The 92419-nt window shown below is 37.8% G+C and carries 91 protein-coding genes, 1 tRNA gene and 1 pseudogene (1 of these 93 running past the window's edge); 64 read left to right on the forward strand and 29 right to left on the reverse strand.

Translation table 11 applies throughout. The features are described 5' to 3' along the window. The 3 genes in view from BM084_RS03845 to bglX are tightly spaced (at most 37 nt apart) and all read left to right on the forward strand, a layout consistent with a single transcriptional unit that may run on beyond the window. Positions 1 to 742: the 3' portion of a carboxylesterase family protein gene (locus BM084_RS03845; RefSeq protein WP_075324771.1), read on the forward strand. Its footprint begins 68 nt before the window's first position; the window shows 742 of its 810 coding nt (coding positions 69-810); its start codon lies off the left edge, out of view; it ends in the stop codon at positions 740 to 742. Between the two features lie 7 nt (positions 743 to 749). Continuing rightward, positions 750 to 2555, forward strand: coding sequence for a family 43 glycosylhydrolase (locus BM084_RS03850; protein WP_075324770.1), 1806 nt, complete (start codon positions 750 to 752; stop codon positions 2553 to 2555). 37 nt (positions 2556 to 2592) lie between these two features. After that, a complete protein-coding gene (gene bglX, locus BM084_RS03855; protein WP_093302858.1) occupies positions 2593 to 4866 on the forward strand; it encodes a beta-glucosidase BglX in 2274 nt (757 codons plus the stop codon). A gap of 128 nt (positions 4867 to 4994) precedes the next feature. Here bglX and BM084_RS03860 read toward each other — a convergent pair whose 3' ends face one another. Then, positions 4995 to 5894 carry an alpha/beta hydrolase gene (locus BM084_RS03860; RefSeq protein WP_075324768.1) on the reverse strand — a complete coding sequence of 300 codons (900 nt, stop codon included), beginning with the start codon at positions 5892 to 5894 and terminating at the stop codon, positions 4995 to 4997. A gap of 129 nt (positions 5895 to 6023) precedes the next feature. On the opposite strand from BM084_RS03860, the gene BM084_RS03865 reads away from it, so the two are divergent. The 13 genes from BM084_RS03865 (at position 6024) to BM084_RS03925 (ending at position 21801) form a co-directional block, all read left to right on the forward strand. After that, positions 6024 to 6455, forward strand: coding sequence for a GatB/YqeY domain-containing protein (locus tag BM084_RS03865; protein ID WP_394333635.1), 432 nt, complete (start codon positions 6024 to 6026; stop codon positions 6453 to 6455). 45 nt (positions 6456 to 6500) lie between these two features. Next, positions 6501 to 6574: transfer RNA gene (locus BM084_RS03870), tRNA-Arg, on the forward strand. A gap of 226 nt (positions 6575 to 6800) precedes the next feature. Then, complete coding sequence (locus BM084_RS03875) at positions 6801 to 8075, forward strand: site-specific integrase (RefSeq protein WP_093302860.1); 1275 nt, start codon at positions 6801 to 6803, stop codon at positions 8073 to 8075. Positions 8076 to 8391: 316 nt separating this feature from the next. Beyond that, entirely contained in the window at positions 8392 to 10578 is a 2187-nt protein-coding gene (locus tag BM084_RS03880; protein ID WP_093302861.1) for a peptidase domain-containing ABC transporter, read from the forward strand. A 4-nt stretch (positions 10579 to 10582) separates the two neighbouring features. Then, positions 10583 to 11869 carry a putative HlyD family type I secretion protein gene (locus tag BM084_RS03885; RefSeq protein WP_093302864.1) on the forward strand — a complete coding sequence of 429 codons (1287 nt, stop codon included), beginning with the start codon at positions 10583 to 10585 and terminating at the stop codon, positions 11867 to 11869. A gap of 12 nt (positions 11870 to 11881) precedes the next feature. Further along, positions 11882 to 13603, forward strand: coding sequence for a helix-turn-helix domain-containing protein (locus BM084_RS03890; protein WP_093302866.1), 1722 nt, complete (start codon positions 11882 to 11884; stop codon positions 13601 to 13603). A gap of 269 nt (positions 13604 to 13872) precedes the next feature. Continuing rightward, positions 13873 to 16032, forward strand: a complete 2160-nt coding sequence (locus BM084_RS03895) for a prolyl oligopeptidase family serine peptidase (RefSeq protein ID WP_093302869.1) — start codon at positions 13873 to 13875, stop codon at positions 16030 to 16032. A 269-nt stretch (positions 16033 to 16301) separates the two neighbouring features. Next, positions 16302 to 17123: an RteC domain-containing protein gene (locus tag BM084_RS03900; protein WP_093302872.1), complete on the forward strand. Its 822-nt coding sequence runs from the start codon at positions 16302 to 16304 to the stop codon at positions 17121 to 17123. 263 nt (positions 17124 to 17386) lie between these two features. Further along, positions 17387 to 17665 carry a MerR family transcriptional regulator gene (locus BM084_RS03905; protein WP_075327802.1) on the forward strand — a complete coding sequence of 93 codons (279 nt, stop codon included), beginning with the start codon at positions 17387 to 17389 and terminating at the stop codon, positions 17663 to 17665. A 2-nt stretch (positions 17666 to 17667) separates the two neighbouring features. Further along, entirely contained in the window at positions 17668 to 18375 is a 708-nt protein-coding gene (locus BM084_RS03910; protein ID WP_075327801.1) for a hypothetical protein, read from the forward strand. Continuing rightward, a complete protein-coding gene (locus BM084_RS03915; RefSeq protein ID WP_093302874.1) occupies positions 18359 to 19015 on the forward strand; it encodes an ATPase in 657 nt (218 codons plus the stop codon). Before BM084_RS03910 ends, BM084_RS03915 begins: the two co-directional genes overlap by 17 nt. 267 nt (positions 19016 to 19282) lie before the next feature. Then, positions 19283 to 20410, forward strand: a complete 1128-nt coding sequence (locus tag BM084_RS03920) for an exonuclease/endonuclease/phosphatase family protein (protein WP_093302877.1) — start codon at positions 19283 to 19285, stop codon at positions 20408 to 20410. Between the two features lie 194 nt (positions 20411 to 20604). Further along, positions 20605 to 21801, forward strand: a complete 1197-nt coding sequence (locus BM084_RS03925) for an IS256 family transposase (protein ID WP_093302880.1) — start codon at positions 20605 to 20607, stop codon at positions 21799 to 21801. A gap of 68 nt (positions 21802 to 21869) precedes the next feature. Here BM084_RS03925 and BM084_RS03930 read toward each other — a convergent pair whose 3' ends face one another. The 4 genes from BM084_RS03930 to BM084_RS03945 form a co-directional block, all read right to left on the reverse strand. After that, positions 21870 to 22394 (reverse strand): GNAT family N-acetyltransferase, encoded by a 525-nt coding sequence (locus BM084_RS03930; RefSeq protein ID WP_093302883.1) that lies wholly within the window; start codon positions 22392 to 22394, stop codon positions 21870 to 21872. A gap of 187 nt (positions 22395 to 22581) precedes the next feature. Beyond that, positions 22582 to 23049 (reverse strand): DUF1905 domain-containing protein, encoded by a 468-nt coding sequence (locus tag BM084_RS03935; RefSeq protein ID WP_075327793.1) that lies wholly within the window; start codon positions 23047 to 23049, stop codon positions 22582 to 22584. A gap of 208 nt (positions 23050 to 23257) precedes the next feature. Next, positions 23258 to 23734, reverse strand: a complete 477-nt coding sequence (locus BM084_RS03940; RefSeq protein WP_093302886.1) for a cupin domain-containing protein — start codon at positions 23732 to 23734, stop codon at positions 23258 to 23260. Positions 23735 to 23931: 197 nt separating this feature from the next. Then, complete coding sequence (locus BM084_RS03945) at positions 23932 to 24726, reverse strand: cation efflux transmembrane domain-containing protein (protein ID WP_093302889.1); 795 nt, start codon at positions 24724 to 24726, stop codon at positions 23932 to 23934. A 449-nt stretch (positions 24727 to 25175) separates the two neighbouring features. On the opposite strand from BM084_RS03945, the gene BM084_RS03950 reads away from it, so the two are divergent. From BM084_RS03950 to BM084_RS03990, 8 genes are all read left to right on the forward strand, one after another. Continuing rightward, a complete protein-coding gene (locus tag BM084_RS03950) occupies positions 25176 to 25463 on the forward strand; it encodes a hypothetical protein (RefSeq protein ID WP_093302891.1) in 288 nt (95 codons plus the stop codon). Between the two features lie 270 nt (positions 25464 to 25733). Then, positions 25734 to 28136, forward strand: coding sequence for a TraG family conjugative transposon ATPase (locus BM084_RS03960; RefSeq protein ID WP_093302896.1), 2403 nt, complete (start codon positions 25734 to 25736; stop codon positions 28134 to 28136). Positions 28137 to 28164: 28 nt separating this feature from the next. Further along, the gene (locus BM084_RS03965) at positions 28165 to 28722 is read left to right on the forward strand and encodes a conjugal transfer protein (RefSeq protein WP_449415953.1); all 558 of its coding nucleotides are present in this window, start codon (positions 28165 to 28167) and stop codon (positions 28720 to 28722) included. Between the two features lie 2 nt (positions 28723 to 28724). Then, a complete protein-coding gene (locus tag BM084_RS03970; protein WP_093302899.1) occupies positions 28725 to 29567 on the forward strand; it encodes a hypothetical protein in 843 nt (280 codons plus the stop codon). A gap of 69 nt (positions 29568 to 29636) precedes the next feature. Continuing rightward, a complete protein-coding gene (locus BM084_RS03975) occupies positions 29637 to 30251 on the forward strand; it encodes a conjugal transfer protein TraK (RefSeq protein WP_093302901.1) in 615 nt (204 codons plus the stop codon). Next, a complete protein-coding gene (gene traM / locus BM084_RS03980) occupies positions 30241 to 31188 on the forward strand; it encodes a conjugative transposon protein TraM (protein ID WP_093302904.1) in 948 nt (315 codons plus the stop codon). The genes BM084_RS03975 and traM overlap by 11 nt, the downstream gene beginning before the upstream one ends. A gap of 5 nt (positions 31189 to 31193) precedes the next feature. Beyond that, the gene (locus BM084_RS03985; protein ID WP_093302906.1) at positions 31194 to 32054 is read left to right on the forward strand and encodes a DUF4138 domain-containing protein; all 861 of its coding nucleotides are present in this window, start codon (positions 31194 to 31196) and stop codon (positions 32052 to 32054) included. A 7-nt stretch (positions 32055 to 32061) separates the two neighbouring features. Further along, positions 32062 to 32424 (forward strand): nuclear transport factor 2 family protein, encoded by a 363-nt coding sequence (locus tag BM084_RS03990; RefSeq protein ID WP_093302908.1) that lies wholly within the window; start codon positions 32062 to 32064, stop codon positions 32422 to 32424. A gap of 49 nt (positions 32425 to 32473) precedes the next feature. Here the strand turns inward: BM084_RS03990 and BM084_RS19090 are convergent, their stop codons facing one another. The 23 genes from BM084_RS19090 to BM084_RS19095 all read right to left on the reverse strand — a co-directional run bounded on the left by BM084_RS19090 (position 32474) and on the right by BM084_RS19095 (position 51656). Further along, positions 32474 to 32641 (reverse strand): hypothetical protein, encoded by a 168-nt coding sequence (locus tag BM084_RS19090; protein ID WP_177195651.1) that lies wholly within the window; start codon positions 32639 to 32641, stop codon positions 32474 to 32476. Positions 32642 to 32847: 206 nt separating this feature from the next. Then, on the reverse strand, positions 32848 to 34101 hold the full coding sequence (locus tag BM084_RS03995) for an MFS transporter (protein WP_093302910.1): 1254 nt from the start codon (positions 34099 to 34101) through the stop codon (positions 32848 to 32850). Continuing rightward, positions 34102 to 36204, reverse strand: a complete 2103-nt coding sequence (locus BM084_RS04000) for a copper-translocating P-type ATPase (protein ID WP_093302913.1) — start codon at positions 36202 to 36204, stop codon at positions 34102 to 34104. It abuts the gene before it with no gap. A gap of 18 nt (positions 36205 to 36222) precedes the next feature. Further along, entirely contained in the window at positions 36223 to 36516 is a 294-nt protein-coding gene (locus BM084_RS04005) for a hypothetical protein (protein ID WP_008616393.1), read from the reverse strand. Positions 36517 to 36522: 6 nt separating this feature from the next. After that, on the reverse strand, positions 36523 to 37167 hold the full coding sequence (locus tag BM084_RS04010) for a hypothetical protein (protein ID WP_093302916.1): 645 nt from the start codon (positions 37165 to 37167) through the stop codon (positions 36523 to 36525). Then, the gene (locus BM084_RS04015) at positions 37164 to 38057 is read right to left on the reverse strand and encodes a ribose-phosphate pyrophosphokinase (protein ID WP_093302918.1); all 894 of its coding nucleotides are present in this window, start codon (positions 38055 to 38057) and stop codon (positions 37164 to 37166) included. The genes BM084_RS04010 and BM084_RS04015 overlap by 4 nt, the downstream gene beginning before the upstream one ends. 10 nt (positions 38058 to 38067) lie before the next feature. Next, positions 38068 to 39570, reverse strand: coding sequence for a thymidine phosphorylase family protein (locus BM084_RS04020; protein WP_008616398.1), 1503 nt, complete (start codon positions 39568 to 39570; stop codon positions 38068 to 38070). Between the two features lie 28 nt (positions 39571 to 39598). Next, positions 39599 to 40975, reverse strand: coding sequence for an MBL fold metallo-hydrolase RNA specificity domain-containing protein (locus BM084_RS04025; RefSeq protein ID WP_093302921.1), 1377 nt, complete (start codon positions 40973 to 40975; stop codon positions 39599 to 39601). Positions 40976 to 40990: 15 nt separating this feature from the next. Next, the gene (locus BM084_RS04030; protein ID WP_013072813.1) at positions 40991 to 41245 is read right to left on the reverse strand and encodes a hypothetical protein; all 255 of its coding nucleotides are present in this window, start codon (positions 41243 to 41245) and stop codon (positions 40991 to 40993) included. Positions 41246 to 41286: 41 nt separating this feature from the next. Continuing rightward, complete coding sequence (locus BM084_RS04035) at positions 41287 to 42129, reverse strand: ATP cone domain-containing protein (protein WP_075327069.1); 843 nt, start codon at positions 42127 to 42129, stop codon at positions 41287 to 41289. A gap of 2 nt (positions 42130 to 42131) precedes the next feature. After that, positions 42132 to 42962 (reverse strand): universal stress protein, encoded by an 831-nt coding sequence (locus BM084_RS04040; protein ID WP_075327068.1) that lies wholly within the window; start codon positions 42960 to 42962, stop codon positions 42132 to 42134. A 32-nt stretch (positions 42963 to 42994) separates the two neighbouring features. Next, positions 42995 to 44056 (reverse strand): class I fructose-bisphosphate aldolase, encoded by a 1062-nt coding sequence (locus BM084_RS04045; RefSeq protein WP_093302924.1) that lies wholly within the window; start codon positions 44054 to 44056, stop codon positions 42995 to 42997. An 11-nt stretch (positions 44057 to 44067) separates the two neighbouring features. Beyond that, the gene (locus BM084_RS04050; RefSeq protein WP_093302926.1) at positions 44068 to 45081 is read right to left on the reverse strand and encodes a type II glyceraldehyde-3-phosphate dehydrogenase; all 1014 of its coding nucleotides are present in this window, start codon (positions 45079 to 45081) and stop codon (positions 44068 to 44070) included. 19 nt (positions 45082 to 45100) lie between these two features. Further along, on the reverse strand, positions 45101 to 46447 hold the full coding sequence (locus BM084_RS04055; RefSeq protein WP_008616415.1) for an APC family permease: 1347 nt from the start codon (positions 46445 to 46447) through the stop codon (positions 45101 to 45103). A gap of 7 nt (positions 46448 to 46454) precedes the next feature. Then, complete coding sequence (locus BM084_RS04060) at positions 46455 to 47810, reverse strand: NAD(P)/FAD-dependent oxidoreductase (RefSeq protein WP_093302929.1); 1356 nt, start codon at positions 47808 to 47810, stop codon at positions 46455 to 46457. Then, positions 47807 to 48268, reverse strand: a complete 462-nt coding sequence (locus BM084_RS04065) for a universal stress protein (protein ID WP_075327984.1) — start codon at positions 48266 to 48268, stop codon at positions 47807 to 47809. The genes BM084_RS04060 and BM084_RS04065 overlap by 4 nt, the downstream gene beginning before the upstream one ends. Positions 48269 to 48400: 132 nt before the next feature. Next, a complete protein-coding gene (locus tag BM084_RS04070) occupies positions 48401 to 49219 on the reverse strand; it encodes an AlbA family DNA-binding domain-containing protein (RefSeq protein ID WP_037314446.1) in 819 nt (272 codons plus the stop codon). Positions 49220 to 49313: 94 nt separating this feature from the next. After that, the gene (locus tag BM084_RS04075; protein WP_027884440.1) at positions 49314 to 49589 is read right to left on the reverse strand and encodes a DUF5676 family membrane protein; all 276 of its coding nucleotides are present in this window, start codon (positions 49587 to 49589) and stop codon (positions 49314 to 49316) included. A gap of 12 nt (positions 49590 to 49601) precedes the next feature. Continuing rightward, a complete protein-coding gene (locus BM084_RS04080; RefSeq protein ID WP_027884439.1) occupies positions 49602 to 49826 on the reverse strand; it encodes an SHOCT domain-containing protein in 225 nt (74 codons plus the stop codon). A gap of 22 nt (positions 49827 to 49848) precedes the next feature. Next, a complete protein-coding gene (locus BM084_RS04085) occupies positions 49849 to 50061 on the reverse strand; it encodes a heavy-metal-associated domain-containing protein (RefSeq protein ID WP_027884438.1) in 213 nt (70 codons plus the stop codon). 10 nt (positions 50062 to 50071) lie between these two features. Further along, the gene (locus tag BM084_RS04090) at positions 50072 to 50299 is read right to left on the reverse strand and encodes a hypothetical protein (RefSeq protein WP_034892122.1); all 228 of its coding nucleotides are present in this window, start codon (positions 50297 to 50299) and stop codon (positions 50072 to 50074) included. A 182-nt stretch (positions 50300 to 50481) separates the two neighbouring features. Then, positions 50482 to 51063, reverse strand: a complete 582-nt coding sequence (locus BM084_RS04095; RefSeq protein WP_093302931.1) for a helix-turn-helix domain-containing protein — start codon at positions 51061 to 51063, stop codon at positions 50482 to 50484. Between the two features lie 176 nt (positions 51064 to 51239). Next, positions 51240 to 51656 (reverse strand): HYC_CC_PP family protein, encoded by a 417-nt coding sequence (locus BM084_RS19095; RefSeq protein WP_027884435.1) that lies wholly within the window; start codon positions 51654 to 51656, stop codon positions 51240 to 51242. Positions 51657 to 51893: 237 nt separating this feature from the next. Between BM084_RS19095 and BM084_RS04105 the strand changes: the two genes are divergently transcribed. From BM084_RS04105 to BM084_RS19495, 40 genes and pseudogenes are all read left to right on the forward strand, one after another. Beyond that, positions 51894 to 52310 (forward strand): HYC_CC_PP family protein, encoded by a 417-nt coding sequence (locus tag BM084_RS04105; RefSeq protein WP_057481156.1) that lies wholly within the window; start codon positions 51894 to 51896, stop codon positions 52308 to 52310. Positions 52311 to 52445: 135 nt separating this feature from the next. Then, positions 52446 to 56228, forward strand: a complete 3783-nt coding sequence (locus BM084_RS04110) for an efflux RND transporter permease subunit (protein ID WP_093302934.1) — start codon at positions 52446 to 52448, stop codon at positions 56226 to 56228. A gap of 16 nt (positions 56229 to 56244) precedes the next feature. After that, positions 56245 to 57501 carry a TolC family protein gene (locus BM084_RS04115; protein ID WP_093302969.1) on the forward strand — a complete coding sequence of 419 codons (1257 nt, stop codon included), beginning with the start codon at positions 56245 to 56247 and terminating at the stop codon, positions 57499 to 57501. Positions 57502 to 57526: 25 nt separating this feature from the next. After that, positions 57527 to 59356, forward strand: coding sequence for an efflux RND transporter periplasmic adaptor subunit (locus tag BM084_RS04120; protein ID WP_037314438.1), 1830 nt, complete (start codon positions 57527 to 57529; stop codon positions 59354 to 59356). A 43-nt stretch (positions 59357 to 59399) separates the two neighbouring features. After that, on the forward strand, positions 59400 to 59912 hold the full coding sequence (locus BM084_RS04125; RefSeq protein ID WP_034892138.1) for a DUF3347 domain-containing protein: 513 nt from the start codon (positions 59400 to 59402) through the stop codon (positions 59910 to 59912). Positions 59913 to 59985: 73 nt separating this feature from the next. Further along, entirely contained in the window at positions 59986 to 60432 is a 447-nt protein-coding gene (locus BM084_RS19260; protein WP_037314436.1) for a hypothetical protein, read from the forward strand. Between the two features lie 196 nt (positions 60433 to 60628). Beyond that, positions 60629 to 60802 carry a P-II family nitrogen regulator gene (locus BM084_RS19265; protein WP_218152226.1) on the forward strand — a complete coding sequence of 58 codons (174 nt, stop codon included), beginning with the start codon at positions 60629 to 60631 and terminating at the stop codon, positions 60800 to 60802. Between the two features lie 124 nt (positions 60803 to 60926). Next, positions 60927 to 61514: a DUF3347 domain-containing protein gene (locus BM084_RS04140; RefSeq protein WP_034894378.1), complete on the forward strand. Its 588-nt coding sequence runs from the start codon at positions 60927 to 60929 to the stop codon at positions 61512 to 61514. Then, positions 61515 to 61967: a heme-binding domain-containing protein gene (locus tag BM084_RS04145; RefSeq protein WP_034892144.1), complete on the forward strand. Its 453-nt coding sequence runs from the start codon at positions 61515 to 61517 to the stop codon at positions 61965 to 61967. It abuts the gene before it with no gap. Between the two features lie 280 nt (positions 61968 to 62247). After that, on the forward strand, positions 62248 to 62817 hold the full coding sequence (locus BM084_RS04150) for a helix-turn-helix domain-containing protein (RefSeq protein ID WP_093302936.1): 570 nt from the start codon (positions 62248 to 62250) through the stop codon (positions 62815 to 62817). Between the two features lie 76 nt (positions 62818 to 62893). After that, positions 62894 to 63442 (forward strand): DUF3347 domain-containing protein, encoded by a 549-nt coding sequence (locus tag BM084_RS04155; protein WP_093302939.1) that lies wholly within the window; start codon positions 62894 to 62896, stop codon positions 63440 to 63442. A gap of 28 nt (positions 63443 to 63470) precedes the next feature. Then, positions 63471 to 63962, forward strand: a complete 492-nt coding sequence (locus BM084_RS04160; protein WP_075327061.1) for a DUF305 domain-containing protein — start codon at positions 63471 to 63473, stop codon at positions 63960 to 63962. Positions 63963 to 64109: 147 nt separating this feature from the next. After that, positions 64110 to 66524, forward strand: coding sequence for a multicopper oxidase domain-containing protein (locus BM084_RS04165; RefSeq protein ID WP_075327060.1), 2415 nt, complete (start codon positions 64110 to 64112; stop codon positions 66522 to 66524). A 5-nt stretch (positions 66525 to 66529) separates the two neighbouring features. Then, the gene (locus tag BM084_RS04170; RefSeq protein ID WP_093302942.1) at positions 66530 to 67846 is read left to right on the forward strand and encodes an APC family permease; all 1317 of its coding nucleotides are present in this window, start codon (positions 66530 to 66532) and stop codon (positions 67844 to 67846) included. Positions 67847 to 67952: 106 nt separating this feature from the next. Further along, entirely contained in the window at positions 67953 to 69635 is a 1683-nt protein-coding gene (locus BM084_RS04175; protein WP_093302944.1) for a multicopper oxidase family protein, read from the forward strand. A gap of 69 nt (positions 69636 to 69704) precedes the next feature. Then, complete coding sequence (locus tag BM084_RS04180; protein ID WP_075327058.1) at positions 69705 to 70277, forward strand: serine acetyltransferase domain-containing protein; 573 nt, start codon at positions 69705 to 69707, stop codon at positions 70275 to 70277. Positions 70278 to 70325: 48 nt separating this feature from the next. Further along, entirely contained in the window at positions 70326 to 70712 is a 387-nt protein-coding gene (locus BM084_RS04185) for a DUF302 domain-containing protein (RefSeq protein WP_037314420.1), read from the forward strand. Between the two features lie 15 nt (positions 70713 to 70727). Continuing rightward, positions 70728 to 70901, forward strand: a complete 174-nt coding sequence (locus tag BM084_RS19100; protein WP_156101175.1) for a hypothetical protein — start codon at positions 70728 to 70730, stop codon at positions 70899 to 70901. A 401-nt stretch (positions 70902 to 71302) separates the two neighbouring features. Next, a complete protein-coding gene (locus tag BM084_RS04190) occupies positions 71303 to 71989 on the forward strand; it encodes a DUF2231 domain-containing protein (RefSeq protein ID WP_075327981.1) in 687 nt (228 codons plus the stop codon). Positions 71990 to 71998: 9 nt separating this feature from the next. Then, positions 71999 to 73495, forward strand: coding sequence for an FMN-binding glutamate synthase family protein (locus tag BM084_RS04195; RefSeq protein WP_037314417.1), 1497 nt, complete (start codon positions 71999 to 72001; stop codon positions 73493 to 73495). Between the two features lie 102 nt (positions 73496 to 73597). Further along, positions 73598 to 74305 carry a PepSY domain-containing protein gene (locus BM084_RS04200; RefSeq protein ID WP_057481174.1) on the forward strand — a complete coding sequence of 236 codons (708 nt, stop codon included), beginning with the start codon at positions 73598 to 73600 and terminating at the stop codon, positions 74303 to 74305. Positions 74306 to 74342: 37 nt separating this feature from the next. Next, complete coding sequence (locus BM084_RS04205) at positions 74343 to 74915, forward strand: DUF3347 domain-containing protein (RefSeq protein ID WP_051931246.1); 573 nt, start codon at positions 74343 to 74345, stop codon at positions 74913 to 74915. A 340-nt stretch (positions 74916 to 75255) separates the two neighbouring features. Beyond that, positions 75256 to 75534: a helix-turn-helix domain-containing protein gene (locus tag BM084_RS04215; RefSeq protein ID WP_051931248.1), complete on the forward strand. Its 279-nt coding sequence runs from the start codon at positions 75256 to 75258 to the stop codon at positions 75532 to 75534. A gap of 78 nt (positions 75535 to 75612) precedes the next feature. Continuing rightward, the gene (locus BM084_RS04220; protein WP_051931249.1) at positions 75613 to 76620 is read left to right on the forward strand and encodes a potassium channel family protein; all 1008 of its coding nucleotides are present in this window, start codon (positions 75613 to 75615) and stop codon (positions 76618 to 76620) included. Positions 76621 to 76733: 113 nt separating this feature from the next. Further along, positions 76734 to 77054 (forward strand): four-helix bundle copper-binding protein, encoded by a 321-nt coding sequence (locus BM084_RS04225; RefSeq protein WP_034892172.1) that lies wholly within the window; start codon positions 76734 to 76736, stop codon positions 77052 to 77054. Positions 77055 to 77389: 335 nt separating this feature from the next. After that, complete coding sequence (locus BM084_RS19105; RefSeq protein WP_166636578.1) at positions 77390 to 77554, forward strand: hypothetical protein; 165 nt, start codon at positions 77390 to 77392, stop codon at positions 77552 to 77554. Between the two features lie 647 nt (positions 77555 to 78201). Beyond that, positions 78202 to 78381, forward strand: a complete 180-nt coding sequence (locus BM084_RS19660; protein ID WP_339654132.1) for a helix-turn-helix domain-containing protein — start codon at positions 78202 to 78204, stop codon at positions 78379 to 78381. Positions 78382 to 78500: 119 nt separating this feature from the next. Next, positions 78501 to 78735: pseudogene (locus tag BM084_RS04235) on the forward strand (ArsR family transcriptional regulator); the annotation flags it as partial. A 93-nt stretch (positions 78736 to 78828) separates the two neighbouring features. Then, positions 78829 to 79014, forward strand: a complete 186-nt coding sequence (locus BM084_RS19380; RefSeq protein WP_093302947.1) for a GDCCVxC domain-containing (seleno)protein — start codon at positions 78829 to 78831, stop codon at positions 79012 to 79014. A gap of 76 nt (positions 79015 to 79090) precedes the next feature. Beyond that, entirely contained in the window at positions 79091 to 79408 is a 318-nt protein-coding gene (locus BM084_RS04245) for a DUF6660 family protein (protein ID WP_243729645.1), read from the forward strand. 114 nt (positions 79409 to 79522) lie between these two features. Continuing rightward, positions 79523 to 83956 carry a CusA/CzcA family heavy metal efflux RND transporter gene (locus BM084_RS04250; protein WP_093302950.1) on the forward strand — a complete coding sequence of 1478 codons (4434 nt, stop codon included), beginning with the start codon at positions 79523 to 79525 and terminating at the stop codon, positions 83954 to 83956. 19 nt (positions 83957 to 83975) lie between these two features. Next, positions 83976 to 85199 (forward strand): efflux RND transporter periplasmic adaptor subunit, encoded by a 1224-nt coding sequence (locus tag BM084_RS04255; RefSeq protein WP_177195652.1) that lies wholly within the window; start codon positions 83976 to 83978, stop codon positions 85197 to 85199. A gap of 101 nt (positions 85200 to 85300) precedes the next feature. Continuing rightward, positions 85301 to 85657, forward strand: coding sequence for a P-II family nitrogen regulator (locus tag BM084_RS04260; protein WP_093302952.1), 357 nt, complete (start codon positions 85301 to 85303; stop codon positions 85655 to 85657). Then, positions 85650 to 86066 (forward strand): Fur family transcriptional regulator, encoded by a 417-nt coding sequence (locus BM084_RS04265; RefSeq protein ID WP_093302977.1) that lies wholly within the window; start codon positions 85650 to 85652, stop codon positions 86064 to 86066. Before BM084_RS04260 ends, BM084_RS04265 begins: the two co-directional genes overlap by 8 nt. A 161-nt stretch (positions 86067 to 86227) precedes the next feature. Further along, positions 86228 to 86587 carry a SpoIIAA family protein gene (locus BM084_RS04270; protein WP_093302954.1) on the forward strand — a complete coding sequence of 120 codons (360 nt, stop codon included), beginning with the start codon at positions 86228 to 86230 and terminating at the stop codon, positions 86585 to 86587. 4 nt (positions 86588 to 86591) lie between these two features. Further along, complete coding sequence (locus BM084_RS04275; RefSeq protein ID WP_093302957.1) at positions 86592 to 89138, forward strand: heavy metal translocating P-type ATPase; 2547 nt, start codon at positions 86592 to 86594, stop codon at positions 89136 to 89138. Then, entirely contained in the window at positions 89135 to 89926 is a 792-nt protein-coding gene (locus BM084_RS04280; protein ID WP_177195653.1) for a cation efflux transmembrane domain-containing protein, read from the forward strand. Before BM084_RS04275 ends, BM084_RS04280 begins: the two co-directional genes overlap by 4 nt. Before the next feature lie 27 nt (positions 89927 to 89953). Continuing rightward, positions 89954 to 90952 carry a sodium:calcium antiporter gene (locus BM084_RS04285; protein WP_093302959.1) on the forward strand — a complete coding sequence of 333 codons (999 nt, stop codon included), beginning with the start codon at positions 89954 to 89956 and terminating at the stop codon, positions 90950 to 90952. Positions 90953 to 90955: 3 nt separating this feature from the next. Then, positions 90956 to 91129 (forward strand): hypothetical protein, encoded by a 174-nt coding sequence (locus BM084_RS19110; protein ID WP_177195654.1) that lies wholly within the window; start codon positions 90956 to 90958, stop codon positions 91127 to 91129. Between the two features lie 55 nt (positions 91130 to 91184). After that, positions 91185 to 91319 (forward strand): hypothetical protein, encoded by a 135-nt coding sequence (locus BM084_RS19495; protein WP_262506665.1) that lies wholly within the window; start codon positions 91185 to 91187, stop codon positions 91317 to 91319. 14 nt (positions 91320 to 91333) lie between these two features. Here the strand turns inward: BM084_RS19495 and BM084_RS04290 are convergent. Continuing rightward, positions 91334 to 92419: type IV secretory system conjugative DNA transfer family protein (locus BM084_RS04290; RefSeq protein ID WP_093302983.1), on the reverse strand; the 1086-nt coding region annotated here is incomplete at its 5' end.

A 92419-nucleotide genomic window follows, 5' to 3' on the forward strand; every position in this document is an offset into this window, starting at 1 on the left:
AGAAGCACAGGAAAATGAAGCTTTTATAAAAGAACACTTTATTAAAGATTCTGATACTCTGAATTACCGTATTCTTTTTCCGAAGGATTTTTCAGAAGAAAAGAAATACCCTGTGGTTTTGTTTCTGCACGGGGCGGGAGAAAGAGGTAAGGATAACCAGTCACAATTAACCCACGGCAGTGATTTATTTTTAAAACATCAGGAAGAATTTCCCGCAATAGTTATTTTTCCGCAGGCACCAAAAGAAGACTATTGGGCAAGAGTGGATGTGAATCGCGATACGGTTCCTCTTCAATTCGAATTTATGAATGAGAAGTCAGCTACTAACTCTTTAGAATTAGTCATGGAACTTATGGATAAAATGGCTTCAGAGAGCTACGTCAATAAAGATCGAATTTATGTTGGCGGACTTTCCATGGGAGGAATGGGAACCTTTGAGATTGTCTATAAAAAACCTAAAATGTTTGCAGCAGCCTTCGCTATTTGCGGTGGTGCTAATCCGGAAATAGCGAAAGAATATCCGGAAGGGTTCAATATTTGGCTTTTCCACGGAAAAAAAGATGATGTTGTACTTCCAAAATATTCTGAAGCAATGGCCCGGTCTATTAATCACTACGGTGGCAATGCCAAGCTTTCTTTATATCCCGACGATAATCATAACAGCTGGGATTCAGCATTTTCAGAACCTAATTTATTACCCTGGTTATTTTCGCATAGTCTGGAAAATGAAAATGGAAAATAATTAGTAGATGAAAACTTTCAAAAACATACTTACAGGCACGGCCTTGCTTATTAGTTCTTTTATAAGTGCACAAGAAGTAGTCCCGGAAACCTATATCAATCCCCTGGATATTGATTACACCTATATGGTTTATAATTCCAGTAAGAATATTTCCTATCGTTCGGGTGCTGATCCCGCGGTAATTGAATTTCAGGGCGAATATTATATGTTTGTTACCCGTTCTTTTGGATACTGGCATTCCAAAGATCTGATAAACTGGGAATTTATTAAACCAGAACAATGGTATTTTGAAGGTTCCAATGCGCCAACCGCTTTTAATTATAATGACTCCTTAGTTTATTTTGCAGGTGATCCCGCAGGTTACGGCAGTATTCTTTATACCGATGATCCTAAAAGTGGTAAATGGACTCCCACGGCTTCAATTTCTAATAATATCCAGGATTCAGAATTATTTATTGATGATGACGGGAAAACCTATTTGTATTGGGGTTCATCCAATGTACATCCACTTAAGGTTAAAATGCTGGACAAAGACGATCGTTTTCTTGAAACCGGGGTAGAAAAGGAACTTATTAACCTGGTAGAAGAAGAACACGGCTGGGAACGCTTTGGCGAAAATAATTACCATCCAACCTTAAAAGAAGGATATATGGAAGGTGCTTCCATGACCAAGCACGACGGGAAATACTATTTGCAGTATGCAGCTCCGGGGACCCAGTTTAATGTTTATGCCGATGCCGCTTATGTAGGCGAAACGCCACTTGGCCCGTTTAAATACATGAAAAACAATCCTATGAGTTTAAAGCCGGGCGGATTTACCAATGGTGCCGGCCACGGGATTACCATGCAACAAACCAACGGACAATACTGGCATTTTGCAACCATGGCCCTGGCTTCTAATTCTCATTGGGAACGCAGGCTGGCTATGTTTCCAACCTATTTTGATGACGAAGGTTTAATGTACACCATTACCAGCTATGGCGATTATCCTTTGTACGGTCCAGATCATCCTACAAAAGCAGGACTGCACAATGGCTGGATGTTGCTTTCCTATAAAGGAAAAACAACCGTCTCCTCTTCACAAATGCAGGTTAGAAAAAGCACTGCCACAGATGGTGATTTTGATATAACCGAAATGCCACTGGAAAAGAATAATGAAGGTGAAATTATTTCGAAATTATTAACCGATGAAAGTCCGAAATCTTTTTGGGTTGCGGAAGCTAATGAGGATAATCAATGGGTGGAGATAGAAATGCTGGCGCCCGGAAATATCTATGCGTTTCAACTGAATTTTCACGACCAGGAATCTGGTATTTATACCCGTACCCAAGGTTTACGACACCGGTATACCTTAGAGGTTTCAGAAGATGGTAATAACTGGAAAACTGTTGTAGACAGAAGTAAAAGTTTTGAAGATACACCGAATGCCTACATTCCGCTTAATCAGCCAGTAAGGGCTAAATACGTGCGCTATAATAATATTGAAGTTCCGGGGAATAACTTGGCTTTATCTGAAATTAGGGTTTTTGGTAAAGGTTTAGGTCAAAAGCCTGCGAAGGTTAAGGGATTCGAAATTTCTCGAGAGGAAGACAGGAGAGATATTTCCCTGGAATGGCAGCCGGTAAAAGGTGCCCAGGGTTATAACATTCGCTGGGGAATCGCTCCAGATAAATTATACCATTCCTGGTTAATTTATGATGAAAATGAACATTTTATGCGCAGCCTGGACCGTGATACAGAGTATTATTTCAGTATTGAAGCATTCAATGAAAATGGCATATCTGAAAGATCTGAAATATTACAAGCAAAATAACCGAAAAACCAAATTATAAAATTTAAAGAATAGGAAAATGAGAAGAATTTATCTATCAATGAGCCTCATAATTTTTATGGGAATATCATTTCTTAATGCCCAGGAAAAAGTTCCGGAGGTTGAGGAATTACTAAAGAAGATGACGCTGGAAGAAAAAATTGGCCAGCTTAACCTGCTTACTCCCGGTGGCGGCGTTGCTACAGGATCTGTAGTGAGTGAAGGCGTAGAAAACAAAATAAAAGAAGGAAATGTTGGTGGCGTTTTTGGTGTTTCCAGCCCCGAAAAAGTTAGGCAGGCACAAAAGCTTGCGGTTGAAAATTCCCGTCTTGGAATTCCGTTATTAATCGGGTCTGATGTTATTCACGGTTATAAAACCACATTCCCGATTCCTCTTGGACTTTCTTCCAGTTGGGATATGGATTTGATAAAAGAAACCGCTCAAATTGCGGCTAAAGAAGCTACGGCCGATGGGATTAACTGGAATTTCTCGCCAATGGTAGATATAGCTCGAGATCCGCGTTGGGGGCGAATTGCTGAAGGTGCCGGGGAAGATCCTTATTTGGGTTCCCAGGTTGCAAAAGCAATGGTTGAGGGTTATCAGGGAAATGATTTTACAGCGCCTAATACAATGATCGCTACCGTAAAGCATTTAGCGCTTTATGGAGCTTCTGAGGCCGGCCGGGATTACAATTCGGTAGATATGAGTAAGATAAAAATGTTCAATGAATATTTGCCACCTTATAAAGCAGCAGTAGACGCAGGTGTTGCCAGCGCAATGACTTCTTTTAACGATATTCACGGGGTTCCTGCTTCAGGGAATAAATGGTTAATTACCGATTTGCTTCGTGAGCGTTGGGGGTTTGAAGGATTTGTAGTTTCTGATTATACTTCGGTAAACGAAATGATTGCCCACGGAATGGGAGACCTGCAGGATGTTTCTGCTTTGGCCATAAACGCCGGACTGGATATGGATATGGTTGGAGAAGGATTTTTAACGACTCTGAAGAAATCTGTGGAAGAAGGCAAAGTTTCCGAAGAACAGATCACCAAAGCGGCTCGCCGAATTCTGGAAGCAAAACATAAATTGGGTCTTTTAGATGATCCGTATTTATATTCAGATGAAAGCAGGCCAGAAAAAGATATTCTTTCCGAAGAAAATAGGTCGGTAGCCAGGAAAGCAGCAAAACGTTCTTTTGTGCTTTTAAAGAAGCATGAAAACACACTTCCATTGGCCAAAAATGCAAAAATTGCATTGGTTGGGCCGCTGGCAAATAATAAAAATAATATGCTTGGAACCTGGGCACCAACCGGAGATCCACAGCTTTCGATTCCTGTTTTGGAAGGTATTAAAAATGTAGCTCCAGAGGCTGAAATTTCTTATGCAAAGGGCGCAAACATAAGTAACGATACCACTTATGCTAAGAACGTAAATGTTTTTGGACCGCGTATCGAGATTTCTGAGGAATCTCCTGAAACAATGATACAAGAAGCCTTAGAGGTTTCTCAAAATGCCGATGTAATTGTTGCCGTAGTTGGAGAAGCTACCGAAATGAGCGGGGAAGCTGCCAGCCGTACCAATTTAAATATTCCTGATAGTCAGAAGAAATTGATTAGAGAACTAGTGAGAACCGGGAAGCCTGTAGTTTTAGTATTAATGAGTGGTCGCCCTTTGGTGATTTCCGAAGAAATGGAAATGCCATTGAGTATCTTACAGGTTTGGCATCCAGGTGTTGAAGCAGGAAATGCCATAGCCGATGTGCTTTTTGGAGATTATAATCCTTCAGGAAAGTTAACGGCTACCTGGCCCAGAAATGTTGGCCAGATCCCGATTTATTATAGGATGAAAACCACGGGAAGACCGGCCGCATCACCATCGCAGTTCGAGAAGTTTAAATCAAATTATTTAGATGTTGAAAACACTCCGCAATTGCCTTTTGGTTACGGACTTTCTTATACTGATTTTGAATATGGTGAAACTACTGCAAGTACCGATAAATTAAATAAAGACGGAAGCATCACCATTGCTACTACAGTAACCAATACAGGTGATTATGAAGGAGAGGAAGTGGTGCAGTTGTATATTCACGATAAAGTGAGAAGTATCACACCGCCAATGAAAGAATTAAAAGCCTTTAAAAAGATAAGTTTAAAGAAAGGAGAATCTAAAGAGGTGAGGTTTGAAATCACTGTAGAAGATTTGAAATTCTATAATGCAGATTTGGAATTTGTAGCTGAACCTGGCGAATTCGAGTTTTTTGTTGCCGGAAGTTCAGACCACGAATTTCAGGGAACTTTTATTGTAGTGGAGTAGATTTTTTATTAATGCAAAACCCTGAGATACCCTACTGTCTTGGGGCTTACTAATCCTGCTTCGGCGGGATTTTTGTATATAAGCCTTAATTGAACTCTTTGATCATTCTTTACTAAAGCGGTGTGCTCTTATTTCCATACTTCAATCTGCTTACTTTCTCCATTCAAAAATACCGAATTGAAAAACTGGAAAACTTTGGGAAGATGTTCGAATGGCATTCCGGAGTGTTCGTGTTTTCCACCTTCGAAACTGTAAAGTAGGTATGAGGTATTTAGTTTTTTAAGTTTTTCAGTAATTGTCTTGGAGCCGTCCAACATGATATATCCTGGTTGGTCCCGATCACACCAGTGATGAGGTGCGCTTGCATAAGGCACAAGATTATCTTCAGTACCGTGGAAAAATACCCCGGGAATAGCGTTTTCTTCAGTAATATATCGCGCATCTACAATAGCACCGGCAAGAGAGAAAACCCCGGCAAAATCAAAGTTTTGGTATTTAGAAAAATCCTCGAGCATAAGTTTTTCGTTGTATACCGCGTTTAAAACTGCTTCTGCGCCAGCACTACTTCCGCCCACAATTATCTTTGCTGGATTTATATTAAATTCTTCTTTATTTTTAACCATAAAATTCACGGCATCCATAAAATCTTCAGCAGCCATTTTAAAGGTTTCCATTTTTCCGGAAGCTTCGTAATCACAACCAAAAGATTGTCCTTTTCGGGTTAACCGGTAAGAAATCTGTACGGCTACATAGCCTTTTTTAGCCGCGCTTTCTGCAAAATTTATTTCACCAGGGTTAGTTCGGGTTCCGCCTGCAAATCCGCCCCCGTGCATAAAAACAATTAGCGGTCTTTGCTGCATCGTATCATTTTCAGGCTGATAAATGTCCAGCTTTAAAGCTTCCCCATTTTTGGTTGCGTAGGTTTTAGTTTCAGTTTCTTTTAACTGAAAAGATTCGTCTATAAATCTTTGCTGGGCTGAAATTGAAAAACTTAGCAAGAACAGGAGGATGAAAATCGGGTTTTTCATAAATGAATTATAATTTAGCGTCTCAAGATACTTAATTTTGCAGGGAGAATAAGTGGGGATTTTAATTTTAATATTTTATCTTCGCTGCGGAAATGACACTTATAAGTTATGAGTTTACAGGATAAAGTAATGGCAGAGATGAAAGCTGCTATGAAAGCTAAAGACAGCGAAAAGCTTGAAGCTTTACGATCGGTTAAAAGTGCTATTTTATTAGCCAATACTGAAAGCGCTGCAAAGGAGGGTTTGACTGAGGATGAAGAACTTAAAATTTTGCAGAAGCTTGTAAAGCAACGCAAGGAAAGCGCTGCGATATACCGGGAGCAAAACAGGGCAGATTTGGCCGAACCGGAAGAAAAACAGGCTGCCGTGATCGAATCTTTTTTACCTGAGCAGTTAAGTGAAGCTGAAATTGAATCCAAAGTAGATGAAATTATCGCGAAAACCGGAGCCAGCGGAATGCAGGATATGGGAAAGGTGATGGGAATGGCCAGCAACGAATTAGCCGGCAAAGCTGACGGAAAAACGATTTCTACAATTGTAAAAAGTAAATTGAGTAAATAAATATTGAGACCTCCAAGGTTTCCAAAACCTGGGAGGTCTTGAAAAGGCCCCGTGGCGCAACTGAATAGCGCATCAGATTTCGGCTCTGAGGGTTGCAGGTTTGAATCCTGCCGGGGTCACTCTTAAGATTACCAAATCTTATCAAAACCGCGCAAATCTTATGATTAGCGCGGTTTTTTAGGTTTTGGGTTTTCATTTTATTTCATATTATTTAAATTGAAATGAGAACTAAAAGGTTACCTTAATTTTTAAATGTAACCTAAGGTTACATTTAAGGTTAAAGCTTATATTTGAACTTGTATTGTTGATTTGACTTCATCTGAATATTAAATGTTTAATTTAAAGATGACAGCAATGCGAACTAAAAACACATTTTCAGTACATTTTTGGGTGAAACCCACAAATGAAAAGGTCAACCAGGGAATTATCTATGCCAGGATAACTGTGAACCAAAGAAGGGTTCTTGTCAGTTTAAAGCGTAAAATTTCATTTGATTTATGGGATTCTTCGAAAAAGAAGGTAAAAGGAACTTCTTCAGAGGCAAAACAAATAAATCATTATTTGGATTCTGCAAAATCCCAAATTTTCCAATGTTATCAGGAATTGAATTTGAAGGGTAAGAAAATTAGTGCTCAGCTAATTAAAGCTACTTACCTAGGAGAGGATGAGAACTCTAAATCACTTCAGGATCTTATAGATTATCATTCCAGAAAAATCAATAATACGCATGCTGAAGGGTCAATTCGAAATTATCGGGTATCTGAGAAGTATTTTTTTAAATTTTTAAAAAGAGAACGTAAAACCTCTGATATTTATTTAAGAGAGTTGAATTACCAATTTCTTTGTGATTTCCAGGATTTTCTTGGCTCATACTATCCAAAAGGACATCCAAAAGCTATGGGACATAATACTATTATGAAGCATATTCAGCGCTTACGAAAAATGGTTACACTAGCTTATAATATGGAATGGATAAATAAAGATCCCTTTAGCCGTTGGAAAAATACTTTTGAGAAAAAAGAACGGGAATTTTTATCAGTTGGTGAGTTGTCCAATTTAGAAACTTATGAGTTCCCAGTAGAAAGGATTGACCGTGTTCGCGATCTATTTGTCTTCAGTTGTTATACAGGTATCAGTTACACTGATATAATGAAGCTTACTAAAGATAATATTACCATTGGTTTAGATAGAAATAAATGGATTATTTCAAAAAGGCAAAAAACCAATACACCAATTAAGGTACCTTTATTAGATCCTGTTTTAGAATTGATAAAGAAATACGAAGATCATCCTATGACCTTAATCTCAGGAACCTTATTACCTAAAATCACTAATGAGAAATTAAACGTTTACTTAAAAGAAGTAGCTATTCTATGCGGAATAAAGAAGAATTTGACCTTTCATATGGCTAGACATACCTTTGCAACTACGGTTACTTTAAGTAATGGTGTACCAATAGAGACAGTTTCTAAACTCTTAGGACATACTAAAATTTCTACAACTCAAATTTATGCCAGAGTTTTAGAAAACAAGATTAGTCAGGACATGAATGTTCTACGTGGAATTCTGAAACAGAGAAAAGATGACGATTCCGCTCAAAATCCAAACGTTGCATCTTGAAAAGCAAATAATGTTAGAAAAACCATCAATGGTTCTTCTTCCACTATTAATTATTTGGCGATTTTTTTAAAATTTTTATTTAAGTATAAAAATATATCTCAAACATATTATTTTATTTCTTAATTTTCTGATGCCCAAACGATTGGAAGGCAAAAGTGAATTTTCTCATTAGTATCTTAGCTACAACTCGTAAGTGTTAAGGATAGATGTTCCCTAAATTCTATTCAAAATGCACGTGATTTATAAATCAACGAGTGTATGAGAAGAAACCTATTCAATTCCAAATTAAATTTAATTCAATTTAGTTTCATTTGTTATGTTTAGGACTGCCGATTTTCCTGTATATCGCCAATTGGATCAAATGGATTGTGGGCCATCTTGTTTAAAGATGCTCACAGAATTCTTCGGAAAAAAATATGATCTGCAATATTTAAGACAAATCTCTTTTTTGCAAAAGGATGGAGCGTCTTTGGGAGGACTTTCCGAGGCATTAAGCAAATTGGGAATAGAATCAGTCGGAATCAAAGTAAATTTTCAGGAATTAATTTCAGAAGTACCTCTTCCCGCTATTGCACATTGGGAAGGGAATCATTTTATAATTATTTATAAGGCTAACCACAAGTTCATTTATGTATCAGACCCGGCCTACGGCAAGTTGAAATACCGCCACAGTGAATTCATCAGTAAATGGGCAGAAGCAGAGAAAGAACAGGGTGTTCTTCTTCTTGTAGAACCCACTGATCACTTCCTGGACGAAGAACCTCCAGAAATGGATAAGAAAAGTAGTCTGGGATTCCTGCTTGATTACCTTAAACCTTACAAAAGATATATAAACCAGTTATTCCTGGGTTTAATAATTGCTGCCACTATTCAGTTAATGCTTCCTTTCCTTACGCAAAGCCTGGTGGACTATGGAATTAATTATGAAGACTTTGGTTTTATCAACCTTATATTATTAGCGCAGTTCTTTTTGTTTCTTACGCGTTCTGCATCAGAAGTGATTAGAGACTGGATTTTATTGTATATAAGTACACGTATAAATATTCAAATGCTTTCAGATTTTTTGGGGAAACTACTAAGCCTTCCTTTAGCATATTTTGAATCAAAAGACACCGGTGATTTTATGCAAAGAATCTATGATCATCAAAGGATAGATGAGTTTCTAACGGGCCGTGGTTTAAATATTCCTTTTGATATCTTTTCTATTTTAGTATTCGGAATAGTGCTGTTCTACTTTCATCCACATATTGCACTTATCTTTTTTACAGGAACTTGTTTATTTTTCGGTTGGTCACTATTATTTATGAAAAGGAAGGAACTTTTGGATAACCAGCTTTTCGACCTTAACAGAAAAGACCAATCCCTATTTCTGCAGATCATTCTGGCAGTTTCAGAAATTAAATTAAACAATTCAGAAAACAGGAGAAAAGGGGAGTGGGAAGTTAATCAAAATGGTCTTTTCAGGATAAAGTCAAAGATTTTAAGCGTAGGACAGGCTCAAATTAAAGGAGGTTTATTCCTTAATGAATTAACCAATATTTTAATAATCTTCTGGTCTGCAAAGGCTGTAATCACAGGGCAAATTACATTGGGGGCTATGCTGGCTATCCAATTTATTATCGGCTCATTATCCTTACCTATTTCAAATATCATCAATTTTCTTACAGATTATCAGAGCGCCAGACTCTCTTTTGACAGGTTGTCTGAAGTCCATAATCAAAAACCTGAAGATAACAGAAGGGGCTATGAGAATAACCTACCCACTGGAGATCTTAACATAAGGAATCTAAGTTTCGGATATGGAAACCCTTCCTTACCTCCATTGCTAAATGAACTGAATATTACTATCCCTAAGGGGAAGATTACTGCAATTGTTGGTTCAAGCGGTTCAGGAAAGACAACTTTGTTAAAACTGCTTCTGAAATTTTATATACCCTGGAAGGGTAATTTAAAAGTTGGGGATGATGATCTTAGAGATATTAATACATCCCTTTGGAGAAGTAGATGTGGAGTTGTAATGCAGGACGGCTGTCTTTTTAACGATACTATTGAGAGGAATATCACAGAATCACAACCGGATATTCCTGTGGATCGAAGCTCGTTACGAAAAGCTGTGGAAATGGTTAATCTAAATGAATTCATTGAGAAGCTTCCCCTTGGGGATCAAACTAAGATTGGGGAAAATGGACAGCTCCTTAGTGGTGGAGAGAGACAAAGAATTTTACTTGCGAGGGCAATCTATAAAGATCCAGATTATTTATTTCTTGACGAGGCTACCAGCTCTTTAGATTCAGAAAACGAAAAATTCATTACTGACAATTTAATTTCCTTCTATAAAAATAGAACTGTGGTGATTATTGCCCATAGGCTATCTACAGTCTTGACTGCTGATCAAATACTGGTTATGAACAAGGGTGAGATTGTAGAACGGGGGAATCACCAGGATTTAATTCAAAATAAAGGTGTTTACCATAACCTGATTAAATATCAACTAAAGATTTGAGAAGGTGGAAAATAGGAAATATAATAGCAGCGGGAGTAACCCATTGAATATTGAACCCGGTTATTTACTACGCCGAGGTACGGCCTATATGTTTGGATTCTTCTTTCTAGTGTTAATTCTGGCCGGCATTATTTCTTTTAATCAGGTTGTAAAAGGATCTGTAACTCTTACTTCAAAGAACCCTCCAGTTGAAATTAAAGTGAAAAGAGACGGAAAGCTTTCTGCTATTTTTTATAAACCCGGAGACTCAATAGTAGCAGGAGATATTGTTGCAGTACTTGATAATCCTGCAAGCCAAAAAGATATAACTTTCCTAAAAGAAAGATTAGGGAAGGATTTTCTAAAGGTATTATCACTGGAAGCATTATTAACCGAATTTCCGGTAAACTTAAGTCTGGGAACTTCCTTACAGGCAGCATACAATAGGTTTTTAGAAGAATATCACAACCTTATTTTAGAAAATACACTTGGCCATAACCAAATAATGGAGCAAGGCTTACTCCAAAATATTAATAACCAGAGATCAATTTTAAATTCTAAAGAGGAGGAGTTTCAATTGATGGAAAACAGTCTTTCTATTTCAACTGAAAATATAAATCGACATCGACAATTATTTGAAAAAGGAGTGATCTCAAAATTTGATTTGGAAAAGGTTGAGTTGGAATTTACCGAGAAGAATCGACAATACTCTTTACTGAAACAGCAGATGATTCAGTTACAGGCCGACAAGAGCAGGGCGAAAAGCGATCTTGAAATATTAAGATCTTCTGAAGAAAGAAAATTAAGCCTTCAGGAGGCGGAATTGGTTTTTGCAAAGCAAAATCTTCTTAATGAGATTTCAGAGTGGGAGGATATAAATATTATAAAAAGTCCCGTTGCAGGTAGGCTTTCTTATAATCAGGTTTGGGGAGTACATCAGAATGTTGAAGAAGGCGATGTAGTGTTTACCATTGTTCCTTTTATGAGAAAAGATCTGCTAGGTAAATGTATCGTTCCTGTCCAAAATTCAGGTCAGATAAATAAGGGTCAGAAGGTTTATTTAAAGCTTGACAATTATCCATACAGGGAATGGGGAATGATAAAAGCTAGCGTTAAGTCGATCTCAGAGGTTCCCAGCAGAGCGGAAGTGCCAGCATATATTGTTTATTTAGATGTAGATAGTTTAGTGACTTCCTATGGAAAGGAGCTAATTCTCCATCAAGAATTAATAGGAACCGCAGAAATAGTGCTTGAAGAAGTCACTTTACTTAAGCGCATTTTTTACCAGTTTCGTCAGCTTTGGACAACCTAATTCTATTTAAGTATGGCACAAATCCCGACAACATATAAATCAATCTTCTTCTATTTAATGTTTGTGTTAAGTGGTACTATATCATTTATTGGTTATTCTCAGGATATCCCTTCAAAGAGACTTGAAAACGTGACAACCAAATTATCCTATGAAGAAATTCAAGATCTGGAATATGAGGCATTGATAGATAAAGACACTGCTGCTCTGGGATTATTGATCAAGATTCACTTGCGAAAAGCTTCATTAGAGAAGAATAATATTGAAAAAGCCAGAGCTTATTATTATAAAACAACTTTAGAAAAAACTAGTCCTGCATTGGTATATGCAGATTCTATAATTAAGATTACTAAAGAGAGTACTCATCCCAATTATCCTGCGATTGGGTATGCTATTAAAGGACATCTCCATTACGAATCGGGAAATTTTCAGGTTGCACTTACCAATTACCTAAAGGCATATAATCTCGCTTTAACGAAAGATAATGTTGATCAGCAAAGGGAATTTGCTCTTGCAATAGCCGCAATTAGAAATCTTTATGGACAGCATTACGCCGCGGTAGAACTTTACAATAAATATTTAAAATTATTGAAAAACGAAGATAATTTTGAGACGCAACATTACGATGATTACACATTATTGATATTTAATCTCTCTTTAACGCATCTTCGATTACAGTCAATAGATTCAGCTAGGTTCTATGCTAATCAGGGTATTAAATTAACCTCAAAATTAAGGGACGATTCTAATTTTCAGGATTTCATTCTTTTAGATGCACAAATTAATTATTATGATAGTGCTTATGATGAAGCAAGGGATACCCTCCTTAAATATAATGGCTCTCTGGATGGAACCAGCAAAGCCATTAAACTATATTATCTAGGTAAAATTGAGGATAGACTGAATAATAAAAATCTTTCTATCAAATATTTTAAAGAAATTGATTCGATAGTTACCGCAACGGGAGATCCTTTTCCCGAGGTTAAAGACGTTTATCATGAACTAATTCTAAATTCCATAGACCAAGATGATAAACTTGGGCAGATAGAATATATCGGGAAATTAATTACCTATGATAGTTTACACTCGACAAAGCAGGAAAATGTTATAAATGCAGCTATGACTTCTTATGATATACCTTACTTAAAACATCAAAAACGAGAGGCAGAAGCACAGCTTGAAAATAAAAGAACAATTATAACCGGAGTTGGATTATTGGCCGGTTTAGGAAGCTTTACTGGAATATTCTTCTTCGTGAGATCAATCCGTATACAAAGAAAGTTGAAAGTTTTACTCGAAGAAGGGATAGTAAGAAAAAAAATAATAAGTGATCAACCAGTTGGTAACCATCCAAGTTCTGTACCTGAAGATATTAAAAAAGATATTTTAAATAAACTGGAAAAATTCGAAAACTCGGAAAGGTTTTTAGATAAGGAATTAGATATGTCTAAGTTAGCGCAGGAACTGGAAACAAATACTTCTTACCTTTCTGTTATTATCAATTCATATAAAGGCAAAACATTTCCTAATTATCTTAAAGATCTTCGGATAGCAAAAGCCGTCCGGATGTTAAATAATGATCATAGCCTTTTGAGATTCAGTAATCAGGGATTAGCTGAAGTGTTTGGATTTAAAACAAGTGAATCTTTTTCTAAAGCTTTTTACAAGAACACCGGTATATACCCTTCAAAATTCATAAAGGAGTTGAACTTACGAAAAGTGGACGGTCATTCATAAATGGAAGGTATTTCTATGTTGCTAATTGTTGTCTGATATAGTTATTTAGTAGCAAACAAATATTTATTAACCTTTAAAATTTTTAATCATGAAAAAAACATTAAAAGATTACCAGGGAAGAGCTTTAAAGAATTTAGAAAAAATTAAAGGAGGGGGAAACCCTGTAATTGATCGCGACAAGGTGAGACGGCCTAAGCCGGGGAAGTAGAAACTATCTGTTTTAATTAAAATGAGCCCGGACTGTTCCGGGCTTTTCAAAATTTAGAGTAATGAAAAAAGATCACCTCCTAATCCTATGTTTGAGCTTATTATCATTAACCATTTCTTTTGGTCAACAGAACTTTACTCATTCTTATTACCCATCTCTTTCTAAGCAAGTGAGGATCATAAATGAATTTGGTTTTTCACTTTCAGATGACTATTCCAACTTGAATAATCTCGAAGACCCAAAAATAGACCAATGGTTAAAAGCCCAGGACTCTTTAGCGGAAGAGTATTTTTCTAAAAATGATCTTTTGCAAGATTATCAGGAAAAATTTGAAGAATATCAGAATCGTGAGAACGGAACAATCAGTATGATTAAAGTGAATGAAGAAGGAAACTATTTTTACATAAAATATGATCATATATCTGGTACACATAAATTATATTTTAGAAAAAATCTCTCAGCAGATGACGTAGAACTTTTTGATCCTGGAAATTATGATGATATAACAGAGGTGACCTATCTAGAACCCTCATTCGATGGAGATAAAATTGCCATTGGATATCCATCCGATGAAAATTTTTCATCTCGAGTTAGAATATTTGATGTAAAAAACAAGAAGTTTTATAGTGAAGTGATCACCAATATTAATCCATCGTTTGGGGGAATTGAATGGTTACCTGATAGCTCGGGTTTTATTTATCTCTATTTTCCAGTAGTAGATCAAAATAAACCGGACTACAAAAAGAATTCTTATTCTGTTCTTCATAAATTAGGGAATATACATGCAAAAAAGATGAAAGTTTTTGGGAATAGTAACACAGTTAATATCCCTGCAGATTTTTATCCAAAAGTAAAAATTGGTTCCAGTCAGGATAAATATATTATTGGATATTCTGCTAATTCCAGTGATTACTATGACGCATATATTGCTAAAGTTTCAGATATAGTATCAGGAAATGCAAATTGGACTCCTTTGTTTAAGATAGAGCAGAAAGTGTATACCACTGAGGGAGAAGTTAGGGGTGAGGAATTTATTTTCAGGCAGGGAAATACCACCGGAAATCAAATAAGCCGTATTCAATTCCATTCCCCCAATTTTAAAAATCCAGAGGTACTTGCAGAAGGAACTAAAGAAAATCCAATCATCCAATTTGATGTTACTAAGGATCATATATATTATTCAAAATCTAAGTTAGGTGTTGAAGTTAGTCTCTGGAAAATTGATAAGAAAAAGAATATAATCAAATTAAAAACACCTTTTGTACCGGGGTATGTCACATTTTTTGGGGGATCAGTAAAAACTAATTTTATTGGAATAGAATTAGATGGATGGATATCAAACTATACCAGGTTCATTATTGCAGATGATAAAAATTTACAGAAAGAAGGATTGAAAACAGAAACCTTCTATCCTGAATTTGAAAATCTTATTGTAGAGCAAATTATGATTAAAGGTCATGATGGGGTAGAGGTGCCATTATCTTTAATTTATGACCCCAATTTGCTAAATTTGGAGAATGAGGTATTTATTTATGTATATGGTGCATATGGAGAAAGCTTGAGTCCCTTTTTCTATCCTATTTTTTTGGACTGGGCAACCCAGGGAGGTATTCTTGCCTTTCCTCATGTAAGAGGAGGTGGAGAAAAGGGAAAAGAATGGCATATTCAGGGACAAAAGGCGCTAAAATATAATTCCTGGAGAGATCTTATTTCTTGTACTGAAGCACTAATCGATAAAGGTTTTACCAAAAGAGGATTAATTTCTCTATATACATACAGTGCAGGTGGAATTACTGCAGGTATGGCCGTAAATGAACGGCCAGATCTTTTTTCTTCATACATAGCTGAAGTGCCTAGATTAAATCCTTTAGGTCTGGAATCATCTGCTACGGCCAGTAGTACAAGTTATTTGGAATATGGAACTGTAAAGGACAGCCTGGAGTTTGCAGGCCTGGTTAAAATGGATCCCTACTTCAATCTGAATTCGGAGAATAAATATCCACCGACTTTAATACTGCCAGCATCTCAAGATGACCGAATTCCTTTGTGGGATAGCGGTAAGTATATAGCTAAATTACAAAGCATTTCAGGGGAAGAAACACCCATTTTAATGGATATTGATTACCGCTATGGTCACGAAGGCCAGGGTAACGATGAGACCGTGATGCTTTATAGTAAAATTTTTAGTTTTGCCAGGAGTAACATGAGACAGTATCACTAAGCAACTCCCCAATCCTTTTAATAGCCATGATCAATCTGGCTTCACACTTTCCCATCTTCCAAATATTTTCGTTCGCTATGTTCGATAGCTTAAAAATTTATATTCATTTATAAATGAACTTATTTATTAATAAAAGGAATAATTCAGCAAGCACTTCTTAATAATATTGGTTTATAAATGTAGTATTTTGATTTATAAACCGAAATCCTTCCAATTTTTATCCTAACCTCTTTTGCCTGAAATTTAATGAATGGTTTATAACATAAGAGGTGAATTTTCTAATAACATCGGAAGAACTTTTGAAAGAAATTTCAAAAATAGAGGAATCTTCACCCTCTAGACTAAATGCATTCAATAGGGTTATAAAATACTGCCGAGAAGTTCTTGAAAACTACCGAAAGAATATTAGAAACTTCAAATTTAATTCATCTTCTGATGAAATTAAGTTTTTTAAGGAGGAAAAGCAAATTCCTCTTAGTCAGCTTATTTACTATACAAGCCTTCGAACGATTGAACTTGAATCAACTTCATCGGTTAAATACAAAAGGAAATATTTATCCAGGAAGATTAAAAAGATTAATAAGTTTTTTCAACGTAACAGGAAATTTCAGCTATATATTGATCTGGAACAAACCAGTATGGATAAATTTTATTTTACCCGGAAATTTCAAAATGAAGTGGCACACTATGATACTTCGCTATATTGGGATCCTGAATTCAATACTTCTCACGATATTCTTTTAGCTTATTTAAGAGCCTACAAAAGACTGCTTCCGTTTCTACAGAGACAAATGGAATTATTAGATCACCCACAAATTGAATATATCAATAAACACGATCTACATTGGACGGCCTCCAAAGTGGACCTTATCGAGCTCATTTATGCATTACATTTCTCAGGAGCTATTAATAATGGTTCTGCAAATATTATTGATATCGTTTCCCTTTTTGAAGTGATTTTTAAACAAAAGTTAGGCAATTGCTATAAGAAGCTTTCTGAAATTAAGGGTAGGAAAGGTAGAATCACCAAATTTTTGGACGAAATCACCTGGAATTTTGAACAAAAAATGAACCATGAAAATGAGCTATAATTTTCGGTAGGTGAACGTAACTCCGAAAACTATTTTTCTGTCAATATTTAGTTACTTTTTTAATTTATTGCCATTTATTTTCCGCGGTAAAGCTCCCAAATATTACTATTTACAGGAAGTGTTAAATTATCTCGTAGTCCGGTAGACATAGTGAAATTAATTTCCTAAAGCTACTCAAATTTGCCTAGAAGTCAAATCAACAAAATCCCGCCGTGTAAAAAAGTATAACCATCGGTGGGATTTTAAACTAAAACTTTTTAAAAATGGCAAAAGAAATAATTACTACTGATGATCTAATGATTTTTAAGCTGGAGTTATTCGATGAGCTTAAAAGACTTTTTAATGAGCAGTCTAAAGGAAAACATAAAAGGTACGTGAAATCAGGAGAAGTGAGAAAACTACTTAATATTAGTTGGGGAACTTTACAGAATATACGAATTAACGGGAATCTGCCTTACACAAAAATAGGAGGTACGATTTTCTATGAATGGGAAGATATACAACGAGTTATGGATGAATTTAGGGTAGATAATAGTGATTAATTATGAATTACATAAAACACCTTACCGCGATTTTTTATCGCTTCAATGAGGATAGCCGGCTCAATCCTTCACACGTGAGTATTTATTATGCTTTATTCCATTATTGGAACGTATTTAGGTTCTGTAAGCAATTCTATATACAAAGGCAGGAAATTATGGAAGCTTCAAAGGTTGGTTCACTTTCAACCTACCATAAATGCATTAGAGAACTAAGTGATTGGAATTACATTTTGTATATGCCTTCTAAAAACCCCTTAAAAGGTAGCCAGGTTAAGATATCCATTTTTTGGACTAGTGATGAACAAGCAGAATATGAGCATTCAATTTGTAGTGTAAATGACCTGGATAAGTTTGAGACTTTTTTAGAACAGGTTGCAGAAGAGTCCGGAAAGAGTAGCGAAATAGCTCCGGTATATGAAATAAACAATATTAAACATATTAAACAGAATAAAACTTATTGGCCAAAAAGTGAATTAGAAGTTTTGAATTTTTTTAAAAAGAATGGTTGGCCAGATAATGAAGCTTCTAAGTTCTATCTCCACTATGAGGCTGTTGGTTGGAAAATTAATAGAAATACTCAGGTTGTAAACTGGCAGGCTTTAGCTAAGCGTTGGATCAAAAAAGCCGAGGAGATCCAGCAGAATATAAAATCAAAAAATCCAGATCATTTAAAAATAAAAAAAAATAAAAACTATGGAGAACCCTTGTGAAATAATTGAAGGCGGCGTGGTGTACAAGATCGGGAGATTTAAGGGAAAAGAAGTTTTGTATGATTTTCCTCTTATGCTCGAATACCTGCAAATAAAAGGAAAAATCCTTTTTGGTAAAGATTTTCACCTGTATAAAAAAGATGAAAAATTACTTTTCAAGCTTTGCAATTACATCATCGCAGATAAGGAAAAATGTCAAAAATTTGAACTCGATCCTGCCAAAGGAATTTTATTAACAGGTCCGGTAGGTTGTGGAAAAACAAGTTTTCTAAAATTATTACGCTACCTGGTACCGCACCAAAAAGAATATCAGGTAATTCCCTGCAGAAATATCGCTTTTGCCTTTCATCATCTTGGCTATAAAACAATTGAGGATTATGGGAACAGCAGCTATCTATGTTTTGATGATCTAGGGGTTGAGCCAGAAGGCAGGTTTTACGGAAAAGATTGCAATGTTATGGGCGAAATTCTCCTTTCCCGTTATGAATTGTTTTTGAATCATAAAGTTAGAACCCACGCTACAACAAATTTAAATGCCGGTGAACTTGAAGAACGCTATGGCTCGAGGGTTAGGAGTAGAATGCGCGAACTTTTTAACCTGATCTCATTTGATGAAAAAACTATTGATAAGAGGAAATAGAAAAAATCTTAATTTTACTTTTGCCTAAGTATTCAAATACTCAATTTTACAACTTCAAAATCACAAATCTGACGTTTTTAACCTTCAACTTTCCATCTGCCCTAAAACTTATAAACAACGCAATTCGAGAATTTCATAAAATTTTATCTCATTTGAGATCAAAATAGCTCAAATAAGTACAAATTTAATTTTATTCACAAAATGATGTAACCTGGTGGAATTCAAGTGATTTAATTATATTTTTCTAAATAACAAAGTATTTGGAAAATGAAGATAGCCACATTTAATATTCAGAATTTATTCCATCGGGACAGAAGTTTTTTGGAAAAGCCATTCAATAAAAACAAAAAGGAATGGGAAATGGAGGTAGATCAACTATTGGAAAAGCCTTTTAAGTCAATTCAAGATAATGATCGGATAAGGGAATTAGCTTGTTTAGTCGGTATTGATAAATGTAATCAACTACCATATGCTGTTTTAAGGCGGAAAGCCAGCTTTCTTTTTTTAAAGGGAAAGAATTACTCAAAGGAATTAAAAGCTTCTGAATTGACAAATTGGAACGGCTGGATAGCACTTCAGAATTTTCCAATTGATCCTAAGGCAGTAGAAAATAAAGCTAGGGTAATCGCAGATGTGAATCCTGATATTTTGGTTCTCCAGGAGATTGAAGACCGTGCCTCACTTGATGAATTTAATAATGAGTTTCTACCCCGGTTTGGTTGCAACCCGTTTGAACAAAGTTTTGTAGTGCAGGGAAATGATATGCGAGGCCAGGAAATTGGCATTCTTTCCCGAAATGGTTTTAAAATTGAATCGGTGAGAAACCATATTTATGATTTAAATATCAATAAAAATACTCTTTTTTGTAAAGATCTTGTGGAATATAAAATACTTACCGCAAATGGAAATACAATTTGGATCCTAGCTACCCATTTACAAGAGCAAACAATATATAAAGAACATTCAGATACTATAAGAAAAGTACAGACCGAAAAAATTGCTGAAGTATATCATAAATTATATGCAGAGGATAAAAAGCATATTGCAGTAATGGGTACGCTCAATACCGTTTCATATTGTAATTCCCTTGCTCCCTTACTGCAAAGAGCCAATTTAAAGGAAGTCACCAAACATCCATCCTTTAATGTGGATTACGACAAAGGAAAAGATGCTGGCTATTACAGTCTTGGAGCTTACCGGTTGGGAGTTAATATTAAGCAAAAAGATTACCTACTTTTATCCCCCGAACTTTTTGATAAAGTTAAAAATAGCGGACTAAACCGAAAAGGCATCTGGCCTGATAAACGGCCTATGTGGACGGTATATCCAGGTATAAATTGTAAAGCTCACTCGGCCAGTGAGCATCCTGCAATTTGGGTGGATTTGAGTTGGTAGGGATTGTTTTCGAACCGCCATTTACAAGATCAGTACGTATGGTGGTTTGAGAGCTGTACTCCGAATTAGCTAATGGTGGAGTGGCCTAGTCGATTAGCTGCTTCCAAGGACTATCTCATAAACTGTGTAAATAGAAAAATAACAGGGGTCACGACCCCTGTTATTTTTTTGTCTAATTTTAAATTTTACACAGTATGAAAAAAGAGGATTTATTTAACGATGAATTTTTAAAGCAGTTCAAAAGTGGAGATGAGCTCAATGGCTTTTTAAAACAACTGCAGAAACGTGGCATTGAAAAAATGCTGGAAGGCGAATTGGATGGTCATTTAGGGTATGACAAGAGCCAAAAGTCCGATAATCCCAATACCCGCAATGGTTTTGGTCAAAAAAAGGTTCGTACCTCTTTCGGGGAATCCCAGATCCAGGTCCCCCGAGACCGAAATGCTTCCTTTAATCCGATGATTGTCCCCAAACGGGGCAATATGGTTGATGGTATTGAAAATGTCATCGTATCGCTCTATGCCAAAGGAATGAGTAATAGCGATATCGAAGAACAGATCAGGGAAGTTTATAATTTTGAAGTTTCCACTTCTACCATCTCCAGGATTACCGAGAAGGTCACCGAGGATATCGTGGCCTGGCAGAACCGACCACTCGAACCCGTATATCTTATTGTTTGGATGGATGGGATCGTATTCAAGGTACGGGAGAACTCCAAGGTGATCAACAAGACAATATACATAGCAGTTGGGCTTCGCAGAGATGGAAAGAAAGAAGTATTGGGACTTTGGTTGGGTAAAAATGAATCTGCAGCTTTTTGGATGAGTGTCCTTACCGATATAAAATCCAGGGGAACCGAAGATATCCTCATCACGGCTACTGATAACCTAAACGGGTTTACCGATACCATCAGGAACGTATTCCCTGAGTCCAAAACCCAAATCTGCGTAGTGCATCAAATACGCAACGCCTGCAGGTATGTGGTATGGAAGGATAAAAAAGCCTTTACAGCAGATATGAAGCATATCTACAATGCACCTAACCAGCAAGCTGCCAAAGCTGCCCTGGATGATTTTGCAGGGCTATGGGAAAGTAAATATTCTTATGCCATTAAGAGCTGGAGGGACAACTGGGAAGACCTTACCGTATTCTTTGAGTTTCCCCTGGAAATAAGAAAGATCATTTATACCACCAACCTTATCGAGAACCTCAATGGTAAAATCAGGAAGTACACTAAAAATAAATTGTCTTTCCCTACCGATGAGGCAGTGATGAAATCGGTATATTTGGCTACAAGGGAAGCCACTAAAAAGTGGTCAATGCCCATTAGGAACTGGGGCATTATCTTAAATCAGTTCCTTACGATCTATAAAAAAAGGGTCAGACTTTAAAAAGTCCAACCCCTGTTATTTTAACTTTACACACTTTGCGGGATAGTGTCTGCTTCCATAATCAAAAATTACTTAATTAAGTCTTTTTTCATAAGAATATCAGTTTGTTTGTCTCCACCTAAATTAAAAATATGTTCATCGAATTTTAGAAATCCGTTTTTTTCATAAAATCGAATTGCTCTTTGATTTTCTTCCCAAACCCCTAACCAAACATAATGAAGGTTTTTCTGATTAGCGATATCAATTGCTTTTTTATAAAGTGCTTGACCAATCTTTTTACCTAAAAATTCTTTTAATACGTAGATGCGTTCAATTTCTAAAGCATTCCGATCTTTTAATTCTGTTTGTGATTGATCAAAATTTACTTTAAGATATCCAACAATTTTTTTATTAATTTTAGCAAAATAAATTTCTGAATTTTTATCAGATATTTCACCACTTACTTTTTCTTTGGAGAAACTTTTTTTTAAATATTCTGCCATAAAAGCTGAAGAGTTTTGAGTACCAAATGTATCTTCAAATGTTTTTATTCCTATAGCCCGCAGTTGATCTGTATTTTTAAGAGTAACCTTGTCAATTTCAATATTTTTCATTTTTCTTCTTACTATAAATTTTCTCAAAAATACTTGTTTTATAACACAGGACCCATCACCATGTGGTAGAGTTGTTACTCCGGCGTTGTAGGCTTACACCCAAATTTTTCGTGAGTTTAATTAAATTTTAAAAACACTCTTGTAAATTTGTGATGAATTTTGTTGGCAGCAGTATTTATTCCACGGCCTAGTTATTCTTATTAAGTAAAATGTTGATATAGTGGTTTATTTGCTCAATTTGTTTGGCTTCTGTAGTTTTCGAAATGATATCATCCATAATTTCTTTTTGTTCATCTTTATTTAATGATTTGAACGAATCCTTTACACTTGCATCTTCAAAACATTTGAAAATTTCAGATTTTTTATTAATTCTATCATGTGTATGAAGATACAGGGTAACGGTAACTGTGTCTCCACCAGATTTGCCTATTGCTTTTCTTATTTCTTCGTTTATTGAAATCATTTTATCTTCTTCTTTCCGTGGTGCCAAATTCATTTCTTTCAACTCGTAATCATCAAGTAAACCAGAAACTTTTAGCGAACCCCAAGTTCCATCTATATCGGCTGTATTTGGTATGACAATATGGTATGTCCAAGCTCCGTTTCCGCTTTTATAGATCAATTCAAGCTTTTGTTTATCGACAATTTTTTTCATTCTGTAATTTATATTTTTTCTGAAATTGAAGGTAACGGTTGGGTTATCATAATTTGCGGAAGTATGGACACGGACTTGTCGGATTAGTTTTTTTCTTTCCTGGTTCCTAAAATTAAGCTTTTCCTACAATGTCCGTAACTTGAGATGAACGCTGTTTTATGCTGGCATTATCTATGCCTTCTGTACTTATAATATTTGTTGGGGATAATCAGTTCTTATTTAGCAATTCAAAAACCTTGTCATAATATTCTTGGGTCAAGACTTCTGTCCATTCTGTTGGTTTTTCTCCACTATAGAATGCTAAATATGTAACATCACTATCTTTTGTAGATGAGTGCCAATGTTCTGTATTTTTCTCGCACCTAATTACATCACCTTCTTTTAAAATTATAGGTTTTTTTCCTCTTTCTTGATAATATGCATCGCCATCTACAATAACTAAAACTTGCACTGAACTATGCTTATGCCAATCTAATGTTGAGTTAGCTTTAAAAGTTGCTTTTGTTATGTTATAACCTAATTCAGAGTCGTCGTGAATTATTGGATTTAACCAAGCTTCTCCAATGTAATGAGTATTTCGTGCTTTTGTACCCTCGGTTTGATATGAAGAAACATTATAATCAGAACTTTGTGAAAATAGAAATAAGGGGGCTAAAAATATCAGTGTGAAAATTGAATTTTTCATAATTTACTTTTAAAATTTTATTCTTCTTATTGTTCTTACATGCCTGAATGCATTCGTACAACGGTTACAATTTTGGACAAGTAACGGGAGTAGGGACGCGGACTGGTCGGCTTAGACCTAGTTTGTGGGTCAAGATACTTATTTTCTTTCTAACGCTGCCGCTTATTGGCGATTAACCGATGTTGTTGCCAGTGCGGCTACCTACCAATTTTTAAAATTCTTATAGCACCTTGAATTACGAGAATGAATACGATTGTTCCAATAATTAAATCTGGTTTACTTGAATTTAACCAATTGACTAGTAAAGCAGCAATTATAACACCTACATTTATTATTATATCATTTGAGGTGAAAATCATACTCGCTTTCATATGAGCTTCCTTTTTACTTTTAGATTTTTGAAGCAGGTATAAACAAATTCCATTTGCAATTGATGCTAAAATTGAAACAATTATCATTGTTGAAAAATCAGGAAGTTTTTCATTTCCAAAAAACCTTCTTAGAACTTCTGCAAATCCAATTAGCGCTAATAAAATTTGGAAATAACCAGCTAAATTGGCAATTTTTTTCTTTTTTACGATTGAACCTCCTACAGCAAAAAGACTAATTCCATAAACAAAAGAATCTGCTAGCATATCTAAACTATCTGCAACTAACCCCATAGATTTTGAGATTAAGCCAGTTGTCATTTCTATTATAAAAAATGCAAAATTTATTACTAGTACAGACCAAAGTAATTTCTTTTGTTGAGAATTTTCTTTGAATTCAGTTTGGTCGGTTTGTTCCGTCTTAATTTTTTTAGTTCCTAATTTTAGTCCGTTTAATGATTCTTCTATAGATTGAATTTCACCTTCGTGAAATACTGTTAATTTTCTATTCGGAATATCGAAATCAAGATTTTTAATACTAGAGATTTCATCTAATTTCATCCTTATCAGATTTTCTTCTGAAGGACAATCAATTTTTGAAATTTCGAAAATTGACTTATTCATTGAGGTTTAAATTTATCTAGCTTTTGCAAGATAAATTATGAATTTATACTTGAGAACTTTCTTGTTTAGAAATTTGATTTTTAACCTGAATGCTCAATGTCCGCATTGGCTACAACTTGTTATATCACGCACAATATACCTATTTATCACAAATCTTTCCCGGATAAAAATAGGTTTCAAATCATCTGGAAGAAACTTCAATTAATTTTAAGAGACCTAATTTGGTCTCTTGGTGGTCTTTTATGAGCTTACCAGATCATCCTTCCCATTAAACAAAATTCAAAGAATCCCTCTATTTTCTAAGAATCTTATCGCATTATCCGTCAACTCGCGTTAAAGTTTAGGCAGTTTGTTCCAGGCTTTCCCTTTCATAATAAATTTCTCAAAAATTAAACATCAAGTGGTCATCATCAATCAATTCTGCATTGGCAGATCAAAAAACGAACATTATGAAAAAAACAATTTACTCATCAGTCCTTTTGACACTGTTTTCTTATCCGCTCTTTGCACAAATTGGCGGCATTGAAAATTCAGTTGCAGACATAGCCGATACTATTCGAGCTATTTTCCCCATCATTCTCGGTGTTATTTTTCTCGTGGGGTTCCTCTTTAATGCGGGTCACTTCTTTGGTGAGAATGCAGATCTTAAAAAAGGAATTACCCGGGTGCTTGTCTTTACGCTTATTGCAGGAGCGGTTGTAGGAATATTTACCTACCTCATTGGAATAGTAGTGTAATGAAAAGTTTCGAAGTATACCGAAACATTAGGAAAAGAGCGATGATCTGGGGATTGCCGGTTTCGCTCTTTGCCCTTATGATGACAGCCGTGGTAGGATCACTGCTGGTAATCATATTTTCTTTCAGTCTCGGAGCGGTAATTAGCGTGTTTATTTTCAATTGTACGCTGTATATCGGCTTGACAAGGCTAACCAGTAATCCGCAGGTCTTCCAGTTTTCAAGAGTCTTTCCAGAAACTATTTCTTCTAAACGATTAAGCAACTTTCATTATGAGCAAGATTAATCTTTCATCACCACCACCCATTGCCGATATACGTGGAAATATGGTTTTTGCTGCCAATGGAAATGTAATATTGGCCTTTGAAGTGCTACTTCCAGAGATCTATAGTTTATCTGAAAATGATTTTGAAGAATTTCATAGTGCCTGGTTTCAATCACTAAAATCGCTACCCACGGGAACAGTAGTTCATAAACAGGATGTTTATTTAAAAAGAATCTATTCGGCAGAGAAATTACCAACCCATACATTTTTGGAAAAAGCTACCCATTATTATTTCAAAGGCAGGGAACATTTAGAACATCGTAGTTATCTCTTCTTTATTCATACAAAGAACAAATCTTTCAATCATCCAAAATATGTAAATCCCTTTAAAAAGGTTAGCAGGAATGTTCCTGGAGACCTGGATGATAACTTAAAGAGATTTCAGAATTCGGTAAATGATGCGGTTTCTTTCTTAAACAATAGCCGAAAGCTGGAGCTTATTCCTCTTACTGAGAACGAAATTAATAGACTCTCCACTAAATATTTTAATGGTTTGCAGGAAGGATTTGATACCAATATTTTACTGGATAAAAATAACATCAGTATTGGTGACAATCATTTTGACGTGCTGGCGGTAAACAGTGAATTGTGCTTTGGTGAAAGTATTCAGAGTAGTAAAACCAACGATAAGTTTACTTCAGATGATTTCGTATTCCATCAGGGTTTTATAGATGGACTCGGACTTAACTTAAAAGAAAACCATATTGTAAACCAGGTCATATATCTGGATGATCGCCAAAAATGGAGAAAACTACTGGATGCGAAAGTAGAAGAACTAAATAAGAGCTCAAATTTTGGTTCACAGAATAAAGTGGTCCTTAAGAAAATCCAGCATATTCTGGACCAAATAAATAATGATGATACCTCCAGAATTATCCGTGGGCATTTAAATGTGATTTATTGGGATAAAGACCGAACTAATCTTTCTTCGATTAATGCCAGGATAAAAACTGAATTTAAACTCCTGGACATTGTTCCTTATTATCCAAAAGGGGAGGAGCGCAAGAATTATTTTCTGAATAGCTACTTCTGCTTTTCTTCAAATTTCTCTAATGAGGATCTTTATGTAACCGATCTAAAACACGCGCTGTGCCTGTTTATTAATAACAGTAATTATAAATCAGATGCTAAAGGAATAATTTTTAATGACAGGGAATATAATATCCCAGTTTTAAAAGATGTTTGGGATGAAAGCAAGAAAAGAATAAAGGCCAGGAATTTTGCCATCTTCGCCCCTACAGGAGAAGGTAAATCTTTTCTGGCCAACAATATACTTCGTCAATACTATGAAAGTGGAGTTCGCCTAGTGATCATTGATCTTGGGGGATCTTATACCAAGTTCGCAAAGCTTTATCCTAATGATTACACCATCCTGAGATATGAGAACGGAAAGAGCCTCGGAATTAATCCTTTCTACATAAGCAGCCCTGATGACCTAACGGCCGATCGCCTTGAGGACCTGTCTGAGTTTCTTTTTGAATTATTTGCTTCAGATATGAAGGTTACCAAAGCCCAGTCTGTTTCCATTAAAAAGATCCTGCTTGATTATTATATACATTATAATGGCAAATATTCGTTGCAAAGCTTCTATCAATATATCGAGCGGCATAGGATTGATCTCCTGGATGACCTAAAGATTCACCCGGATTACTTCAACATTAATAATTTCCTTCACATAATGTCTGAATATGTGGAAGATGGAATCTACAGTTTTCTATTTGAAGTTGGAGAAGACCAAACCTATAAGATTGAAGATAAGCGCTTAATAGTATTTGAATTGGATGAAGTGAAGGATAATAAAGAGATCCTTTCGGTAATGCTTAAGCTTATCAAATCTGCCATCCAAAGAACCATCTGGAAGAACCGGGCAGAGAAGGGGATTATTTTATTTGATGAGTTTGCCAAGCAACTAAAATTTGAAAATGTACTGGAGAGTGTGGAGTTTTATTACCAGGCCATAAGAAAACAGAATGGTGCTATTGGAATAGTTCTTCAGTCCATTAATCAGCTCCCCAATAACTCGACTTCTGCAAGCATTCTGGAGAACACACAGGTGATCTACAGCCTTCGCAATGAAAAAGGATACGAGGAGCTTCAAAAGAGATTAAACCTCTCCAGTCACGATTTAAATCAGCTAAAATCAATTAAAAACAACTTTATAGGGGAAAGAAAGTACACCGAGATTTTTATCAAGATCGGTAAAGAGAGCAATGTCTTTCGGCTGGAAGTCCCCAAAGAAGTTTACGCGGCATATCTCACTGACGGTGCAGAGAACGATCTCATTATGCAGCTCTATGAAAAGCATGGAAATATGGAAAAAGCAATTCAGGAATTCACCTCTAAAATATAAAATCATGAAAAAGCAGATTACAACACTAATGCTGATGGGCTTTTTAGTTTTAACTGTGCACACTCCAGCTATGAGCCAGGGGATGCCGGTGTATGACAACACTAATTTTATCAGCCTCGCCAAATCCTTAATTGAATCGGCAAAGCAGACAACGCAGCTACTGAAAACAGTAGAATTTCTCAAAACACAAAAAGAGAATATCGAAAAGGTAAATAATGTGGTAAGGCAGCTGAAGGCGGTAAGGGAACTGACTCGGAATAATCAGATCCTTTTTGAAACGGTGCGTGATGACCTTCGAAACATTCTGAACTCACCCTATATAAAGCCTGAGGAAATCGCTCGAATCTCTGATTCTTTTAATACCATTATGGAAAACTCCCTGGAAGATCTTGACTTTATAGATAAGATCCTTACCAGTGACTATTTTAAAATGAGTGATGCAGAGAGGGCGCAAGTACTAAGGGAAAGAGAACTACAATCTAAAGAAATGGTTGCAGAGATCACGCTAAAAACCAAACGCTATAACGACATCATTTCCTTCCGGGAGATGCAGGATAAGATCAATAACAGGACTATAAATTACTAAAGATGACAGGGGGCATATTTTTAGGAATAGGTTTGGAGTATGTAGATGCGGTTTTCCAAACAATTAAAAGCAGTGACTTTTCCCAATATACAATTGCAGGAATGAAGTCACTAGCAGTGATGTTTTTCCTGGTAAACATTCTGAAGAAATACAATGAAGGGATTGCGGATAATGATGGATATACCTGGGGCTTGAGCCCCGGAGAGCTGGCAAAGAATTTTGCTATAGTACTTCTCGTTATTTTCTCCACACAAATCTTAAGTGTTTTCGATGGAATCCTGGTAAGTATTGAAACTGAGTATGCAGATACCGCCCCAGCGCTAATTCCACTTCAATTACAAGACATAGATATTGAACAGGAAGTTGGTGCGCTTGAAGTAGCTAAAAAAGCAATGGCTTTGCTTTATGAAGCTTTGGTGACACCACTTTACCCGGTAAAAGTGATTTCCTTTGTGGTAGGCCTGTTTTTATGGGTGATAGATTTATTTATCTACCCACTATTCCTGGCAGAACGCTTTTTCCTCTTAGGAATTATGCAGGCTTTCTTTCCCCTGGTGATTAGCCTTGCAGTATTTGAAAAGTTCAGGGGGATGGCTTATAATTTCTTTAGGTTGTATGCCGCAATTTATATGCTGGTGCCGGCTTTTTTTCTGGTGAATGTTTTCGTTAACAATTTATACGCAGAGATCAATACCAACTTCTGGTCTAATCTTCTTGGTACATCTACTGACAATAATATTATTCGGATTATAGTTGAGGCAGGATCTATCGCATTTATTGTATTTCTGAAGTTTAAACTCTACACCCGCGCCACTTCCTTCACAATAAGACTTTTTACAGGATAGGAGAAAAATTAATCATCGGCTACCATCATAATTAATTTTGAATTAGTATCACACCAAAAATTAAAAAAAATGAAAACACCATATAGAAGTATTTATTCGGTTTTAAAAATAAACCGATTTATAGTCCTCACTGCCGTATGTGGGGCAGTAATTTCCAGCCTATATTTTGGATGGATGGTTTTTGATATTCATCGTTCTGCTTTGAATAATGCTTTTGCAATAAATACAGACGGGAGTGTAATACCGCTAAAGTGGGTGACACAAAAAGAAAACCTAGAGGTAGAAGCTCTTTCCCATTTGGATCTCTTTCATACCTATTTCTACAATATCGATGCTACTAACTATGAACGTAACCTTGAAAAAGCCCTTTGGCTTGGTAACAGTTCTGTAGACAATGTTTACCGGCAAAAGAAGGCTGATGGAGTTTATAACAGGCTGTTACAGTACTCATTGGTGCAGAAAGTAATAAGCATAGAATCGGAAGTAAATATTGAAATGGAGCCATACACTTTTAAGACCAGGACGGTCTTTGAAATTAACCGTGGAAAAATAGTGGACCGGTATGAACTCATTTCATCGGGAAACTTAATAAACGTAGACCGGAACTTTCCTAACAATACCCACGGGTTATTGATCACCAATTATTTTGAAAACACCTTAAAAAAACTAAACGATGAAAATTGATAAGAAAAAAATTGTTTTTGGCGCTGTACTAGCCACCATTGTAATATTTATAGTGGCCTATAGTGTATTGGTTTTTGGCGGAGATAGTGAAGAACCATCTGAACTAAAAAACACCCTTGTGCCCGAACTCCAGCAGGAGCAGGAAGATTTTAAATCTAAGCTGGATGCGGTAAATGCTTTAAAGGAAGTAAGGGAAACTACAACCCCAAGCATTTATGATGAAAAATACCTGGATTCTATGGGGTATTATGATCCTGATTTTCCGCAACGGGAAAAGGGAAGAATCTTAGATAGCATTTATGAACACAACCCTATTAACTATGAAGATTATGGCTTTGAAAATGAATTTAATGAAGAAGAATGGGAACCACAATTTGAAGCGGATATTCAGGAGGTTCCAGATGCGTCGCAAGCTTCTCCAAAACCACAGGAAATGGGGCTAGCGCATCAATTGTTTTATGCCACTGCTCCTGAAGTAGAAATTGAAATTAAGAAACCAATTGCTAATAATTCCGCTACTGATATTTTGGTAGAAGTAGATGGAGACCAGGTTGTTCAGGCCGGTTACCGGTTAAAGATGAGATTGAAAGATAGTGCTATGATCAATAATATCCAGTTTCCAGCAAACACCCCTGTTTATGGATTCATCAGTTTTCAACCGAACAGGGCTTTGATAGAAATTGAAAACATAGCGCATTATCCCGTAAAGTTAAAAGCTTATGATCTTCAGGATGGTAGTGAAGGGATTTATGTTGAAAATAATATTCGTGCCGATGCCAGTAAGGAAGTGATAGGTGATATTATCCAGGATATAAATGTTGCAGGGGTGCCAGAGGTAGGAGGGCTAAAGCAATTATTTCAGCGAAACAACAGGAATATTAAGGTGCAGGTCACCAATAATTACAAACTCATTTTAAAAAGAAACTCAAATCAATAGAAATTATGAAAAAGCAGATCTTGATTCTCGTATTCGTAATGGCCGCTTTCGTAAAGGGAATGGCCCAGGAAAACACCATAGATTTAGATACCATCTATGCCAACGATAGAATGAATGTTGCCCTGATTTTCCCGGAACCAATTCGGCAGGGGATAACAGGTTCAGAGGACTTTGTTTTCACCTATAACAGGGAAAAAGAACAATACCTGGGATTGCTGCAGGCTATTCCGGGAGAGGTGAGTAATTTGCTGGTTATCAGTACAACCGGTTCAATTTTTTCGTATATTGTGAAGTACTCCGAAGAGCTGGAAAAGCTAAATTATTTTATAGCAGAAACCGGTAAAATCGGGAATGAGATTCCAGAGCTTTCTGAAAAACTCATAGAAGACCAGGCATTGTTTTCAGACGCTAAAGCTGAAAAAGAATTAGCAGATAAAGAAACCTATTACCAGGATTTTAGTTCACATTTATTAAGAAGTAAACAAACAATTGGCAAGCTTAGAAAGCGGAAAGATGGAGTGGAGTTAAAAGTTCAAAATATAGTGTACCATAATTCGGAATTGTATTTTGTGCTGGAAATTAATAATAATTCTCCCATAGATTATGAACCTGCTTTTTTGAATGTTTCTGTGGAAACAAGGAAACAGGGAAGGAAGAAGTCAATCCAGAAATTGCCTGTTTCTCCAGTATATAAACATCTGGTACCGGAGATAATTCCTCAGAAAAAGACCAATCGATTTGTATACGTTCTACCCAAATTCTCCATTGCTGAAGATAAAATTGTAGTAATTGACCTAAAAGAGCAACAAGGCGAAAGAGATATAAAACTTAAAATAAAAAAGCGATTTGTTAATAATCCTAATTAAGAATACGATGAAAAAAATATTATCCCTTGCAGTTTTTGTCATTTTTATGGCTTGTGCCGAAGCAGAAAAATCTCACACCGAAACCGCTCAAATAGTGGTGGAAAGTTTTTATGAAAAGAATCTTCCAACCTTGAAAGAATATACCACAAAAGAAAGCTTTCAGGCCTTTATGAATATCCAGGATATGTTCACAGCTTCAAAAACTGAAAATTCTAATTTTAAAATCGTGCAAGAATTAGAAGATGGAGATATTGCCTGGGTAAAATTTACCACAGCCTACGAAGAACAGCCCGAAACCTTTAAGCTAGTAAAGGAAAATGGGCAATGGAAAGTTACGGAAAGGGGATTGAGAGAGAAGGGGCCATTTTGAGATTTTACTTATAATATCTCAGAGATTCACTTAAGCATAATTCTTTTTTCTATAATTCGAATCCTGACTCCTGCATTTTTTTTAAATGTCTCTTCAAATTATTCTCGTGAAATTCATTAATCTTTTTTAAACCATAGGCGAAATTTACCAAATACTCCTGTTCTTTATCTGAAAGAATCTTTGCCTTTGTATTCCACTCAACCATCTTTCTCATCATAATTTCATCTATCGGAGCATCCTCAGATAATTGAGTTCTTTCATTTCTTTTTAAATCATTTTGGCTGTACGAACAAGAAGCGTAATAGATTTGCTTTATAGTCGGAGGTGTTCCTTTTTCTAATTGTTTTCCTATTTCAGTAAATACAGAGCTATAGATAATAAAAATTTAAATATTATTTTTCAGAAACAAGATTATTGCTTTTCTTAGGATACTTTGTTGTCTTGTCCTATTTTAGTTGTTTTACTATTAAAGCTTTTATAAAAATAAAGTAATCCAATGGCGGTCAATATAATGATGCCGGCAATAATAAAGGGAAAATAAAACCCACCTGTAATAAGCCAAGTCCCTATAACCGGACCTAAAATTTGTCCCACACTATTTGCCGATGTTTGGATAGAAATATTGCTGCCCGCATTTTCTTTTGAAAGTTGGGAAACAGCTGAAAGTAGGTTTGGGGTCACCATAGCACCTCCTGCGGCGAATATGATGATTAATAAATAGACGGCAAATTCATTATTAAAAAATGGGAATGCAATCATTGAAATTCCTGAAATAAACAACCCGGCTGCAATTTGCTGCTTTGCCGTTAATAGTTTTTCCCCATAGGTTGCAAATACTGGCTGTAATACGGCCATTACCACTCCACAAAGCATAAAGCCAATGCCTATTTGATTACTAGAAAATAACAACTCATTTTTTCCGTAAATTGAAAAAACCGTTTCGAAGAGGGTAATTACGAATTGCATTACAAAAGAAAGCAGTAATAGGACAGTAAAGAACCTACTAAAGCTAAAGCTCAATTTTTGTGCTTCTGAAACAAACCGACTTATAGGTGTTGTGTTCCCAAGCCATTTTATGAGTATGCTCAATATAACAAAACCCAAAAGAGCAACCAGGAGAAAGGGGATTGAAAAGCGATCCAAATGTAATATTCCCAAGGAATACTTGAAATGTAGATTGGTTTGGGATAGAAGGCTACCTAAAACAGGGCCAAAAATAACCCCTGAACTTATCGCTACCCCAGACCAGGCCATAACCTTGGTCCTGTGCTTTATAGAAGTGATATCACTAAGATATGCATTACTAACGGGAATTACAGCTGATGTAAAAATACCTCCGAAGATTCTAGCTATATAGAGCATCGTCAATGATGTAGCAAGACCGGTAAGTAATTGCATAATTACAAAGCCGATTAGCCCAACAATGATAATGGGCTTACGCCCGTATTTATCGGATAACCTCCCCCAAAGTATAACGAAAAGAAGCTGAAAGAAGGGGTAGATACTCGTTAATAAACCAATATGAAAGTTAATCGAATCAGTATCTAGGTTATCTCCTAAAGCTAATCTTTCGGTATAGTAAGGAAGGGTTGGCAATAAAATACCATAGCCCAACATCACTACAAATAAACTCAACAGGATTAAAGATATCCTGTTGAGTTTTTCTTTTTGGTTCATTTATTTTTTACCGATTTTTCGCTTCAGTAATTGCGCATTAATAGCCACTATAATCGTACTTAAACTCATAAATACCGCTCCTACAGCTGGTCCTAAAACAAAGCCTGAAGAATATAATACACCGGCTGCTAAAGGAATAGCCACTACATTATATCCTGTAGCCCAAATCAAATTCTGAATCATTTTATTGTAGGTGGCTTTTCCAAAGAGAATTAAGTTGGCAATATCCTGTGGGTTACTGTTGACCAGAATGATATCTGCTGTTTCGGCGGCAACGTCAGTACCTGAACCAACTGCAATTCCCACATCAGCTTTGGCAAGTGCGGGCGCATCATTTACACCATCACCCGTCATCGCTACAAAATCGCCTTTGTTCTGTAAATCTTCTACAATTTCAACTTTTTGATGTGGCAAAACTTCGGCGTAGTATCCATCCAAGCCGAGTTTATCGCTAACAGCTTTGGCAGTTCTTTCATTATCACCGGTAGCCATTAAAACTTTTATATTATTCTTTTTGAAAATTTTGATGGCATCGGCAGATTCAGGTCTTATTTCATCAGCAAGAGCAATGTATCCTGCTAGCTGGCCATCTATTAATACAAATACAACAGTTTCAGCAGCGTCACTATAAGCATCTTCAGGAATAGTGATTTTTTCATCCCTTAAATAACCAGGGCTGACCACCTTCACTTGTTTACCATCTACATTTGCCTCTACACCTTTTCCTGTAATTGCATTAAAGTTTTCAGGTTTTGGAATAGTAATGTTATCTTCTTTAACTCTTTTAATAATACCAACTGCAATGGGGTGTTCTGAGCTTTGTTCCAATGCACTTGAAAGTCTTAAAATTTCCTCTGTTGAATAAGCTTCTTTAACAGATTCGATTCGAGTGACACCAAAATCACCTTTGGTTAGTGTTCCTGTTTTATCAAAAAGCAAAGCTGAAATTTTTCTTGACTCTTCAAAAGCAGTTCTATTTCGGATAAGCAATCCATTTTGAGCAGATACTGCCGTAGAAATCGCAACCACAAGGGGAATGGCAAGACCCAATGCGTGTGGACAAGCAATGACCATAACGGTAACCATTCTTTCTAAAGCATAGACAAATGGAAAGCCTAAAATCAGCCATACCGCCAATGTTCCAAAACCAATAGCCAAAGCGATATAGGTTAACCATTTTGCAGCCCTGTCTGAAAGATTTTGCATCTTGGATTTGGTTTTTTGCGCTTCTTCGACCATTTTGATGACCTTGTTGAGATAGCTATCTTTTCCAGTATGCTCAACCTTTACTTTTAAGGTACTGTTACCATTTACCGAACCACCAATAACCTTATCGTTTTCATCTTTTTTTACAGGTTTGGATTCGCCTGTAAGCATAGATTCGTTCAGGTAACTTGAACCGTCTACTATAATCCCATCAGCAGGAACTTTTTCACCTGGTTTAACCAAAATCACATCATCCTTTAGTAAATCTTCAAGAGGGATGTCTTCTATGATGTCGCCTTTTACCCTGTGCGCTTCCGCAGGCATCATACTTACCAGTAACTGTAAAGCTTTTGACGCACCTAACACACTTTTCATTTCTATCCAATGACCAAGCAACATTATGGCTATAAGTGTTGATAGCTCCCAGAAAAAGTCTTCGCCTCTTAAGCCAAATACGGTCGCGGTGCTATAAAAATAAGCTACAGAAATTGCCATAGAAATCAAGGTCATCATTCCTGGCGCACCTTTTTTGATTTCAGACCAGAATCCTTTTAAAAATGGCCAACCACCATAGAAATATACGATTGTGGAAAGTGCAAAAAGGATATATGGATTTCCGGGAAGCAAAAACTCATATCCAAAAAAGTCCTGAATCATCGGCGAGAAGAACAGTATGGGAATAGTAAGTACAAGGGTTACCCAAAACCGTTTTCTAAAATCGGCAATCATCATTTTATGATGGTCGTGGCCCATCTCGCCGTGACCGGGATTGTGACCCGAATGGTCCCCACCTTTGTGGTTCATTTTAGAATGGTCTTCTTTTTTGTGTTTCATCTTCGAATGGTCCATTTTAGAATGGTCCATTTCTTCGTGATTGTGGTGTTCGTGATTTTCCATTATTGTCTTGTTTAAGTGTTATCGTAATTTTTTTCTCATAGCTTCCGAAATGTTTTCGGCATAGACGCCATAGGCATCTACCAAAAGTCCTTTAATCCCATTTTTTGATGAAATAGCATAAAGCACACTATTATCGTCGGTACTGCTCATACCCTCAAAACGATGCATCTCGTCAACATTAAAATCTTCTGGGTGTATTTCAATTTTTAGTGAGGCACACTCCAAACATTCTGGTTTTAGGTTAAAATCATATGTATAGCCATTTCCCTGTAAATCGTTTATGGCTTCAGAAAGTGTATCGTAATTTTTCATCTGTCTTTATTTATAGTTTATTGTAAAATAGCTGTTATCTGCTTCTGAAAATTTCTGAAAAGTCAATAATCCTTTTTCATTTAATTTTTCAATAACAGTATAATTGAATTGCTTGATGCGAATACCCCAGGCATAGGCCTTAATATTTATTTTTGATTTAATAGTGTTTTTGCCAGCTTCTAATTTTCGATCGTAAATTTTTATGATGCTTTTTGAACCGAAAAAATTCAACAAGCCCGAGTCAAAACTCATTTCCAATTCAATATTTTTCAGATTATCCAAATTGTATAGTTCTTTAAATTTCTTTGAAGTGGTGTTGATTTCTGTTTTCTTTGATTTTGGATTGGAAAACGGGAAAGCCATTACCACTACACTTGCTTCATCAGGCTTGCAACGATAGGTTGTGGTGTATTTATCGGTCAATTTTTTGTCTTTATCAAACAATTCCGTAACTACCTCAATTTCATAGAATCCATTTTTCTTTATTGTTTCACTGGCTTTGAAAGTTTGTTTATTTAAAAAAGAACCATTTTCATCAAAGTTTTCCCGAATAACAACTCTGCCTGAAATCTGCCCAATGAGCATTTCAGTTTGTCCAGTCATTGTGATGCTGAATAAAGTGATTAGTACTATAAAGCCTTGTTTTCTCATATATGGTGCATTAATTTTTTTACCTCTTTTGCCATAATATCACTTAAATCTATTCCATTTGAAGAGTGTGGGATGGTATTACAAGTCACTATTTTTTCTACTCCGGAATCCAATAAATCTTGATAGGCGTTTCCTGAAAAAACGGCGTGAATGCCTACACAAATAGGTGGTTTCATTCCTGCTTTTTTAAGATGTTGTACGGTTTCAATCATTGTTCGGGCTGTGGAAATAATATCATCTACCAAAATGGGTGTAGCATCTTTATATATATCCACATCGGGAACAGAGACTTCTACATCACGGTCACCGTGACGCACCTTTTGTAATACCGTAAATGGTGCTCCTGCATTTTTGGCGACTTCTGATACCCATTGTTCACTTTCAGAATCAGGTCCGATAAGTACCGGGTTTTCGATATTTTCTTTAATCCATTCTGAAATTGCGTCGGCAGCTTGAATCACTTTATTTGGAATTTGATACACTTCTCCCAACGAACTAATTCTGTGCAAGTGAGGGTCAACTGTGGTAATGCTATCGGCGAAACCAGAAATCAATTTTCCGAAGAAACCGGAAGTCACTCCTTCTCCTTCATTAAATACTTTGTCCTGCCGCATATACGCCAAATAGGGTGCTACCAAACAGGTACACATAGCTCCTAATGATTTGGCTGTGTGGCTTAAAAAATATAGTGACAACAGTTTTTCGTCCGGTTCGTGCAAGGTGCATACCAGTACCACACATTTATCTTTAACATCAGACAATATGCGCGTGTATGATTCCCCGTCAGGGAATTTCCTTAATGTGGCTTGACCCACTTCAGCATCCATTTTTGTAGCCATTAGTTCTGTGAGTTCTTCATTTCCGGGAAGACTGAATAATATTGTTTTCATAGTATGTTCTTTAATTTATAGTTATGATGTCGTTATGGTTGTTTTCATATTCCAAGGCATAATTAAGTTCACCTTTGGATTCAGCATATATGGTATAAAGCAGTTGGTTCTCTTCGATTTGTTCTCCCAAATGCACATTTAGAAGAATCCCTGCCGATTTAGATTGTGGTGCTCCAGAAAGCTTGGCCAGTTTTGCAATTTTACGGTTATCAATTCGTTGCAAAACGCCTGACTTTTCAGCTTTAATTTCAATTTTATAAGGTGCTAAAACTGGTTTTGAAAATTGACCTTGCGCCTTACAAATGGCTACGAATTTTTCATATGCTTTTCCAGATTTGAGAATTTTATGTGCGGTTTCCTGTCCCTTTCCTTTTTCTACTTTTCCAGAAAGTTCTAATAGTTCAGTAGCTAAAAGCAATGCTCTTTCTGTTAAGTCTTTAGGTGCATCTTCCTCATTTTTCAAAACTTTTAATATATCTATGGCTTCTAAAGTTGGACCGATACCCCTTCCAACAGGCTGCGTGCCATCCGTAACTACAACTTTTACATTCAACCCAACAGCAGTTCCAACGGTTTCCATATGATTTTTTAGTTTTTCTGCCATTTCGGTACTGCGAACCTTGGCGGTTTCTCCCACGGGAATATCAATGACCACGTGAGTAGAACCAGCTGCTGCCTTTTTAGAGAGTACTGAAGCGATGAGCTGACCTTCGCTATCAATATCCAAGGCTTTTTCAATTTTAATGAGCACATCATCGGCAGGACTTAACTGCGCTGTACCGCCCCAAACAAAACATCCGCCTTCTTTTTCTACTACGGTCTTTATTTCCTCGGAAGAGAGCGTAACATTGGTCAGTACTTCCATTGTATCTGCTGTGCCTGCTGGCGAAGTGATTGCCCGTGAGGATGTTTTTGGCATAGTAAGCCCATACGCGGCAACAATGGCAACTACCAATGGTGTTGTCCTATTGCCAGGCAATCCGCCAATACAATGTTTGTCGACCACGATATCCTTGTTCCAGTTCAGTTGCTTTCCGGAAGCAATCATTGCTTTCGTTAGGTCGGATATTTCATCAATATCCATTCGGTCGCCAGCACAGGCAGTAATAAATGCCGAAAGGTGGATGTTGGAATAATCGCCTTCCACGATATCGGTTATGATGTTGTTATAGGCCTTATAATCCAGTTTTTTGTTATAGATTTTTGCCCTGACGTGGCTTAAGGATTCAATAGGCTCTAAATGGGAAACATATAATGTATCGTTTGGGGAAACATTGAGTTTTTTCGCAGCAGCATCTGATAGTCCGATTTCATTAGGCAACAGAATATCAGAATTCAGGACATTAAGACTTGCTACGATTGATGTATTTGCATTGGATATTCTTATTCGGGTAAGTGCCTCAAACCCTTCTGAAATACAGACGTGGCAATCTTCGCGCATATACACTACATTTTCGTTTTGGGTATAGATTCCGAGATGTTTATATTTTAATATGTTTGAGTGTGTGTCCATATTTTATTGGTTGTTGTGATTTTTCGATTTATTCTATTTCTTCGATGGTGTATAATTGCGGAATTTCTGCATCCCACCCATAGGTTTCCTTGATGCCTTTTTGCAATGCTTCTGCACTCTCTTTTTCACCGTGTACAATGAAAATACGTTCGGGTTTGTTTTTTATCTTATCCATCCAGTCCATAAGTTCTGCGTGGTCTGCGTGTGCCGAAAGCCCTTCAATTTCTGCAACTTCCATATCAAAGGGCACCCATTTTCCATACACTTTAAGTTCCTTATCGCCTTCCAATAATTTTCTGCCTCGCGTACCTTCAGCTTGATAACCCACAAAAAGCAAGGTGTTGTTGGGGTTTTGTGCCTGTGTTTCAAGGTAGTTTAGCATTCTTCCGCCTGTGAGCATTCCGCTTCCTGCAATCACGATTTTCGGTTTATTATCTGTTCGTAATTCCATTGTTTCCCGATAACTGCTTACGACCGTAAAGTGCGAGCACATTTCGTCACATTCGTTATCTTCCAACCTGTGCCAATCTCTTGTGCGATGAAACAATTCTAATACACTTGCTCCCATTGGGCTATCCATTATCATTTGTATTTTTGGTATTTTCTTCTCTTTCAATAATTTCCAAAAAATCAGCATCATCAATTGGGCACGTTCTACTGAAAAACTTGGAACAAATAGGCTGCCACCTCTGTTGATGGTGTCATTGACCAATTTTTCTATCTGTGGAAGTGCTTCTACTTCATCAGGATGAAATCTTCCTCCGTAGGTGGATTCAATAAATAATACATCTGCCTTTTTTGGCTTTAATGGCGGAAACAGTAATAAATCGTTTGTTCTGCCTATATCGCCAGAAAACACAAAACGTTTCCTGTGTACATCCAACTCAATGTAAGTTGCTCCCAGAATGTGTCCATTATATTGAAATCGAGCCCTTATGCCATCAAACAATGGAATCCATTGTGATTGCGGAATTCCTTTAAAATGAGGGATAGTTTTTTCTACATCCTTTAGGTCGTACAATGGTTCAGCAGGATTATGTTTGGAATAGCCTTCTTTATTGGCACGTTCTGCTTCTTGTTCCTGAATTTTTGCACTATCATTCAAAATGATTTTTGCAATGTCCAAGGTGGGATTGGTACCATAGATGGGCCCTTTGAAACCTTGCTTTACCAATCTCGGCAGATAACCTGTGTGGTCCATATGGCCGTGGGTGAGCAAAACAGCATCAATATCAGCAACATTAACAGGTGGGTACTCCCAGTTTTTAAGGCGTAATTCCTTTAGCCCTTGAAAAAGTCCGCAGTCTATGAGTATCTTTTTATCTCCTGTGTCCACTAAATATTTTGAGCCGGTTACCGTACCTGCTGCACCTAAAAAGTGAATATTTATTTTATTGTTATCCATCTTTATAGTATTTATTTAGAGTCCACCACAGCAGGAAGGTGTATTTCCTTTATCTTGTTTTGATTTGCTCAATTCCACTATTTCTTTATATAGATTACGAGAATCCTCTTTAATAAAAAGAGCCAATTTCTTTACTGATTTAGGTTCAAAGTGAACCATTTCCAATAATATCTCAAGGGCTTCTTCAAGTAGTTTTGAGTCATCTTCCAATGCCTGGTAAAATGGTTCTAAATCTATGTTGCCCTGTTTTTGCAATTCTTCAGTTTTCATTTGTATTATTTTTAAAAATTAGTAATTATTCATTATTTGAATTAATGGGATCTACATAATTCTCTTGAATCTTCGAGTATCTTATTTTGCCTTAGCTTACTGATACCCATTTGTTCCAAAAAGTCTGGATTTTCGTGTAGCTCCTTGCAGAGTATGATGCCTTGATCCAATAATTTTGTTTTTTCAGCTTTGGTAAGTGTTGTTAAAGCGGTTAAGGGATGTAGCCCCGATTTATCTATTCTGTCCTTGAGACCATTTCCTCTTGGATAATCCCAACTGGTCATAAGCATTCCAACACATTTCCCGTACTGAATGGCATCGGTTGTGAAACGCGTATTGGTGTAAACCCCGCCTTTATGAAGTTTAGCCTCGTGACCTTTTTGGTGTTTCCATTGCTTTTCCACGTCCAAAAACCGTGAATGGATATATAATGGGATTTTTACATTGCAAAACCTGCCTTGGTCACTATGGTATTTACATTCAATCATATAATGTTTATTTCCTTTTTGCGCTATCACATCCACTTCGTGCTGAACGCAATTGCCTTGAACTATGACACCAACCTGTGTTGAAAATCCTTCGTGTGCCAATAGTTTGCCTACTAACTTTTCAAATGGAAAACCGGTTGGACCTAGTTCCATTAAAGCTTTTTTGAGCTTGTACTTTGAGGCACTTACCCTAGATTTTCGTTTTAGCATCTTGAAAGCCAACTGATAGATTTTTTTGGTTGTCATTCCTTCTTCAATCTGCTCTTGTACTTTCCGGGCTACATCCTGAATAATATCCTCATCTGCCCGTGAACGCCGCAGGGAGTTGATGAGTTTGTTTACATCAAAGGCTTCGTACTCACCAGAGTATTTTTTTATTAGGACTGGTTTATTCATTGTTATACCTTAATGGTCATTACCGGCAATTCGGAATGATTGGTTACGCCCTCGGCGATACTTTTGGAGAACAGGCTTAAAAAACCTGTACGGCCACTAGTACACATTGCTATTAAATCGGCATCTTTATATTTCAAAAAATTGTTTATACCTGTTTCTACATCAGGTTCATTATATACATTCATTGAAAAGTTATCCAAATCGGGGAATTTCTTCAAGAATTCCTTGATGGGGTCCAAACCCTGTTCTATACTGTTAAAATCAGTTTGGGTATTAACCCTCAATAAATGAAGATGTGCACCGCACTTTTCCGCAATAGAAATAACCTGCTTAAATGCTTCGCTCACATCTTCCAGAAAATCTGAAACAAAAACAATATTATTAAAAGGAAAAGTTACTTTTTCATCCTTAACCACAATTACAGGGACATCGGCTTTTCTTACAATTTTCTCTACATTGCTTCCCAGTAATTCGCGCACTCCACCTCGGGTGCCGCTGCTTCCTGTAACAATAAAGTCGTGGTGAAAATGACCGGAGTGTTTAAGTATATTTGCCTGTCCGCCATCAAACTCAAGGAACGTCCTGCATTCAAGCTCTTGTTGTTCTGCTTTTTTTTCCAGTGCTCTCAAGGAGGCTTTTGCACTTCCTATTTCTTTTACTGTTTCTGGATATCTTTTTTCTTTTTCCTTATCTAGCTCAACCCAGTTTACGGGGGTGTTAATTAAGTGAAAAAAATGAATTTCTGAATTGTAAAGCTTTGCCATTTCAATTCCGAGTTCCTCTGCTTTCTTGCAGTTTTCTGAAAAGTTTGTAGGTACGAGTATGTTTTTCATGATTTATTGGTTTTAAATTGTTTTCGTTATAATTAAGCTATGGTTATACTATCTTCCAGATATACCTGTTGGACGGAGTGCAGTAACTCAATCCCTCTAATAAAAGGCTTTTGAAATGCTTTTCGACCCATAATCAATCCAGAGCCGCCAGCTCTTTTATTGATTAATGCTGTTGTTACCGCTTCGGTCAAATCTGATTCACCTTTAGAGCCACCGCCGGAATTGATCAATCCTATTTTGCCCATATAGCAATTGGCGACTTGTAATCGACAAAGGTCAATGGGATGTTCTGTGGTAAGGGTTTTATACATTTCATCATCATATTTTCCAAACCCAATTTCCTTAAATCCAAAATTGTTTGTAGGTAATTTTTGTTTGATGATATCTGCCTGTATCGTTACGCCGATATGATTAGCTTGTCCGGTAACGTCGGCGGCAGCGTGATAATCTTTCTTTTCGGTTTTAAAATTTTCATTGCGGGTATAGCACCATAAAATGGTAGCCATTCCTAAACTATGGGCTTCTTCAAAAGCTTCGGCTATTTCCTTTAGCTGTCTATTACTTTCTTCAGAACCAAAATAAATGGTGGCACCCACAGCAACGGCTCCCATATTCCAAGCTGATTTTACTTTTCCGAATAGTGTTTGGTCATATTTGTTTGGGTAGGTAAGCAGTTCATTGTGGTTAATCTTCACGATAAACGGAATTTTATGGGCATATTTTCGTGCGTTTAATCCTAAAACCCCAAAGGTGGAAGCCACTCCATTACATCCTGCTTCTATTGCCAATTTTATAATATTCTCCGGGTCAAAATAATCCGGGTTTTTATAGAATGAAAAAGCAGCACTGTGCTCAATACCCTGGTCTACGGGAAGGATGCTCAAATAGCCTGTACCGCCAAGGTTTCCGTGGTTATACAATTGCGAAAGACTTCGCAGTACCTGTGGATTTCTGTTACTTTGAACAAATACCTTATCTATGTTTGCTTTACTGGGGGTTTGCAGTTCATCCTTTGTTATTTTTTCACAAACGTGTTCCAAATAGAAGTCTGCCTTTTCTCCTAAAAGTCCTATTATGTTTTTGCTTATTTTCATCTCGATAGTGTTTAATGGATTCCTAAACTTTCATTTGTTTTGGCGATGGATTTAGCCCCATCTGTTTCAATTCCAGTTAAAGCCCTAATAGCATCAATTGTTTCCGGGATTACAATAGCTTGGTTATCGACCACGTAGGCATAAAAGAGTTCGTCTCCCTGTACCTTCAGCATATCTTCCCATAGTGCTACTTCGTACATATCGCCCCAAGGCCTTCCCATATCCAAGAACATTTCCTTAATGGTATTGTTAGAAACCAGACCTTGGTCATATTGAATCAATTTAATACGGCTGGACGTTTTGAAAGCATTTAGCACTTCTTGCTTTGTCGCCTGTTTTTTCAATTTCACATTCCAATAGTGCAGATGGCTTAAGGTTTGCGGTACTTTTACTGCTGCGGTGATGACATCCAGTTCTGGGTCAACACTTTTAGCATCCGGACCTTGATGGCTTGGGATATCTTTTTCGGGAACCATCGTATTCATAATACCACCCAAATGACTTTCCCAAGGGTCTGTAGCTCTTCTTAAAAGTGTACCTCTGGCATAATCCAATAAATCGGCTCTTTTTAAAGCGGTCAAGGTTCTTAAAATAGACGTAGTATTACAGGAAACTACTCTTGTCGCATTCAAGTTTAGAGCTGATTTGTAATTATTTTCTGCACTAAAGGAATGCCCTGTGGTTTCGTGTTTTTCGCCACCGTGTAGAATAAATTTGATGTTTTGCTCCTTGTAGATAACGACATTCTGAGCGGCAATTTTTTTGGGTGTACAGTCCACAACAAGATCTGATTTCTTTAAAAGTTCCTGCATATCGCCTTTTACCGAAATCCCTTCAGATTTCATTTTATCAGCAGCATCTTTAGTTGCTGCATAAATGTCGTATTCCTTTCTTACGGCATTTTGAATTCGCCAGTCGCTAATGATATCACATACTCCCGAAAGCTTCATATCGTTTTGTAAGTTGATGGCATCTGCCACCCTTTTTCCAATGACTCCGTATCCTATAACTGCTATATTTTTCATATAAATTGATTTTTATTAATTATGTTTTATTGTTCGTAGTTTCCATTCCCATTGGCATATTACCTTCATCGTCTGTGTGTGAAATCATAAAAAGGCGTTCTGCAACAAGTATTAGAACAATCCCAATCGCTGCTACGATAAGCACCAAAGGATCGTTCAGATATTTTATATAAAGAAAAGCTGCCAATACCGCAATGTCCAATACGATGGCTATTAATGGGATGATAGGCTGAAAAACCACTTTGTTTTTAAGGTGACGGAACAGCCCCCAATGGATAGCGATATCCATAATAAGGTAAAAAATAGCCCCAATGGATGCTATCCTTGTCAAATCGAAAAGCACGGTCAGTAAAATGGCGAGGGAAGACGTGAATATTAGTGCTGGATTTTTTAAGCTACCAAGTTTGGTTAAAGAAGGCACCTGTTTCATATTGCTGAGCATTGCCAACAAGCGTGAAGAGGAAAAGATACTGGCAATGACCCCAGAAACCGTGGCAATAATGGCAATGCCAATGGTAATCCAGGAACCCCATTCCCCAAAAACAGGTTTTGCGGCGGCTGCAAGGGCATAATCTTTAGCTTCGATTATTTCAGGAATGCTTAAACCTCCCGCAACAGCTAATGCCAAGGCTACATATATCAGTGTGCAGATAAGTATGGAAAACACGATAGACCTACCAAGATTTTTATGCGGGTTTTTAATATCGGCCCCTTGGTTCGTGATAGTGGTAAAGCCTTTATAAGCAAGGATAGATAACGCCAAAGCGGCCACAAATCCGAAGCCTTGTGGTAATGTCTCAGTATTTTTGGGAATATAGTTTCCCGTAATATCGGCAAAACCTGAAATTGCAAGGCCGGCAATAGCTAAAATTGCTATTCCCACTACCTTTATAATAGCGGTAAATGTCGCGGTGGCACCAATAACCTTATTGCCCAGGATGTTCACTATATAAGCAACAACAATTAGCCCAACACCCAGGGTAGAGGCATAACCTGCATAGGACTCGGGAAATAGTCTCAACGTATATGCTCCAAAAGTACCCGCCACCAGACTTTCGGAAACTACCATTGATACGTACATCAGCAAAGAATAAAACCCTGTTGTTGTTCCAGGTCCATAGGATTTGTTAAGGAATTTAACCACACCTCCAGACGATGGAAAAGCATTTGAAAACTTGACATAGGAATATGAGCTAAAACCCACCACAACAGCACCTGCAATAAATGCAATGGGAAATAGATCACCCACCAACTCTGCTATTTGCCCCATAAGGACAAATATGCCAGCACCAATCATTACGCCTGTACCAAGAGATATGGAACCTAATAAGGAAAGCTTATTATTTTTATCTGTGGTGTTTTTCATTTCAAAATTATTTTTCCCTGTTTTTAATCGAAGATTTCGGTTTAAAGTTTCTAATAATCAGGCGGTTGCTCTTTTCATAAGTGAAATAGCTAACCGCCCAATTAAAACCAACCATCAATCTATTTCTAAATCCACTTATGGACATCAAGTGAACAACGGACCACAGCAACCAGGCGAAATAGCCTGCAAATTTAAATTTGCCCAAATCGGCAACTGCCTTGCGTTTTCCTACAGTGGCCAAGGAGCCTTTGTCTTTATATTCGAAAGGTTGTGTGGGTTTATTATTTATGAGGTTTAATATAGAATTACCCAGATATTTTCCTTGTTGAATTGCTGCCTGCGCCACCTGTGGATGCCCTTTGGGTCTTTCTTCAGAAATAAGCGCAGCTATATCGCCTATGGCAAAAAAGTTTTCGTAACCTTCTACCATTAAAAATGAGCCAGTTTTTATACGGTTGCCCTTGACCACGTGTTTTTCATCAATACCTTTTGGGAATTGTCCTTTTACGCCAGCCGTCCAGATAAGATTTTTAGCCAAAATGGTCTTACCACTTTTGGTAGTGACTTCGTTGCCGTCATAATTGCTTACAGCTTCATTTAATAATACCTTTACATTCAAATCCTCTAAATATTTGAGGGTTTTCGATGATGCCTTGTCTGACATTGTGCCTAACAACTCATCAATGGCTTCTATTAGATAAATATTCATAATGGAAGAAGGGTACTCTGGGTAATCTTTGGGAAGGATGTATTTGCAAAACTCTGCCAAAGCTCCTGCCATTTCTACGCCTGCTGGACCACCACCTACTATTACAAAATTTGTCAGCGCGTCGCGTTCTTTATCATCACAAGTAATAGCTGCCTGTTCCAAATTTTGCAACATCATATGACGGATGTTGAGGGAATCGCGAATATCCTTCATCCCCAAACTATTTTCGGCCACAGAATCCATCCCAAAGAAATTGGTGGTCGTGCCAGTAGCCAACACTAAATAGTCATAAGAAACACTTCCCTTATTGGTCAATATAGTATTTGAATCAGGTTGAATTTCCTCAACTTCAGCCAAACGAAAGAAAACATTTTTATAGCCATTGATTTGTTTTCTGAATGGAAATACAATACTGTCAGGCTCCAGGGCACTCGTTGCCACTTGATATAATAAAGGCTGAAACTGATGGAAGTTATTTTTATCGAGTAAAACCACTTGAACTTCTTTGTGTTTCAGTTTCTCAACCAATGCCAAACCTGCAAATCCTCCACCAACGATAACCACACGAGGTAATTTAGTATCGGGAAGACATATCTCATCTGTTATCTTACAGGTGGATTCCAACGTAATGCTATGTGTTTGCTTTTCTTTCATTTTTTATTTCTATCTCTTGCAATCAGTACTGAACATTTGGCATTTGTGGTTAAATATTGGGATACTGAGCCCAATACTAAGCGAGAAAAAGCACCGTGACCCTGAGAGCCTACTACAATTAAATCTGCACCCCAATTTTCTGCTTTTTCATTAATAGTACTTTTGGGCAGTCCGCTAACAACACTTGTGGTTATGGTAAGTGCCTTGTTTTCGGCCTTGATTTTATCGGAAGCTTCTGAAACGATTTTGTTTCCCAATTTTTGAGCGTTACTTTTAATTTCTTCTATGTAATTTCCTATCTTGCCGCCCATAGTATGCAATCCCAGACCGGTTGTTTTAGGAAGTTCATAAACATTTATAATATGAATTTCACTATTTGAGGATAAAGTCATTTTCTTAAGCTCGTTAATGGCTACTTCACTAAAATCTGAACCATCTATGGCCAATACAATTTTCATTTTTTTCGTCTTTTTAATCTCTGATTTCGGGTTTAATTCCACTAATTCTGTCCGAATTAGATTTACATGTCAAGCCAAAGAATTTAGTAATCGAATCATTTTGGATATTTCATTTCCAACCTCTCTTATAAACTAGTTGTATTGCATAAGCTTAAGCTTTTTGGTTTTTAAATAATCCACTGTTTCTTTTACCGATAGTGGATACGTAGCATTTCCTGTGCGTACATAAAAAGTGGTGTTTCCTTCATCACTCACATAAACCGGTTCGTTGGAAGGTTCGATATCCACCACGCACACATCTTTCTCATCAATACTGTAGAACGAAATATGGTTGCTGAAACAAGCCTCGTGACCCAATTGTGTAGAGATAATCCTGAACACCGCACGTTCATACCCATCCATGTTTTTATGCTTTAGGGTTTTATAATCTTTTTCCAATCCCAGAACATTTCCGTCGTCATCAACACCAATTATAAGTTTTCCACCCTTGGCATTCATAAAGCCCACAATGGTTTTGGCAATGACCAACTCCAGTTCCCGATTGGTTGTTTTACGGTAATAATCATAGCGTATGGAAGATTTGAATTCCACCCGTTCATTTTCACCGGCCTGGATTAATTCTTCAATATCACGAACAAGCAGCCGCTGTTGTGTGCCAATAATTTCATTTTTCTTTTTCAGGTTTATCCAGAATAAACCTGAAACTATCCCCAAGAATCCTCCCAATAAAGTTAAGAGTCCGCCCATGCCCCGCATATTGAAACTGAAAGATTCCAAAAAACGTTCTTCTAAGACTTGCTGAAACAAGGGGAAAGAGAAGGGCGTATCACTGAACTCAAACCAGTAGATTACCATTGTAAAAGGGTGTACCAGGAAATAAAAAATACCTGCCCCAATAAATAAATGAGTCAAAATGATCTTAATATTTTTATAAGTATTACTGTTTATCATTTTTAGCGGTTTATGAATCTTTGATATAATTATGTTCTAAATTCAAGAGGGCCTTATCTAAACTTTCGATTAAACAATCCTATTTAATGCAAAATCATCTGTTTTTTATTTGGGCATTATAAAATGCCGCAATACACGCTCCAATCAACCAGCCTAAAATGAAGCTTTGCACAATACCAAAAAATGCTTCTAATAGTGGCACGTCCATTCTTATAATATTACTGGTGTCCAGACCGTGTAAAAGGCTGTTGAAAAATATAATCGTTCCTTCCTGTCCTGCTGTAGCCATCACGATCATACAGCCCAAATAAATTAAGGATACTGTTAGACCGAGGGCAAAACCGAATTTTTTTACATTTAATCGATACATAATTTATATGTTTTAAGATTGGTTATCTGATTTTAATAATTTTTTGGATTCTTCAAATTCCTCCTTTGAAATTTCGCCCTTGGCAAACCTGTTTTTTAGGATGTCCAATGGCTTTTCTTTTTTTGGTTTTTGGTATGGGATATCAGTTGGGATAAAGAAAATCCAAATGATAAACGCCATCCAAATAATCCACCATATCAGGTGCATACCTCCGAAACTTCCGTCGTGAAAAAACATAATTTTTGATTTTAAGTTACTTTTATAGTTTTTCAATTGTGTAACCCTCAAGGTTGCTGAGTTGTTTTTGTAATTCATCTACTGAAAGCGTTTCCTTCATAGTGATGATTGTAGCTCCTTTTGGTGCCAGAAAAATTTCTGCCTTTTCAATCTTTGGATGTTCTTCCAATGTCTTTTTGACCCTGCTAATGCAGCCGCCGCAACTAATACCATTAATTTGAAATTTTCGTTTCATAACATAAATTTTAGTGATGTTGTCCTTCTTTTTTTTTATCCTTCTTTTTTAAGTTCTCATTGGACAATCCGTGCGTATGGCTCCCGTGCCGCATGGGCATTAACAAGTGTACTGCGAACATTATTATAATAAATGCAAAAAGCCAGGTGCCACCACCAATTCCAATAGATGGTGCTAAAAAGATGAGTAAAAGCGGCAGTCCACAACCGAGGACCATCCATAACCAGTGATTTTTCATTGTTTTTTATTTTAATTAATGTTTATTCCTCGCCTTTTTAAGACCTGAACTGGCTTATGTTGTAATTGGGGGATTATCAACACAAGCCTTAGGGAGTTCGGGCTTTAGGGTTTTTAATATTATAATTAACACGAAAGCTATCTGTTTTTATGCTACTTCATCTGCATAACTTTCGTTGTTATTTATATAATTTCATCATAGAAATTTCGTTTCCATTTTTCTGTGTTTTTATAGTCGCTCATACTCATTCCCACAATCTCTTTAAACTGTCTTGATAAATGGTTAATGCTACTATAATCCAGCATATATGCCACATCTGAAAAAGAATATTGTTTTAATTGAATAAGTTCTTTTACTTTTTCAATTTTCAGTTTTATAAAGTATTTTTCAATGGTGGTGTTTTCATTTTTAGAAAACAGCCTGCTCAGTATTTTATAATCCCTGTTGAGCGTAGAAGACAAATGTTCTGAAGTATTTGTTTTCAAATGAAGTGGTAACTGAGTAAGCAGTTGGATTAGAATGATTTTTACTTTTTCAACCAGCATTTCCCCTTCACTTTGTACTATTTCAAAATCATTGGAATGAAGTACTTTGGTAACTTTATACGTAACCTCCGTGGTGGTGTTTTTTGAAGATTCAACCAATAGTTTACCTAATTCCAAAGAGAGTACGGTTATTCCCATCTCTTCCAGTTCTTGCGTTATTACTTTTAGACAACGGCTACATACCATATTCTTTATCCAGAATTCTCTCTGTAAATCCATAGTATTAATTATTTATTCTTAGAATGGTATTTATTCTAATAGATTATAAATTTCTGTTTTTCAAATAGTTGAAAGTGTGGTATGCTCAGGATAGAGCGCACCAGTTGTTAGCCTTTGCGTAGTACAGGCCAACATATAAGGTAGGTTGTTTGAAAAAGAACCTACTTAGGATGAAATCAAATTAAATATACCTCGTGGAGTACTTGAAAATCTTTCGGTATGAGGGGTGGGTCATAATCCCTAAAAGGGATTATATTTTGTTCCAACCCTTCGAATAGATTTACGTAAGTGTAAAAAAATGTGTGTAGGAAAATCAGTTTATGATTTTCCATCTCAAATGAAGCTTTTTGAAAGTTATCGCCACTTTCTTTAACTATAGATTTATTAGCACAGCAACCTTTTTTTTCGAACGAACATTTTTTTGAAGGATTGGTCTGAGCCTTCACCGCATTATCACAAACCTGAGCTTTATTTAAAACCGCCATATCCACGAGTTTATCACAGCAGAAATGCATATTCACAGTAAAAGACGATGAAGCAAACATTACTGCAAGTACCAATGAAACAGCTATTATTTTATTAAAGCTTTGCATAATACGAATATAAAAAAAATTAACAAATGTTAACTAATTTTTAATAATGAATTTTTTAGGACTTATTTTTGCCGAACATACTGCAAAAAAGAAAATAAAAATATGATATTTATCATATTTTTAGAAGTTTGATTCTTTTATTTTTGTCGAAAATAGTATAGGAAGTAAAAGTTTAACATAACGAAAAGAATTATTAATGTTTTTATATTTCGTTGTTTTATATATATTTGCAATCTTATGAAATCGTTTTTCCATAAAATATTATCTGTAGCCTTGGCGAGTTTGGTATTTGTTACCACTATGTCGTTTACTGTAAATATGCATTATTGTGGAGATTCATTGGTTGATTTTGCTTTATTTCATAATGCTCAAACCTGTGGTATGGAAAATCAATCATCCCAAAAAAGTTGTGAAGCAGGTTTTTCGGAAAAATCTTGCTGTTCAGATGCACAAATAGTGAATGACGGTCAAGATGATTTAAAAACATCTTACACCAATTTAAGCTTTGAGCATCAAGCCTTTGTTGCTACTTTCTTTTATACTTATATTAATCTTTTTGATGGACTGGATAAGAACATTGTTCCATTTAGAGATTATACACCTCCTTATCTTGTAAGGAACGTACAAAAACTACACGAAACTTATTTAATTTGATTTTAAACAGTTTCCGATAATTATCGGAAAGATTTGCTCTATGGTTACTTCCATCTTGGGCTTACTTTGTTGTGTTTAATTTTCTGATATTATCAGAAAGTTATTCAATGTATAACTGTTTAATTATCAATAAAGATGCTAAATAAAGGCATAAAATTTCTTATAGAAAACAAACTAGTAGCAATTATCCTCCTAGTCCTTTTTGTAGGCTGGGGCGTGGTAAATGCCCCTTTTAATTGGGAAACCGGTTTAATTCCGCGCGATCCCGTGGCGGTAGATGCCATCCCCGATATTGGCGAGAATCAACAAATTGTCTTTACCAAATGGGAGGGGAAATCCCCCCAGGATATAGAAGACCAGATTACCTATCCCCTTACTACTTCGCTCCTGGGAATTCCCGGTGTGAAAACCATCCGGAGTTCCTCTATGTTTGGGTTTTCCAGTATTTATATCATTTTTGAAGAGGATATTGAGTTCTACTGGAGCCGTAGCCGGATTTTGGAAAAACTCAATTCCCTGCCGGCAAACCTGCTTCCCGAAGGTGTAAACCCTGCCCTGGGTCCCGATGCTACCGGGCTGGGCCAGGTTTTTTGGTACACCTTAGAAGGACGTGACAAAGATGGCAATGTTACCGGGGGCTGGGATTTGCACGAACTGCGAAGCATTCAGGATTATTATGTGAAATATGGACTTTCCGGTGCCAGCGGGGTTTCCGAAGTTGCATCCATAGGTGGCTATGTGCAGGAATATCAGGTAGATGTGGATCCCGAACTGATGCGTCAATACGATATTTCCCTGGCACAGGTGGTAAAGGCCGTAAAGGAAACCAACCGTGATATTGGTGCACAAACCTTGGAAATAAATCAGGCCGAATATTTGGTACGTGGGCTGGGCTACGTTCAGGAAATAGAAGATATTGAAAATGCCGTGGTAACTTCAGAAGAATTTACCAGTATCAAAATAAGCGACATTGCCAAAGTAAACCTGGGTCCGGAAACCCGCCGTGGTATCCTGGACAAAGAAGGTGCCGAGGTGGTTGGCGGAGTGGTTGTGGCTCGTTATGGCGCAAATCCGCTGGAAGTAATCAATAATGTAAAGGATAAAATAAATGAACTTAGCCCCGGCCTGCCCACCAAGGTGCTGGAAGATGGTCGCGAGTCGCAGGTAACTATTGTTCCATTTTACGATCGTACGCAACTGATTCAGGAAACCCTGGGCACGCTTAATGAAGCCCTTACATTGGAAATCCTGATTACGGTACTCGTAATTATCGTTATGGTTTTTAACCTACGGGCCTCCATCCTCATTTCCGGTTTATTGCCAGTAGCGGTTTTAATGGTCTTTATCTCGATGAAGTTCTTTAATGTCGATGCCAATATCGTGGCCCTTTCCGGTATTGCCATTGCTATTGGGACCATGGTGGATGTGGGCGTGATCTTATCTGAAAATATCATCCGGCATCTCGATCAGGACAAAGAACGGAAATATTTGACCACGAATGAAATCGTGTACAATGCCACTGCCGAGGTTTCCGGGGCAATTATGACGGCCGTGCTTACCACCATTATCAGTTTCCTTCCCGTCTTTACTATGGTGGGGGCAGAGGGGAAACTGTTCCGCCCACTGGCATTTACCAAGACCATGGCACTGGTGGCTTCCCTAGTGGTTGCGCTTTTCCTTATTCCGCCATTTGCCGCATCTTTCTTTAAGAAACGGACCCGGCGTACTTCCGCGGGCTGGGTAATACAGGGGATTCTGATAATTGCAGGGCTTACCGCTATTGTTTTTGGATATTTCATCGGTATTGTCCTAATTGCTTTTGGCGTAACCGGAATACTGCTTCTTAAAAAGAAAATTAGTTCCAAAAGATCAAATGTTATCAATATAGCTATTTCGGCTTTCGCCATAGTGCTACTTTTAGCCGAGTATTGGCGTCCGTTGGGTCTGGAAAAAAGTGTTTTCTGGAATTTTATTGTGGTAGGGATTATATCCTTTGGTTTGCTGGGTGTTTTTGCCCTGTTCCAAAAATTTTATACCCGCATCCTCAATTGGGCCTTGCGCAATAAGTTGTTGTTCTTGTCGGTGCCCACCGTTTTGGTTATTCTCGGTTTTATGATTATGCGCAACATTGGGCAGGAATTTATGCCCTCACTCAATGAAGGCTCCTTCTTGTTGATGCCCACTTCGCTGCCCCATGCAGGTGTAGAGGAGAACAAGCGGGTCTTGCAGCAGCTGGATATGGCCGTGGCCGCTATCCCGGAAATTGAGACGGTAGTGGGCAAGGCAGGTCGTACAGAGTCGGCCCTGGACCCTGCACCTATATCCATGTATGAAAATACAATCCAATACAAACCTGAATATATGCTGAATGAACACGGCGAACGCCAGCGCTACCAGGTAAATGAAGACGGTTTATTTATGTTAAAAAATGGCAAATTGGCAATAAACCCAAGTTTAGAGGTGGACGAAGATGCAGCTGGCAGTTATAATGACAGCGAAATCGTGGAATTCCACCGCGTAAAAAACAAACAGCTCATTCCAGATGATGACGGGGAATATTACCGTAACTGGCGCCCCGAAATAGAGTCGCCAGATGATATCTGGAACGAGATCACCGCCGCCACCAAGCTGCCGGGGGTAACCTCGGCGCCCAAGCTCCAGCCCATCGAGACACGGCTGGTAATGCTTCAAACGGGGATGCGCGCACCTATGGGAATCAAAGTGCAGGGGCAAAACCTTCGACAAATAGAAGATTTTGGACTCCAACTGGAAGACCTGTTAAAGCAAGTGGAAGGTGTAAAAGACGAAGCCGTTTTTGCCGACCGTATTGTTGGAAAACCTTACCTGCTTCTTGATATCAAGCGTGAACGTTTGGCTCGTTATGGTATTAGCATAGAAGAAGTTCAGCAACTTTTGGAGGTTGCTGTGGGAGGAAAACGCCTAAGTCAAACGGTTGAAGGACGCGAACGCTACGGTGTACGCGTGCGCTACCCAAGGGAATTGCGGGACAGCCCGGAAGATATGGGCAATATCTATGTTCCGGTTGAGGGCGGCTCGCCGGTGCCGTTAGATGAGTTGGTAGATATCCGTTACGAGCAGGGGCCGCAGATAATAAAAAGTGAAGATACCTTCCTTATTGGCTATGTGCTTTTTGATAAACAGGATGGTTTTGCTGAAGTGGATGTAGTAGAAAATGCCCAGGCCCTTATTCAGGATAAAATCGATAACGGGGAGCTCAGGGTGCCCAAAGGTCTCAGCTATAAATTCACGGGGACTTACGAAAACCAGATTCGCGCTGAAAAAACGCTGAGTGTTGTGGTGCCACTGGCACTGATGATTATCTTTTTGATCCTGTACTTTCAGTTTCAAAAAGTTTCTACCTCGCTTATGATCTTTAGTGGGATCCTCGTGGCTTTTTCTGGCGGGTTTATCCTTATTTGGCTCTATGGCCAGGGTTGGTTCCTGAATTTCGACTTTTTTGGCGAAAACCTTCGGCATATGTTTCAGATAAAAACCATAAACCTGAGTGTGGCGGTATGGGTAGGCTTTATCGCCCTCTTTGGTATCGCTACTGATGATGGCGTGGTAATGGGTACCTACCTTACCCAAACTTTTGACCGGAACGAGCCCAAGAGCCGAAAGGAAATCCGTAAATCGGTGGTGGAAGCAGGGTCCAAGCGTGTTCGCCCCGCCTTGATGACCACGGCTACAACAATCCTGGCACTCCTGCCCGTACTGACGTCTTCGGGGCGTGGTAGCGATATTATGATCCCTATGGCCATCCCCGCGGTTGGAGGTATGTCTATAGCATTAATCACATTGTTTGTAGTGCCGGTGTTATTTAGTTGGAGAAAAGAAGCCGGCATAAAAACCCTGGAGACGGCGAATAATGACAAGAGAATTGAAAATAGAAAATAGAAGAAAGCCTTTTACTATGAAATCAAAAGATATTTTAATAATAAAATTGAATAGAAGAAGCGGAATGCTAGCGGTGATTGTCTCTCTTTTCTTTTTTCTTACAGGAACAGCCCAGCAGCTCCAGCCTTACCTTACCCAGGCTTTGGAAAATAACCCGAAGATACAGGCGTTTGAACTGCGTTATGAAACGGCCCGGGAGAGGATTGAAGAAGTTGGGGTACTCCCGGAAACCCAGTTCAGCGTAGGCTATTTTGCCAGCGAACCAGAGACCCGAACGGGCCCACAGCAGTACAAACTATCGGTGCAACAAATGATTCCGTGGTTTGGGACTATCACGGCAAGGGAGAATTATGCATCAAGCCTTGCCGATGCCCAATATGTGGAAATCGCCACGGCCCAGAGGCAACTGCTGCTAAATGTGGCCGAAAATTATTACAGGCTTTATGCCATTAGGGCAAAGCAACGCGTATTGGAACAAAACATAGACCTGCTGGAAGCCTATGAGGAGCTTGCGCTTACTTCCCTGGAGGTAAACCAAGCCTCGTCCGTAGATGTGCTTCGCCTGCAAATGCGGCAAAACCAGCTACGGGAACGTTTGGAAAACTTCGATGAAGAATTTAAAGCCGAACAAGCCGCTTTCAATACCCTACTCAATGCCGAACGTGGTGCTACGGTAAAGGTGTACGATTCGCTGGCAGTGCCACAGGAAGACCCGGTGCAGTTGCCAGAAGTGCCTCAAGTGCACCCAGAGTTGTTGCGTTTTGACAAGCTATATGAATCGGTAGGAGAAGCAGAAAAAATGAACCGAAAGGAAGCCCTGCCCGATCTGGGATTTGGCCTGGATTACGTTGCGGTGGGGGAAGCCACTGCGATGCAAGCCCCGGATAGCGGAAAGGACATCCTGATGCCGATGGTCTCTATAACGGTTCCAATTTTCGGTAATAAATACAAATCGGTTACGCGACAAAATGAACTGAAGCAACGTGAGCTAAATGCACAACGGGAGAACCGGCACAACGAATTGGTGTCGCGCCTGGAAGCCGCGGTGAGCAATAGGGCAGAGGCACGCATAAGCTACCGTACCCAGTTGCTCAACATCGAGCAAGCCAATGATGCCGAAGAAATCCTCAGGCGGAATTACGAAACCGGTACCATAGATTTCAATGATGTGCTGGACGTACAGGAGTTACAGCTAAATTTTGAGCTGAACCTGATAGAAGCGGTAAAAAACTATTACCAAGCCAGTGCGAACATTAATTATTTAAGTGAATAATTCAGAATAAATTAAAACAAAAACGATGAAGAAATATATCATTTACACCGGATTAGTGTTAGCAGGATTGCTCCTTGGCTATCTGTTCTTTGGTGGCAATTCGTCTGAAAAAAATGTCGAAACAGCCACTACAGAAGAACACAATCACGAGGAGGAAAACCAGCTGTGGACCTGCTCTATGCACCCGCAGATTATGCAGCCCGAACCGGGCGATTGCCCCATTTGCGGGATGGACCTTATCCCTGCCGAGAGTGGCGGCGGCGAGGTTGGGCCGCAACAAATAGAAATGTCTGAAACCGCCCTGGCTCTGGCCAATATCCACACCGTGGAGATCGGCGATAGCCTCTTAGGGGATCACGACCTGGTGCTCTCCGGGAAGATCGTGGAGAACGAAGAGGTGAAAAGTGTGCAGGCTTCTTATTTTGGCGGCAGGATAGAAAAACTTTATATAAATTACACCGGGGAGGAAGTACGCCGCGGGCAGGTGTTGGCCACTATTTATTCCCCAGAGCTGGTCTCTGCCCAGCAGGAATTGCTTACCGCTGCGGGGATGAAGGACTCTCAGTCCCGGTTATACGAATCTGTACGCCGAAAATTGAAATTATGGAAACTCAGCGACAAGCAAATTGAAGAAATTGAAGCTTCTGGGGAAGTTAAAGAATATTTCCCTATTTATGCTACGGTTTCAGGTACGGTGACCGAAAAACTGGTGGAAGAAGGTGATTATGTAGAGCAGGGCCAGTCCCTTTATGAGATTGCCAACCTTAGTATTGTATGGGCACAATTTGATGCTTATGAAAACCAGATTGCCCAGCTTGAAGAAGGGCAACAGATTAGCGTGACTGCCAATGCCTTGCCGGGAAAAGAATATGAAGTGCCCATTACTTTTATTGAACCACTGCTTAATACTGCCACCCGTACGGTAACTGTACGTGCAGTCCTGCCCAATAAGGAAGGTCGTCTAAAACCCGGAATGTTCGTGCGTGGAAAAGTGGCACCGGCCAAGAAAAAAAATGCAGATATTGAAGAACCCCAGCTTATTACAGTGCCAAAATCGGCCGTGATGTGGACCGGGGAACGTTCGCTGGTTTACGTACAACCCAATCCAGACAGGCCTGTCTTTGAAATGAGGGAAGTGAGCCTGGGTGCCGCAGCGGGTGGTAATTATGCGGTTACAGATGGCTTGAGTACCGGAGAGCGCATTGTGGTAAACGGTGCCTTTACCGTAGATGCTGCCGCACAACTCCAGGGCAAAAAGTCTATGATGAACAAGGACGGAGGCAAGACATCTACCGGTCACGAGGGCCACGCCGGTATGGACATGGCAGGTAGCGAGGGTAATGCCAATATGGAAACGGCAGGAACCGGCAACGTTGACCATACCGAAATGCAGGAACGCATCGTGGTACCTGAAGAGTTCACCAACCAGCTAAATGGCGTTTTTGATCAATATTTGAAGTTGAAAAACGCCCTGGTGGAAGATGAGGCCAAAACCGCCCAAGCAACTGCAAATAAAGTACTGGAAGCAATGAACAAGATAGATATGAGTCTTTTAGAGGATCGTGAAGCTCACGACCACTGGATGCTGATTTCAAAAGAAGTAATTGGTGCTGCGGAAAAAATAACGGAGAGTGAAGATATTTCTACTCAGCGGGATCATTTTAAACACCTGTCTGCCCATTTGAGCAAAGCGATGCAACTTTTTGGAGTGGGACAGACCGTTTATAAGCAATTTTGCCCTATGGCAGATGACAATGCGGGAGCCTACTGGCTCAGCCGTTCAGAAGAGATCAAAAACCCTTATTACGGTAGCGCAATGTTAACCTGCGGCGAAATCGTGGAAACTATAAACTAAAGCAGGGAAGAACAAATTTTTATAACCTTTAAAACCTATTAAGATGAAAAGAACAATGATGATGCTCCTTCTAACTTTGTTAAGCATGGGAGTTTATGCACAACACGACCACGACAATATGGCTGGTCATGGTGAAGAAATGCAAATGTCGCCTAAGTTCAAAGACAAAGATCTGGGCGCTGCTTATGAACATTACCTATTGGTAAAGGACGCTTTAGTGGCTTCAAATGATGCAAAGGCCGCCAAGCATTCGATGAAACTCGAGAAAACTTTGGCAAAAGTGGAAAATGCTGAGACGGCTCGCAAAGAAGCTTCGCAAATGGCCGGTGCCACTTCTCTGGAAGACCAACGTGACAATTTTAATGCTCTTAGCGATGCAATGTTGAAACTGGTTAAAAATGGGAAGCTTGCCAAAGGTGAAATTTACCTGGAATATTGCCCTATGGCAAACTCTAATAAAGGCGGCTATTGGCTTTCCAATGAAAAGGCGATCAAGAACCCATATATGGGCCAAAAAATGCTGAAATGTGGTAGTGTAAAAGAAACTATCAATTAATAAAGTCCTGCAAGGTATGGATAGACTCTTTTTTATAGGTCTATCCATTTTGCAGGCACAAAATTAGAATGAAATGAAAAATACATTCAAAGTTCTAACAGCGGTATTTCTTCTGGCCGTGGTTTTTGGTGCTTGTAACTCCTCTGGGGAGCAGCAAAAACAAAAAAAGCAAGACAAACTGGCTACAGAAATTAGTACAAGTACCGCCAATAAACAAACCTTTTCTTTAGATTTTCAGATAGGAGACAAGTTGCCTAATGACCTGGTATGTATGGTAAACGATGCCTATATGGCCAAACCGCAAATCCCGGTTCCGGTAAACGGGAAAACCTATTATGGTTGCTGCGAGATGTGCGTGGGCACCTTGAACAACGAAGAATCTGCAAGGATGGCCACCGATCCCCAAACAGGGGAAAGAGTGGATAAAACCGAAGCCTTTATTGTACTGCTTGACGCGAATGGCCGGGTTGGCTATTTTAATTCAGAAGCGAATTACACAGCTTACACAAAAAAGAGCTAAGCATAACAAAACTTATTTCAACTTAAATTTAGAAGATATGAATGAGATCAAAGCCTTTATCAGACCCGAAAGACTTAGTGAAGTGACCATGAATCTGCGGGAAGAAAACTTTTGTTGTTTTACCGTATTTCAAGGCGAGGGGGTTGGAGATTAAACTGATTCCAAAACCGCTTCCCCCAGTTTGAATTTTCCATTTATGCACAGCAAAGTCATTAAAATGGAGATAGTGTGCGAAAAAGAGGATGTAGATAAAATTGTAAATATTATAAAAGTAAGTGCCCGTACTGGCAAAAGCGGGGACGGGCTCATCTATGTAAGCGACGTGGAACAGCGTATAAAAATAAGGACTGGGGAAAAGGAAAGCCGGTAAGTGCTTTTTTTGTTTCCGGTCGAACAACCAAGTAAAATACTAAGTTCCGGGCTGTGTTTTATGGCATCCGGAAAATTTAATTAATTGCAGTAACAGAAATATCAACCTTTTAAAAACAAGAAAAATGAAAACAGTAAAAGTAAGTTTGGGAGTGATGGCTATGGCATTTGCCGTAATAAGCACTTCTTGCAAGAACAACGAGAAAAACAGCAATACAACTATTGAAGACGCGGCGACCGAGCGCGCTGTCCCGATGGAAGAAAACAGGATGGAAAGCAGCAATGCTGCCCAAACCGATGCCAGCCTGACCACATACTTGGAGCTTAAAAATGCCTTGGTAAATGACGATCAGGAGGCCGCGGCCAAAGCCGGGGAAAAAATGGTGGGACAGTTAAAGACCTTTAAAACGGAAAACTACGAACAGAACGACCAACAAGAACTGCAAGATATCATAGAAGACGCCACTGAGCATGCCGAACACATTGCGGAAAGCCCCATAGGCCACCAGCGGGAACATTTCGACATTTTGAGCAAGGACATGATAGACTTGATTGACATTGTCGGAACCAGCCAAAAGTTGTACCAAGCTTATTGCCCGATGTACAATAATAACAAAGGTGCACAGTGGTTGAGTGTAACCAAAGAAATCAAAAATCCCTATTATGGAAGTAAAATGATGGATTGCGGAGAGGTGCAAAGAGAAATTAACTAAATGAAGACAATCAAAATCATTGCACTGGTTTTTTTAGTTGTGTTGGTGGGCATCCAGTTTGTGCCCACCAATCGCAACCAAAGTGAAGTGGTGCCAAAATCAGATTTTATGCTGGTGAACAATGTCCCGAAAGACGTACAGGATAAATTAAAGGTTTCCTGTTATGATTGCCATAGCAACAATACAGCATACCCTTGGTACAATAAAATACAACCAGCTGCCTGGTTTTTAGAGGATCATATAAAAGAAGGAAAAGATGAATTGAATTTTAATGAATGGGGTGAATATTCCGACCGAAGAAAAAACAGCAAACTCCGGTCAATCATCAGTCAGATTGAAGATGATGAAATGCCACTGGACTCCTACACTTTTATTCATGGGGATGCGAAACTTTCCAAAGAAGAAAAAACAGAAATGATACAATATATGACCCAGCTTAAAAATAGTTTATAGGGGATTTTTAAAATAAACAATATCATATCCCAAAAAAGGAAAGGAATTTTTTCATTGATTGGTTAGTTAATCTTTTTCTTTTGAGAGTATGATGTTAAAGTCCTGTGAGGGAAGGGTATTCTTAAATTTAATTAGTTTATAAAGCCTCTTCCCTTGACAGGCACAAAAACCAAAAAATGAAATATTGTTAGACTACTGGGAAAAACATGGGCGTGGTAGCTTAAATAAATGCTTAGGGTATGATAAAAAATAAATTTTTAAAAAACATTACCAAAAAATTATCATGGTAGAAGTCTTTGTTAAAAATATGGTCTGTAACCGGTGTATAAAAGTAATTAAAAACGAGTTACTTGAAGCAGGGGTGGAAGTAACAAAAGTAGAACTAGGCCGGGTAGTTTATAAAAGCAAAAATATAGCTCGTGATTCTAAAAAGTTAGAAAAGGTCCTCGATGAAAATGGTTTTGAAATATTGGAGGGATCCGATAAAATTTTAGTCGAGAAGGTAAAACAAAGTCTTATACGGCTTTTGGAAAACCTTCCCCTGCAAAAAACGGGGACTTTATCCAGCTACTTATCCAAAGAAACCGAAACTGATTATTCGCGCTTGAGTCGAATTTTTTCCTATACCGAAAACATAACGGTAGAAAAGTATTTTATAAAGCTGAAAATTGAAAAAGTAAAAGAGCTCATTCAGTCCAAACAATATAATTTTACCCAGATTAGTCAGCTATTGGATTATACTAATGTAAATTATCTTTCCAGGCAATTTAAAGCAGAAACAGGGATGAATTTATCTCAATATAAAAAACTTAATAACAATTTTAGAAATTCTTTAGACCAAATTTTATAGATGTTTAACCAAATTATGACAATAAATCCTTTTTCTTACCATTAATTTTAAAAATCAAATTTAAAACCAGAAAAAAATGAAAAGTAAAATTTTAAATTTTGGTGTTGTTCTCTTACTAGCTATTGCCCTATTTTCCTGTGTAGATAACAAAGGGAAGCAATCGGTTGAAATAAACACCCCTGAAGAGGTTAAAAAAGCCGAAGAGAAAACAGCAGATATTGCCGATCAGGATTTTATAGATGGAATGACGGGAAAAATCTGGCATAATTACCTGGAAATAAAAATAGCATTAACCAATGCTGATGCAGACCAGGTACAGGATGCGTCTCAAAGTATGGTAGCCTCTTTTTCAGAAGAAAGAGCAGAACTGAAAGCTATTGCACAACAATTATCTGAAACCAGCGAGCTGGAAAAACAAAGGGAATTATTCGCAGCATTTACAGAAAAAGCTGGGCCTATGTTTGAAGATGCATTATCTGGTGGTACGATCTATAAAAAGTTCTGTCCTATGGCTTTTGACAATAAAGGAGCCTATTGGTATGCTGATATCGAAGAAATAAACAATCCATATTTCGGTGATAAAATGCCCAATTGTGGTTCCGTAAAAAAGACAATTAAAAAGTAAAAACCAACCTAACCAAAACCAAAAAATAATGAATTCAGAAGCAAAAAACCACCATAAAACTGGTGGTAGCAATTACGGTAGATTTTTTCTAATGCTCGGGTTATCTTTTATAGCCATGTACATTACCATGTACCTGAATACCTACGAATTTGATCATGTTTATTTCAGCTTGACCCGTTTTTATATGACCTGTTTGGGGATAGCGGCAATGGCGGTAATTATGTTGTCGTTGATGTTGAAAATGTATAAAAATAAGAAGAAGAATATAGCAATTTACGTGGGTAGCCTGGTGCTGTTTGTCTCTGCTTTAGGTTTAGTACGAGCACAACGACCTATTATTGGCGACGTTTTATATATGAAGGCAATGATTCCCCACCATTCGATTGCGATTTTAACTAGTAAGCGGGCAGATATTAAAGATCCTGAAACCAAGAAACTGGCCGAAGAAATAATTGAGGCCCAGAAACGCGAAATTGCCCAGATGAAGAAGATCATTTATCGTTTGGAGAACGAGGAATAATATTAAGCGAGACCCCACAGGTTTTGAAAACCTGTGGGGTCTTCTTTAAATAATCAATGTAGAATATTTTCAACAGGATCGATCTTTTTAGCCTTGTTAAAGCCTTACTAATGAAACCTAAAATATTTAGGCATTAAAATATCAAGAATGAAAAATAATTTTTTTTTAATATTAACTTTGTGTTCAATGATGATTTCCTATGGCCAACGGCACATGGAAAAATCTGTTGAAGGAAATATAAATAATTTACCGGTACACGAATATAACCTGACCATAGACCAGGAAAAGGTTACTAAAGCCGAAGGCAAAGAGGTCATGGGGATGACCATTAACGGGGGAATCCCCGGCCCGACCCTGGAATTTACCGAAGGCGAATATGCGGTGATCTATGTTGAAAATAAAATGGATGTGGAAACTTCCATTCACTGGCATGGGATGATTTTGCCAAATTTCTTTGATGGTGTCCCTTATTTAACCACGCCACCCATTAAACCGGGCGAAACCTTTAAATATGAATTTGAGATCAAACAACATGGTACATACTGGTACCATTCCCATACCATGTTACAGGAACAAAGTGGGGTATATGGCTCTCTGCTAATCAATCCAAGAGAAAAAACATTGGAGTATGACAAAGACCTGGTGCTGGTACTTTCAGACTGGACCAATGAAAAGCCAAAAGATGTGCTTAGGTTTTTAAAAAGGGGCACAGAATGGTACAATATTAAAAAAGGAACAGCTACTCCCCTAAATCAGGTGATCAAGCGTGGAGCTTTGGGCGCACAAATTGATTTTTGGAGACAACGGATGGAAGGTGCCGATATTGCTGATATTTACTATCCTGCATTTTTAATAAATGGTGAGGAGAAAATAGAATATCCCGAATTCAAGCCTGGGGAAAAAGTTAGAATGAGAATTATTAATGGAGCTGCCTCTACTTCTTTCTGGATGACCTTTGGAGGTAATATGCCTACGCTGGTTTCTGCTGATGGTGTAGATGTAGTGCCGGTGGAGAAAAATAAAACCTTTATTGCAGTAGCAGAAACCTATGATTTTATTGTCACCATACCCGATGATGGCAAAATGGAATTTAAAATTACTGCACAGGATGGTTCTGGGACAGCTTCAGCTTTTCTAGGCACCGGTAGGATACTTCCCGCCCCTAATGTGCCCAGGCCCGATAAAATTGGGATGATGCAAAAAATGGCAAAAATGGATATGAAAATGGGGGCACCAGCCCTTAAATTCAATCCAAAAAATGTTGATCCCTATGAAATGATGGATAAGTGGGGAATGCAAATGGATGAGATGGACATGGAAGCGATGAACCATGGCGATATGAATATGAAAAAAGAGGGAGATATGCAGGCCATGGACCACTCTAAAATGGATCATTCCAAAATGGACATGAAGAAGGACTCCACAATGGCCAATAAGGACCATAGTGTGAAGATGAAAAAGGACTCTATGAAAATGGCCGGTGGCGGGAAAAAAACCATGCAGATGGATAAGATGAAAGGAATGGAGCAAGGAAAAATGCCGGGTATGGATATGTTTTCAGAATATAACTATGATTACCTGGAATCTAAAAATCCTACAACACATCCCGAAGATGCGCCTGTAAAGGAAATCCTGCTGAATTTAACCGGAAATATGGCCCGCTATGTTTGGAGCTTAAACGGGGTGCCCCTGGCCGAAACCGATAAAATAAAAATTGAAGGTGATGGGGTTACCAGGATCACCTTTAACAACCTTACCATGATGCACCACCCTATGCATCTACATGGGCATTTTTTCAGGGTAATTAATAAAAACGGAGAACATTCCCCTTTGAAACATACCGTCAATGTCCCGCCCATGCAAAAAGTGACTATCGAGTTTTATGGGAATGAATATGGCGATTGGTTCCTGCATTGCCACATCCTTTATCATTTGGATTCCGGAATGGCGAGAGTGGTAAGTTATGACACTAAAAGGGACGAACGTATGAAGCCTTTCCCATTGAGTAACCTAGTAAGGGAAACCAATAAATTTTATACCTGGGGAATGTTGGATGCCGCCTCACACATGACAACATTAAATGTGGTAAGTTCCAATATAAGGAATCAATTTAACGTTTTGGCAGAATACGGCTGGAACGAAAATATTGAAGCAGAATTCACCTATGAATATTACCTCTATGACTGGGTACGTTTGTTTGCCGGTGTGAATATGGAGAATGAAATGAAGGATAGTATGGAAGAACTCAGTACCACCGCCATTGGAGGTATTAGGTATTTTACTCCCTATATGTTTGCTTTAGACCTTCGTGTAGATAATAAATTGAGGCCCCAAATTAGCCTTGCCCGGGAAGTTATGATCTTCCCTCGACTTGTTTTATTCGGGGAATATGAATTCCAGGCAGATTTTGGCTGGGTCAATGATCTTGAACCAGGAAAAGATTTTGAAGATGAGCAAGTATGGAGCGCCGGGCTGGAATATTTTCTTGGTAAGAACTTTTCATTAATGGGAAGTTACGACAATAGATTTGGCGCCGGAGGTGGATTATCATTACGATTCTAAACAATATGGGAAATTATAAAGAAAACAGTCTAAGCCTGGTGGGTGCAATATCAATGGGAACCAATGTTATGATTGGTGCAGGGATCTTTGCGCTTCTTGGTCAAGTGGCAGAACTTTCTGGTGAGTATTTTCCAATAGCTTTTATTGTGGGTGGAATTATATCAGGATTTAGTGCTTATTCCTATAACAAGATGTCTAATGCGTATCCATCTGCAGGAGGTATCGCCATGTATTTGGAGAAAGCTTATGGAAAGGGACTTGTAACTGCTTTTGCAGCTTTACTGATGACGTTCTCTATGATTATTAATGAAAGTCTGGTGGCCAGGACCTTTGGTAGTTATACGTTGCAATTGTTCGATGCGCCAAAAGACAGTTATCTCATTCCCGTTTTAGGGGTGGGCCTACTCATTTTTGCCTTTGTAATTAATATTGCAGGCAATAAGGTAATAGGGAAATCCTCCCTTGCCATGGCGATCCTCAAAACCGGTGGGTTATTGATCTTTGCCGGAGGAGCTATCTATGCCTCGGGTTTTGTAGTATCAGATTTAGTACCTTCAGGAGGTACCGGCGGGGAAAGGGGAGTAATGGAGTACCTTGGAGCACTGGCTTTATCTATCCTTGCCTATAAGGGTTTTACTACTATAACCAATAGTGGTGGTGAAATTGTGAAACCACACAAAAACGTGAGCAGGACCATTATCATTTCATTGCTCATTTGCGGGCTAACCTATTTACTCGTTTCGTGGGGGGTGATTTCCAACTTGAGTATTCCTGAAATCATTGAGGCCAAAGATTATAGTCTAGCTGAAGCTTCCAGGCCATTATTTGGTCAATTTGGTTTATGGTTTACCGTGGCTATTGCTATTATCGCCACTATTTCTGGAGTAATTGCCAGTGTTTTTGCAGTTTCAAGAATGACTGCTATGTTAACTGACATGAAGTTGATACCTCACAGTCACTTTGGTATGAAAGGGAGTATACAAAAGCATATGCTGGTGTATATTATAGTAATTGCCATTGTGCTTACTATCTTTTTCGACCTTTCCAGGATAGCCTCCCTTGGCGCAATATATTATTTGGTGATGGATATTATTATTCATTGGGGAGTGCTTACCACAATGAGAAAGGACATAGAGGCCAAAGCGGGGATCGTAATAAGCGCAATAATTCTGGATGTGGTAGTTCTGGGTTCCTTCGTTTATATTAAAATAGAACGTGATCCCACCCTAATTTGGATAGCATTTGGTTCTATGTTGCTCATATTTTTAGGTGAAAAATGGTTTCTAAATCGAAAACCTCCAGAAAAAGGGGCGGTAGATTAGCTGTTAAGCAGCCTACGACTTTTAAGTTGTCTAAGTATCTAAAATTTAAGCGGGGCTTTAACCTTCCTTGTGCTGAAATTTTACGAATGCAATTCAAAATAATATAATGATGAAAAAAAACGTAAACAGAAGAAATTTTATACAAACTGCAAGCCTGGCAGCAGCAGGTTTCTATGTAATGCCTTTTTTTGCCTCCTGTAAATCGGATACCTCCACCCGGCATCCTGAGACCGTAAATAAAATGAACAAGGATTTTATTGCCGATTTAGATCTACAACTTACCGCATTACCTTCCCAGACCAACATCTATCCAGACAGTAGTACCAAAACATATTCCTATAGAGCATCTATTATAAAAGGTAGTGAAGATAATTTACAAAATATAGAGGGTAGCTATTTAGGACCTGTTATTCGGGTAAAGAAAGGGGATAAGGTTAGGGTGAGGTATGAAAACCAGATTCCGGCCGAATCTATTGTACACTGGCATGGCCTGCACGTGTCTCACGAGAATGATGGCCACCCAGAGCATGTAATAAGTGAAGGAGAAACCTATTATTATGAATTTGAAGTGATGAACAGGGCTGGAACGTATTGGTTCCACCCACATCCGCATAAACATACAGGGGAACAGGTATATAAGGGACTGGCAGGATTGTTTATCGTATCTGATAAAGAAGAAGAAAAATTAAATTTACCCCAGGGTGAATATGATATTCCTGTGGTAATCCAGGACAGGACTTTTAATGATAATAAGCAGCTCCAATACCTAGGCGATGGTCAGATGGATCGAATGCAGGGTTTTTTAGGTGAGCAAATATTGATCAATGGTAAAATTGATAATACCCTGAACCTGGGCGCAAACGGGAAATATCGTTTAAGGCTCTTAAACGGTTCCAATTCCCGTGCCTATAAATTGGCATGGGATAACGGCGAAGCGATAACCGTATTGGGTGTAGATGGAGGTCTGCTTAAAGCGCCAAAAAGAATGTCTTATTTAATGCTAGGGCCGGCTCAGCGGGTAGATGTATGGTTGGATTTATCTCAACAGTCAGAAAATAGTCGTATTAAACTGGTCCATTTACCTATCCCACTGGACATGATGGGTGGTGGCATGATGAATGGCGGGATGATGGGAAATAGCAGTAGCAATCACTTGCCTTATGACACTCAGTTTGATATTCTGGAAATAAATGTGGGGGCTTTCGCAGAAAACAAAGATGCTCAATTACCTGGTGAGCTCAGTTCTTTCAATACATTGGCGGCCACAGATGCCATCAATAAAGACAATCCCAGGACTTTCACCTTCGCTATGGGCGGAATGATGGAATGGACCATTAACGGTCGCACCTATAATGGCACCGAAGTAGCCGAAGAAGAGACCGTGAAATTAGATACTACCGAAATTTGGCGTATCAATAATGGAAACCAGTTTTCTTCAGATCCTGATGATGACAGCGGAATGATGGGCGGCGGAATGCATGGCAACGGCGGAATGATGGGCGGTCAGGGAGGCATGGGAAATATGATGCAAATGCCACATCCTGTTCATATCCACCAATTACAATTCAACATCTTAAACCGAGACGCTGATAAGGTAGATGATAAGCTTTGGGAAGCAACCAAAGACGGTTTTATCAACGAAGGCTGGCAGGACAGTGTTTATCTTTTACCAGGAATGCAAATGGATTTGATCATGCGATTTGAAGACTATAAAGGATTGTTTCTATACCATTGCCATAATCTGGAGCATGAGGATATGGGCATGATGAGAAACTTTAAAATAGTGTAGAAAGAACAGGATAAGAGAATTAAAAAAAACTGAACGATGAAATTTTTATTAACTCTAAAACAAAGTAAAATGAAAACAATTGTAAAAACCTTAATGATTATAGTAGCAGTAGGAACATTGATAAGTTGTAAATCAACATTTAACGCTTCTGAAGCAATGGATGTTCCAGACAATCGAAACGCTGTTTACCAGGAAATTATTTCGAACCCAAACCAATTCAATGAATTTATTGATCTGGCACAACAAGACGAAGGGGCAAGAAAACTCATGATGCAAAGCCATATGCAAATGATGGAATCTGGCAAGATGAAAGCCATGATGCAAAAGAACCCGGGGATGAAAGAAAAGATGAAATCCCACATGGAGAAAATGATGGATGATCCTGAAATGAAAGAAAAAATGCATAAGATGATGCAGGAGAGACTGGACAGGAATCCAGAAATGAAGAAAAAGATGAAAGAGAAAATGATGAAAGATCCGGCTATGAAAGAAGCAATGATGGAAGAGATGCATTCCAAGATGAAATCTAATCCCGAAATGGCCGAGAAGATGATGGATAAAATGATCCAGTTTTTGCATGAGAATCCTGAGCTTATGGAAAAGATGAAAGCCAAAATGAAGGCACATCAGGAAAAGATGTAAATTTTAAATGCAGTCAAAAAAATTGTAAAACGCATTAAATAAAAAATCATGGACTATTATTTTAACAAAAGCCTTAAAGGAAATTTCGAAGAGGTAATCGTTAAAGTTACCGAGGAATTGGAAAAAGAAGGTTTTGGGGTATTAACAGAGATCAACGTTACTGAAACTTTGAAGAAAAAGCTGGATGTGGATTTTAGAAACTATCGCATTCTTGGAGCCTGTAACGCGCCTTACGCTTATAAAGCTCTAAAAACGGAAGACAAGATTGGGGCTATGCTGCCCTGCAATGTGATTGTACAGGAAAAAGAGGCAGGAGAGATAGAAGTAGCGGTGGTAAATCCCATTGCTTCCATGCAGGCGGTGGAAGATGATGCGCTAGGCAAAGTGGCTAAAGAGATCAAGGTAAAACTTCAAAAAGTTATTTCGAACCTTTAATTAAATAATTGAACAATGAAAAAATTCAGAATTTTACTGTTAGTCTTATTTGTGGGAACTTTTAACCTTACCATGATTTCCTGTAGGGAAACCACCGAAGATGACCACGGCGATATGGAAATGGAACAGGGAGGGATGGAAGGTGACGATATGGAAATGGACCATAATGAGTCTATGGATCATGATTAGAATCTGGGATTAAAGTTTAAAGGAAATGGAGGGATCGTTGTTTATGATAATTAGTTGAAGTCTTAATTTCCCTCCTTTTTCTTTTTTCATTGTAGAATTCCAAACCATATAGCGATATGGCAGATATTTAAGATACCCGGTATGGATTTTAAATTTATTTTTCGAGTTATCAATTTAAGTTCCATTTTAAATCACCAGAATAATGCGGGTACTTCTAAATAATTTAAGATGTTTGGGCCTAATGAATTTACCATTAAGACATATTTACATTATACTCTGCCACCAATCCACGAATATTTTCTACAATTTATTGGTGGATTCGTGGCTCCTTTGCGCATTTTTGGGCAGATTAAGAATATTCTATGCTTCCGGTAATTAACTTTATAACTCCATTTATTTTTATGAAAAATTTTGTCTTTATATTCTTTTTAATGATGTTGCCATTATTACTCCCGGCGCAAGACGATCATAATCATTCTCCATTAGGTCAGGAACAGGGATTAGACCCCGATACTATAACCACAAATATAGCTACAGAAAATACCAGGCAGGATCCGGCTTTAGGATCAGAAGATAGTTTCAGGGAAGTTAAGGCGGCGCTTGATGATTTTCCAAATCTTCATCCTTTGGTGGTTCATTTTCCCATTGTTTTGCTTTTACTGGGGGCATTTTTGCAGCTAATTCAGATTTTTACTCTGAAAAGGAATCTGGATTGGATAATCCTTTTAACCGTAGGCGGAGGGTTTATCGGTGCCTATATAGCCGGGGTGTATGCCCATCCCCATACCCAGGATTTAACTGAAATGGCCAAAAAAGTATTAGAACAGCATGATAAATTTGCCGAATGGACCATTTATTCCAGCGCAGTTGCTGCTACCTTAAAATTGATCAGCTTATTTTTATTGAAGAAGAACCGGGTTTTTGAAATTTTTGTATTCCTAATTCTTGCTTTTTCAGCATATTCTGTTGCAGAAGCAGGACATTATGGTTCCCAGCTGGTATATATAGAAGGAGTGGGCCCTCAGGGCGAATATCTTGAAACTGAAAAAACAGATGGAAATAGCAAAGGCGAAGGACACTCGCATTAAATTGGATTTATGAGAATTTTTTTTTTAATAGGTTCTTCAGTATCCGCGGTAGGACTTATATTAATTATATTGTGGCGGCCGCATCTATGGTGGATAGCGATTTTATTGCTTCCTATTTATATATTGGGCTTTAAAGATTATTTTCAAAAAGCAGACAATATTCAGCGTAATTATCCTTTATTTGGTAGGCTTACCAATTTATTAGAAGAACAACGTCACGTTTTGCAAGAAGCTTTGTTTCTCAACCGCGCCGAAGGTATGCCCTTCAATTGGATCCAAAAGGAAATTGTATATAAGCGGGCCGCAAATGCAAACATGAATCAGCCATTTGGCACCCAGTTATCTTATGAGAGTACTGGCCGTGAATGGTTTTTGCATTCTACATTTCCCTCAAAGGAATTTCGCGATAATTTTCGTATTAATATTGGAGGTCCAAATTGTACTAAGCCCTACAGTTCAAGTATTTTGAATTTAGGGGCAATGAGTTATGGCTCTATTAGTAAAAATGCTACCCTGGCTTTTAATGGAGGGGCTAAAATAGCGGGATTTGCACAAAACACTGGTGAAGGGGGGCTTACACCTTATCATCAAAAATACGGGGCAGATCTAATCTTTCAATTTGGCACCGGATATTTTGGATGCCGAAATGCTGAAGGGAATTTTGATGCTGAAAAGTTCACTGAAATAGCCCAGAATGATCTCGTAAAAATGATCGAGATTAAAATCTCACAAGGAGCTAAGCCAGGTTTTGGTGCTATACTTCCTGCCAGTAAAAATACCAGGGAGATTTCAGAATATAGGGATATTGAAGCACATACAGAGATTCATTCCCCGGCGCACCACAGTGCTTTCAGTAACCCTAACGAGTTGCTTAAATTTATCAAAGAATTACGTGATCTTTCCTCTGCAAAACCTATAGGGATTAAACTCTGTATTGGTTTAAAACTCGAATTTGATGAGATGATTGAAATATTTTCGAAAAATAAAGAAAATAATTTTCCAGATTTTATTGCGGTAGATGGAGCAGAAGGTGGTTCTGGGGCTGCAAGCATGGATGGATTACATTGGGGCGGAACACCTTTAATTGAGGCGCTCCACTTTGTGGATATAACTTTAAAAAAATATAATCTGCGCAAACATATTAAGGTTATAGCTGCGGGAAAAATAATTTCTTCTTTCGATATTTATAAAGCATTAGCCGTTGGGGCCGATGCTTGTTACAGTGCCAGGGGTATGATGTTTGCCCTGGGGTGTGTCCAATCTTTAAAATGCAATTTAAATACCTGCCCTACCGGAATAACCACTATGGATTCAAAGCGGGTAAAGGCTTTGGTAGTTGAGGATAAGAAACACAAAGTGGCTAATTATCATAAAAACACCATTCAGGGTTTAAAGGAATTGTTACTATCAATGGGTATCTCAGATAGAAATGGAATAAACAAAACCAGTATTGTAAGAAAAATTAGTGAGTCGGATAGTAAATCCTATAGTGAACTTTATAAGTGATCTTTAATGACTAAAAGTAAATTTGTAATGGATTACGTAGGTAAACGTAAACATAATTGCAAACGTAAAAAGAATAATCTAATATATGGAAGTTAATTAGAAATGGTGAAGAGAAAAACAGCGATGAAAATTCGTAAAGCCCATCGATATCTGGGAATCTTTATAGGCATTCAGTTCTTGATGTGGACTATTAGCGGGATGTATTTTAGCTGGACCGATATCGATGAAATTCACGGAGATCACTTTAAAAAATTGCCTCCTGAAACTTCAAATTTTGAAAATCTTGCCGGTATTTCCACGCTCATTCCAGAAATGAAAATTCATAGTATTAGTTTAAAAGAAGTTTCGGGAATGCCTTACTATTTTGTAAACAACGAAAAACTGGTACACGCACAAGATGGCAAAGTTATCGATGAAATTTCAGAAGAAGATGCCAAGAATATTGCGCAACGATATGTAAAAGATGATTTTAAAATAATTTCAGTAGAAAAAATCAACAAAGTCGGGGATCATCATGAATACCGTAGTGGATCTTTTCCGGCTTATGTTATTAATTATGCCCAACCTAAAAACCTAAAAGCCTATGTGGGTGCTACCGATGCAAGTTTTAAAACGGTACGTTATCGCGACTGGCGTTGGTTCGATTTTCTTTGGATGACCCATACCATGGATTACGAAGGAAGGGACGATTTTAATAACCTTATACTACGTATTTTTTCTCTTATGGGCCTTATAACGGTCTTGAGCGGTTTTTTACTCTGGTATATTTCATCACCATCAATAAGAAAATTTCAAAAAAAATTCAAATAAACCTAATTTTGAACATTAATAGCGATAAAATCGGAAAATGAAAAAAATAATTAGAAGCATAACAGTTTTAAGTCTCATTGCTGGAAGTTTAGCGATATTCTCCTGTAAAAATGACCAAAACACAAAGGATGCCCCAAAGCCTATGCAAAATGAAATGCACCAGCCAAACATTGATGAAAATGCTGAAGCAAAAGGCTATGAGGATGAAGGATTGCAAGCAGAATTTAAGGATGAAAAAACTGCTGATCTCTATGACCTGTATGTAGCTATTAAAGACGCATTTGTAAATACCAATTCCCAAGCCGCTAGTGCAAAAGCAGCAGAACTTGCGGAAACGGCAACCAATAAGAAGGGTATAGTGGCTATTGCAAATGAAATTGCAGAAAGCGGTAATATAAATAAGCAGCGGGAAGCTTTTTCTAAACTTACAGAAGCTATGGAACCTGTTTTAAGGAATGCATTAGCCTCTGGAGAAATCTATAAGCAATACTGCCCCATGGCTTTTGAAGGAAAAGGAGACTATTGGTATTCAAATTCAAAAGATATTTTTAATCCATATTACGGAAATAAAATGTTGAAATGTGGTAGAGTTCAAGAAACAATCAAATAAGCGTAAGAATAACTTGCTTGGTTTTCGCACCTTGTAGGTTGTTCAAAAGTTTTTGGGTCAAAGTAAATAAAGGGTGCATAAATAAACGTGGTGTGCTAGAGGTGCTTATAGTGGTAAAAGAAATTTTTAATAATTTGAATATTCCTTTTTCCGTGGTAAACCTTTGTGAGGCCATTATAGAAAGGAAGCTCTCTGCTGTTGAGAAAGAGCAACTATAAACAGAATTTGAAAAATTAGGGTTCGAGATCATTGAAAGCCGTAATGAAAAATTAATTAGATAAAATCCTTAATTACTAAAAAGGTTTATTCAAAAGACACCGCAAACGATAAATTTTCAACTATGCCTAGCTCGCACCTGCACTTCGATTATAGACATATAACCCACATCTTTACAGATAGGGAGGGACAGAGTATTCAGCAGCTTTACATCTCGGTTCGAATTGAACGCGTAAAAGAACTTTTAAATTACGATGATTGGAGTATCGCGATGATTGCAGATAACCTTGGATATTCCACAGCCGCCTATCTTTCAACTTCATTTAAAAAGGCAACTGGGCTTTCCCCTTCAGGTTATAGGAAGTTACAAGTAAAAGACCGGAAAAGTATAAATATGGTCTAAGTTTCCCTTGGTATGGAAGTTTAACAGGGTTAGCTTGTTCAAGGGGCTACTTAGGTCAAATAAAATAAAGCATAAAATATGAACATTCTTTCAATCTTAGGCATAATTATTTATCTATTAATTGTGTTAGATGTTATTCAAACAACTCTTTCCTTGCAGGGTGGGGGGTGGTTAACCAGCCGGTTTTCCCATTTTTTCTGGAAAGGATTTTTAAATATTTCTGGCAAAGACGGAAGCTCAAAATTTTTAAGTCATGCAGGTTATATCCTGCTTATTGCAATTGTAATAATTTGGGTCTTTGCCCTGTGGAGTAGTATGGTGTTGATTTTATATTCCAATCCTGGATCAATAATTCAAAGTTCCACCAAGACCACCGCAGGATTATGGGAGGTAATATATTATAGCGGTTTTACCCTCTCCACTCTGGGCGTTGGTGATTTTATAGCGGCAGGAAATTATTGGAGGCTACTAACCACTATTTATTCCTTTACAGGTCTTATTCTTCTTACTATGTCGGTAACTTATTTTATTCCCGTTCTTTCAGCAGTTATAGACCAACAAAAATTGGGGATAAAACTTAGTACCTTAGGAAGCACACCGCAAGAAATTGTACTTAATTCCTGGAATAAAAAAGACTTTTCAAGACTGACGAATAAAATTGATGATATATCCGACTCTATTATTAAATACAGCCAGCATCATAGAACATATCCGGTTATTCATTATTTCCACAACCCAAATCAAAGTAACAATGTAGTTTTGCAACTGGCGCGCCTATACGAGGCATTAGTTATCCTTACCCATAAAATAAAAAAGGAAAAACAGCCCCCCTTAGAAGATATTCGGCCTTTGATTGTAGCTTTTGAAAATTATTTTAAAATTATATCTGAAGTTACCCATATCAATATTAAAGAAAAAAATACTGCAAAAATTTCGGTTGCAATTTTGCAGGAACACGGCTTGGTGTCTACCACTATAGAACAAAAAGATATAGAAGAAAAATTTATGAAAAAACGTAGATTTTTCAAGACCTTATTATTGCAGGATGGCTGGAAATGGACACAATTAGAAGAAAAAAAGCCTTAAAATTTTAAGGACTTTGTTAAATACCTTTAAAATTGAAAGATCTTAGCATAATTTTAAAACCCACTTTGGTTTTTAGTTTATAATTTCGACATAAACCATTAAAAATCAATATTATGAGAAATGAAAAATTAATTAATGCACTTGGAAATTGTATTAACCATTGCAATTATTGTGCTGATGCCTGTCTTGATGAAGACAATGTAAAGATGATGAAAGATTGCATTAGAATTGACAGGGTATGTGCTGAAGCCTGTGCTGCTTTAAATCAAATTTTAGCCACGAGTTATAGCGATGTGAATGCCCTGGTTGAATATTGTAAAAAGGTATGTCAGGATTGTGCAGATGAATGCGATAAGCATGATCATCAACACTGCAAGGATTGTGCGCAGGCTTGTAGAGAATGTGTAGAAGCTTGTGAAGCTTATCTGGCTTAATTGTAACTGGGACCCGGTTTAGGCCGGGTTTTTATTTACGATTTAGCAGGCTATGTTAGTTTTTGAACCTATTTGAAAACTACCTCAATGTTTTTGAGGTCGCAACTGGTCAATTGCCAGTTTGATGCTCTTAATCTATAATATTTTGTGCTTTCGCAGTCCTTAAAAACTACTCTTTCCTTTCACTTTCATATATGCGTTTAAAGTAATTTCAGGGCGGTTTTTTGCCTGAGGTTACTTAATAAAATTAGGACGATCATATCTTTTGATTCTTAGCTAATTATAAGAAATAACTCTTAACTGGACAATTTTACCAATCATATAAATATAATATAATGAGTGCAAATAGAAGAGATAGAAGAAAAAATAAAAACCGGAAAAAGACAAAATACAAGAAAGATACTATTTCTAAAAAAGATAAAATTTATGGTATTCTTGCTTTGGTTATTTTATTTTTCGCAGCCTTATTTGCTGCCATTTCTTTTGCTTTTATGGCTTAGAGTATATATTTAAAACCTAAATTATGATTAATACTCTTTATCGAGTTATCAATTTAAGTTCCATTTTAAATGACCAGAATAATGCGGGTACTTCTAAATAATTTAAGATGTTTGGGCCTAATGAATTTACCTTAAAGACATATTTATATTATATTATGCCACTAATCCACGAATACTTTCTACAATTTATTGGTGGATTCGTGGCTCCTTTGCGCATTTTTGGGCAGACTAAGAATATTCTATGGTCCCGGTAATTAACTTTATAACTCCAACTCTTTATATTAAAAATATGGTGTGTGCACGCTGTATAAGCTCAGTCGCGTTTATCTTAGATAAGTTGAAAATTTCTTACAGTGTCATCAAACTGGGTGAAGTATATTTAGAATAAGAATTAAATGAACAAACAAAAACCTTTTGAAAAAAGAACTTCGGAATTCTGGTTTTAGTCTAAAAACCGATCGAAAAAGTCAACTCATTGAACAAATGAAAAGCCTGGTAGTGGAAAAAATTCACCACTCCAATAAGTTTTTCGATATAAAATGGCCAGAATTTATAAGTGAAAAATTACATCTTAACTATAAGTACCTTAGCTCTTTTTTTCTGCTGTAGAAGGCATAGCATTTGAGTTATACATCATCAACCAGAAAATTGAATGTGTTAAAGAATTCATTGATTATTATAAATTGACTTTAAGTGAGATAGTTTTTAAACTAGATTATAGTAGCGTTGCCTATTTAAGCAATCAGTTCAAAAAAGTAATGGGAATAGCACCCACGCAGTTTAAGAAATCTGTGGACAAACACCGAAAGTCATTGGATGAGATTTGATTAAAGGATTTTAAAAACCAAGGATTGTTTAAAAGTTTACAGTTATTTGCATTATTATTCAAGTATTTTGTTAAATCATACGATAAATATATAATTGTTGTTACTTTGAGTAAAAAAAGATGAGCCTAGAAATAACTTCTCCACGGAATGAAGGGGACAAGAAGCAAATATCGTCTTCCAAGGAAACAATATAATAATTCGGACGGCTTTAAGGCAATAAGCAAAATTCTGTCTCTTGCGGAAAGCGGGGTACGACTGAAAATCCTATTCCTGTTGAACATAGAGAATGAATTGTGCCCTTGCGATATAGCTGACATTCTTAAAATGAGTGTTCCCGCCGTATCTCAGAATATCTGTCTTGACACTAATTGCTGGAACAAGCGATATGGAAATTTAGCAAACAAATAACACAACACGTTATAAGGTAACCGACAAAAGAAAAAGTTAATGGAAACTACTATATTAAAATCAGAAATCACCTATCCTGAATGTGGGCAAAAAAAGAGAAGTAATGTTAGTAGAATCTTGCCAATTTTTTACGAGGGTGGGAATTGTAAAACGGTTTTAAAACCAAAAGGAGGTATTTGTTGTGTTTACTGTTCATACCGAACTGAATCTTGCCCACCAATTTAAAAAAATAATAGAGGCTGATGGTTTACTTTGCATACCCTGTGCATGCATATTTAATTATCTTTGTAATGTGAAAATAATGGCACTCATATTATCGCTTTATGTACTCGGGCTTAATTTATTAGCCTGTAATGATAATGATACTTCACAATTGAATTCTGATTCAGAAGTAACAGTGATTGCTGCCCAGGATTTAGATTTCGACCATTCACATGATAAAGTAGTGGATTTATGCCCTCCTTTTTGTAGTTGTCATTGCTGCCATGTGCATACAGTAGATTTTGGTTCTTCAAATTTCAAAGCTTTGATTGCGGAAATTCCATCAAAAGCTTTTCTTCATTTTGATAGTTCAGTGGAAGAACCTATACTTTCCTTTTTAGATCCTCCAAAAGTTTAATTCAGTTTTTTTATAGGATAGTTATATCTGAAGTCCTATAACTTCTTCAGACCAGTATATCGACTCTCTCTACTTAGGGAATATCGAGATGTTTAACTGAATTAATTTTTTTATATGATCAATAGAATCATTTCATTTTCCATTAATAATAAATTTATTATTGGGCTACTCACCTTGGCACTTATAGGAACGGGTATATGGTCCATGTCCACCGTAAATCTGGGATCGGTACCAGATATTACCAACAACCAGGTTCAGGTGATCACCCAATCACCTAATCTTGCTACAGAAGACATTGAACAATTTGTAACCTATCCCGTAGAACTTTCGATGGGTAATTTACCTGGGGTTACAGAGATTCGCTCTATCTCACGCTTTGGCCTTTCGGTAGTTACTATTGTTTTCAAAGATAATATGGGGACCTATCTCCCACGTCAACTAGTACAAGAAAAACTTAACGAATTGGGAGAGACCATTCCTGATAAATTTGGAAGTCCTGCTATGGGCCCCATTTCAACCGGATTAGGTCAAATTTATGAATACACCATAAAGCCAAAAGAAGGATACGAAACTGAATATTCCCCCCTGGAACTGCGAACTATTCAGGACTGGATAGTCAAGCGACAACTTACCTTACTCGAAGGTGTAGTGGAAGTGAATTCTTTTGGTGGTTCCATAAAGCAATATGAGGTAGCAATCAACCCAGAGAAATTAAACAGTATGGGTATAAGTATCTCTGAAGTTTATGAGGCGCTGGCACGGAACAATGTGAATACCGGTGGGGCTTATATCGAGAAAAATAAAATGTCAAATTTTATTAGGGGTGAGGGCTTAATCCGTTCACTGGAGGATATCAAGAAAATTGCGATTACCACGGAAAATGCAATCCCAATAACGATTGGTGATGTTGCGGAAAATGTTCAGTTTGGTAATCAGGTACGTTACGGAGCTTTTACCCAGGATGGGGAGGAAGCCGTTGGAGGAATCATCATGATGCTGAAAGGTGCGAATCCCAACGCGGTCATTCAGGATGTCAAGGATCGTATGGCTGAAGTCGAGAAGTCCCTTCCTGAAGGTTTGACCATAGCACCAATAATTGATCGAAGTGAGTTAATAGCACGAACAACCGACACCGTTAAAACAAATTTACTGGAAGGTGCTTTAATCGTGATTTTTGCCCTGGTGATATTACTAGGTAGTTTAAGAGGTGGACTTATAACCGCTACTACCATCCCATTATCACTTCTTTTTGCTTTTATATTAATGAGGCAATTCAATGTCTGGGCCAATCTAATGAGTTTGGGAGCTATTGACTTTGGAATTATTATAGACGGTGCTGTGATTATCATTGAGGGTACAGTATATGAAATACAAAAACGAATTAGGTCTGGAAAAGTAAAATTCAATCAGGCGAAAATGGATGAGGTAGCCTATGATGCCGGAAGTACGATGATGGGTTCTGCATTTTTTGGACAAATTATCATTCTTATCGTATTTACACCCATTCTTTTTCTTACCGGGGTCGAAGGTAAAATGTTTAAGCCGATGGCGTACACTTTCGGTTTTGCCATGATAGGTGCTATCTTCTTATGTCTTACCTATGTACCTATGATGTCGGCCTTATTTATGAAACCAATTCAGAATAAAAAGAACTGGTTTGGAAAATTTGAACGCTGGCTGGAGAAAATAAGCGATAAGATAATTGGCGGAATACAAAAAGTTTATATGCCTTTATTGAAAGGAGCATTAAAACTGAAATTGATGGTTATAGGATCTGCGGTAGTACTGCTTGTTTTAGCCGGTTTTCTTTTTTCCAGAATGGGAGGAGAATTTGTTCCTCAACTTGATGAAGGGGATATCGCCATGCAGGCATTAATAAGACCAGGAAGTTCATTAACAGAGTCCATAGAAGTTTCTAAAAAAATAGAGAACATACTCTTAGAAAACTTTCCTGAAATTAAAACGGTAACGGCTAGGATTGGAGTAGCTGATATTCCCACAGATCCCATGCCAATGGATATTGCCGATATGTACCTAATCCTGGAAAAAGACAAAGACAAATGGGAATCTTCTGAAACTAAGGAAGGGCTTATTGAACAGATCAAGGAAAAACTAAATGAAGATCTTATAGGGGTTAATTTAGTGTTTACGCAACCCGTAGAATTGAGATTTAATGAGTTATTAGAAGGGGTTCGAGAAGATATTGCGGTAAAGTTATATGGTGAAGATTTAGAAGTATTGTCAGAAAAGGTGCAGGAAATGGCTAATATTATCCAAACCGTACCTGGTGCAGGAGATGTGAATGCTGAAAGAACCTCCGGTCTACCACAAATGACAGTTAGATTTAACCGTGATAAAATTGCCCAATACGGACTGGACATTCAGAAAGTTAATGATTATATAAGTACTGCTTTTGCCGGAGGAACGGCCGGGGTGATCTTTGAAGGTGAAAAACGATTCGATTTAGTTGTAAGGTTTGATGAAAACCATAGAAAGAATATTAATGACTTACGAGGAATGTATATCGACCTGCCAGATGGAACCCAGGTACCAATCAAAGAAATAGCAGATATTGAATATGTTCTTGGACCTATGCAAATTTCGAGAGATGACACCTACAGAAGAACCTATGTGGGTGTAAATGCACGGGGAAGGGATGTGGAATCTGTGGTTAACGACATCCAGCAAAAATTAGATGAGGAATTAGAATTGCCACCCGGTTATTATATTACTTATGGAGGGGAGTTCGAAAACCTTCAGAATGCCAAAGATCGATTAGTGATTGTGGTACCGATAGCCTTATTTCTGATTTTCGTGCTTCTGTATTTTGCCTTAAAATCTTTCTCGCAATCTATCATGATCTATATGGCGATACCATTGGCTGCTATCGGAGGTGTTTTTGCCCTTTGGTTAAGAGGTATGCCATTTAGCATTTCCGCAGGTGTAGGCTTCATTGTTCTGTTTGGTGTTGCAGTTTTAAACGGACTGGTACTAATAAATAGATTCAATTCTTTGAAAGAAGAAGGAGTAACCAGTATAAAAGATAGAATTTTTACAGGAACCAAAGAACGAATACGACCTATTATGTTAACAGCAACAACAGATATTTTCGGTTTTTTACCAATGGCATTCTCCACATCTGCAGGTGCAGAAGTTCAACAACCACTTGCTACGGTGGTTATAGGTGGTATGCTTACGGCTACCTTGCTTACGCTGGTTGTATTACCAGTGTTATATACCCTCGTGGAGAGAAGACGTGAGAAGAAGGAACAGAACAATCTAGGTTCTTCCAATACGCGATCTTTAGCTACGATTTTGATAATTGGCTTGATGTTAGGCGGAACCTTTTCCGTAAATGCACAATCTGATGCTGTTTCATCTGAATATCCACAACAGGATACTTTACAGACCATAAGTTTGACAGAAGCCCGCGAAATAGCCATCAAAAACTTTCCTCAGCTAAAAGCCGCCCAGCTTGAAATTGAAAGTGAAGAAGTACTGCGTAAAACCGCTTATGATTTTGGGAATACCCAAATCTTTACTGGAAAAGAAGAGGTAGGAAATGGTTCTGATGGAATCTATACTCAAATTGGTGTTCAACAACAAGGCATAGATGTTTTTGGAATTGCCCCCCGGTTAAAATTGCAAAAAGAAAAGGCGGCCCTTGCTGAAAATGCTTTAGAACTAAATACCTTAGAAGTGGAACGTGAAGTAAGCAGGGCCTGGTCTTCAGTTTATACAAGTAAAAAGAGGTATCAGGTATATAAGAAAATGGATTCAATTTTTGAAGACATTGAAAGAGCTGCACGAATCAGGTATGAAACAGAAGCTACCTCTAAACTGGAATACCTTGCTACCTCCAACCAGGGAAACGAAGTAAAAATACAACTGGAACAAGCTTATCGAAATTACCTGAAATCATTGCAGCGTTTAAACTTATGGTTTGTTAGTGATACGATCTATGATGTACCAGATTTACCCGCTGAAGCATTAGATGAACCTTTAAATTTTCTGACAGAGTCACTCAAAACCCACCCGGCTCTTGAGGTTTCAGAACAGAGAGTTAATGTTGCAAAAGCCTTAACCAGAGAACGGAAATCTGAATTTCTACCAAAATTTCAGGGACAGTATGCCAGGCAGGAAATTAATGGGCAATCGGGTTTCTTCCAATATCAAATAGGAATTCAAATTCCTTTATTCCTTGGACCTGAATTAGGCCGTACCCAGGAAGCACAAGTAAATCGAAAGATTGCAGAGCAAAATTTTTACCAGGATAAACTCGAGCTGGAAACTGCATATAAAAATATGCGGGAAGAATTCATCAAATGGAGAAATTCATGGAATTATTATAAGGATGAAGCGCTTCCCTTGGCTAAAGAGCAACAGGAAGGAACTGTATTGGCATTTAAAGAAGGTGCTATAGATTATGTAACCTTCCTTCAAAATATAAGAGATGCCATTAGAATCGAGGTAAATGCCTGGAGTGCTTTTGATAATTATCTCGAAAGCCGTTATCAACTCGAATATTACCTCGAAAAATCAAACTAAAACTAGAAAGAAAAACGATATGAATAAAAGATCAATAAATATTCTAATGCTCGCCCTATCATTCAGCCTGTTCTTTGGGTGTAAAGAAAATTCTGATACATCAGAAACTACTTCTCACGAAACTGAAGATTCAACTACGAATGAAAAAGAACCTGAAAGAGAAGAAGGCGGGATGCGCTCGGTTTATCTTTCAGAAATGAAATTCAATAGTTTAGGGGTCAAGGTGGACACCTTACCAAATAAAGCATTATCTGGAATAGTAGAAGCAAATGGACAATTAGAGGTTCCTCCTCAATATGAAGCTACCGTTACAGCTGTATTAGGGGGTAATATTAATTCAATAAAAGTTATTGAAGGGGATAAGGTAAATAAAGGTCAGGTACTGGCGTATCTATCCCATCCCAATTTAACTAAAATGCAAACAGATTATATCAATGCCTATAACCGGATGCAGTTCTTGGAAAAAGAATTTGAAAGACAAAAACGTTTGTATGAGGCAGAAGTTGGTTCCGGGAAAACTTTTCAACAAACACAGGCAGATTTTCAGTCGGTAAAGGGAGAGGTGAGTGGTTACGAATCCCAATTAAGGCAGTTAAATTTAGGCGCTTCCCAAATAAGAAACGGCACCCTCTACGAATACGTGCCTATAGTTAGTCCTATTGCTGGCTATATAGAAAAAGTAAAGGTTCAAATTGGCCAATATGTGGAACCTCAAACCAGCATGTTTATGGTGGTAGATAATGAGCATGTTCATGCCGATCTAATGGTTTTCGAAAAAGATATTTATAAGGTGAAGGAAGGTCAAAAGATTTCTTTTAGGCTGGAATCAGTCCCCGGAAGTAATCTCACAGGAAAAATATATTCAGTGGGGAAGCAATTTGAACAAAATCCTAAAGCGGTGCATATTCATGCAGAAATAGATAATAAGGAAGATTACCTCATTCCGGGAATGTATATCAAAGGAAAAATTAGGACAGGAGAACAAACCGTACCTGCTCTACCGGAAGAGGCGGTGATAGAAGAAGAGGGAAATCCTTACATCTTTACGGCACAAAAACATCAGCAAGAGGGTAAAACAGAATGGGAATTAAAACCGGTGCAGGTAAGAACGGGGATCAATGAAGATGGATGGGTAGAAATTAAACTGTTGGAGCCCCTTCCAGAAGGTACTTTAGTTGCGTATAACAATGCCTATTACCTGGTATCTGAAATGCAGAAAAGCCAAACCTCTCATGGTCATTAAATTGAGCTTTAAAAATTTAGATGGATGGGCTCTCTGTAAAATGTTTGTCTTAAATAAAATTCCAGAGGGTTCATCCTTAATAAAGAATTAATAAAAAAGCGATGAAAGAAATAAAAGCATTTATAAAACCAAAACGGGTTCAAAAAGTGATAGAATCCCTTAGTGAAAGTGGATTCAAAAGTATGACACTGTCTCAGGGGGAAGGTACCGGGGCATTTAAAGCAAAAGGCGCGTCGCCTTCTTTGGATTTCCGTGTAACCGACAGTCCGGTGGTAAAGTTGCAACTGGTATGTCAAAATGAAGAAGCACAATCAGCAATAGATATTATCCTTGAGAATGCTAAAACAACTGAACCCGGTGACGGAATCATTTACCTTTCCGATATTGAAGATGCCTTCCGAATTAAAACTGGAGAATCTTTGAAACGATCTGGATTAAAAAACGATGGAAATGAGTGATATCGAAAAAATTTTAGAGGCACATGAAGTTCGGCCAACAGCCATGCGTATCCTGATCTATAAATTCATGGCTAAAAAAGACAGAGCTGTAACGCTTACCGAAATTGAAAATGCCTTTGGAAAAGCAGATCGGGCTACATTATCTCGAACAATCCGCACATTTGAAGCAAAGGATATTGTACATCAAATAGATGATGGTACAGGGATACCAAAATATGCGCTCTGTGAAAGTGATTGTAATTGCGAAGTAGAACAGGACTTACACATCCACTTTCACTGTAATAATTGTGATGAAACTGTTTGTTTGACCGATCATAAAATTCCGCATATAAACCTACCAGAGGGATATATGGCAGAAAATGTAAACCTGGTAGTAAAGGGAATATGTGAGAAATGTAGTGGCGATTAATTATACTTTGTTGTTTCTCCAATAAAGTTCAGCAAATAAACTTACCGGATAAATATGAAATAACCGGTGTAAATTTGGTATTAAAAGGATGTGTGTAAAATATATAAAAGCAAATATTTTAAATTACAGCAAAGATCGATCTCTCATAAAAATTTAAAACAATGATACGAATCAAAAATGTCGAAAAAAGCAATTTGATATACGCTTCAATAAGCGGTAAGATCACTAAGGAGGATATTGAGAAAATCCATCCTTTGATACATAATATTGTCAAAAGTGGGGATAAGGTGGATTTCTTTTTCGAACTAATTAACTTTAAAGGTTATGATCTAAAAGGTCTTTGGGCAGATTTGAAAGTTGATACCGCCCATATTTCAGATTATGGAAAAATGGCGTTTGTGGGTGAAAAAGAATGGCAGCAATGGGCTGCTAAAGCCACTGATTTTTTTACAAGCTCGGAAGTTAAATTTTTCGACCTTAATGAAAAGGAAGAAGCTAAAAGATGGATATTAAACCAATAGGGATATGAAAAAGCTACAACTAAAAATTCCGGTATTGTTACCCCAGGTGCCTAATGAAAAAGACACTTGTGTGCAAAGGCTTATTAGGGATTTAGAATCCGAAGAGGGTCTTGAAAAAGTACATATAACAGATGATCAGCAAGACAGGGTGCCGGAACTGTGCTTTCACTATGACCCGGACATTATCTCCATTGACCGAATTCAATCTTTGGCGGAAAATGCAGGGGCAAAAATTACAGAAAAATATGGTCATCTTCTTTTAGAGGTTGAGGGGATTAGACATACCCGCCATGCAAGAACTATAGAAAAGAGTCTGCTAGATATCGAAGGCGTTTTGGAAGCTTCCGCCAATGCCGGAGGAATGATCCGCCTGGAATATGACAAGCGTGAGACCAGTTTTGAAGGGATAAGAGCAAATCTCGAAAAGGAAAACCTACAAGTTAAAAAAAGCTCCTCTGGTCATGAAAATGGTTTTGAATTTACAGAAAAAGCTTCTAAGAAATTAAGTAAACAAGATAAATGGGGCAAAGAACACAGCCATAAAGATAAGAGTGTCCAGAATCCTAAAGAAGCTGATAGCCACGGGGACGGGGAAGAACATTCACACGCCCACGGAGGTATTTTTGGAAAAAATACAGAACTTATATTTGCAATTATTTGTGGTATTTTACTGGGGATAGGATTTGGTTTATCCTTTGTTGATTCAGTTCCCCAATGGGTTAGCCTTGCGCTTTATATTGGAGCCTATTTATTTGGAGGATTTTATACCGCGAAAGAAGCTGTAGAAACTGTAGCCAAAGGTGGTTTTGAAATTGATTTTCTCATGCTGGTCGCAGCTATTGGAGCGGCTATACTAGGGGAATGGGCAGAAGGGGCCTTGTTGTTATTCCTTTTTAGCCTGGGGCATGCCCTGGAGCATTATGCAATGAACAAAGCACGAAAATCTATAGCCGCATTGGCAGAACTAGCGCCAAAAACAGCTTTGCTCAAAAAAGATGGTGAAACGGAAGAAGTTGGTATCGAAAAACTAAATATTGGCGATATCATTGTGGTGAAACCTAATAGTAAAATATCAGCAGATGGAGTAGTGGTAGATGGGAAGAGCAGTGTAAATCAGGCTCCAATAACCGGGGAGAGTGTACCGGTAGATAAAGTTCCCGTAGAAGATGTTGAAAAGGATTACTCAGAGGTAGATGATATCAAAGATGAAAACCGCGTTTTTGCCGGAACTATCAATGGGAACAGTACTTTGGAAATTAAAGTGATCAAAGCAGCTAAAGATTCTACTTTGTCAAGGCTGGTCAAATTGGTTAATGAAGCCCAGACCCAAAAATCACCTACTCAGTTGCTCACCGATAAATTCGAAAAATATTTTGTGCCGTCCGTCCTTATTTTGGTTGGCATTCTTTTATTCGCGTTCTTAGTAATTGACGAGTCATTTAGCGCCAGCTTTTACCGGGCAATGGCGGTACTGGTAGCTGCAAGTCCCTGTGCGTTGGCAATCTCCACTCCAAGTGCCGTATTGAGTGGAGTGGCCAGAGCGGCCCGCGGCGGGGTATTAATCAAAGGGGGACGACCCCTGGAGGATCTGGGAGAATTAACCGCCCTGGCTTTTGATAAAACCGGGACTCTAACGGAAGGAAAGCCAAAACTTACACAAGTAGTACCACTTGGGGAAAATTCAGAAAATGAATTGCTCAAAATAGCAGTAGCCGTGGAAAGTTTGAGTGATCATCCCCTGGCAAAAGCTGTAGTTCGTGATGGAAAGGAGCGCATGGAAGGCGAGGAAATCCCAGATGCCTCCAACCTGGAAGCGGTTTTGGGTAAAGGTATTAAAGCGACTTTAGGAAATGATAAGATTTTTATTGGGAACCTTGATTTATATGAAGAGCTGAATGATCATATTCCATCTGAAGAAATAACTACGAAAGTCCGTGACCTTGAAGGTGGAGGGAATACTACCATGCTAATTCGAAAAAATGAAAAATATATTGGTATTATCGCCTTAATGGATACTCCTCGGGAGGCAGCAAAAAAGACGCTTTCTGAATTGAAAGAAATAGGAATTAAACGAATGATCATGCTTACCGGCGATAACCAAAATGTAGCTGATGCCGTGGCAGAGGAAATAGGCTTGACGGATGCCTGGGGGAGTTTACTGCCAGAGGAAAAAGTGGAAGCAATAAAAAAACTGAAAGAAAAGGAATCTAAGGTAGCAATGGTAGGTGATGGTGTGAACGATGCCCCTGCCATGGCAAATAGCACGGTGGGAATTGCCATGGGAGCTGCTGGTAGCGATGTTGCCCTGGAAACGGCGGATATTGCCCTCATGGCCGATAAGTTGGAAACCCTCCCTTTTGCCATCGGACTGAGTAGAAAGGCAAAGGCTATAATCAAGCAGAACCTTTGGGTAAGTCTGGGAATTGTAGCTTTGCTTATTCCTGCTACCATTTTTGGTTTCGCTAACATAGGAGTGGCGGTAGTTATACACGAAGGTTCCACACTTTTGGTAGTTTTCAACGCTTTAAGACTTTTAGCTTATAAAAAATGAACAAAAGCGTTTTTATAGTCAGTAAAATGGACTGCCCTTCCGAGGAGCAGATGATTAGGATGAAACTGGAATCTTATGAACAGATAAAATATCTGGACTTTGATATTCCCAATCGAAAACTTGAAGTGTATCATCGGGAAGGGATTGAGGCTATTCATTCCTCGCTTTCAGAATTAAAATTAGGCGATAAATTTATAGGATCAGAACAGGCGGAAGTTCCTGTTGGGGAAAACGAAACCAAACAAAAAAATATTCTTTGGTGGGTGTTGGGTATTAATTTTGGGTTTTTTCTTGTTGAAATGATCACCGGCTGGATATCTTCTTCGATGGGCCTTATTGCAGATTCGCTCGATATGCTGGCAGATTCGATCGTATATGCGCTAAGTTTATTTGCAGTAGGTGGTGCCGTTTCAAGAAAAAAGAAGGTCGCGAAATTTAGTGGGTACTTTCAAATGTTACTGGCGACTCTTGGATTTATAGAAGTCTTGCGCAGGTTTTTTATGAGTAGTGAAACTCCCTTATTTCAATGGATGATTATAATTTCTTTTTTAGCACTTGCCGGAAACTTAATCTCATTATGGCTAATCAACAAGGGTAAAAGTAACGAAGTCCACATGCAAGCTAGTGCCATTTTTACTTCAAATGATATTATCGTGAACGGCGGTGTAATTTTGGCGGGAGTTTTGGTTTATTTTTTAGGAAGTAAATGGCCAGATTTGATCATTGGAGGTATTGTCTTCACATTTGTGATGCGTGGGGCGATTAAAATATTGAAGCTTTCACGATGAGAGTAATATAAAAAAAGAACGATAAAAATGAATGTCTGGTTGTGGATAGGCGTTTTAATACTTGCGGCGTGGGCTGCTCATTGGGGGGCTGATCAACTTCTAACCCCCTTAAAAATGCTTCGTAAACAGTGGGGTCTGACGGCTTCTGCCGGAGCCGCTTTTCTTGCAATTGTAACGGCAAGTCCCGAAGTGGCAATAAATATTACTAGCGCCGCCCGTGGTGTATCTGATATCGGGTTGGGAAATTTGCTGGGTTCCAATATAATTTCCATCCCACTCATGGTAACCATTGCCTATTTCGCTTCCAGAAAGAAATTTAAAAACAACAAGGAGCATCAAAAACATTTGGATGCCAACCTGCTGGCTCTAAACAAACGTTCCGTTGCGGTATTATCTATACCCTACCTGGTAATTATCGCTTTAGTGGCTATACTAACACTACCAAAAGCATGGCGGGGATTACAACCTATTGATGGGTGGATAATGCTGGCGGCCTATGCTGCCTTTTTAACGCACGCCATTATAAAAGGCAGGGAAAAGGGCGAAAATGTTGAATGGGATAAAAAGAAGGTATGGTTATCAGTAGCCGGAGCTATGGCTATAGCTTTGGGTGCTTTTTTTATTGTTAAGGCTACGGAAAATATTGTTTCGGTGTTGAACATTTCTGAAATTGTTGGAGGGCTGTTTATTACCGGAATAATGACGACTGCCCCAGAAATATTTAAAACTTGGAGTGTGGTAAAAGGAGGTGAAGTGACCGCGGGAACCACGAGCGTGATTGCAGATAATGCCGTTACCATGACGATAGCATTTTTTCCTTTGGCATTGGTAACAACCCCTATCGAAGATTTTCAATTGTTCTGGGTTAACCTGGCTTTTGTAGGGTTGATGCCACTTTTATATTCATTATTTGTACATCAAAGCAAGGAGCTTCACGGGTTCAGCAAATGCCAAATATTCGTTTTCGATGCGGCGTATATCGTGTATCTATTGACTATGGTCTTTTTTGTTTTAAAACTATTTTAAAAAATGAAGGAGGATTTATTTAAGGATTACCAGGAGAGACTCAATATGCTGGATGAAAAAATTAGAGTAGTAGCATTAAATTATGCGAGGGATTTCTATTTGAACAAAAATTGTTCAAAAGAAGAAGCTATTGAACGTGGAATAACTAAGACTGAAATAGCCAATAGAAGGTTATGATTTTTTAGGATTAAAAGAAATTATGAAATGAACCTTTGAATAATTTAAAACCAGTTTGGATGAGCTCGATCCTGAAATAAAAGAAAAAACACTAGAAATAGCAAAAAAACTGGTTGTTGAAAAAGGCTATTCTAGAGAAAATGCCATAAAACAAGGGATAATGAAAGCCGAAGAATGGTTTTATGAGTAATTTCAAATTCTAATTCAGCTTTTCTTTTCCTTAAAGGCCTTACAAATATTACGTACCTCCCTATATATTTTTATATAATTTTTATTGATTTCCTCATCTGAAAAGAATTGCCCTCCTTCAGGCAGTTCCCTTTCAATTAGCTGCTGCTTAAAATGTACTTTTTTATCCTTCCCATCGGCGTATGTGATAAACTCGCCTTGTTTTAAACCAAAAAACACATTCGCTCTTACTTTGTAAATTTCTTTTTCGCCCGTTGATATTTTAGTATCGAAATCTAAACCGGTACCCCGCATTACTGTTTTTGTTTCATCCTTAATAATTTCGAAAAAGCGTTCATAAAACCTTGCAGTGTCTGGATCATTAACTTTTCCGAAGAATTGATAAGATAGATTGCTTAAAATAGCCTTACTGGCTTTGTCTCCATACATCATATCATTCTGAATCTTATCCTGCATCACATAAACGGTTGCTATATCATAGCTTCTAAGAGTGGCTGGAATACGATGCATATTTAATAACCTTATAGTTGGCGCTTCTTCAATAAGTAGGAAAGATGATTTGGAATGCCTCACGCTCATTTGTTTTACAATAGTATGCATTACCGTAGCGATCACCGGGGAATAGGAGGAATCGTATTTGGGATTATTTACAAGCGAGATTACCACCGGGTTATCTTTATTATTAATATTTAGCGGAATATCATCTGCAGCCAACGCCATAAAAATCCGTTTACTGCTAATTTTCATCAAAGCTGTTGAAAGGGTACTCTTTACCCCCGCAGTTTGTTTTTCGGAATCTTTACCGCTTATAAAAGCATCTGCAAATGCCCGTGAAGTTTGGTTTGATTTTAAAAAACCAATAAGCTCATCGGTGTCCAAATATTGATAAATCGCAATGAGGTGAGGGAGGGTACAAAATTTCGGAAATGAAACCTTTAGTTTCCAAATTAAACCGGAGATTAGTCCTTGCGCAGCATCATTAAAAAATTTTCCTACGCCTACCGCACCCGATTCTTTTTGTTCCAATAGGTTCTCAATCAAGACACGAGAAACCTCATTAATATCTTCTTCATTCTCCATATACCGCGGTGCAATAGGATT

This window comes from Salegentibacter agarivorans (assembly GCF_900113135.1).
Classification (GTDB): Bacteria; Bacteroidota; Bacteroidia; order Flavobacteriales; family Flavobacteriaceae; genus Salegentibacter; species Salegentibacter agarivorans.

Bases quoted from the DNA above. Each gene is read 5' to 3' on its own strand.
- BM084_RS03850 (WP_075324770.1), top strand. From the start codon at position 750: ATGAAAACTTTCAAAAACATACTTACAGGCACGGCCTTGCTTATTAGT.
- bglX (WP_093302858.1), top strand. From the start codon at position 2,593: ATGAGAAGAATTTATCTATCAATGAGCCTCATAATTTTTATGGGAATA.
- BM084_RS03860 (WP_075324768.1), bottom strand. From the start codon at position 5,894: ATGAAAAACCCGATTTTCATCCTCCTGTTCTTGCTAAGTTTTTCAATT.
- BM084_RS03865 (WP_394333635.1), top strand. From the start codon at position 6,024: ATGGCAGAGATGAAAGCTGCTATGAAAGCTAAAGACAGCGAAAAGCTT.
- BM084_RS03875 (WP_093302860.1), top strand. From the start codon at position 6,801: ATGACAGCAATGCGAACTAAAAACACATTTTCAGTACATTTTTGGGTG.
- BM084_RS03880 (WP_093302861.1), top strand. From the start codon at position 8,392: ATGTTTAGGACTGCCGATTTTCCTGTATATCGCCAATTGGATCAAATG.
- BM084_RS03890 (WP_093302866.1), top strand. From the start codon at position 11,882: ATGGCACAAATCCCGACAACATATAAATCAATCTTCTTCTATTTAATG.
- BM084_RS03895 (WP_093302869.1), top strand. From the start codon at position 13,873: ATGAAAAAAGATCACCTCCTAATCCTATGTTTGAGCTTATTATCATTA.
- BM084_RS03905 (WP_075327802.1), top strand. From the start codon at position 17,387: ATGGCAAAAGAAATAATTACTACTGATGATCTAATGATTTTTAAGCTG.
- BM084_RS03910 (WP_075327801.1), top strand. From the start codon at position 17,668: ATGAATTACATAAAACACCTTACCGCGATTTTTTATCGCTTCAATGAG.
- BM084_RS03915 (WP_093302874.1), top strand. From the start codon at position 18,359: ATGGAGAACCCTTGTGAAATAATTGAAGGCGGCGTGGTGTACAAGATC.
- BM084_RS03920 (WP_093302877.1), top strand. From the start codon at position 19,283: ATGAAGATAGCCACATTTAATATTCAGAATTTATTCCATCGGGACAGA.
- BM084_RS03925 (WP_093302880.1), top strand. From the start codon at position 20,605: ATGAAAAAAGAGGATTTATTTAACGATGAATTTTTAAAGCAGTTCAAA.
- BM084_RS03930 (WP_093302883.1), bottom strand. From the start codon at position 22,394: ATGAAAAATATTGAAATTGACAAGGTTACTCTTAAAAATACAGATCAA.
- BM084_RS03935 (WP_075327793.1), bottom strand. From the start codon at position 23,049: ATGAAAAAAATTGTCGATAAACAAAAGCTTGAATTGATCTATAAAAGC.
- BM084_RS03940 (WP_093302886.1), bottom strand. From the start codon at position 23,734: ATGAAAAATTCAATTTTCACACTGATATTTTTAGCCCCCTTATTTCTA.
- BM084_RS03945 (WP_093302889.1), bottom strand. From the start codon at position 24,726: ATGAATAAGTCAATTTTCGAAATTTCAAAAATTGATTGTCCTTCAGAA.
- BM084_RS03950 (WP_093302891.1), top strand. From the start codon at position 25,176: ATGAAAAAAACAATTTACTCATCAGTCCTTTTGACACTGTTTTCTTAT.
- BM084_RS03960 (WP_093302896.1), top strand. From the start codon at position 25,734: ATGAGCAAGATTAATCTTTCATCACCACCACCCATTGCCGATATACGT.
- BM084_RS03965 (WP_449415953.1), top strand. From the start codon at position 28,165: ATGCTGATGGGCTTTTTAGTTTTAACTGTGCACACTCCAGCTATGAGC.
- BM084_RS03970 (WP_093302899.1), top strand. From the start codon at position 28,725: ATGACAGGGGGCATATTTTTAGGAATAGGTTTGGAGTATGTAGATGCG.
- BM084_RS03975 (WP_093302901.1), top strand. From the start codon at position 29,637: ATGAAAACACCATATAGAAGTATTTATTCGGTTTTAAAAATAAACCGA.
- traM (WP_093302904.1), top strand. From the start codon at position 30,241: ATGAAAATTGATAAGAAAAAAATTGTTTTTGGCGCTGTACTAGCCACC.
- BM084_RS03985 (WP_093302906.1), top strand. From the start codon at position 31,194: ATGAAAAAGCAGATCTTGATTCTCGTATTCGTAATGGCCGCTTTCGTA.
- BM084_RS03990 (WP_093302908.1), top strand. From the start codon at position 32,062: ATGAAAAAAATATTATCCCTTGCAGTTTTTGTCATTTTTATGGCTTGT.
- BM084_RS19090 (WP_177195651.1), bottom strand. From the start codon at position 32,641: ATGATGAGAAAGATGGTTGAGTGGAATACAAAGGCAAAGATTCTTTCA.
- BM084_RS03995 (WP_093302910.1), bottom strand. From the start codon at position 34,101: ATGAACCAAAAAGAAAAACTCAACAGGATATCTTTAATCCTGTTGAGT.
- BM084_RS04000 (WP_093302913.1), bottom strand. From the start codon at position 36,204: ATGGAAAATCACGAACACCACAATCACGAAGAAATGGACCATTCTAAA.
- BM084_RS04005 (WP_008616393.1), bottom strand. From the start codon at position 36,516: ATGAAAAATTACGATACACTTTCTGAAGCCATAAACGATTTACAGGGA.
- BM084_RS04010 (WP_093302916.1), bottom strand. From the start codon at position 37,167: ATGAGAAAACAAGGCTTTATAGTACTAATCACTTTATTCAGCATCACA.
- BM084_RS04015 (WP_093302918.1), bottom strand. From the start codon at position 38,057: ATGAAAACAATATTATTCAGTCTTCCCGGAAATGAAGAACTCACAGAA.
- BM084_RS04020 (WP_008616398.1), bottom strand. From the start codon at position 39,570: ATGGACACACACTCAAACATATTAAAATATAAACATCTCGGAATCTAT.
- BM084_RS04025 (WP_093302921.1), bottom strand. From the start codon at position 40,975: ATGGATAACAATAAAATAAATATTCACTTTTTAGGTGCAGCAGGTACG.
- BM084_RS04030 (WP_013072813.1), bottom strand. From the start codon at position 41,245: ATGAAAACTGAAGAATTGCAAAAACAGGGCAACATAGATTTAGAACCA.
- BM084_RS04035 (WP_075327069.1), bottom strand. From the start codon at position 42,129: ATGAATAAACCAGTCCTAATAAAAAAATACTCTGGTGAGTACGAAGCC.
- BM084_RS04040 (WP_075327068.1), bottom strand. From the start codon at position 42,962: ATGAAAAACATACTCGTACCTACAAACTTTTCAGAAAACTGCAAGAAA.
- BM084_RS04045 (WP_093302924.1), bottom strand. From the start codon at position 44,056: ATGAAAATAAGCAAAAACATAATAGGACTTTTAGGAGAAAAGGCAGAC.
- BM084_RS04050 (WP_093302926.1), bottom strand. From the start codon at position 45,081: ATGAAAAATATAGCAGTTATAGGATACGGAGTCATTGGAAAAAGGGTG.
- BM084_RS04055 (WP_008616415.1), bottom strand. From the start codon at position 46,447: ATGAAAAACACCACAGATAAAAATAATAAGCTTTCCTTATTAGGTTCC.
- BM084_RS04060 (WP_093302929.1), bottom strand. From the start codon at position 47,810: ATGAAAGAAAAGCAAACACATAGCATTACGTTGGAATCCACCTGTAAG.
- BM084_RS04065 (WP_075327984.1), bottom strand. From the start codon at position 48,268: ATGAAAATTGTATTGGCCATAGATGGTTCAGATTTTAGTGAAGTAGCC.
- BM084_RS04070 (WP_037314446.1), bottom strand. From the start codon at position 49,219: ATGATAAACAGTAATACTTATAAAAATATTAAGATCATTTTGACTCAT.
- BM084_RS04075 (WP_027884440.1), bottom strand. From the start codon at position 49,589: ATGTATCGATTAAATGTAAAAAAATTCGGTTTTGCCCTCGGTCTAACA.
- BM084_RS04080 (WP_027884439.1), bottom strand. From the start codon at position 49,826: ATGTTTTTTCACGACGGAAGTTTCGGAGGTATGCACCTGATATGGTGG.
- BM084_RS04085 (WP_027884438.1), bottom strand. From the start codon at position 50,061: ATGAAACGAAAATTTCAAATTAATGGTATTAGTTGCGGCGGCTGCATT.
- BM084_RS04090 (WP_034892122.1), bottom strand. From the start codon at position 50,299: ATGAAAAATCACTGGTTATGGATGGTCCTCGGTTGTGGACTGCCGCTT.
- BM084_RS04095 (WP_093302931.1), bottom strand. From the start codon at position 51,063: ATGGATTTACAGAGAGAATTCTGGATAAAGAATATGGTATGTAGCCGT.
- BM084_RS19095 (WP_027884435.1), bottom strand. From the start codon at position 51,656: ATGCAAAGCTTTAATAAAATAATAGCTGTTTCATTGGTACTTGCAGTA.
- BM084_RS04105 (WP_057481156.1), top strand. From the start codon at position 51,894: ATGAAATCGTTTTTCCATAAAATATTATCTGTAGCCTTGGCGAGTTTG.
- BM084_RS04110 (WP_093302934.1), top strand. From the start codon at position 52,446: ATGCTAAATAAAGGCATAAAATTTCTTATAGAAAACAAACTAGTAGCA.
- BM084_RS04115 (WP_093302969.1), top strand. From the start codon at position 56,245: ATGAAATCAAAAGATATTTTAATAATAAAATTGAATAGAAGAAGCGGA.
- BM084_RS04120 (WP_037314438.1), top strand. From the start codon at position 57,527: ATGAAGAAATATATCATTTACACCGGATTAGTGTTAGCAGGATTGCTC.
- BM084_RS04125 (WP_034892138.1), top strand. From the start codon at position 59,400: ATGAAAAGAACAATGATGATGCTCCTTCTAACTTTGTTAAGCATGGGA.
- BM084_RS19260 (WP_037314436.1), top strand. From the start codon at position 59,986: ATGAAAAATACATTCAAAGTTCTAACAGCGGTATTTCTTCTGGCCGTG.
- BM084_RS19265 (WP_218152226.1), top strand. From the start codon at position 60,629: ATGCACAGCAAAGTCATTAAAATGGAGATAGTGTGCGAAAAAGAGGAT.
- BM084_RS04140 (WP_034894378.1), top strand. From the start codon at position 60,927: ATGAAAACAGTAAAAGTAAGTTTGGGAGTGATGGCTATGGCATTTGCC.
- BM084_RS04145 (WP_034892144.1), top strand. From the start codon at position 61,515: ATGAAGACAATCAAAATCATTGCACTGGTTTTTTTAGTTGTGTTGGTG.
- BM084_RS04155 (WP_093302939.1), top strand. From the start codon at position 62,894: ATGAAAAGTAAAATTTTAAATTTTGGTGTTGTTCTCTTACTAGCTATT.
- BM084_RS04160 (WP_075327061.1), top strand. From the start codon at position 63,471: ATGAATTCAGAAGCAAAAAACCACCATAAAACTGGTGGTAGCAATTAC.
- BM084_RS04165 (WP_075327060.1), top strand. From the start codon at position 64,110: ATGAAAAATAATTTTTTTTTAATATTAACTTTGTGTTCAATGATGATT.
- BM084_RS04170 (WP_093302942.1), top strand. From the start codon at position 66,530: ATGGGAAATTATAAAGAAAACAGTCTAAGCCTGGTGGGTGCAATATCA.
- BM084_RS04175 (WP_093302944.1), top strand. From the start codon at position 67,953: ATGATGAAAAAAAACGTAAACAGAAGAAATTTTATACAAACTGCAAGC.
- BM084_RS04180 (WP_075327058.1), top strand. From the start codon at position 69,705: ATGAAAACAATTGTAAAAACCTTAATGATTATAGTAGCAGTAGGAACA.
- BM084_RS04185 (WP_037314420.1), top strand. From the start codon at position 70,326: ATGGACTATTATTTTAACAAAAGCCTTAAAGGAAATTTCGAAGAGGTA.
- BM084_RS19100 (WP_156101175.1), top strand. From the start codon at position 70,728: ATGAAAAAATTCAGAATTTTACTGTTAGTCTTATTTGTGGGAACTTTT.
- BM084_RS04190 (WP_075327981.1), top strand. From the start codon at position 71,303: ATGAAAAATTTTGTCTTTATATTCTTTTTAATGATGTTGCCATTATTA.
- BM084_RS04195 (WP_037314417.1), top strand. From the start codon at position 71,999: ATGAGAATTTTTTTTTTAATAGGTTCTTCAGTATCCGCGGTAGGACTT.
- BM084_RS04200 (WP_057481174.1), top strand. From the start codon at position 73,598: ATGGTGAAGAGAAAAACAGCGATGAAAATTCGTAAAGCCCATCGATAT.
- BM084_RS04205 (WP_051931246.1), top strand. From the start codon at position 74,343: ATGAAAAAAATAATTAGAAGCATAACAGTTTTAAGTCTCATTGCTGGA.
- BM084_RS04215 (WP_051931248.1), top strand. From the start codon at position 75,256: ATGCCTAGCTCGCACCTGCACTTCGATTATAGACATATAACCCACATC.
- BM084_RS04220 (WP_051931249.1), top strand. From the start codon at position 75,613: ATGAACATTCTTTCAATCTTAGGCATAATTATTTATCTATTAATTGTG.
- BM084_RS04225 (WP_034892172.1), top strand. From the start codon at position 76,734: ATGAGAAATGAAAAATTAATTAATGCACTTGGAAATTGTATTAACCAT.
- BM084_RS19105 (WP_166636578.1), top strand. From the start codon at position 77,390: ATGAGTGCAAATAGAAGAGATAGAAGAAAAAATAAAAACCGGAAAAAG.
- BM084_RS19380 (WP_093302947.1), top strand. From the start codon at position 78,829: ATGGAAACTACTATATTAAAATCAGAAATCACCTATCCTGAATGTGGG.
- BM084_RS04245 (WP_243729645.1), top strand. From the start codon at position 79,091: ATGGCACTCATATTATCGCTTTATGTACTCGGGCTTAATTTATTAGCC.
- BM084_RS04250 (WP_093302950.1), top strand. From the start codon at position 79,523: ATGATCAATAGAATCATTTCATTTTCCATTAATAATAAATTTATTATT.
- BM084_RS04255 (WP_177195652.1), top strand. From the start codon at position 83,976: ATGAATAAAAGATCAATAAATATTCTAATGCTCGCCCTATCATTCAGC.
- BM084_RS04260 (WP_093302952.1), top strand. From the start codon at position 85,301: ATGAAAGAAATAAAAGCATTTATAAAACCAAAACGGGTTCAAAAAGTG.
- BM084_RS04265 (WP_093302977.1), top strand. From the start codon at position 85,650: ATGAGTGATATCGAAAAAATTTTAGAGGCACATGAAGTTCGGCCAACA.
- BM084_RS04270 (WP_093302954.1), top strand. From the start codon at position 86,228: ATGATACGAATCAAAAATGTCGAAAAAAGCAATTTGATATACGCTTCA.
- BM084_RS04275 (WP_093302957.1), top strand. From the start codon at position 86,592: ATGAAAAAGCTACAACTAAAAATTCCGGTATTGTTACCCCAGGTGCCT.
- BM084_RS04280 (WP_177195653.1), top strand. From the start codon at position 89,135: ATGAACAAAAGCGTTTTTATAGTCAGTAAAATGGACTGCCCTTCCGAG.
- BM084_RS04285 (WP_093302959.1), top strand. From the start codon at position 89,954: ATGAATGTCTGGTTGTGGATAGGCGTTTTAATACTTGCGGCGTGGGCT.
- BM084_RS19110 (WP_177195654.1), top strand. From the start codon at position 90,956: ATGAAGGAGGATTTATTTAAGGATTACCAGGAGAGACTCAATATGCTG.